This is a genomic window from Orrella sp. 11846 (assembly GCF_048820935.1).
Lineage (GTDB): Bacteria > Pseudomonadota > Gammaproteobacteria > Burkholderiales > Burkholderiaceae_B > Algicoccus.
Map to the genome: position 1 here is coordinate 1 of NZ_JBMERD010000013.1, position 82,191 is coordinate 82,191.

Genomic DNA, 82,191 nt, shown 5'->3' on the forward strand with positions numbered 1-82,191 from the left:
CTAAAGCGATTATGCACGAGGTGGGACAACCACTTGTGGCGCGTCCTTCGGTTGAATATAACCACACATTTCTGGACGACTATATGCCGAATGAAACGTATTATCTCAGTGCGGATATGCGCGCTGAATTACGGTCTCACGGTCAACTTGACGATCAGAATATGCCTGCGGGCACCTTTGCACGTCATTTGGCGAATCGGTTACTGATCGATTTGTCTTGGAATTCCAGTCGGTTAGAAGGTAATACTTACTCGCTATTAGAAACGGAACAGTTGATTTCTGTAGATAAAGCCGCGGCTGGTAAAAGCAGTCTGGATATGCAAATGATTCTGAATCATAAAGGTGCGATCGAGTTTTTGATTGATACAGCGGGAGAAATTAGTTTTAACCGCTATACGATTTTTAACTTACATGCGCTGTTGTCAGATAACTTACTAGCAGATCACACTGCATGTGGCCGGCTTCGTTCGATTTCTGTCGGGATTGGACAAACGGCTTTTCTACCTTTGGATGGACCACAGCGAATTGATGAGTCTTTTACACGTTTCCTTGAAAAGGTGTCAGATATTCAGGATCCGTTTGAACAGGCATTTTTTGTAATGGCTCATCTACCTTATTTGCAACCATTCGAGGACGTGAATAAACGAGTATCGAGACTGGCTGCGAATATCCCGTTCATACAGAACAATCTTTGTCCGCTGTCTTTTGTCGATGTGCCCCAAGATCTGTATATCAGCGCGATGCTTGGCATTTATGAATTAAATCGTGTTGAATTGTTACGGGATGTATTTGTTTGGGCGTACAAGCGGTCCTGCGCCCGCTATTCAGTCGTTCGTCAAACGTTGGGAGAGCCTGATCCCTTTCGTTTGGTCTACAGAGAAGAGATTATGCATGTTGTGGCAGCGGTTGTTCGGCAAGCGTGCACTAAATCGCAGGCGATCGATTATGTTGCCCGTTACGCGCAGGATCAGATCGAAGATTCCGATCATGATCGTTTTTTGGAAGTCGTGCACACACAATTGCTCAGTCTGCACGAAGGTAACATTGCGCGTTATAGAATCAGGCCCAGTCAGTACCATGCTTGGCAACAAAACTGGGCCTCTTGATTCACCTATACGGTGACGTTTACTCGGTTTCTTTGAACCAGTTCACTACTGCATCGAGTGGGCTGTGGTTTAACGCAAAGTTGGCTTGTGCCTGAACCACAGGTTTTGCGCGATAGGCCACAGAATAAGTGGCCAGTGCCATCATTTTGAGGTCATTGGCCCCATCACCAATCGCAATCACTTGGTCGGGTGAGGTGACACCATGTTTTTGTGCAAACTGGTTCAAGTAGTCTGCTTTGGCTTGTGCATCAACAATGTCACCCAGCACTCGACCGGTTAATCGGCCTTGGCTGTCTTCTTCGAGTGTGTTGGCTTGGGTTTCATCGAGTCCAAGACGTTCTTGCAGTCGTTTGGTAAAGAATGTGAAACCACCAGAAACCAGCAGTGTCCGAATGCCTGCTTTTTGTGCTGCCGTGATTAATTCCTGTGCACCCGGGTTGAGCTGGAGACGCTGGGTGTATACGTCGTTTAAGACAGAGGCATCCAGACCTTCTAAGAATGCGACACGCAGTCGAAGACTTTCGCTAAAGGATGCGATTTCACCGCGCATCGCACGTTCAGTGATTGAGGAGACTTCATCTTTGCGGCCGGCAAATGCGGCAATCTCATCGATACATTCGATATTAATGAGCGTGGAGTCCATGTCCATCACTAAAATTTTGCAATCACTGAACTCAGCTTGTGGATCAACATACGCATAGTCAGCGAGTAGATCTTGGCACCATTGCACCACGGCTTGTTTGTCTTCAGGTGCTTCTGAGGCAGACAAAAGTCGGGCTGCACTTTTACTGGTCCATTTCACACCATTGGCTTGCGCAATCGCTGCAATCTGGTCAATAAGGTGTTTATCAAGCGCGGGAGACTGAATCACGAGATCACGAGACATCTGATTGATTTCCTTCAAGAAGACATTTCACGCAAGAGCTTGGCGATCACTTGTGCGCGCTCTTGCAGTGTTTTTGTGATGAGTTCGGTTTTTAAACGATCGGGACCCGCAAACTTGGTGTCTTTGCGGGATTGAATGATTTCGATGAGGCGAACAGGATCAACCTGCGTATCTTGTTTAAATTGAAACAAGATTTGTTCGTCACTAGCATCGATTTTACGAATGCCAAGCGGCTGTGCAATGACTCTAAGTTTGTGCAAGGTGATGAGTGCTTTGGCGGGTTCTGGCAGTTTGCCGAAGCGATCAATCATTTCTTCTTGCAGCACAATCACGTCATCTTCACTCTGAGCGCCAGAAAGGCGTTTGTAGAGGTTGAGTCGAGCATTGACATCGGGGCAGAAATCCTTGGGTAATAGAGCCGGGGTGTGAAGTTTGATTTCACAGCCCGTATCAAAAGCAGAGTCTAAGCTGGGTTCACGCCCGTCACGCAGTGCCCTGACAGCTTGCTGAAGCATGTCGTTGTATAGACTAAACCCAACCTCATGGATATTGCCTGATTGAGAATCACCCAAGATTTCACCGGTGCCACGAATCTCCAAATCGTGCATGGCCAGAAAGAAGCCTGATCCCAGTTCTTCCATGGCAGAAATAGCTTCCAAGCGCTTTTTGGCTTGACGCGTTAAAGCATCTTCGCCTGGTGTCAGTAAGTAGGCATAGGCCTGGTGATGTGAACGACCCACACGACCACGCAACTGATGGAGCTGCGCTAAACCAAAGCGGTCAGCTCGATGCATGATGATGGTGTTAGCCGTGGGGACGTCAATCCCGGTTTCAATGATGGTGGTGCACAGTAAGACGTTATAACGCTGTTGATAAAACCCACGCATCACTTGCTCGAGTTCACGCTCATTCATTTGTCCGTGGGCAATGCCGATGCGTGCTTCAGGAATCAGCTCTTGTAACTTCAGCATGCGATTCTGAATGGTGGAGACTTCGTTGTGCAGAAAATAGACTTGTCCACCACGCCGTAATTCACGCAACATCGCTTCGCGAATGGTGCTGTTGTCTTCTCGGCGCACGAACGTTTTAATGGCCAGTCTTTTTTCTGGGGCTGTGGCTATCACAGAGAAGTCCCGAATACCATCAAGTGACATGCTCAAGGTACGTGGGATGGGTGTAGCTGTGAGTGTGAGTACATCCACTTGTGCCCGTAATGCTTTGAGTGTTTCTTTTTGACGGACCCCGAAACGATGTTCTTCATCAATGATGACAAGTCCCAAGCGTTTGAACTGCATGCTTTTAGAGAGTAGCTTGTGGGTGCCAATGACAATATCGACGGAACCGTCCACGACACCCTCAACGGCCGCACGCACCTCTTTAGTGGTTCGCATGCGCGACAGTTCGGCGATTTTAACGGGCCACTGCGCGAATCGGTCTGCAAATGTTTGTGCATGTTGTTCTGCCAGTAGGGTGGTGGGGCACAGCAGAGCCACTTGCTGATTATTGGCGACCGCCACAAAGGCCGCCCGTAAAGCCACTTCTGTTTTCCCAAAGCCGACATCACCGCAGACGAGTCGATCCATGGGACGGGTGCTGGCCATGTCCTCTAAAACAGCTGCAATGGCTGCGGCCTGATCAGGCGTTTCCTCAAAACCGAACTCGTCGGCAAAGATTTCATAATCATCTTCAGGCACGGCAAAGACATGTCCTTGTCGGGCGGCGCGTTGAGCGTACAGCTCCAGAAGTTCGGCAGCGGTATCACGAACCTGTTCGGCCGCTTTGCGTCGAGCTTTATCCCATTGGCCAGAGCCCAGCTGATGCAAAGGTGCATTCTCCGGATCAGCACCACTGTACCGAGTGATCACTTCAAGTTGTGAAACGGGGACGTAGAGTGTGGTGTCATTGGCATAGGTTAGATGTAAAAACTCCAAGATCCCTTCACCAAGATCCATGTCGATTAGACCCATATATCGTCCGACACCATGTTCGGTGTGAACCACGGGGTCACCGACTCGCAACTCCGCCAGATCACGAATCATGAGCTGTGGGTCAGATTGTGTGGCTGCCCGTTTACGTCGACGTGAGCTCACGTGCTCTGGGTATAGATCGTTTTCTGTTAGGAGAACAAATGCATCGTCATGTGAAACAAATCCACCCGACATGGGGGCAATGACTACCTCAAATCCGCCTTGTGTCTCGATTGCTTGCGTCAATGTTTGTGCTTGATCGTCTGCGTTTAGACCGTATTCAGCTAACAAGTCGACGAGTGTTTCACGTCGACCAGCAGAATCGGCACACAGGACGGTGGTATAGGACTGATATTTTTCGAGGGCTTGGCGCAGCAATCGCAGCGGATCGTCGGCTTTGCGTTGTATGGCGACATTGGGTGCGCTGTCAAACCCAGCCGCTTCACCCTGTGATTGACCTTGTGCTTCGCCCTGTAGGTTGAGTGTGAGTCGAGCGTAGGGTTTGAGTTGCTCAAATACCTGATCGGTTTTTAAAAAAAGCGATTGGGGCGGTAAGACAGGACGTTCTCGATCGGCATTTAGAAACTGATAACGACTTTGTGTGTCGGTCAGAAACTTTTGCATCGTGCCTTCAACATCGCCCTGTAAAACGATCAGACTTTCTTCGGGCAAATAGTCAAAGAGCGTTGCAGTTTCTTCGAAGAATAAAGGTAGATAGTATTCGGCACCTGCAAACGCGATGCCATTGCCGATGTCTCGATAGGGTAGAGCTTTTGAGGGGTCACCTTCGAATTGTTCCCGAAACCGTGACCGAAATAGATTACGCGCCTCTTCATCCATGGGAAATTCGCGCCCCGGTAACAGTTGAACATCGCCCACTGGGTACAGACTGCGTTGGGTGTCGACATCAAAGGCTCGGATGGACTCGATCTCATCATCAAACAAATCAATCCGATAGGGAACTGCAGAGCCCATGGGAAAGAGGTCGACTAGACCACCACGAATACTGAACTGACCCGCTTGCATGACTTGTGTGACGTGATCGTAGTTAGCCAGCACCAGTTGTTCACGCAATGCCGCTTCATTCAGACGTTCGCCTTGACGGAAGGTGAACGTGTGCGCCGCTAAAAAGGATGGCGGGGCTAGTACGTATTGCGCAGTGGTGGCGGGAACTGTGAGTACATCCACTTCGCGCGTCATCAATGCGTGGAGGGTGCGCAAACGCTCGGAGACTAGGTCTTGGTGCGGTGAGAAGCTGTCGTATGGCAGCGTTTCCCAGTCGGGCAAACGACGAATGTGCAAATCCGGCTGCAACAAGGCCATTTCTTCGGCTAAGCGTTGAGCTTGCAAAGGGTCGGCGGTCACAATTACCAAGGTGCGAGGTTTTAAGGATTGGGCAACTTTAGTGAGAAGCCAAGCATCGCCTGAACCTGGCGGACTGGCGATACTCAGACGTTGCGCAGATTTTATGCGTGTGATCTGGTTAAGCAGTGATTGTTGTGTGTTGGATGCTGGAGATTGGACCGTGGACATTGTGAGCGTGTGATGAGCGGTAAAGCGTTTTGGCAATCAAGGCGATAAAAACTATCCATTCATAATATGCAGCATAGAACCGAGCGCTGGCATGGATGATGCGTCGAATCGACGTGTTCCGGAATGGGTCGCACTGTGAATCTGCCAATCAGGCTAACATTATCCCCCAGATCCACTTTTAAATGGGTAAAACAGGACGGGCAGTGTGTCTTGGAGCATTAAGTGCGAATTGATTGTTTAGTTCGCACAAAACAACGGAGTGTGTCGCTATGGCAGACAAAATAGTCGCAATTGTGCCAGCGGGTGGTATCGGTCAGCGTGCGAATGCAGGGACTGGAATGACGATCCCCAAACAATATCGCCCGATTTTGGGACGCAGTATGCTGCGCCGTAGTGTCCAAGCTTTGTTAGCTGATGCGCGTATCGCAGAGGTTCTCATTGGAATTCAAGCCCACGATGACTGGGCGGTTGCCACCATTGAAGATTTAGAGCGAGTGTCGTTAAGCCCTGTCGCAGGTCCGACGCGTGCCGAAACGGTGCTTGGGGTTCTTGATGCGGCCTTGTTAGAGGGCAAACTGGCACCGCAAGACTGGGTTCTGGTGCACGATGCGGCGCGACCTGGGCTCCCAAAACAGGATTTAAAATCCTTAATAGATGCTTGTGTGCATCACCAGCAAGGTGGGCTGCTCGCACGGCAAGCGACTGATACGGTGAAGTTTGCAGGCTTATCAGATGGTATTAATGGGCCGGTTTGCAGTGAAACGACCCTGCCTAGAGAACAGGTTTGGTTTGCACAAACCCCACAAATGTTTCGGGCGCAGCCGCTTTCAGAGGCTTTGCATGCTGGACTAAAGAACGGCGAAGCACTGACCGATGAGGCCAGTGCCATGGAACTGATGGGTGAGCGCCCATTATTAATTGCTGGTTCGGCACGTAACTTTAAAGTGACGTGGCCAGAAGATTTTGAACGTATGGAGGCAGTAATTGAGCTTGAATATTCGGATAGGACAGGGGTTTGATATCCACGCGTTGGTTCCTGCTCGACCACTCATTTTAGGGGGTGTTCAGATTGCGCATAGTCATGGATTGTTAGGTCACTCCGATGCCGACGCATTGCTGCACGCGATTACGGATGCGGTGTTAGGCGCAGCCGGTCTGGGTGATATTGGTCGCTTGTTTCCTGATACGGATGCGGCCTATGAAGGTGCAGATAGCCGGGTTTTGTTGAGAGATGCCATGGCTCGTGTTCATGAAGTGGGCTGGCGTGTTGTGAACGTGGATGCCACGATTCATGCGCAAGCCCCGAAGATCGCGCCCCATGCGCCTCAGATGGTCGAGAATGTGGCCCATGATCTGGGTGTGGCGATTGATTGCGTCAACATCAAGGGTAAAACCAACGAAGGGCTTGGGCATATCGGTAAAAAAGAAGGCATTGCTGTGAGTGCTGTGGCTTTGCTGATGCGAGGCGGTGACAGCGTTGCGATGTAGAATGATTGTCTTGGGGCAACTGTCTGGGTTGCTTTGCCTTCGTAACTAAGATTTGAAAATGATGAAACGACCGCTTCTTGCGATTGATACGGCTGGTGCCGTCTGTGGTATTGCGCTCTATCAACGTGGTGAGGGGCAGCAGGAACGTTTGTTCACTCGTGAGCTCGAAGGGGTACGTGGACATGCGCAGCACATTTTGCCACTGATTGATGAGGTGCTTGCACAGGCGAACTGTACCCGAGGCGATTTAGGTGCAGTCGCATTCAATCAAGGGCCGGGTGCTTTTACGGGTATTCGTCTGGGCTGTAGTGTGGCGCAAGGCATGGCATTGGCTTTAGATCTACCCGTAATCCCCGTGGGTATGTTGCCCGCATTTGCTGCAGGACTGAAAGCACCCGCGCAAGATGGGTTGTGCTTAATGGCGGCCGATGCCCGCATGGACGAGGTGTATTTTGCGGCTTATGGGCCTTATGGACCGCATGGGTCGTATGAGCGTCTGACGCTTCAATGGCCTGTACTGATTTCAGCGCAAGACTGTTTGCCTTACATCGCACGTCGACTCAGTTATTGGGTTCGAGCTGCAGGTGTGCAACAAGTGACTCTCGCTGGCGATGGCTGGGCTTTGATGAATCAAACGCTTTGTCATCAGACGCTTCAGGAGGCGGTGCCTGAGATTGTGCTGCAGGATTGGCACGCACAAACGCCAACAGTGGATGTGCAATCGATTGCCCGTCATGCTTGGGATTTATGGCAACAGGGTCGGTATGTTGATCCTGCTCTGGCTTTGCCTCTTTATCTGCGTGACAAAGTGGCTTTCACTACGCAGGAACGTGAGCTCGGGCAAGGTGGCAATCCGAAGGCTGCGCAGCCAGAAGATATTTTGTTGTTACCAATGAGCGAACATGATTTGCCTGAGGTCGCAGCCCTTGAAGCCGAAAGTCAAGTTTCACCTTGGCGAGAAACTCAATTTAAAGAGGCTTTAGAAGCTGGTTACCCCGCTTGGGTTTTGCGTAACAGTGCAGATCAGCTTGTGGGCTTGTGCGTCATGATGATTGCGCCCGATGAGGCGCATCTGCTCACGATTGCAGTGAGTTCCGATGTTAGACGACAGGGACTGGCTTCTAAGTTGCTTGCACAGGTGCTCGAAGTGGCTCGTCAGAGTCAAGCTCAACAGATTGTGCTTGAAGTGCGTGTCTCCAATCAGGCGGCTAGATTGTTTTACGAGCAACATGGTTTTGTGGAAATTGGTATGCGCCGTGGTTATTACCCATGTCCAGAGAACGGGCGTGAAGATGCGCAAGTTCTGGCGCTTCGATTGACGGCAGGTAGTTCAGCATGACGAGCGCACAAAGATCTCGGGCGCAACCCATGCGTTTGCCTGCTTTGCAGCATGCGAGCTTGCGGGTGATGGGGATTCAATTGCCTTGGATTCTGGCTGAGGTCACGCAACAGGCTGAACAGAAAGAGGTGATGCCGAGTGAGGTGGCACAACGGCCATTGCATTCTGAGACACCACCGTCAGCGGTGAGACATGGAACACAAGCACAAAGTGAGGGTTCTGCTTCTGTGGCTGCTGCACCCACGGTGCAAGTTCCGAGCGATGTGCAGGAACTCGTTGAGGCAGCCCGACAGGCGGCTAAAACGGTGGGACGGTCTCGTCGTGCTGGATCAGAGGTGCGCGAGCCTGTCACGCAGATGGCAGCGCAACCGATTCAGCTTTCCCGGGTGGTTGTGCCTGCAGAGCTTGCTCAAATGGATTTGGCGACTTTGTCGCAACACATCTCGCAATGCACAGCATGTTCCTTGACGCAGGCGCGTCATCAGGTGGTGGTTGGTGAAGGTCAGGCAAGCGCTCGATTATTGATTGTGAGTGAAGCGCCTGGCGAACAAGAAGATCTTCAAGGACAGCCCTTTGTCGGTCCCGTAGGTGAGCTGTTTGACAATATGTTGGCGTCGATTGGTTGCAACCGACAAAACGATGTGTATATCACGAACGTGATTAAATGCCGACCAGTTGGCAATCGCAATCCTCGGATGGATGAAATTGCCAGTTGCTTGCCTTTCTTAAAGCGTCAGATTGAGCTGGTCAAGCCTGACGTTATTTTGGCGATGGGACGCTTGGCTGCCGTGACCTTAGTTGATAGTGCCGTCCCACAAAATACAGTGCACCAGCTCAGAAAACCCAACCAGACGACTACGATCGGTGATCGGTCGATTCCGGTGGTCGTGACTTATCATCCGAGCTATTTGATGCGCCGTGCGCAAGACAAGCGTTTAGCTTGGGAAGATCTCAAGCGCCTAGCGACATTTCTGTAAGCGCATCAACGACTTATCAATACAGGCTCTGTTAAAGACCACTGAGCGTTGCTTTAGAGTGCGGTGCCGTGGTCGTGCCGGCCGATTTCTTTCAAAACATCTGGGTGGTTCTTCAGGTTGCGTCGGTTCCAAATGATGATAACCAGCATCAGAACGGCAACCAAAAGACCAAAGAGAATAATGATGTAGCTAATGGGCAGCTTGAGCCATAAGAGTAGGGCGTAGACAGCGACCATCAAGAGAATGTTGATCTGTTCGTTAAAGTTCTGAACTGCGATCGAATGGCCTGCGGATAGCAAGACGTGGCCACGGTGCTGAAGCAGCGCATTCATAGGTACCACAAAGAATCCAGAAGCCAAACCGATCAAGAACAACAAGATATAAACAGGCCAAGGATCGTAAACAAATGGCATGACCAACACGATAAGTCCCATGAGCACACCCATGGGCAATACCGTGAGGGCTTTGGGCAAAGGCACGCGGCTTGCTAATAAAGCGCCGACCATGGTACCGATAGCCGTGATTCCCATCAGAATAGAGGCTTTGTCCAGATGATATCCGAGTTGGCTTGAGCCCCATTCAATCACAATGAGTTGCAAGGTGGCGCCCGCCCCCCAAAAGAGCGTTGTGACGGCCAGAGAAATTTGTCCGAGTTTGTCTGCCCAGAGAATGCGCACATAACCCCAGAAGACTCGAATAAGCTTGACTGGGTTTTTTTGTTGTTTGGGATATTGCACGTTGGTTTTTGGGATCAGCAGATTGCACAGTGCAGCAGCAACGTAAACAAACGCGATACATAAAATAGCGGCTTCAGCTGGGGTTTGTACAAATCGGTGAACCAGTTCGTGGCTTAAAAGCCATGAGGACACCATAGGGGAGATGAGAACACCACCCAGGACCGTACCTAAAATGATGGAGATGACGGTTAAACCTTCGATCCAGCTATTGCCTTTGACCAGATCCAGCGGATCGAGCATTTCAGTGACAATGCCGTATTTGGCGGGCGAATAAGCAGCTGCACCCACACCCACTAGCGCGAATGCAAAACAAACTAAGTAAGCCTGATAGTCTGCCGATAGACCAAACAGCCAGTAATAAAACATGACGAGGCAGCCAACGGTCTTGAGTGCGTTGGTGGCAAACATAACGCGCCCTTTGGGGAAACTATCTGCAATTGCGCCGACAAAGGCGGACAGCAGCACATACATGGCCGCAAAGCCCCACTTCATCATCGGTGCCATCCAGTCTGGACCACCGAGTTGCTGAATCAGTGCGATTGCGGCAATGAATAAGGCATTATCGGCTAATGACGATAATGCTTGTGCTGCCATAACGAGATAAAAGCCTCTACCCAATCGCGTGACCCCTTGAGATGATGCACGAGTATAGCCGTTGAATGGCCAATCTGTGAGGTATTATTTCAGGATACGACAAGACTTTCATCACGGATGCGTTAGTGCGCCTGACACATATCAAGCTGGCTGGCTTTAAATCTTTTGTAGACCCGACCGTGATCCCAACACCAAGTCAATTGGTGGGTGTGGTGGGACCGAATGGCTGCGGCAAATCCAATATTATGGATGCCGTACGCTGGGTGCTGGGCGAATCTCGGGCAAGCGAGTTACGCGGTGAGTCCATGCAGGATGTGATCTTTAGTGGATCAGGCGAGCGCAAACCATCTGCTAGAGCGTCAGTCGAATTGGTGTTCGACAATCAAGAAGGGCGTGCTGCAGGTCAATGGAGTCCATTTGCAGAGATTTCTGTGCGCAGAGTACTCACTCGGGATGGGACTAGCAGTTATTTCATTAACCAGCAATCGGTTCGACGCAAAGATATCCATGATCTCTTTTTAGGTACGGGTTTGGGATCGCGTGGTTATGCCATTATTGGCCAAGGCATGATTAATCGTCTGCTCGAAGCGCGACCGCAAGACATGCGCGTGTATCTGGAAGAAGCGGCCGGTGTTTCTCGCTACAAAGAACGCCGACGTGAAACAGAAAACCGATTGCGCGATACCCATGACAACCTATTGCGGGTCAATGACATTATTCAAGAGCTCAATAGCCAGCAAATCCGCCTACAGGCTCAGGCTGAAGTTGCAAAGCAATACGAGACTCTGCAAACCGAAATGCAATGGAAGTTGCACGCGCTTTGGTGCTTGCGTGAACAATTAGCTAATGATGAAGCCAAAGCGCTGGCATTGCAGACTCAGCAAGCTCAAACGAATCTAGAGCAGTCACTGGCACAGATTCGTCGTTTAGAAACGGAGTTAACACAGCAGCGCCAGCAGCATTATGACGCCAGTGATGCTGTCCATAAAGCGCAGGGCGAACTGTATGAAAGTAATGCGCAGGTGGCGAGTTTTGAAGCGCAACTGCGCCATGCCGCCCAGACGCGTGAGCGCATCGAGTCGCGTCAGCAGCAACTGCAGACACAGATCGAACAGTGGCAATCCCAATTGCAATATTGCGAGGAAGAAATTGCCCGTCATCAAATCTTGCTCGATCAGGCGCAGATGGATGTGGAGCAAACGCAAGCACTTGCTCAAGAGGTCGGTGAGCAACTGCCGCAAATTGAGTCACAGGTACATCAGGCCCTTTCTACGCGCGAACAGTTGCGTACACAAATCACCCGTTTTGAGCAACAAAATGCACTGGCCGATCAACGTACGCAAGATGGACAACGACAACTTGAGCAACTGCGTGCGCGCCATGAAAGGCTGAGCCAAGAGCGCTCGTTGCTAGACGAACAAGATACCGAAGTGCTCGAATCGTTGGTGATCGAGGTCGAGATGGCGCAAGAGCAACTAGTGCAAGCACAAGCACAGCTTGACTCACTAGAGGTGAATTTGTCTGAGAGAATCCTTGAGCGCCGAAAAGCTCAACAGTCGTGCCAGGCCTTAGAGCAACAGCATTCAAACTTGCAAGCACGTTTGAATGCGCTTGAAACACTGCAGAATCAGCTGGCAACAGGGGATGCGCTGCAGCCGTGGCTACAACGTCAGGGGTGGCAGGATTGGCCTAGACTGTTGCCTCATTTGAAAGTGGAATCAGGTTGGGAAGCCGCTATCGAGTCGGCTTTACAAGATCGTTTGTATGCGTATGAAACCGACGAGTTGGGGACTTGCTCATGGGATGCATTTGAATCACCGCCCGCACGCTTGAGTGTGTTTGAGCGGCCTGATTCGGTGGTATCTGTCGTTAAAAATGATCAATTAATACCTTTAAGTCATTATGTATCGGCAGAAGATGAGCGTCTGCGTTCGCTGTTGCAGTCTTGGTTAACAGGCTTTTATGTCGCGACTGATTTAGCTGAAGCCGTCGCAAAACGCGAAGCATTACCGGTTGGCGGTGCTTGGGTGGTTGCGAGTGGCCATGTGGTTGATGCTTGGAGCGTGCGCTTCTATGCACCGGACTCTGAGCAATCTGGCATGCTTGCGCGTCAACAGGAGATTGAGGCGCTACGTGATGAGTTTGAAGCGTTAGAGCCTGTTTTAAACAAGCGGCGTGAAGATTTAGAAACGCTTGAGGCGCAATGTGAAGAAATCACACAGTCGTTGACCGAAAGTCGCCAACAGGTGGCAGAACTTACGCGTCGCCATCAGGAAGCTGTGCTTTTGCAGCGTCAGCGTACGCATGAAATTGAGCAAATACGTCTTCAGGCGCAACGCCTAGATCAGGATCTGGCTGAAGTGGATGCACAACACCAAGAACAAGTCCGACAGTTGTCACTGGTGGATGAGGCGCGTGACGAGGCGGATGCCTCGTTAGAAATAGCGCAGTCGCAGTTAGAAGACGTTGAGCAAACTTGGGAGTCGCTCAACGCTCAAATGCAGCAGATGCAAGCCCATGTTCGACAAACGGAACGCCGTGAGCAAGAGGCTGTGTTTGGGCAACGTGCCACACAAGCCAAGATTGAAGAGCTTGAGCGCAATCAGCAACTGTCTGCCGAACAAAAACGTCGCGATCAGGTTGAATTAGAGAACTTGCAGATCGAATTTGAAACACTCGAAGAAGATTCCGTGCGCGAACGTTTGCAAGAAGCGTTGGAAATTCGTCATGAACGCGAGATGGCTTTGACGACGCTGCGTCAGAGTATGGATGCTTTGGCACATACCTTGCGTCAGACTGATGAGGCGAGACTGACGCTTGAGCATTCGATGGCGCCGGCCAGAGAGTCCGTGACGCAACTTCAATTAAAAGAGCAGGCCGCCCGTTTGTCCGCAGAGCAGTTTGAACAACAAATCAAAGAGCATGAAGTCAGTCGCCAAAGCGTAGCGGCTTATGTCCAGACGCAAAGCGCTGATTGGACTAAGCCCGGCTGGTTGCAGTCTGAGGTGCAGCGCATCCGTCGTGACGTGGAAGCCATGGGTGCGGTGAACTTAGCGGCGTTAGAGGAGCTCAAAACAACTCAGCAGCGGCTAGAATACTTACAAGCACAGCATGAAGACTTGGTGACTGCCATTGAAACACTCGAGGCAGCCATTCAGAAAATTGATCGTGAAACACGGGATTTGTTGCAAACAACTTTTGATGCGGTCAATGAGAACTTTGGAGCCTTGTTTCCACAGTTGTTTGGTGGTGGGCGAGCGCGTCTGGAAATGACTGGGGATCAAATTCTGGATGCAGGTGTCCAAGTCATGGCTCAGCCGCCTGGCAAACGTAATACGACGATTGCGTTATTGTCAGGGGGTGAAAAAGCCTTGACCGCCATTGCTTTGGTCTTCGCATTGTTTAAACTGAACCCTGCGCCGTTTTGTTTGTTGGATGAGGTGGATGCGCCGCTCGATGATGCAAACACAGAGCGATATGCAAGGTTAGTGAGCAGTATGAGTGAACAAACACAATTTTTGTTTATTTCGCATAACAAGATTGCGATGCAGATGGCAAAGCATTTGATTGGTGTCACAATGCAAGAGCAGGGGGTATCTCGCATTGTTGCGGTCGACATGGATTCAGCGTTGCAAATGGCATCACAGGCAGCCTGACGAGGGGAGCGGTACATATGAGTGAGTTACAAATTAGTCTGATTGTTCTGGGCATCATCGTCATTCTCGGGGTTGTCTTATATAACGGTTGGCAGGATCGACGCATGCGCAAAAGCATGGAAAAACACTTGCCAGCCGTCGATGAGGATCCTTTGTTGAGTGAAGGCTCAACCGAGGATCTGAGTCGGCGTGAGCCAGGTTTGTCTAGACTTGGTCTGCAAAAAGATGATCTGGATGCGCCTGAAGAACCCGTGAGTGGTGAAGCATCTGAGCCTTTGGAGGCTGGTGCACCTGTAGTGGAGCCTGATCCACTCGTTGAATCCGTCATTTTGTTGGAGTTTATTACGCCTTTGTCCGGGGAGCGTTTGTTGGCAGTCCTGCGAGAGATTCCGGAAATTGCAACCAAGCCAGTACGGTTTTTTGTGCAGACAGAAGATGGTGGTTTAAGAATGACGATCGCCCCTAAGACTCAGTACATCAGCTTGCAATTAGCCGTTTTACTAGCAGACCGAGCAGGTCCGCTGGGACCAGAAGATTGGTCTAAAGTCTGGGGCTTGGCTTCGGATTTGGGCGAAACGCTTGAGGCGCGCGTCTTGGGTCCTGATCCAGATGAGGTTGTCGCCAAGGCGGCTGGTTTGGACGCCACTTGTGCGCAACTGGATATGCAAGTCAGTCTAAATTTGGTGTTGGAGCGTTCTGCATCGCCCGAACAGGTGTATTCGCAGGCGGAGTCTATGGGTTTTATGGCAACAGCGTCCGGTTTGGCCTGGATTGATGAAGATGGTATTGAGAATTTTGTGCTGACCCGCACAGACGGTCAGCCATTTGATGCAAACAGACCGTTGGATCGCTTAAGTCTACTGCTGGATGTACCCCGTAGTCACGCAAAAGACAAACCGTTTTCTCATATGACGGATATTGCGGTTGAACTGGCTCAGCGCTTACAAGCCGTTGTGGTTGATGATCAGGATCAGCCGCTGGTGCCTGGGGCTGAAAAAGCGATTGATGCCCATTTGATCAAGCTGTATCAAGACCTTGAGATTGTGGGTCTGCAAGCCGGTAGTGAGCGTGCACGCCGCGTTTTTGCGTAAGAAAGATTGTCGTTAAGTTTGAAGTAGAAGTCCGATCGAATGAATAAATCAGAGATAGAAAACCGCCTGCACGCATTGCGTGCCCAGATCATCCAGCATAACAACGCTTATTACGTGCAAGATGATCCCACGATCTCTGATGCAGAATACGACGCTTTGATGCTGGAGCTTCAGACACTAGAGTCTGAGCATCCGGAGCTGGTGACAGCAGATTCGCCCACTCAAATCGTGGGCGCGGCACCTGCCCAGACCTTCTCATCGGTGACGCATGGGGTGCCCATGCTGTCGCTCGGGAATGCCTTTGAACTCGAGCAAGTGCAGGCCTTTGATCAACGTGTGTCGCAAACGCTACGACAATCGGGACTGTTACAGCCAGATCAGGACGTTGAGTACTTTTGTGAACTCAAGCTAGACGGATTGGCGGTGAACCTGCGTTATGTCGATTCGGTTTTAGTGCAGGCAGCCACTCGGGGTGATGGTCAGACCGGTGAAGATGTCACCGCCAATGTCAAAACCATTACGGTCATTCCACAGCGATTGAAGCAACATGTGCCGGGCGTGTTGGATGTGCGAGGCGAAGTCTTTATTCATCATTCAGATTTTGAGGCGCTGAACCAAGCGCAAACCGCGCGTGGACAACGCGTCTTTGTGAATCCGAGAAATGCGGCTGCGGGTAGTCTGCGTCAGCTTGATGCGCGTATTACAGCGCAAAGGCCTTTGCGGTTTTTTGCGTATGGCTGGGGTGAGGTGACAGACACTTTGCCTGAAACGCAAGGTGCGGTGTTGCAGTGGTTGGCTGATCTTGGATTGCCCGTTAACTTGACGCAGAACCGACAGGTTATAGGGGCGCAAGGCTTGCTTGATTACTATGCGCAAGTGACTGAGGAACGTCCTAAGTTGGACTACGACATTGATGGCGTGGTTTACAAAGTGAATGCATTGCGGGCACAGCATGTGCTCGGATACGTCTCGCGAGCACCGCGTTTTGCACTGGCTCATAAATTTGCGGCTGAAGAAGCAATGACCCGTTTGTTGGACATACAGCTGCAAGTTGGACGCACGGGGGCTGTCACCCCTGTGGCGCGGTTAGAACCCGTCTTTGTGGGGGGGGTGACTGTAACCAATGCCACTTTGCATAATGAAGATGAGATTGCACGTAAAGATGTTCGAATTGGCGATTGGGTAACGGTCAGACGTGCAGGCGATGTCATCCCCGAAGTGGTGGGTCCTGTGCTGTCAAAACGCCCAGACGATGCGCGTTCGTTTGTGATGCCATCCACCTGCCCAGTCTGCGACAGTGCGATTGAGCGACCTGAAGGAGAGGCGGTTGCCCGTTGTACCGGTGGGCTGTTTTGTCCTGCGCAACGTAAACAAAGCCTCATCCATGCGGTGAGCCGTAAAGCCTTGGATATCGATGGTCTCGGTGAAAAATTGATTGATCAGCTGGTTGAGCAAGGATTGATCAAAAATATTGCGGACTTGTACACCTTAAAGCTTGAAGACATTGTGCGTTTAGAGCGCATGGGTCAAAAGTCAGCTGAGAACTTATTAAAAGCGATTGAGGGTGCCCGTGAGCCTGCATTGGGACGCTTGATTTTTGCTTTGGGTATTCGTCATGTGGGCGAAACGACTGCCACAGAACTGGCACGTACCTTCGGGTCGATTGAAGCGCTCATGCAAGCGGATGAAGCAACCTTGCTGGCAGTGCCCGACGTTGGGCCCGTTGTGGCTGCGTCAATTGTTCGGTTTTTTGAAGAGCCGCATAACCGGGAAGTGGTCGAGACACTGTTGTCGCGCAATGTTCGGCCTAAAGCATCCGAACAGCAACCGGTTTCAGTTGCGCTACAAGGTTTGACGTTTGTTCTGACCGGTACATTGCCGTCTTGGACGCGTGAGGAGGCGACGCAAGCGATTTTAGCGGCAGGGGGTAAGGTTTCGGGTTCTGTTTCAAAGAAAACAGCTTACGTGGTGGCTGGTGAAGAAGCAGGGCGCAAGCTTGAACAAGCGCAGACACTCGGAGTTAGCATTCTGGATGAAGATGCACTTAAAGCTTTGCTGAATCGCGAAAGTGATTGAGATTCCCTAGACACAAATCGAAGTGGTTCCCGATGTTTTTAGCCCAAAATCAAATCCCCATCGACAACTCCAAACCGGTGGAGATGATAAAGGATTTTGTGTGCTGGTTTGCAGATCCTGACGACATCGTAATGGATTTTTTCCCGGATCGACAACTACAGCTTACACTGTGATAGCCTTAAATTCCATGACTGAAACGACACGAAGTCAGTTGTCCGAGGTATGCGAGATAGCAAGTATGGCAGAGATGGCTGGTTACTCAAACATCGCAGAACTCGCCTGCGAAAGAATTAAGTTCGCAGGACAAAAAATAAAGAAAGAACACAGTTTTTCAGAAATTGATATCAGCTTCCGATCGTTGAAAATAGATTCTACTAACATGGCTGATGTTTATTACGTGCCCGACGCTCTAGACAAAGCCAACTTCGACCTGTTCGTGCATAACATCAAACCCGACACCACGCCTGAAGAACTGCTGTTCTAGGTAATGCTGGACTGTGGCGTTGACCTCGCCCTGCCCATCGAGAAGAAAACTATTCAGAACAAGGAAGTGTTCTTCGTGGACAGCAACGCGCTGGCTACCTGCTTCGATTAACATGGTGGCGTGAATGATGCCTTCGTCAAAAAAATCGCCACCTGCAATCCACTGTGCGTAGTATTCTGCGATGCAGGGTACAAGGATAGCGCCGTCAAGATCAACGTAGAACAGATCTTTAAACTACTGTCGCAGGGCACTGAAGTGAAGGGTATTTAAGGACATATATGGATTCTTTGGAGCTTAAAACCGTATTAGAGCGTCTGATTGCCACTTGGGAGAATGAGGTGGTGGAGTTCAAGCAGCCGACCAAAGACTCCGACAAGGCCTAAAAAGCCAGATTGCTCAAGACACTGAACCCAGCATCACTTTCCGCGATATTCATGTTCTGAATGACGAGCAGGGTCGTGTGGTACTGCTCGAGATTCCGGCAGCGCCACGCGGCATTCCTATTGCCTGGAAAGGTCATGAGCTGGCCACTGACATCGTTTCTCGATCGCGCTCGCCTTACTCAGGGCGGACAGATCACCCGTACCACTTTGCTTCTGCTCGGCAAAGCTGAAGCGGCCTGGCGGCTTTTACCACATCCGGCACAATTAACCTGGAGCTTGGAAGGCCCTGAACGTGCCTATGAGCACTTTGGTTTGCCTTTTCTGCTTAACACGACCCAGCTTTATCAGCGTATCCGCAACATTCAGCTACGCATCTTGCCTCAGGATGAGCTGTTGCCAATTGAAGTGCCAAAATATGATCAAAAGATTGTTCTTGAAGCCTTGCATAATTGCATTGCCCACCAAGATTACAGCCGCAATGGCCGTGTAGTGGTCACAGAGCAGCCGGATCGACTTGTCTTTGCCAACGAAGGGGCATTCTTCGACGGTCAGCCGGACGAATATATCGAAGGCACCAAGATTCCTCGGCGCTACCGCAATCCGTTTCTGACGCAGGCGATGGCCGAGCTAAACATGATCGACACCATGGGTTATGGTATTCGGGATATGTACACTGGGCAGGCTCGGCGCTATTTCCCGATGCCGGATTACGACTTGAGCGAAGCTCTGGATGTGGAGCAGAAAGAAAAGAAAATTGCCAACCTGTTAACCAAGCTTCGGCGCGCTGGACGGATTACCAATACCGGCAGTCGAGGGCGACCACTGTGGAAGCTTGCAGAATGAATGCAGCAAGAACGTCAGCTAACATCCTATACAAATCAAATGCTTGTGCGTTTCTGCAATTCTAGTTTGCAGAAAGGATGCAGAAAGAAAGCCGCGTACTACGATGTAACTGAAACTCAAGACCTAAGCCTACCAGACTGCTGCCGTACAGCTGCCGGTCTCCTCCGAGGCTATCTCTACTACATTAACCCGCAAAATTTATCGGGTAGCATGGAACTGTGGTTTGTGTTACCTAGCCTTCGCACTAATACGCCATGCTCAGCAACGGGTCACGCTTGTACAACAGGCGATGAGCGTTGAACAACTTTGAGCAACCCTCCTCAGTGTGCAAACTAGTATTCTGGAACACATTAAAACTGGCGCCAAATACCGCATGCCCAGTGCCTTCAACCAAGATGCGCCGCGTGTTTATCGAGCCTTTGACCTCAGTCGTTCATTGAGCCCCAGTCTCGCATAGCGCCGCTGTTTCACCGATGGTTCCCATTCTGATAGCACGGTCAGAAAATAATGTAGTGCCTAAAAATAGTAACCTAGTGTTTTAAAACAACTATGTTGTTGCTATGCATCAAAAAGTGCGGAAGTCAGGACTAAATCTTGAGGGTGTGCGTAATGCGAGTGGGATTCCGATGATCGCGAAGTGCGCCTGCAATTGCTGCCGACAGACCAATATGCTGATCAACCTGACGCAGCAACATGACACCGCCATCAGAACTCAGGGGGCTTCCCTGAAAATCAGCTTCAATCACGCGTCTTTGAAGACGACTAAAGTCGAGTTTGTTTACGGTACAATTTGGCATCGGCGCAGTCTCTCTAAATCGTGTCTTAACAACTTGATTTTGCGGGGAAAATGACTGCGCTGATCCTATTCGTGGTGAAATTTTCGGGCTAAATCCTGCATCGGCTCACCGATATGAAATTACGTCTTAGTTTTAGTGTCGTCAAATAACCACACTTATTAATCGGCGTTTATGCTCAGTCAACCGCACAGTTTAAATGTCCAATCAATCGGTGACCGTCCTTAATTAACAGCGGTTGCTGATGCCGAGTGGCATAGCGCAAGGTTTTACGTAGGGTACGCAAACTATAAAGGTTGGCCAAGTCAATTTCAGCGGGCGACAATGCTTGTTGATAAGCGTTCATAGCTTTGTTTTGCAGTAAATACAAGCAGCGCAAGTGCATTTCACTCACCGAGTGCTGTGCAGCGATATCTGGCGATAGCCAAGTCAAAAGCTCTATCACACGGTCATACAGCAGACGTAGACGGAGTAGCGCTTCGGTTGGTGTAGATGGTGCGGGCGCTTGAACGAGCTGTGGGACTCCGTGACGGGGTCGATTTTCGCTCATCAAAGGCCCAAGCTTCCAGATAGGTTCATGATGTGCGATTCGGTTGCGAAGTTTGTTGCACAGATCCAGACGTGCAAATAACGCGTCACGATGTTTGGACTTTGCCCAATAGGTCGCTTGCTGTTGCCGATGACCAGGGAGAACGTCAACAAGAATTGACCCCCAGTTCACCGGCTCTTGATGAACATCCGTTTGTAGTTCCAATAGATGAGACCAGAAACCGAACGTCAATTTGGACACGACGTCATCAGGGGATGGCGCAGGAACGCGTGGCAGTATTTGCTTGCCTCGGCGGTAGTGAGTGATATCTGTGATTTTCGACCTTGAATGGGAATTTAACGCTACATGCGCATACCAATCTTTGGAGCCATGCCTACCGATAATGCCATATCGTGAGCTCAGAGCTCGGTGAAATTGGTTGCGTAGTGTGATTTCGAGTAATGAAATGGTTCGAAAAAATACCGCACTTAAGTCGTCATTCCATTGATGGAAACCTAGCGCTTGAGAGTCATCTACAGTGTCGAAGAAGCTGCGATAATTGCTTAGGCGTGCATGCGACAAAGCCTGTACACGTGCTTGGCTCCCTGCCATGTTGATTTTGAACTGTCTAAGCATGTGTGCTATCATGTTCCTGTAAGCGCTTGGGTTACATAGTTTAGCAGTTCCCTCTTCGGACGGACGCTAGCCTCCAAGACGCAAAAGAGGATTCGGTCGCGCAAGCGGCCGTTTTCCTTGGTGCTGGTGTGTGCGCCCAGCACGATTGCTAGTCCTCCTAAAAAATTGATCACAATATAAAAAGCCCATGAGGTTTTCAATTTTTAGATAGCAACTTTGTAGAGCCATTTGCCCCGTCTTGAAGTAAGTGCTCATTACCATTTTTGCGATGGTAATGTCCTCGATTCAGCTCTCTGGCTTCAACTTTGATAGGTTTATGGGGTCTTGGAGCGTTATTTCCCATCTTCGAATTCGTGCAAAATATCCTCGAAATGACGGACTCTTTTTGCGAAACGTCCGGGCCACGTGATGTTTGGATTTTGAAAACAACTGTCTAAGATAAATAGTTTTCGTCCTTGGTGAAGGGCGGCGCGCGCCTGTATCAATGTGCCCGATGTTTGGCTTGCTTCCACAATCACAGTGGCATCAGCAAGTGTGGACATGGTTGCATTTCTTTCGGGGAAAAATAGGCGATTCAATTGATAATTTTGATTTGCGTAGCGCAACACCGGAACCTGGCTAATGACCAGATGCTCATCAGCGATATGTTTTTGAAGAAGCCGATTTGATTTTGGGTAAACCTCAGTCAGTGGAGTTCCTATGACAGCGACAGTTCGGCCGCCCATTTTAATCGCTGTTGTATGCGCTTCAGTGTCGACACCGTCTGCTAAGCCCGAGAAAATTGTAAAGTCGTGTTGAGTCAGTAGACGAGCCAGTTTACGCGTGCGTTTTAGACCATCGTCTGATGATTTTCGAGACCCAATAACTGCAATGGATTTGTGTAAAAAGACAAGCTCTGTATTGCCCTGATAGTAATAGAGCTCAATCGGTGGTTGTACAAAGATGTTATCAAGTTCTGCCGATACTGATTCGGGCAAGGTGTGATTTATTTTCTGGTTCTCTGGAAATAGAAGCATGTTGAATATTCGGTAATTAAGCAATATTCGCTGAACAGAGAATTAGTTCGATTTAGAAAAGATAGAAACCTTCATCGAATTACATAAATTGATTACGGGCATAGATCGTGTTTATCGGTCATGATTTGGTCGAGCTGCGTTTGTGTGCTGTCCCATAACCTTAGATCTTGGGAGGAGTGGCTCCCGGGCACGTTGAAGAGCCCGGGATATTGCATAGTTGTTCTAAAGAACTATGAGATTCGCTTATTTGCGATGCAGTGAAACGGGCGTTTGTGATTTGCCATCACCCATTTCAATGGTGGCATTCTGACGTAATTCTTCCTGATATTTGGTCAGAGATTGCTCACGCAGTAACTCTTCGAGTTGTGCACTGACTTGTTCGAGTGGTGGGAAGGCCACTGGACGCTCATCAATCACTTCGATGATGTGCCAGCCAAACTGACTCTGAACAGGTTTTTCTGACAGCTGACCTTTAGGCAGCGCTTTGACTGCTTCAGCAAAGGGTGCGACGTAGTTGGCAGCTTTGGCCCAACCCAAATCACCCCCATTGGCACCTGTGCCAGGGTCTTTGGAGTGTTCTTTGGCAGCGTCTTCAAAGGTCACTTCTTTGTCTTTAATTTGCTTGAGCAGATCGTTGGCTTGCTCTTCTTCTTCAACTAAGATGTGACGGACTTGGTATTCCAGATCGTCACCGTGTTCAGCTTTGAGTTCGTCATAAGCTTTCTGAACATCTTGTTGTGTGACAGGATGTTTATCTAGATAGTCAGACATCAAAGCGCGAACCAAGATGCTTTGACGCGCCAGATCCAATTCGGTTTGGACGGATTCTTGCTTAGTGACGCCTGCTTTTTCTGCGGCTTGTACCAGAACAAGACGGTTAATCATGTCGTCTTTAATTTGTTCACGAAGCTGTGGTGTGTCGGGTGCACCCTGACTGACGAGCAGTCCAATGAACTGGTCTAGGCTTTTATCGGTCAGTGGTTGTCCATTCACAACGGCAAAGTTTTGTGCATAAACAGGTGCAGCTAGTGTCATGGCTGCGAGAGTCATCGTAATACGTTTCATGTATTTCCTTTTTTTGGGACAGAGAGTTTGAGAACAAGTGCATGGATCGGGTGAGGCATTAAGTCTGCGACTTTGTCGTATACCAAACGATGTTGCTTGATGGTTGACAGCCCTTCAAACTGGTGAGAAGTGATGCGTGCTGCAAAGTGGCTCGCACCGGATTCTGCACCAGCGTGCCCGGCATGCAGGTGTGATTGATCAATAATTTCGAGATATTCAGGCTCGAGCGCAGCGAGTCGCTCGCGCAGCAAAGCTTCATGAGGATTGGTCATGTTGATTTCCATCCGTAGTTGTCTCAGGGGTTTGCATGTGACGGCTTAACCAGAGTGACTGGCCAATGGCAAAGACGATGAGCAGTGCCATCAGACCAAAGACCTTAAAGTTGACCCAGGTCGCTTCGCTGAAGTAGCCAGAGAACGCGACAAAAACGTTCAATGCACCCGCAAATAAAAAGAACAATGACCAGCTCAGGTTTAAACCGCGCCAGCCTTGTGCGGTGAGGTGAATTTTCTCACCTAAAAACTTCTGCATCAGATTACGCTTAAAGAACAATTGCGAGCCGAGCAAGATGCCCCCAAAAATCCAGTAAAGGACTGTCGGTTTCCATTTGATAAAGGCATCACTTTGCAACCAGAGTGTTGCCCCACCAAAAAAGACGATGACCGCAAAGTTAATCCAGTGAGTGGTTTCGATTTTCTTTTTGGAGAGAAACAGATACGCAATCTGTAAAACAGCGGCTGCCACGGCCACAGCCGTTGCGACGTAAATGTCGGCAAAACGATACGCAATAAAAAATAGCAGTAACGGGAACAGGTCAAACAGGAACTTCATCATTCGGGTAGGGCCTCAAACGTCAGTGCTGCTGAATTGATGCAGTAGCGTAAACCAGTGGGGGGTGGACCGTCTTCAAAGACGTGGCCTAAGTGCGCGTCACAGACGTTACAGAGGATTTCAGTGCGAATCATGCCGTGACTGTGATCGGCTTCTTCCCGAACATGCTCTGGATTAATAGGCGCAAAGTAGCTTGGCCAGCCACAGCCCGCATCAAATTTTGTATCTGATGCAAAGAGTGGGGTCTGACAGCATACGCAGCGATAGAAGCCTAAGGCGGTATGATCCCAGTATTCACCGGTAAACGCCCGCTCGGTTCCATGCTGTCGTGTGACATAGTACGCTTGCGGGGAAAGCTCTGTTTGCCACTGAGCATTGGTTTTATGGATTTTTCGCATATGCAACGATGGACAAGATATTTAAAAGAAAGTTCGGTTCTTTTTTTACAAAAGAATAAGTCTACATGTTAGTCGAGTTCGAAGGTGTGCGCTTAGAGCGTGGCGAACAATGTATTTTGCGAGATGTGAGTTTACGTCTCAGTGAGTCTCGTATTGGCATTGTGGGTCCCAACGGGGCAGGTAAGAGCAGCTTTGCACGATTGTTGAACGGTTTGTTGAAGCCACAGCGTGGTCGCGTCTTGTTTCAGGGCGTCGATGTGCAATCTGATTTACGTAAAATTCGCAAACAAATTGGATTTCTTTTTCAGAATCCGGACAATCAACTGGTATTTCCAATTGTGCGTGAAGACATGGATTTTGGACTGAAAGCCCATATTCCAGATAAGACGCTGCGACAGACACGGATTGACGAGACGCTGGCGCGACTCGGAATCGATCAATTGGCTGATCGAGTGGTTCACACCTTGTCTGGCGGACAAAAACAACTTGTGGCGCTTGCCACTGTGCTGAGTGTCGAGCCCGCAATGCTGGTTTTGGATGAACCAACCACACAGTTGGATTTGAGGTATCGGAACCGCCTTGTGGCTTTGCTGCAAACCATTACACAGCCTGCCATCGTATTAACTCATGATTTGCCGATGCTGGAGACATTCGATCGTGTACTCGTGATTGCCGATGGTGGGGTGGTGCGTGATGGGCCACCGGCGGATGTGTTGACGTGGTATCAGCAGCATTATGGCTAATTCACACAACTTGACCCAAGGCTCAGGCTTGACAGCTGTCGCCATTTTTTTACAAAACCGCCGTGCAGGCTTAAAGCTGAGTGTGCTGGCCTTGTTAAGTGCGGTTTTATTGGGTATCCAAGCGGTGTGGCTGACGAGTGCGGCTTTGGTGTTGGCTGTAACTGTTTGGTTGTTATTGGGTCCCGTTCCAAAAACAGACGTACAATCACGTCCCTGGCTTTGGTTTGGGCTCATGCTGCTGATGTTGGGTGTCTACCATGTCTGGACAGTAGGGTGGGAGTCGGCGTATATCACATTGGCAAGACTGGTGGCCTTAGTTTTATTGGCGTTGATTGTGATGCGTACGACACCAGTGACCCAGATGATGGCGTTCGTTGAGTGGCTGTTACAGCCTTTAGGCCGCTTAGGTTGGGTGCAACCCGCAAAAATGGCTTTGCTGTTTGGTTTGACATTGCGATTTTTACCGGTATTGCATCAGCAGTGGGAAGAGATCGTGCAGGCGCAAAGTGCGCGGGGGTTACAGTCGCACCCGATTGCTTTGCTTGTTCCGATGCTGGCTAGAACGTTGCAGCGTGCACAAGAGATTTCTCAGACGTTGGATGCCCGTAGTTTTGGTGAGTAATCGGTGTTGTGCACCGAATGCCGTCTGTTACTGTTCAAACCAATCGCTTTGTTGTTTAGTTTGATTGTTTGTTTTCTTAGATGACTTTTATGAATCAGAAATCGATTTCCTCCGCACAGTCCATTCCTTCCACACAGCAATTGGTTTATATCGCGCTTTTTGCAGCGATGATCTCTGCATTTGCGCTGGTGCCACCCATTCCTGTACCGATCGTGCCAGTACCTGTGACCTTGCAAACTCTGGGTGTGATGTTGGCTGGTTTGATTTTGGGGCCACGGATGGCTTGGTTGGCGTTGTTGCTTTATGTGGGCTTGGCGCTCTTGGGTCTGCCGATTTTGCCAGGCGGACGCGGCGGCTTAGCCGTGTTAGCAGGCCCAACCGGTGGGTTTTTGGTTGGGTTTATTCCGGGGGCCTGGTTAATCGGTCTGATTGCCGGCCGTGCGCGCCAGTTGTCAGGACCTATGCAATTTGCCCGGTATTTTGTGGCATGTGTTTTGGGCGGTATTGTGCTGGTTTACGTGATCGGTGCAGTTTGGCTGTCTTTTGTGGCCAATATGGAACTGATGAAAGCGTTCTTGGCGGTTTTAGTGTTTGTACCCGGTGATATGCTCAAAGCGGCCGTGGCAACCGTAGTGGCCGCTCGTCTTGCTCGTTTACAGTTACTGCCGCATTCAAGATAAAGAGTTCATCCGGTTGGAGACGATAGACTGCACTGCGGTCCAGATTTCAACTGGATGATCTGCCAGATAATCAGCGTTCCAAGTGTGGGCTGGTTGCCCCAGCTCACTACCATAACCATAGGTCACACCCACGGCTGGCATGCCAGCAGCATGGGCAGCCTCCACATCGCGTAAATCGTCACCCACATAGAGACATTGATTCGGTTGATAGCCGGCCAATTCGACGGCGTGTAGAAGGGGTAGGGGGTGGGGTTTCGAGTGTGGCGTAGTGTCTCCGCAAACCAAAACGGCACAGTCCGGAAGGTTTAACCAGTTCAGAATGGGTTGTGCGTAGCGGGTGGCTTTGTTGGTCACAATCCCCCATTGCATATTGGCTTGGCGAATCTCTTGCAACAACTCAGGAATGCCATCAAATAAACGGGTCTGGTCGGTACAGTTGTTCTCATAATCTGTGAGAAAGTCTTGCTTGGCTTGCTCAAACTCAGGATGGTCAGGATCTATATCAAGAGAGATTTTGACCATGCCACGGGCACCCATGGACACATAGTTTCTTAATGTGGCTTCAGGCAAAGGGGGCATTGAGCGCAGTGCGCGTTGCCGGTTCGCAGCTTGTGCCATGTCGGGTGCGGTATCTGCAAAGGTACCGTCAAAGTCAAACAAAATAAGCGTAGACATACAACTCTCACTTTTTTGAAGTCAACTGATGAGGACTGATGAAATAAGCAGAGATTGTACAGAGTGCGCGTGCTGCGTCAGAGAAGCTTCAAGCGTTTTAGGGAATAACTGTTGAGATAAGCGGGTTGGTTTTATTTGTTTTGCTTATCTGGATAGACTGTCCGCTGTTCGTTGATACAAATAGTTTCAGAAATTTCAAAAAACTTAAAAATCTCGAGATGCATTGTGATCGGGTGAATAGCGGACGGTCTAGGATGTGCTTTGTGGATTAAGCAGCCATGTCTAGCGGTGTGTCAGAGGGTTGGCTCTGGTCACCCAGTAAATAAGCACGCAACGCATTCACAACCACGCTATTGAGCGATGTTTGATCCTGTTCAGCGCGTAATGCGGCTAATTTGTGCAAATCAGGTGTGACCCGAACATTGAATTGACCGCGAAATGGTCTTTCCGGTGTTCGACCTGTGGCCAGGCATCGTGTTAAATAATCATCAATCGCACGCTCAAAGTTGCGACGAATATCGTCTAATGTACGTGCCTGATAACGCACTTCTTCCTGAATAAAAAGAACATGACCTTTGAGTTGTTTGTCACGCAACGAAGGTTCTATAGAGCCGTGATAACCCTTGTATGTCAAAAGGTTGGATTTCATGGTGGAGGAACAGGTTCCTAATAAAGTGACTAAAGGAAATATTAGTATAACTTGATTTTGCAACCTGTTCGCAACTTTAATTTGGTCTGCGCGTCCCGATCATGTAATTCACACTGGTATCGGACTCAAGCCGATAGACTTTGGTCATGGGGTTATAGGTCAGTCCCGTCATTTGTTTGAGTTCTAGACCGCTGTCTCGAACAGCACTGGCTAGTTCACTGGGCTTGATAAATGATTCCCATTGATGAGTCCCGCGTGGCACGATATTGAGCAGATATTCAGCGCCAACAATCGCAAACAGAAAAGACTTTGGATTGCGGTTTAGTGTTGAAAAAAATACCCAACCGCCTGGTTTGACCATCGTGGCACAGGCACGGACAACGGAAGCAGGGTCTGGGACGTGTTCCAGCATTTCCATGCAGGTGACAACATCGTAGTGGCCAGGATGTTGCAGCGCCATGTCTTCGGCTGAAATATTTTGATACTTCACTGGCACGCCTGATTCAAGACTGTGTAGACGTGCGACAGTCAGTGATTTTTGTGCCAGGTCGATCCCTGTGACGTCAGCGCCTTCTGCGGCCATGGCTTCCGATAAAAGACCACCACCACAACCGACATCGATGCAGCGCAATCCCTTGAGAATCGAATCTGTATGTGATTCTGGATGCGTTTGTTCGGCTGATTGCTCCAAGCAGGATTTAATCCATTGCAGACGCAGCGGATTGATTTCATGCAGAGACTTGAGCGCACCATTGGGATCCCACCAATGTGAGGCCTGTTCGCTAAATTTGTCGATTTCAGCCTGATTGACGTTCTGTGGTGAGGCTGTAGACGTAACTTCTGTCGGGTTCATTGCAATATTCCGTAATTCCAGGTCGCAGAGAAAATTAAACTTCTGCTAATGATGCAGTCGTGCTTGCATGGAAACTATACCCCAGTGAACACAAGCAGGTCGATTCAAAGTGGTATCCAGTGCCGTAATCACAGCTTTGGCGCACAAAAAAACCTCCCGTGAGGGAGGTTCTTTTGTGGCAAAAAACTAGAATTAGTTTTTGCGTGTACCAACCACTTCAATTTCAACGCGACGGTTTTTAGCGCGACCGGCTGCAGTTGAGTTTGTTGCGATCGGATCAGCTTTACCTTTACCTTCCGTGTAGATACGGTTAGCAGGAATGCCTTGTGAAACCAAGTAGGCTTTCACAGCGTTCGCACGACGCTCGGACAAGCCGAGGTTGTACTGAACGGTACCGATGGAGTCGGTGTAACCAACAGCGATGATGGTTTCAAGGTCAATTTTCTTGGCTTGCTCAGCAACTTGATCCAACAGCTGACGGCCTTCAGGCTTCAGATTGTACTTATCGAAGTCAAAGAAGGTGTCTGCGTTAAAGACGACTTTGTTGGAAACAACGTCGGCTTTCTTGACGCATGAAGGATCTGCAGTTGCAGGCGTCCAGAAGTTGTCTTGCCAGCACAGACCATAATTACTGTGCCAGACATCGCCAAAGTTGCTACGCCAGTTATCGTTGGTCTGAGCGGAAGCCGCACCCGTTGCCGTCAGGGCAGCTACAGCGAGTGCCAGAGCGAATTTGGAGGGTTTGTTCATGTTTCTCCTCGTTGAGCTTAAAGCTGATAAATGACTCGCAGCGAATCCCCGCCGCAAATTCAGGAAACGGGGGTCAGTATAACAACGCCAAGAGCTCTTAAATAAAAAAACTTTTACACACGGGGGATTCCTGTGTGTTGATTTGAATCTTAAGCCATTTACAAGCTTTTGCGACCCCTGTAACCATTTGTCTGGCACTTGGAGGCCAAAAATAAGGGTTTACGGGTCAAAAGCGTTGGGTTTTGACAACAACGAGGTCTATTTTCTGGAGAAAAGTGTCTACGAATAGACTTGAAGTTAGTCAGAAAGTTCCCACGCTCTCGGAATGAATACGGTCAGTGTAGAATCAAGTGTTTATTCAAGGTTGGTGATGGCGTAGCCAGTCTGTTTTGATTTTTTCGCCAGAATCATTCTAGTTAGGATCTGCCATTTATGGATTCCTTCGCAAAGGAAACACTTCCGATCTCACTTGAAGACGAAATGCGTCGTAGCTATCTGGATTACGCCATGAGCGTGATCGTTGGCCGCGCATTGCCCGATGTGCGTGACGGTTTGAAACCAGTTCATCGGCGCGTTTTGTTCGCCATGCATGAGCTCAATAACGACTGGAACCGCGCTTATAAGAAGTCGGCTCGTATCGTCGGTGACGTGATCGGTAAATATCACCCACACGGTGACCAAGCAGTTTACGATACGATTGTTCGCATGGCGCAAGACTTTTCATTGCGCTATATGCTGGTCGATGGTCAGGGTAACTTCGGTTCTGTGGACGGCGACAGTGCGGCTGCGATGCGTTATACGGAAATTCGCCTTGCCAAAATCTCCCACGAATTGCTGGCCGATATTGATCAGGAAACGGTTGATTTCGGACCCAACTATGACAACAGTGAACGTGAGCCGCTGTTGTTACCTTCGCGATTGCCCAATTTGCTGATTAACGGCAGCTCCGGGATCGCAGTGGGTATGGCCACAAATATCCCACCCCATAATCTGGCTGAAGTGATTGATGCCTGCTTGCACACGCTAGAGACACCCGATTGCACAGTTGATGATTTGCTGGAGTTTATTAAAGCGCCCGACTTCCCGACGGGCGGCATTATCTATGGCATGACCGGAGTGCGTGATGGATATCGCACAGGTCGTGGTCGTGTCATCATGCGCGCCAAAACGCATTTTGAAGACATTGATCGTGGCAATCGTCAAGCGATTGTGGTCGATGAGTTGCCATACCAGGTCAACAAAAAATCACTGCAGGAGCGAATCGCAGAGCTTGTCAACGAAAAGAAAATCGAAGGCATTTCAGATATTCGTGACGAGTCCGACAAGGACGGAATGCGACTGGTGATTGAGTTGCGTCGTGGCGAAGTGCCTGAAGTGATTCTGAATAATCTGTATAAGAACACGCAGCTTCAAGAAACCTTCGGCATGAACCTAGTGGCCTTGGTCGATGGTCAGCCTCGTCTGTTGAATTTGAAGCAGATGGTGGCGTATTTCCTAGCACACCGTCGCGAAGTGGTGACACGTCGCACAGTATTCCAGTTACGTAAAGCGCGTGAACGCGGTCATGTGCTTGAAGGGTTGGCCGTTGCACTGGCCAATATCGATGAGTTCATTGCCATCATCCGCGGTGCAGCCACACCTGTGATTGCCCGTGAAGAGTTGATGGCGCGCAGTTGGGATTCGTCCATGGTGCGCGAAATGTTGGTGCGTGCGGACAGCGATGCGACAGGTGGTCGAGCAGCGTACCGCCCAGAAGATCTGCCAAGCCATTATGGTTTGGGTGGTGACGGCCTTTATCGTTTGAGCGAAGTGCAGGCTCAGGAAATCCTGAACATGCGCTTACAGCGCTTGACAGGCTTAGAGCAAGATAAGGTCCTTGATGAATACCGAGCCATCATGGAAACGATTGCTGATTTGCTGGATATTCTGGCACGCCCGGAACGTATTTCAGCCATCATCGCACATGAGTTAGAGGAGATTCGTCAAGAGTTTTCGATCAAAGTAGATGATCAGCGTCGTTCGAGTATTGAATACAACGCCACTGATCTGGATACCGAGGATTTGATTACGCCAACGGATATGGTGGTGACACTGTCCAATGCGGGTTACATCAAGAGCCAGCCGTTGTCAGAGTACCGCGCACAACGTCGTGGTGGTCGGGGCAAACAAGCAACTACCACTAGAGAAGACGATTGGATCGATCAGTTGTTTGTGGCCAATACACACGACTTCCTGTTGTGCTTCTCGGATCGTGGCCGGGTTTACTGGTTGAAGGTTTGGGAGGTGCCACAAGGCTCACGCTCCTCACGAGGCCGTCCGATTGTGAACGTTTTCCCGCTGGAGCCAGAAGAAAGAATTACCGTCATTCTGCCTGTGAAGGCGTTTGATGACTCACAAAACGTCTTTATGGCGACAGCAGCCGGTGTGGTCAAGAAAACACCGCTGTCACATTTCTCAAACCCACGTAAGACAGGCATTATCGCCGTGAGCCTCGATGAGGGCGATTATTTGATTGGAGCCGACTTGACGGATGGCTCGCATGACGTGATGCTGTTCTCGAGCGGTGGTAAGGCGGTGCGTTTTGACGAAGGTGATGTGCGCGCGATGGGTCGTACTGCACGTGGTGTGCGTGGGATGTCCCTAGACGAAGGCCAGGAAGTGATTGCTATGCTGGTCGCACGTGATGAAAGCTATTCGGTCTTGACGGCCACTGAGAATGGTTACGGCAAGCGCACGGCGGTGGCTGAATATACGCAGCACCGTCGCGGTACGAAAGGCTTGATTGCCATTCAGATGTCTGAGCGCAATGGCAAATTGGTGAGTGCCGTCTTGGTTGAGCCCGAAGATGAAATCATGTTGATTACCAACGCAGGCGTGTTGGTGCGCACCCGTGTGAGTGAGATTCGCGAAATGGGTCGTTCAACGCAAGGTGTGACCTTGATTAACGTGGATGAAGGCACCAAGCTGTCGGGTGTGCGTCGGGTGGTTGAAAGTGATGTGGACGATGATGAGGCTGAAGAGTCGGATGAATCTGCAACCGTGACAGACCAAGAAGCATCTGAAGCGGTATCGGATGATTCGGAGGACACATCTGCGCAAAATGATGCGGGTGATGATGCAGACGAGATCGATAAGACAGAGGACGGAGATTCTGAATGACAAGCGTAAAACGACCCTGGAATTTCTCAGCAGGTCCGTCAGTTTTGCCTGAGCCCGTGCTTGAGCAGGCTGCGCGGGAGATGCTGGACTGGGAAGGCAGCGGCATGTCCGTGATGGAAATGAGCCATCGTGGCCCAGAGTTCACTCGTATTTGCGATGAGGCCGAAGCGGATTTGCGCCAGTTGCTGGGACTGAACGATGACTTTGCGGTCATGTTTATGCAAGGTGGCGCCACCGCAGAAAATGCCATCATTCCGATGAACCTGATGGGATTGCGTCCTGAGCATAAAGCCGATTACGTCATTACCGGCTCATGGTCAAAGAAGTCGCGTGCAGAAGCAGAGCGTTACGGTGATGTGGCTGTGGCTGCAAGCAGCGATCAGGTTTGGCAGCGAGACGGCCATGTTTGGCAACCATTAACGTGGGTGCCACCTGTGGAGCAGTGGACGGTGCGTCCTGAGGCGTCTTATTTACATTTCTGCAGTAACGAGACGATTGGTGGTGTGGAAATGTTTTCATTTCCGGATCAAGCGCAGATGAAGGCCTTAGGTGCAGCCGATGTGCCTTTGGTGATTGATGCGTCCTCGCACATCTTGTCGCGACCTATGGATTTCAGCAACGTGGGTCTCATGTACGCAGGGGCTCAGAAAAATGCGGGCCCCGCGGGTGTCACGGTTGTGATCGTGCGTAAAGATCTGATTGGGCATGCGCTGCCAATGTGCCCAGCTGCCTTTAATTACGCCAATGTCGCTCGAGAGTCATCCCGATTTAATACACCACCCACTTATTCGATTTATGTGGCGGGCTTGGTTTTTAAGTGGCTCCTGAAAAAAGGTGGACTTGAAGCGATCGAAAAAGAAAACATTCTGAAAGCGAATGCGCTGTATGGTTTTTTTGATCAGTCATCGTTTTATCGTCTAGATGTGTTTCCAGAGAATCGGTCACGGATGAACGTGCCGTTTCATTTGCCGGATACCCAACTAGATGCTGAGTTTCTGAAGGGCGCTCAGGCACTGGGGCTAAATCAGCTCAAAGGCCATAAGAGCGTGGGCGGAATGCGCGCCTCGATATATAACGCCATGCCACTAGAAGGTGTCATGGATCTGATTGACTATCTTGAATGGTTTGAGAAAACCCATGGATAAAGAGTTGCAAGCCAAGCTGCTGCCGCTTCGACAAAAAATTGATGCGCTGGATCAGCAGATCCTTGATTTGATTAATGAGCGTGCTCGGACCGCGCAAGCCGTTGGAGACGTCAAGCACGGACATCCGGGAGAATCGCCCGTGTTTCGTCCGGAGCGTGAAGTTCAGGTGATCCGTGCTTTGGCGCAAGCCAATGAAGGCCCCATTGATGCCGCTTCAATTGATGCGATCTGGTCGCAGATTATTTCTGTGTGCCGAGGGTTGGAGCAAGAAATTCGTGTCGCCTATTTGGGGCCAGCCGGTTCATTTTCTGAGCAAGCTGCCTTCGAATTTATGGGCAATGCGATTTCTGGCGTGTCCTGTCCAAACTTTGATGAGGTGTTTCGAGTCGTTGAGGCAGGCAATGCCGATGTAGGTATTGTGCCTGTCGAGAATTCGACTGAAGGCGCAGTGAACCGAACACTGGATCTGCTGCTCAATACACCACTGAAAATTGTCGGTGAGCATTCGATTCTGATTCGCCATTGTTTGCTTACAAAATCGGGCACGATGGACGGCGTGACGCGTGTGATGGCCCATCCTCAGGCGCTTGCGCAATGTCAGCACTGGCTAGGTTTGCATCAGCCAGGATTGCAACGTGAGCCCGCGGCCAGTAATGCAGAGGCGGCTCGAATTGCGGCTGAAGATCCGACGGTTGCTGCGATTGCAAGTGATATCGCAGCGCGTGCTTGGGGCTTAAATATTGTGGAAGAAGGCATTCAGGATGATCCTATGAATCGAACTCGATTCCTGGCGATTGGGCGTATGCCAACATTGCCAACAGGTGGTGACATGACCAGCCTGATTTTGGCGGTCCCGAACGAAGCTGGCGCGGTTTATCAGATGCTGACGCCTTTGGCAGAGCATGGTGTCTCGATGGCTCGGTTTGAGTCCAGACCTGCACGCACAGGCCAGTGGGAGTACTATTTCTACGTAGATATTGAAGGCCATCAGGATGATCCTCAGGTCGCCGTGGCGTTAGAGTTGCTGCGTAAGCGTTGTGCGTTCTTTAAGATCTTAGGGTCCTTTCCCAAACAGTAAATTTCTTTCTGACAGGGTCACTATGAGTCAAGATAATCCTGCACTGCAGGCGCCTGAATATATTCAGGCTATTCAGCCGTATATTCCCGGAAAACCCATCGAGGATTTGGTGCGTGAGTACGGTTTGTCACCAGAGAACGTGGTGAAACTGGCTTCCAATGAAAACCCCATGGGCATGCCGGCCTCAGCACGGAAAGCCATTGAGTCCGTGATCAGCGGATTGAGCCGTTACCCCGATCCGGGTGGTTACGACTTAAAGCAGACGATTGCAACGCGATTGGATGTGCCTGCATCTTGGGTCACGTTGGGCAATGGCTCGAACGACATCCTAGAAATGTTGGGTATAGCTTTGCTGGATCAGGACAGTGCAGCTGTCTATTCACAATATTCGTTTGTGGTTTATCGCTTGGCGACACAAGCCCGAGGTGCGCAACACCGTATGGTGCCAGCAGTGGATTATGGACATGACTTGCCAGGCATGCTTCAAGCCATTGATGAGCAAACACGGGTTGTGTTTATTGCCAACCCGAACAATCCGACTGGGACATTTTTAGGTCACGACGCAATTGAGTCTTTTGTGTCGCAGGTCTATCAGCGTTTTGGTAGCCGTGTCACTGTGGTGTTGGATGAGGCGTACAACGAATTTATTGAACCTGACCAACGTGTTGATAGCGTGTCGCTCGTGCGTCGTTATAGCAATGTGGTCGTGACTCGTAGTTTTTCTAAAGTATATGGGTTGGCAGGTTTGCGCGTTGGTTACGCATTGGCTCAACCTGCATTGACAGAGCTGTTGGCGCGTGTGCGTCAACCTTTTAACGTCAATACCTTGGCACAAGTAGCAGCGATTGCCGCTTTGGCTGATGATGCATTTGTCACTGCTAGTGCGCAGAATAATGCACAAGGGAAAGACGTTCTGCAAAGTGGTTTTGAAAAACTGGGTTTAACGTATGTGCCCAGTTTTGCGAACTTTGTGCTCGTGAAAGTGGGTGATGCAGTAGGTATTAACCAAGCTTTGTTAAAGCGCGGTGTGATTGTGCGACCAGTGGCCGCAGATGGTCTACCCGAATGGTTGCGAGTCACCATCGGTTTGCCCCATGAAAACCAACGTTTTCTGGACGCATTGACCGAAGTGCTTCAGACTGCTGAACGGTCTGCTTGATGAAATCGAATAAGCGGATTGAAACTTTAGCCATCATCGGCGCGGGGCTGATTGGTGGCTCATTTGCGCTTGCGCTGAAAGAAGCGGGTCGAGTTGAACGTGTTCTAGGGGTCGGGCGCAGTCTTGAATCCTTGGAGCAAGCCAAAGCGCTCGGTGTGATCGATGAAGTGGCGACGTTGGAACAAGCGGCTCAAGAGGCAGATCTGATTCTGGTTGCTGTGCCAGTGGGGGCGTTTGCAAATGTTTTTGCAACGCTTAAACCACATTTGACAGATCGTGTGATCTTGACCGATGCGGGGAGCACTAAAGGCAATGTGGTGAAGGTGGCACGCGAGTTTTTGCAAGAACGCGTATCTCAGTTTGTGCCAGCACACCCGATGGCAGGCTCACATTTATGTGGTCCAGAAGCGGCGCGCGCAGATCTTTACGTTGATCGTAAATTGATTTTATGTCCTTTGCCAGAAAATGCACCTGAGACGGTTCGTGTTGTGGAGTCCATGTGGCGCGCCTGTGGCGCACGAATTTTAGAGATGCCTTGGGAGCAGCATGACGAAGCTGTTGCTGCAATCAGTCATTTGCCACACTGGTTAGCCGCCATGTACGTTTATCAAATCACACAGGCAGCCGATGCTGACGTGAAGTTTGAGGTTGCAGGCACAGGTTTTGCGGATTTTACTCGCGTGGCGCAAGGCTCTGATGAGATGTGGCGAGATATTTTCATGGTCAATCGGGATGCGGTGTGTTCACAGTTGGCTGAGTTTGAGACTCAGTTGGCACAAGCCCGAGAGGCTTTGGAACGAGAAGATTTTGACTGGATCGTGCAAATGCTCAGAGTGAGTGCAAAAGCACGTCAGGATTGGGAGAAACAAAGGTGAGTTCAAAATTGCCAACATTGCGTTTGAAGCCGGTTCAAAGCGCACAAGGTGTGGTGGATTTGCCGGGTTCTAAGAGTATTTCAAACCGTGTGTTACTGCTGGCTGCGCTGACCAAGGGCAGTACCGTGGTGCGTGGGTTGCTGGATTCTGATGATACGCAAGTCATGCTTGCTTCACTCAAAGCACTCGGTGTTGACATCGAGATGTTGAGTGAGGATACGGTTCGGGTGACAAGTCAGGGAAGTTTGGCGATTGATCCGGTTGAACTCTTTTTAGGGAATGCTGGAACCGCATTTCGCCCATTGACTGCTGCGCTTGCTCTGTCACAAGGGACTTATCGATTGGATGGGATTGCGCGTATGCGTGAGCGTCCGATTGGTGATTTAGTCGATGCATTGCGCCAACTGGGTGCCAATATCCAGTATCTACAAAACCCGGGCTACCCACCCTTGCAAATTGAGCCTGGTGATATTTGCGGTGAGTCAGTTTTGGTGAAAGGCTCGGTGTCTAGCCAATTTCTGACAGCTTTGTTGATGGCTGCACCTCTAGTGACGCAGCAGACAGAGCGAGATCTGGTGATTAAGGTTGATGGGCAACTGATCTCTCAGCCCTATATCGATATCACCTTGAAGATGATGGCGCAGTTTGGGGTTCAGGTGGCGCGTTTGACGCAAGATGATGGCTCACCAGCATTCCGAATTGATGCGCAATCAACCTATGCGTCTCCGACAGAGATTCAGGTGGAGGGCGATGCGTCTTCAGCCTCGTATTTTCTTGCGTTAGGTCTTTTAGGCGGCGGACCGCTGACAATTCGAGGCGTTGGTTCGACCAGTGTGCAAGGTGACGTCGGTTTTGTAGAACACATCCGTGCCATGGGTGCAGAGGTTGAAATGCAGGCGCATGAGATGACTGTGAGTGCCCAGGGTGTGGCCAATGGGGCGCGATTGCGTGCCTTTGATACCGATTTCAATTTGATTCCGGATGCCGCAATGACGGCCGCGGTTCTTGCGGCTTTTGCGGATGGTCCGTGTTATTTGCGAAATATTGGAAGTTGGCGCGTCAAAGAAACCGATCGGATTGATGCTATGCGCAACGAACTACGCAAGTTGGGTGCGACTGTTGAATCGGGTCCGGATTGGCTTTGTGTGCATCCGATTGAGACAGGGCAGTGGCGTTCAGCCTCGATAGCAACCTATGACGATCATCGGATGGCAATGTGCTTTTCTTTGATGGCATTTGGATCAGTGGATGTTGTGATTGAAGATCCTGACTGTGTTTCAAAGACCTTTCCGACCTATTTCTCTGTATACGACACCTTAGTGAGTTGAGGTTCAGATATGAATACTGCAACAACCATCCCTGTGATTGCGATTGATGGGCCAACTGCCTCGGGTAAGGGAACTGTCTCGGCACGGATTGCCAAGCAACTTGGCTGGCATATGTTGGATAGCGGTGCCATTTACCGGATTGCCGCTTTTGCGGTGTTGAAGGCGGGTATTAATCCCGAAGATCATGCGCATGCGTTGGAGTTGATTCGTAAGATCAAGATTCGTTTTGAGGACGATCGTGCATTTCTGGACGAGCAAGACGTCACACAAGAGATCCGTCAGGAGCATGTCGGTAATCTGGCCTCAAGGCTGGCCCCGAATGCAGAATTACGTGCTGCATTGCTAGAACTGCAAAGAGATTTCAAAAGAGCACCGGGTTTGGTGGCAGACGGGCGCGATATGGGAACCGTGGTGTTTCCAGATGCGACCCTCAAAATCTATCTGGAAGCTGATGTTGAAGCGCGGGCACGCCGCCGTTATCAACAGCTAGTGATTCAAGGTAAGCAAACCAAGCTTGAAGCGGTTTTAGCCGATCTGCAAAGTCGGGATGCGCGGGACATGGAGCGTGAAGTGGCGCCGCTAAGACCTGCAGAGGATGCGCAACGCATCGATTCATCTGAACTTTCGATTGATGAAACAGTGGATCGGATTCTCTCGTGTTGGGAAGCGGTGAAGCAATAATTCCAAGTCGATTGTTTCCTGCATTTTGGGCTGGACGGTTTATTTTTATAAAGTCCATCTAACTTCTTGATCGATAAAGAAAACTCTGTTAAATTACTGAGTTCCTTCTGTAATTGGTTTGTCTGTCTGCCAGAAATGGCTGGTTTTACAGATGAAATGGTGCGCAGAGAGGAGACGAAATGGCTGTGCTTAGGGTATTGAATGTTGTGAGCCCGATGTGCAGTGTTTACTAACACCACTCCTTCGTACAGGGGTGTGATTACGGGCCCGATGGGCCACTCGGATATATTTTACATGTCAACTCAACCAACTATGGCCGACCTGACCGGCGGCGTCAGTTTTGCAGACCTCTTTGCTCAAAGTCTTGAAAATCAGGATATGAAAGCAGGTGAGGTGATCTCTGCTGAAGTGATTCGCGTAGACCACAACTTTGTCGTTGTGAACGCAGGATTGAAATCGGAAGCCTTGATTCCGATTGAAGAGTTTTTGAATGACCAGGGTGAACTGGAAGTCAGCGACGGCGATTTCGTGTCTGTTGCGATTGATTCACTCGAAAACGGTTACGGCGATACCATTTTGTCACGTGATCGTGCCAAGCGTCTGTCAGCATGGCTGTCGCTGGAGCAAGCCCTCGAAAATAATGAGCTGGTGACCGGTACGATTACAGGCCGTGTCAAAGGCGGTTTGACCGTGATGACGAACGGCATCCGTGCGTTCTTGCCTGGTTCATTGGTCGATACGCGTCCTGTGAAAGACACAACGCCGTTCGAAGGCAAAACAACAGAATTCAAAGTGATCAAACTTGATCGCAAGCGTAACAACGTCGTGTTGTCACGTCGTGCCGTGCTGGAAGCCAGCATGGGCGAAGAGCGCCAGAAACTGCTCGAAACCTTGCAGGAAGGTATGGTCCTCAAGGGTATCGTCAAGAACATCACCGACTACGGTGCGTTCGTGGACCTCGGTGGTATCGACGGTCTGTTGCACATTACCGATATGGCATGGCGTCGTGTGCGTCACCCATCTGAGGTCTTGAGCGTTGGCGAAGAAATCGATGCAAAAGTCCTGAAGTTCGACCAAGAAAAGAGCCGCGTCTCATTGGGCGTCAAGCAATTGGGCGAAGATCCATGGATCGGTTTGTCACGTCGTTACCCACAAGGTACACGTCTGTTCGGTAAGGTGACCAACCTGACCGACTACGGTGCATTTGTTGAAGTAGAAGACGGTATTGAAGGTTTGGTCCACGTTTCAGAAATGGATTGGACGAACAAGAACGTTGATCCACGTAAAGTCGTGACATTGGGCGATGAAGTCGAAGTCATGGTTCTGGAAATTGACGAAGACCGCCGCCGTATCTCCTTGGGTATGAAGCAGTGCCGTGCAAACCCATGGGAAGATTTCTCTGCAAGCTTTAAGCGTGGCGATAAAGTCAGCGGTGCCATCAAATCCATCACCGACTTCGGTGTGTTTGTGGGTCTGCCTGGCGGTATCGACGGTCTGGTGCACTTGTCTGACCTGTCATGGTCAGAGAATGGCGAAGAAGCCGTGCGCAACTTTAAGAAAGGCGACGAAATTGAAACCGTGGTTCTGGCAATCGACACCGACAAAGAGCGTATCTCTCTGGGCGTGAAGCAGCTGGAAGGCGATCCATTCAATAACTACGTGGCTACAAACGATCGTGGTGCCGTGGTTCAGGGTACTGTGAAATCAGTTGAGCCTCGCGGTGCTGTCGTGACATTGTCACTGGACGTGGAAGGTTATCTGCGTGCATCAGAAATGTCGACAGGTCGTGTTGAAGATGCCACAACGTTGATGAAAGAAGGCGACAACATTGAAGCCATGATTATCAACGTGGATCGTAAGACACGTTCTATCCAGTTGTCGATCAAAGCACGTGACAGCGCTGAAACAGCTGAAACCATGCAGCGCATGACCGAAGCCGGTGCGACCAGCGGAACCACCAACCTGGGTGCTCTGTTGAAAGCCAAGCTGGATCAGGCTCGCGACGGCGAGTAATCGGGTCGTTTTATCGTGACGAAATCAGAATTGATCACGGCAATCGCGCAGAGCTATCCTCAGCTCAGCGCGAGCGATGCCGACATCGCTGTTAAGACGATACTCGAAGCCATGACCGATTCCTTGGCGAACGGTCAGCGGATTGAGATCCGTGGCTTCGGTAGCTTCTCACTTTCTGAACGTTCACCGAGAGTGGGACGCAACCCGAAAACTGGTGAAAAAGTACAGGTGCCTGGTAAAAAGGTGCCGCATTTTAAGGCGGGTAAACAGCTTCGCGAAGAGGTTGATTATAAAAATCAAACGAAGAACTAAAGCGAAGCTTTAATATCAGCCTGATAGGGGCGAACAAATTCAAATGGATTTGTTCGCCCCTGTTTTTTGGGAAACCGATTGCACATAATGTGTAATTTTTTCTCAAACGCAAAAAAGCCCACGGGCTGGGCTTACCAACAACAAATTCAGGTAAGCAAGACCATGGGCGATACCGTGCACAATATAACCAAAGTCGACATGCTTAGCAAAGAACTGATTTTTGTGTACTGTTAAGCAGAAGCGTCTGAAATTGTTAGCCTAAGAGGCTGAATGAGGAACGTTTCCATCTGAATGTGTGTTTGCAAGGCTCAGTCGACTTGCGGTCGGTTTACAATGCGTCAGACACTCCCACACTTCGCCTTTTCTGGGGTAGAAAAACATGCGCTATGTAGTCTGGACAATCCGCCTAATTATTTTTATTGCAGTTCTTTTATTTGCTTATCACAATGTGACGCCAGTCGACGTTGTGTTCTACGACGGCGTGAGCTTGTCCGATGTGCCCTTAATTGTGGTGCTTTTGGTGACTTTTGTGATTGGTGCCGTGTTTGGTGCCATTTTAATGATGCCCGGACGTTGGCGGCGTTGGCGCGAATCAGGTCGTTTGCGCAAAGACTTGTCTAAAGCCAAATCATCTGCTCGTCCCACAACTGAGAAAGCAGCGCAAGGTTCGCCAGCAACGCCGTCAGATGTCGCGCCGTTATAAACCGAAGGAAAGATAGCAATGGATTTTGAGTCCTGGTGGTTGATTTTTTTACCACTTCTGTTTGGCTTGGGTTGGCTCTCTGCGCGGTATGACTTAAGGCATATGATGAGCGAAAGTCGCACATTGCCTGATTCCTATTTCAAAGGGCTGAACTTTTTACTTAATGAGCAGCCTGACCGAGCCATTGATGCATTTATCGAAGTCACGAAGCTCGATACGGAAACGACGGAGCTGCACTTTGCACTCGGAAACTTGTTTCGCAGACGTGGTGAGATGGAGCGTGCGATTCGGGTGCATCAAAGCCTTTTATCAAGATCGGATTTGCCTGCACGTGATCGTGAGCATGCTTTACATGAAATTGCGCAGGATTATTTGAAGGCAGGCATGCTGGATCGGGCTGAAATGGCGTTTCAGGAATTAAGTGATACGCGCTATGGCAAGCGTGCCGCTAAAGCGCTCGTACGCATCTATGAAACAGAGCATGACTGGCCACGGGCGATTAAAGCGGTCCAGAATTTAGGCAAACTCACGGGTGAGTCGGTCCCGCAAGCCGTTCATTACCATTGTGAGCTAGCTGAGTTGTCGTTGGCCAAGCCCAAGCCTGATACTGAAACGGCCATGAAAGAAGTTCGGCAAGCGATGGATTTGATTGCCCGGGATGCGCAAGCAACACAAGCTTCGAAAGCTCGGGTGCAAATGACATTGGCACAAATTGCACAAGCTAATCAGGATGTTCTGGCGCAGCGTACGGCGCTTTTAGGTGTTTTAGAGCAAGCACCTGGTTATGCAGGACTGATTGCATCGGCGCTTGTGGAGAATTTCAAGCAAACAAATGAGCAAGCTGATTTGCTCGTGCGTTTGTCAACACATTACGCAGATTATCCGTCACTGGATTTGTTAAGTGTGTTGTTCGTCTTGAAGCGAGAGTATGAAGGATCGGCTGCGGCTTGGAAGTTTATGCGCGAAGCTTTGCGCCATAACACCAGTTTGCTTGCGTTAAATCGTGCATTAAGTCTTGAGCTCCCACAACAAGAGAGTTCGGTTGAACCCAGTGATGAGATGATTGAAAAAAACCCAATGACCCCTGATTTGGTGTCACAGGTCATTGGGCCGCATACGCAGCGTTTGGATCGCTATAGTTGCCAGACTTGTGGTTTCCAAGCCCGTCAGTTTTACTGGCAATGCCCAGGTTGCCACAGTTGGGAGACTTATCGTCCGCTGCGGCTTGAAGAGCTTTCTGGCGCAAAGGTTTAAAGATCAGCACGTTCAGTTCGCAACATCAAACGAATGAACGTTGCTTTGATAGATGTAGATGATTGATAGCTCAATGACAAGGATCATGGAGGAATCGAGAATTGGGGTGTGCTGAGAACAGTGCGCCATGCTATCCCACCTCAGGGGAAGTGCCTGAGGCGTCTCGAAAAAATTGATGAAAGCATTTCCGCGACTGGCGGTGCGTCAGACCCGTATTCTGATTATTGGTGACATTATGCTGGACCGTTACTGGTTCGGTGAGGTTGAGCGTATTTCACCGGAAGCACCGGTACCTGTCGTGCATGTGGCCCGTCGTGAAGACCGTCTTGGCGGTGCTGCGAATGTGGCGCGAAATGCCCGCGCATTGGGTGCTCAGGTCATGTTGGCCGGGATTATAGGAAAAGATGAGGCTGGGCAAGCCGTTCAAGGTTTACTAGAAGCGGATGGCATTGAACACGCATTGATTCAGGATGTGGACTTTCCGACGATTGTGAAGATGCGGGTTCTGGCGCGACAGCAACAAATGATGCGAGTCGATTTTGAACAAAAACCAACGCAAGCTTGTGTGAGTCGGTTGACACAACAACTGTTGGATCAGATTGATAAAGCCGATGTGCTCGTGCTATCAGACTATGCCAAAGGTGTGCTGGGTCAAGTCGAAGCACTGATTGCGCATGCTCGAAAGCGTGAAATCCCTGTGTTGGTGGATCCTAAAGGTTTGGATTATGAGCGTTATGAAGGTTCTAGCTTAATTACTCCGAATCGCGCAGAGCTGCAACAGATTGTCGGTTTGTGGCAGAGCGAAGCAGAACTGGAAGAAAAAGCCCAGTTGTTGCGTCAGAGATTGAATCTGGAAGGCTTGTTGGTCACGCGCTCTGAACAAGGTATGACGCTGTATACAGATCGTCAGCGAGCCCACGAAGATGCGCAAGCACAAGAGGTGTTTGATGTCTCAGGGGCAGGTGATACTGTGTTGGCAACCTTGGCAGTGATGCGAGCGACAGGGGCTTCTTGGGAGCAAGCGATGCAGTGGGCGAACCGCGCAGGTGGTATCGTTGTCGGTAAATTAGGGACGTCCACAGTGACGGCGGAGGAAATGGAATGATTATTGTGACTGGCGCAGCCGGGTTTATTGGTTCAAATTTGGTGCGCGGCTTAAATGCGAAAGGCTACGACAATATTCTTGCAGTGGATGACCTGACAGATGGTGATAAGTTCGTCAATCTGACGGACTGTGTAGTCTCAGATTACATGGATAAGGCAGAATTCCTGCGCCGCTTCCAGGCGGATGATCTGGGCCAGGTTCGTGCTGTGTTGCATCAGGGTGCTTGTTCAGACACGACCGAACGCAACGGACAGTTCATGATGGAAAACAACTATGTGTATACCCGTGAGTTGTTTGAGTGGTGTCAGCGCCGCAGTGTGCCCTTTTTGTATGCTTCCTCAGCAGCCGTCTATGGTGCAGGACCTGTTTATGCAGAAGGTCTTGAAAATGAAAAACCGTTAAACGTCTACGGCTACTCAAAATATCTGTTTGACCAATATCTGCGCCGACATGCCAACCGTCTCAGTGCGCAAGTGGTGGGGTTGCGTTATTTCAACGTCTATGGTCGCAATGAACAACACAAAGGCCGGATGGCGTCTGTGGCGTATCACAATATGCTGCAGTTCTTAGAAAACGGCAGTGTGCGGCTCTTTGGTGGATGGGATGGCTATGACAATGGCGGACAGATGCGCGATTTTATTGCCGTCGAAGACGTTGTATCAGTCAATTTGCACTTTCTGGAGCACCCCCATGTGAGTGGCGTCTTTAACTGCGGTACAGGCCGTGCGCAACCATTTAATGATGTGGCTCAAGCGGTTGTGAATACGTTGCGACAGGCACAAGGCCAAGATACGCTGGAACTTGAAAAAATGATTGCACAAGGTCTGGTGCAATATGTGCCATTCCCGGATGATCTGAAAGGGCGTTATCAGAGCTATACGCAAGCCGATACGACACGTTTGCGCAACGCGGGCTATACAGCGGACTTTATGGATGTGCAGACAGGTGTCGCCAATTACGTGCAACACCAGGTGCAATCTGGTCAGTTGCCAGGTATTAAGACGGCATAAATCCGCAAGGACTGTTGCACGTATTACGTCTGTTCGTGCTGAACAGAACCCGACATGATGTGGCTTTAGCTTGATTGAGGGGCGCATCGTGTTGGGACGTCGCAAAATATTCAATTTGATGGGTGGAGTTTGGCTCCTTTGGATGCTGGGCGGTTTAGGGTCGGCGCAAGCTTTGGCTGCCGACTTTGGAGATCAGCCGACTTCATGGCAGGTTGCGGTGCTAGAGCCTGCATTTTGGCGTGACGCTCGTCTACAGGCTTTTCTGACCGCATCAACACATCAACGCGCTAATCAGCGCAAAAAACCCACACAAAAACAAAATCGGAGTCGACACACGTCCACACAGTTTGGCCAGAATGCTTCGCGCAGCACATCACGCAGCACGGACTGGTCATTTCCTGATCTATCATCTGCACGTCAGACACCTTCTTCAGCGAAGCGCCCAAAGCGTCGAGCTGCCAAAAAGCGGCGTCAGTCAGGTCGTGCCGTGTCGAGACGAGCCTCACAACGCGTGCGAAAAGAGTCTGTGAAGCCAGAGATTTTTCAGATTGAACTCAGTTCAGATACCCCGTGAGGCTCCCTACAAAACGTCAAAATGCGTAGGTTAATGGGCTAGTGAGGGAGAAATGCCGATAGAATTTGTGCTGATTGCAGTACGCTCAGCAGATCGGCTGAGACTTTTTGGATAAGAAAATGAACACACACACAAACTTACCGACGATTGAACAAACCGTCGGACACACACCTCTGGTTCGCTTGCAGCGCATCGCGGGAGAATATGGCGAGGCTCGCGGTAATGTCATTTTGGCGAAGCTTGAAGGGAACAATCCGGCCGGATCAGTGAAAGATCGTCCTGCACTTTCCATGATCCTAGAGGCAGAAAAGCGTGGCGAAATTCGTCCAGGCGATACGCTCATTGAAGCCACTAGCGGAAACACCGGTATTGCGTTGGCGATGGTAGCTGCCATGCGCGGTTATCGCATGATTTTGATCATGCCAGATAACCTGTCGATGGAACGACGCGCTTCGATGGCTGCGTATGGTGCGGAGATTATCCTGACACCCGCTAAAGAGGGTGGCATGGAATATGCACGTGACTTGGCTGCAAAAATGGTTGAGGAGGGTAAAGGCAAGGTGCTGGATCAGTTTGCCAATCCAGACAATCCACTGGCGCACTTTAAAACCACTGGGCCGGAGATTTGGACGCAAACTCAAGGTCGTGTGACACACTTTGTGAGCGCGATGGGTACAACGGGTACCATCATGGGCACTTCCCAGTATCTCAAATCACAAAACCCCAATGTTCAGGTCATTGGTGCACAGCCAGCAGAAGGCTCTCAGATAGCCGGTATTCGTGCTTGGCCCGAAGCTTATTTACCTGCCATTTATGATGCCAGCCGAATTGATGGCTTTGAAACGATCGAGCAAACCGAAGCTGAGGAAATGACTCGAGCATTGGCCAGCCAAGAGGGGATTAGCGCGGGTGTGTCCTCAGGTGGTGCGCTGGTGGCCGCGATGCGTGTGGCGCAGCGTGTTGAAAATGCCACCATCGTCTTTATTGTGTGTGATCGGGGTGATCGTTATCTCTCAACGGGGTTGTTTGATCCCCGTTGAGGTGAGGTCGTCGGCTGACTACCGAATTTCTTGGGCAAGTTGCGCAACTGATGTGGCATAGAAGTAGCTGCGGTTGTATTGAGTGAGCGCAAAGAAATTCGGGGTCGCCACAAGATACTGTACATAGCCTGTGCGTGCCGTGGGTAGATCAATCACCCCCAGTGGCAATGATTGCCACGAGGCTGCTGGAATCTGGCTGTTTGACGCGGTTGCGCCGGCGTGTTCTAAGTCGGACCATGTGAGCGTAGGTTCAAGTCCGCCTGTGACCAGTTTGCCTGCGTCTGCTGGTAGTGTGACCGGTGCAAACACAGGGGCGCCTGGGACCCAGCCATGTTGACGTAAAAAGTTTGCCACTGAAAAAATGGCGTCGTCCAGATTGTGCTCTAAATCAATCGCACGAGGCGGTTGAGCCGAGACCGCATATTCTTTAATGCTGGTGGGCATAAATTGGCCTAAACCAATGGCTCCCGCAAATGATCCCAATTGGGTATGCGCGTTTAATTTTCCCTTGACGTGCAACTCGAGTAAGTCCGCTAACTGTGTTTGAAAGAGTTCTACGCGTTGCGCTCTTTTTGGGTGTTCGGGGTAGTCGAAAGCCAATGTGGTGACAGTGTCGAGCACTTTGTGATTGCCCATGTGCTGACCGTAGAGTGTCTCAATGCCAATGATGGCTGCGATGATGGAGGCTGGCACACCATACTTTTTTTCTGCTTGCATCAAAGTCTGCGCATGTGCTTGCATGAAAGCACGACCGCGTTCAATGCGGATCGGTTCCACAAAACGCTTACGGTAGGTGGGCCAATCGCGAATGATCGGTCCACGCCCATCTGGACGTGGTGTCATCAGACGTCGTGCAGTCTCATCATATTGTGCTTCGCTCAGCAACTGAGCAACAGGCTGTTCAGGTAGTTGGCGTTCTGCTACGACTGAGCGATAAAACGTCTGCACATCGGGTCTTGCCAGAAAGCCCACTTGCAGTGACTGTTCAGGCTTTGCTGCCAGTTTGGCTGGTGCCGTGGTGGGAGTTGCGGTTTTTATCGTTTCAGCGATCACCGCTTTAGGTTGTTCAGCAGGTGTCTGAACAGGGGGAACGGCCGTAGCGCAGCCGGTCATTAAAGCAGTGATGCATAAGAGCTGGCAGGTTTTTGCTAAATGCGACATAAAAAGTTCCGATGAACAATGCGTTAGATCCCGATGCTGAAACTCAGAGGGCTTTTCAGCGACAACGAATCAAATTATGCTGGACACGGTCTTTGCGGGCAAGTTTGATTGCGAATTGGTTTGCCAAACTGACAAAACTGAGTGAATAAAACCAAAATGTCTCATTATTTAAGATGTTTTATGCCTGTATTTAGAAGAAAACGTTGTTAGACGGTTACAATCAGGGAGGCTAGATTGTGATTGATGACATGTCCAGCGCGAAAACACGCCCTGTGTCATTGGTCTCTGTTGGCTCATTTGCCCGTTGAATTTAGCGAACAAGTTAAAGATTTTTATGGTGACAATCTGTGTCAGGCTAGCGTGCGCGTTGTGCGTACCTTTTTGCGAAGGTTGTTGCCGTCGTCATTTGTGTTGATAAATCTCTGGAGAACCGTAGATGAAGGTGTTGGTGCCGGTTAAACGCGTTGTAGACCACAACGTCAAGGTGCGGGTCAAGTCGGATCAGACAGGCGTAGATATCGCCAGCGTCAAGATGTCCATGAACCCGTTTGATGAAATTGCGGTGGAAGAAGCAACGCGCCTGAAAGAAAATGGTGTGGTCACTGAAATTGTTGCCGTCTCTTGCGGTGTTGCACAGTGTCAAGAAACATTGCGTACAGCCATGGCAATTGGTGCGGATCGCGGTGTGTTGGTGCAGACCGACGCAGAACTGCAGCCCTTGGCTGTTGCCAAACTGCTTAAAGAGCTGGCTGCTAAAGAAACGCCTGATTTGATTATTTTGGGTAAACAAGCAATTGATGATGATGCCAACCAGACTGGTCAGATGCTGGCCGCATTGCTGGACTGGCCTCAGGCAACGTTTGCCAACAAAGTTGAGGTTGCAGACGGTAAAGCGATTGTGACGCGTGAAGTCGACGGTGGTTTGGAAACCATCGAAATGGCATTGCCCGCCATTATCACGACAGACTTGCGTTTGAACGAGCCACGCTATGTGACCCTGCCAAACATTATGAAAGCCAAGCGCAAGCCGCTGGAAACCGTGACCCCAGAAGATCTGGGTGTTGATGTCACACCGAAGCTCAAAACACTGAAAGTGGCTGAGCCTGCCGAGCGTGCAGCGGGTGTGGTGGTTCCAGATGTTGCAACGCTGGTCGATAAACTGAAGAATGAAGCAAAGGTGATCTAATTATGTCAGTCCTTGTTATTGCTGAACACGATAATGCCGAATTGAAAGGCGCAACGCTTAATGTGATCGCGGCCGCATCCCAGTTGGGTGGTGATGTCCATGTACTGGTTGCTGGTCAAGACGCTGCTGCTGTTGCAGAACAAGCCGCTAAGATTGCAGGCGTTGCTAAAGTCTTGCTGGCCGATGGCGAGTCTTTGAAAGACGGTCTCGCAGAAAATGTGGCTGCACAGGTTCTGGCAGTGGCCGATGGCTACTCACACATTCTGTTCCCAGCGACAGCAGCTGGTAAAAACACAGCACCTCGTGTTGCTGCCAAACTGAATGTCGCTCAGGTGTCTGACATTACTGCGATTGAATCGGCAGATACGTTCCAGCGTCCAATTTATGCAGGTAACGCTGTTGCGACCGTGCAGTCAGAAGATCCTGTGAAAGTCATCACCGTGCGTACAACAAGTTTTGATGCAGCACAAGCCGAAGGCGGCAGTGCTGAAGTCCAGTCTGTTGATGCGGTGGCTGACTCTGGTAAAAGCAAGTTTGTGGGCCGCGAAATCGCCAAGAGCGATCGTCCCGAACTGGCTGGCGCCAAAGCTGTGGTGTCTGGTGGCCGTGGTATGGGTAGCGCAGAGAACTTTAAAATTCTCGATGCATTGGCTGACAAGCTCGGTGCAGCGCTGGGTGCATCCCGTGCAGCCGTTGACGCAGGCTATGCGCCTAACGACTGGCAGGTTGGTCAAACCGGTAAGATTGTGGCGCCTCAGTTGTATGTCGCAATCGGAATCTCTGGTGCCATTCAGCACTTGGCCGGTATGAAAGATTCTAAAGTCATTGTGGCCATTAACAAAGACGCAGAAGCACCAATCTTTGGTGTGTCAGACTACGGTTTGGTTGCTGATTTGTTTGAGGCAGTGCCTGAGTTGACCAACAGCCTGTAATGGTTGAATACCAACGGTTTTAAGACCGTTGTGTGTCATTCGCGTGGGGGATGTTCCGATGATGGAGCATCCCCCATTTTTTTGGAGTTGAAGCATGTTGCAACCCTCTTGGCTTGACGAAGTCTTGACCCTTGCTCGTGAAGCGGGCTTGGCTACTTTACGGTTTCATCCTTCGAGATCTTCTGAAGAGGCTCAGTCAGACGTGAGTAATCAAGCGAATTCGAACGACATGAATGTTCGTCAGAAAGCAGATGCCAGTCCGGTGACTGAGGCAGACTTGCAGGCAAACCAGATCATTGTGGACGGTTTATCTAAGATCTCGCCTGATATTCCCATTGTGTCTGAAGAGTGTCCGGGCTCTGAGCGTTTTCTGAGTCAAGAAGGACAGTTCTGGTTGGTGGATCCATTGGATGGTACGCGTGGGTTTGTGGCAGGTGATGATGAATACACCGTGAACCTGGCTTTAATTGACCAAAGTGTGTCTGTCTGGGGTGTGGTTTATGCACCGATTAGTGATCGTCTGTACTGGGGTGGTGCTCAAATGGGGAGTCGTTTGTCAGCGCAAGGTGAACAACGCGCTTTGCAGTTGCAAACCTTATCTGAATTACCGACTGTGACGCGCGTGCTGGCCAGTAAAGCGCATTTGGGTCCCAAGACAGTGTCGTTTGTGGAACGCCTGGGCAATACTGAGATGATTCGCATTGGAAGTTCGCTCAAGCTCTGTCTGATTGCACAAGGGCAGGCAGATTTGTATCCGAGACTGGGATTGACTTCGCAATGGGATATTGCGGCTGCTCAAGCCGTTCTCGAAGGCGCAGGCGGAACCGTTTGCGACCTACACGGAAAACCTCTGCGTTACGGACAAAGTGATTTAGAAAATCCGTATTTTGTGGCAAGCCGCATTGATTATGCGGCTTGGCAACATCTTGTGGACGTGTAGGCTACAGCCACTGAGCTAGATGTGAACCCGTGGGGGCTGACGGCAATTCCCAGCGCGCAGGCGTGCGAGAAAACTGCGCCACAGGTGGTAACTGATCTAGCAAGCCATAAGCACCTTGGCTCTGACCAAGTCGTGGTCGTAAGACCTCACTAAAGTGACGGGCAGGTGCTGTAGGGTCGTATGTGGCTTGTAAACCCAAAGTCTGAGTCCACATGGATGTCCGTGCCAAAGAGACTTTGACATGGTAGCTGCCACCTTCATTGGCGCGTCGGATGAGCGCCATCATGACACCGGCTGCACCGAGATAACCGGTGAGGTAATCGTTGAGCAGATAGGTGTTGACCAGACGTGGTTTGCCTTGACCACCCTCATTAACACAAACGCCGGCCGCAGCCTGTCCAAGCTGCTCAAACCCCCCTCGATCACCCCATGGGCCTTCGTCACCATAAGATGACACACTGACGTAGATAATACCGGGTCTGATTTGTGCTGCATCTTCAGCGCCCAAACCTCTGGCGGCGATTCGACCAGGTCGCCAGGATTGCACAATGACATCCGCCTGGCTGATTAAATCGCGCGCTTTAGCCAAATCTTGAGTTTGATTCAGATCCAGAAATGCACTGCGTTTACCAATGTTGGTGTCCATGGTTTGTTGAACAGGGTCTTGCATCAATGGGGCTGAAACTCGCAGTACATCGGCACCGTGTTCTGCCAGAGACCGGGCAATGACAGGGCCGGAAATGACATGCCCCAAGTCGAGCACTCGAATCCCTGACAGTGGGCGTTGGGCTGCGATGGGTAGTTCTGGAGTGCTGTCACCAATTTTAGTGACTTGAATGACGGGTTGAGTCGAGAGCCACTGGCCTTGCGGATGGGCGAGCCATTCCGCAGGGGTTCTGGCATAGCAACCCGGTAGGCGTCGCTGTGCAAACGCATCTTCAATATCGGCCGCATCCCAGCTGGCAATCGCTTCAGTGAGGGCAGTTTGCGTATTAGCACAAGCTAGCGTTTCAAGAATGCCGTCACGCAATAATGGATAAGGGCCACCCACCGGGAAGAACCAACGGTCGTCGCGTGTACGGTAAAAGTCGGCTTTGAAGTGTTGCAGCAAGGTTAACGCAGGAACTGCATAGCCGTTTTGACGCTGAAAATACCCTGGATTCAGGGCGCACGTGGCTTGCATCCAATCAATGCCGATCGTCTGGTGGCGCTGGTGCATCAAATGCCACCATTGCTCGACACTAAACGCAAATGCTCCAATCGCACTGGCCGAGGCGACAGGTAGTTTATGCGCACTATCTAATAGGGGAACTTCACCGTGAAACCGAATGCGTTCCAAGTGATCCAGACTGGCCCAAGGTGCTTGTTGTAAAAGGGTGTGGATGGCTTGGCGGGCTTGTTGGTCCGCCGATGTGGTCTCTAGCATGATGGAGTCCCCGTTGTCTGATTGTGTCGTTCAACATAGCATGTTGGCGCACAACCAGACATGGAGATTTCATCACTTGTGAGGATTGGGCGGTGATCAAAGACTTATTGATTGCGCAGCAATTTTGCGCTTGGCGTAGAAAAAATCCAGGCGTCCAGTTGGTGCTCTGGTTGAATCCGCCAGAAATTGTCTTGCGTTAAATCTAATTCAAACCAATCCGCACGTTGTCCGACGGCTAGCCCTCCCAAGGGCAGGCCGCTTGCCGCATGACCGCCTTGTAAGGCACGTTCAAATAAAACGGTTGCGCTGGCTTGTTGCCCGCCTGTCACGTTAGAGGCAATGTTTCTTTGATGTTGTGTCAAGCGTTGACTGTATTCGAGCAAACGCAGTTCTTCGCTCACATCACGGTTGACATGGCTGTCTGTTCCAATACTCCAACTCAGATTCGATTTGAGTGCGCTCGTTAAATCAAATACCCCATCGCCCAAGTTGGCTTCGGTCGTAGGGCAAATGACAACACTTGCACCGGTTTTAGCGAGGGCTTGGATTTCCTGAGGTGTGGTGTGGGTCGCATGAACTAAATGCCAGTTGTGATCAATGTCGATGTGTTCGGTTAACCACTGCACGGGTCGGGCACCCAGATGCGCTAGACAGTCTTCAACTTCCTTCTTCTGTTCGGCAATGTGAATGTGAATTGGGGTGTCTTTGGGTAATGCGGCAGTGAGTTCGCGTATGGACGTGGGATCGACTGCCCGTAAGGAGTGAATCGCAACACCAGCGCGTAATCGGTGTGTCAGATTGTTTTTCTGGCTATAAGCTTGGATGCGGGTTTGCAGATCGAGGATCATATCGGGCGTGCCTGCAAACCGCCTCTGATCCTCTTGCAAACCTGGGTTACCAAAACCCCGGTGCATGTATAGCGTTGGCAGCAGTGTCAGACCGATTCCGGTTTCTTGCGCTGCTTGAACGAGCGCCCAGCACATTTCAGCAGGATCCGCATAGGGTCGTCCTTGTGGATCGTGATGAACGTAATGAAATTCACAAACGTGCGAGTAACCACCGTCAAGCAGTTCGCGATAAAGTTGTGTGGCAATTTCTCGCAAATCATCTGGCGTGATGCTCAAGGCAATCTGATACATGGTCTGGCGCCAGCGCCAGAAGTTGTCACCTTCGGGACTGCCGCGTTCGGTTAATGCAGACATGGCCCGCTGAAAAGCGTGACTGTGTGCATTGGTGATGCCTGGCACGATGGTGCTTTTGTGCTGCGCATCGGCAGGGGGCGTGGTGATGTTGGGCGTGATCTGGGTCCAGTGACCAGTTGAATCGATTTCCAACAACACTTGTTGGGCCCACTGACCTTGAATCCAGGCTTGTTGTGCAAAAAGCTTCATGATGGTATCCGTAGCAAAATAACGCCAATAATCTGGCCGTTTTGTAATGTGAGATCTGACAAGACTTCAGCGACATTGGGCTCGTTGTACCAGAACCAATGACGCTCGGGTAGATCGTGGCGGCCTTGTAAGTCAGCGACCCGTGTCTGTGTTTGCGTATAAAAACCAGCAAACACAATTTTAGATGCAGTGTCGGTCTGTTTTTGGAATGGCTGGGCAATATTGCTTGCAGTGAATCGCCAAACCCGAGCGGTGTAAGCCCCTCTAAGCATGACATTGAATGCCATAGCAGGACCTTCTATTAATTGACAGTCACAGGGCCAGTCACCATCAAACTGAAAGGGCGCTGAATGTACATCCAGAGCTTGTGTTTGGTTGGGTAACGTGAGTAATAAACGCCCTTGAAGTAGCGTGTGCCAACGCTGTGTGCCTGGCAGCTTAGAGTAGGGTGCACTGGTTTCGATGGTGGCAACTGAAATGCGTAATGACCAGTTGTTCGCATCGGGCCAAACCTGTAGCGTGCGAGTTAGGCCAGCGCCATTGACCCAAGCTTCTTCAGGATGATCGCTTAGCGCAGTGTGTGACCAATGTTTCATGTGGATTTCAAATGGTTGAATAAGGTGGTTTGAGTCATATTGGACGCTGGAGGCAATGTGGTCAAGCATCTGAACGTAATCCTAAATCACAGAGATACAGTTCTCCCACCCAATGTGCATGACAAGTTTCACAAACCGCTTGCGTCGGAGCAATAAATGCCGTTGTCCAACGTGCCTGAATAATCGTTTGTGAGTTTTGTGGATCCTGCAGGTTTGGAGTGCTGGCTGACTGTGCAAAGAGTCCGCTGGGAATATCTAAAGCGAGTGTAGGTGCCTCATGGCGGTTCGCGCATTTAATCAAATATTGCCAAGGATTGGTTAGAGGACGATCAAGACCGATGCCAAACAAACCATCGACAATCAGATCGTAGTGGTTTGCTTTATCTGGCCATTGTGACAAGACCGCCTCGCCCGTCGCAATCCAGTTGGCATGAGCCGCATAAGCATCTGTGACTGCAGGTTTAGGAAACTGTGGCTGAATGACAGTGACTAAACTACCGTGTTGCCATAAACCGAGTGCCAGTGTGAGTGCATCGCCACCATTGTTGCCTGGCCCAGCTAAAACGAGTGCATGCTGTGGGAGTCCGTGGCACTTCAGAATCAGTTTGAGTGCGCAATCTGCAGCATGTTGCATTAAGGGCAAACCTGCCTCAAGGCCTTGTTTTTCAATTGTGCGAATTTTTTCAAGTGACCAGGGTTGTGGGTTTTGTAGCGTCATAAAAGCGTATTTTTGATCTGAATCTGCAATTGCCTTGACTAAAATATGTGACAAGGTTCCAAAAAAGCAAACTTCATCCACCTTTTTTGCACTGTATTATGAAAAGCGTCTGTGTTGTTTAGCTGAACACCTAGATCGATGACGAATCACATCAGCTATAAGGAGATTGCGCGTGAAACACACCACACATCGGCCCCAAGAAGAGCCTCTGATGAAAGATATTCGGCTTTTAGGGAGGTTGCTCGGTGACGTGATTCGAGAGCAAGAGGGTCAAACCATGTTTGATCTGATTGAAGAAATTCGACGTTTGTCGGTTTCATTTCGACGCCATGATGATTCCGGCGCGGATCGCCAGCTCAACACCTTGTTGCAGAGTTTGACCGATGATGTCGCTGTGGCTGTGATTCGTGCTTTTACTTACTTCAGTCATCTAGCCAATCTGGCTGAAGACCGACATTATGTGCGGCGTCGACAGTTTCATGAACGAGCGGGTCGGATTCGTGCGGGCTCACTTGCCCATACGTTTGAAGCTTTGCAAACGCAACAAATCGAACTGTCACGAGTGCGCGACATGCTTTCACATAGTCAGGTTTGCCCGGTTTTGACGGCACACCCGACCGAAGTTCAGCGTAAAAGTACGCTTGATGCGCACCGGGCAATTGCAAACCTACTCGAGCAGCGTGATCAGATTCGTAATCGTGGGGAAGACAGTCTTCAGCAAAAGGATTTGGCACACAATGAGCGACAAATCAAAGCGCATATCGTGCAGTTGTGGCAGACACGTTTGCAGCGTTTCACCAAGCTCACAGTCGCGGATGAAATAGAAAACCAATTAGGCTATTACGCATCCACATTTCTACCAGAAATTCCTAAGCTCTACGCACAAATTGAAGAGGAGCTGTCGGGGTTACCTGTTCACAGCTTTCTGACGATGGGGCAGTGGACAGGCGGAGACCGTGATGGCAACCCGAATGTCAATGCGCAAACATTGCAGCAAGCCTTACGTCGACAGTCTGAGCTGGTCTTGCGTCATCACCTTGAAGCTTTGCATGGGTTGGGTGCTGTGTTGTCGATGTCGGCTTTGTTAGTACCAATTTCTGATGCTATGCGTTCGTTGAGTGAGCAGTCCCCTGATCACGATGAGCATCGTTCAGATGAGCCCTATCGTCGTGCACTGACGGGTATGTATGCGCGCCTGGCAGCTACGCTGCATGCGTTAAACAATACCCAAGCGCCATGGCGTGCAATTGCCGATGCAGAGCCTTATGCGAACCCCCAAGCTTTGCTCCATGATTTGCGTGTGATTAGAGCCTCGTTACTGCAGAATCATGCGGTGGACTTGGTCAAAGATCGTTTAGATCCCGTCATCCGCGCTGTTGAAGTCTTTGGCTTTCATTTGGCGTCTGTGGATTTGCGACAAAGTTCTGACCAGCATGAAAAAGTGATCACCGAGCTTCTCAAAAAAGCTCAGGTCAATGATGACTATGCGCAGTTGTCTGAGCCCGAGAAAGTGGAGCTGCTGACAAAAGTGCTTCAAGATCCCAGAGTACTGACAGTGCCTGGTGCTGACTATAGTGAACACACCCGTTCAGAACTGGGGGTGTTGCGCATGACTGCTGAACTGCGCCAGAAATATGGCACGAAAGCGGTGGTGCAATACATTGTCAGCCATACCGAAACTGTCAGTGACCTGCTGGAAGTCTACGTCTTACAAAAAGAAGTTGGATTGATGGCTGGCTCTCTGGGCGGAGCCTCAGACGATTATGAATGCGTTTCAACGCGTGCAGGTCTTATGGTGGTGCCTCTATTTGAGACGATTGATGATTTGCAACGCAGCGCACAAATCATGCGCGACTTCTTTGCGGTGCCTGGCATGCTTGAGCTTGTACATCGCAGTCACGGTGTTCAGGAAGTGATGCTTGGGTATTCAGATAGCAATAAAGACGGTGGCATTCTGACCAGCGCTTGGGAACTCTATCAAGCAGAGGTTGCGCTTGAGGCGGTCTTTGCCGAACTGCCAGCAGAGTCGGCTGTCAACATGCGTTTGTTCCATGGTCGTGGTGGTACGGTTGCACGAGGTGGTGGCCCAAGTTATGAGGCTATTTTGGCGCAACCACCTAGAACGGTGCAGGGTCGTATCCGATTGACAGAGCAGGGTGAAGTCATTGGTTCGAAATATGCCAACCCTGACATTGGCCGACGCAACCTTGAAACGCTTGTCGCTGCGGCCATTGAAGCAACCTTGTTGACTAAAGATGAGACGGTGCCAGATTCCTTTTTAGCGGTTGCGCAACGTTTGTCCGATGATAGCTTTAAAGCGTATCGTGCGCTGGTTTATGAAACGCCTGGTTTTGCGGAGTACTTCTTTGAGTCGACACCGATTGGTGAAATCTCCAAGCTCAATATCGGGTCTAGGCCTGCTGCTCGTACGCAAGGCAAAGATGGCAAGCCGCCTGCGATTGAGGATTTACGTGCTATTCCTTGGGGATTTAGTTGGGGTCAGTGCCGATTGTCTTTGCCGGGCTGGCTTGGGTTCGGCACAGCAGTCAATCAGTTCATTCAATCGCCACCGAACGGAATGAATAGTGAAGAGGCGCTTGAGCTCTTGCAGCAGATGTATCGAGAATGGCCGTTCTTTACCACATTGATCTCGAATGTTGACATGGTGATGTCTAAGAGCGATCTGGCGCTTGCTTCCCGATATGCGAGCTTGGTGCGTGATACCAATATTCGTAAAACAGTTTTTGAGAAGATTCGTCAACACTGGCGTCTTACAGAGGATGCGCTCGAACGTGTCACTGGGCATGTGGGCTTTTTAGCAACCAACCCGGCGCTTGCTCGCTCTATTCAGCATCGCTTTCCCTATATTGATCCCCTACATCACTTGCAGATTGAATTGATCCGTCGACTGCGTGCTTCGGCAGAGAATCATGAGGAACCGAGTGAACGCGCAAAGCGTGGTATTCACATTGCAATTAACGGAATTTCAGCTGGTGTTAGAAATACTGGTTAACTCTATGATAAGATGCAGGTTGTAAAGATTTATGAGCAGGCCTGAAAACGTGAAATTTCATTTTTTCATCTTTGATGTGACAAATTCAAAAAACCTGCTATAATTCTTTTCTTGCAGCGCCCGTAGCTCAGTTGGATAGAGTACTTGGCTACGAACCAAGGGGTCGTGAGTTCGAATCTTGCCGGGCGCGCCAAATTCACTAGTTAAATCAGCTAGTTAAACCGCTTAGATCTAACCCATCTAGGCGGTTTTTTTATTGATGCGGGGGTTTTGTGGGACATTGCTTTTTTTACCATGGACTTTTCTCGGTTAAGAGACTAACCACTCATCACACTCAGTCATAGAACTAGCGCAACATTCATGGGGTAGTGTCCTTAGTGGATTGTTACATTGGCTGAATCAGCCATACCCATTTTGGGTATGATGGAACCCAGAATGGGTATATTGAACGATCTCTCTGAGCCCCACAGTCTTGTCAGATGCTCTTTTTTCTGGCACTAAAAACAAGTGTTGAGCTCTTGTATGAGCAAGCCGAACGAAGCTTTTGTACGAAAAAATAAATCAATTTGCTTGACCGAAGATCTGGTCACGTTAAGATCAATGTTAAACAGTACGAGCTCGTCACGTTTGACAGTAGCAGGCAATACAATGTTGATCTGAATACCAGCTATAGCATTGGTGCCCGCTACTGGGCATGGAAACTTAAACTGACTCACCGAAAGGGTGGGCGGTTGTCAGCAGGCAAAAGTTCTGCTCGCAAACAGAGAATACCGGTTTCGCTCTCTATCCTCTGACAAAATGCCAAAGAGCATTGCGGAGCACGAAACACTCTCATCATGCGCAACATGCATAGTGAGACAGTGCATTTATTATGCAACGTATTGTTTAGTAACATTATTTATGTGAAATTACGTAATATGCTGAATGAAGTAGTTCACCATGCCACTCACTTCACGCTGCTCACGGATTCGTATTTCTTCATCGATGTCTTGAAGTCCGTGGAAATTGATCACAGCTGCTGGACCATCTTTGCGATAGCCAGGAATCTCTGGTTCGTCGCAGAAGTTTTCTTTGAGTGCTGTAAGTGCTAATTTGATTGCATCGTTGTGGATCCCAGTGGCTATGCGTTCTTTGAATAATCCTGCAAGTGATTCGACATTACCCCAGTAACGCATCACATGGATAAGATCTGAAGCATCCTTGCGTTCATGGCGACTTTTAAAGGCAAGCGCTTTCAGGACGATGAAGGCCACCGCATCTGCGTAGCGAATGGTCTCCCTGACGATGCCACCGTTATTGGGAAGTTCGACAACAATTTCTTTCTTTTCAAACCAATCATACGCAATGCTAGCATAGAGGATTTGGCAAGCAGAGACATCTTCTCCATCAATTTGCACTAGAAATGAACTTTGTGCTGGATCGTCTGTGTGCTGTAGAAATTCGATGACGATTGGTGTGTTGCCGACGTTGTATAGCCATTGCCAAGAACTTACAGGGCCTTCTGGGGCGGGTTGATAACGGACGAATCCTCCGTCTTTCAGCTGTCGTCTCAGTTTGTCGTATGTGCCTTGCGTCGTTAGTATCGTAATGTTAAGCACAATGTCGACGTCGGTTGTGCCCGTATGTGCAGGAATATCTGGTGGTTGTGACGGTGTCAAATAGCGCGGCACGAGTCCACCTACGAGCCGCAAATTAGTCTTCAATGAGCCAAATGCACGCAATAGTGCGACGAGTGCAATTTCACATGCATCAGTGTGGGCGGTGCTGTATTCCGCGGCCGTCGTGTGTTTCACGTTCACTTACTATTTCCTATTTTGAGCGTCAATCTTCGGAACTCGTCAGCGAGCTCTTTGTTGCGCCCGTATCCATTAAGAAGATCTAAGTATTGTATAAATTTACTGGAAAAACAGTAATGTGATCGTTCAGGATATTTTTCTAGGAATAATAAGGATGCCCCGGTTCGTTCGATGAGGACAATGTTGGCGCCTTTATCCGCTTGGGATAGACCTATCTCAGATGCTAACTTTTCGGTATCACCAGGCTGAATGATGATTTCTATGCGGTCAACATTTGTCAGTCGCATAAGGAAGGAGTTAGCAGCAGCGGCGCCTGTGAGTGCCCATCCTTGTCGTACGTGGTTGGCTAATTTTCCGATGACGTGATCAGTGAGCTGTCCGTTGTGAGCATAGGTATACCAGCGAGTCTTTACTTCTCGTCGTCGAGTCCACATATCAGCCCATGCATCAAGAAGTGATGCCGGATCCCGCAAGCGGCGGCGTTGATGAGGACCGCTGCCTTTTGATTCGACGAAGTCATGCTGCTCAAGAGCCTGCATGGTGCTAGATACAGTGTAGGTTGAGGTTTTTGCAAGTCTAGCGAGCTTCTCTCCAGTGATATATCCCTCATCAGAATTTGTATGCCAATGGTGCAGAAGCGCATGGATGACCTGTTCCCGAGCTCCATGAAACAGTGCAATATCCTTTTTATGTGTGGAACGTATCGGAGTGCGCTCAACATCAACTAACCAAGTGTGATATTTAAAATAAAGCGTCCCACTCTTATCGTAGTAATTGATTCCTGCGTTCCGTAAAGCCTCGCGAGATCCAGGACTAATCATTTCTGCAATCAGACATGGCGCGACGTTGTCGTGTGGGGATGTGGCTTGATATTTCATCAGATGGCTGATTGCCATTCGAGCATCTCGTGGATAGATAGTGCGGCTTATCTTGATTGCCAATACACAGACTCCCGCGCTCGGGGTCTTTGTGATGATTGCTGTATCGAATCGCGCATTTTGAAGATGATCGTCAAATGGCACTTTTAAAGCTTCATGCTCTGTAATGAAGCCGGTAGCACCTTGGAGCGAATCAATGAAATCGTTTAATAACATAGTATCTAGATTAGTCATATTCGCTATATTAGCTGTACAGCTAATATAGCGCAATCACATAATATAGAAAAACTTGAAGAGTGGTTGTACGAAAGATTTTCGATCTAAAGTTACGTCTGAAGATATAGAGGATGCTTCGCTCACTTGAGTAGTTTTTGCCTACTTATTATGAGCACAACACATCCGCCTATCGTTTTGAAAAACGAATGTGAGGTCCTGATGGTCTTGATGTTTATCGGCCATTTCAGCCGATAGACCAATGTGTTCATCAGCCTGATGCAGTAGCATGGCACCGCTATCGGAACCTAGGGTGATTCTCTGAAAATCGTCTTCAATTCTATTTGAGCGCATTTCTGAAAAAATACGTGCTCCAGTTATCGCGTCTTCATAATTAAAGGGCAGAATCACAAAATTATGTAAGCCAAGATCTGTAATGCGTTGCTTTACCTCATATTCGCCGGAAATTACAGCAGTTTAGGGGCTTTATCCATGATCTGGCTCCAGTCAGAAGTCTTTGAAATAATTCAATAGTTAATCAATTCATTATATTATATATTTAAATATACTGAAAAGATTGAAACTGACCTACATCAATTTGTTAGCACGATATGTTCTTATTGGCTTACAACGACTCTGGCCGTGTTAGGCGTGTTGTTAACAATATGAGTTAGTTATATTTTCGGTATTGGGAGGCGGGAGTGTTCTTTCGTTTTCTCAAAAAACGTATGTCTGCGCAGTTGCAGTTAACTAGTGGTTTGGCGCATAACGATTATTTAATCAAGCACCCCAGGTTCTTGAAGTAGTTTCTTTAATCGCGGCTTGATCTTCACTGGCCGATTTAATGTTTGTTGGAATGCTTGCCAATGTTCGTCATCTAAGGTGAATTGATGGCGATTGGCAAGCGTTTGTGCAGCGACTGTCATCCCTGCGTTCAGAAGGAATTGACTGATGTTTTTATGGTTGAGAGTGCTCACGATTTGCTTTTCAAAATGTTCATGGAATCACTATGCGGTGCTCTGATTCTTTCCATTTTGCATCAAGAAGAAAAAGCAACGAAATGATCTAAGGAAAGTATCGTTTGACTACAAATGATTAGGTATTCAGTTGGTATGTCTATAAATCTATCATGTGTTCTGAAATCGTGATCTTTGTCTGTTGTGATTGATTGGAACAGATAAAGCGGTTGCTACTCAAACGAATATCAACCGCCTTAATGAGGAGAAGGAGGACTGTTAGACCACGTTGATGGGATGGCCCAAATGATAGGCTTCAAGGTTTTGTGTGATACCCCGGGAAAGTGCGGCTAGACCACTTTGTGAAGCCCAGGCAACGTGTGGGGTGATTAAGAGATTGGGGTGTTTGCAGTGCAGAAGCGCCAAATTCTCTGGGGGTGGTTCGGTTGAGAGTACGTCAAGAGCCGCACCGCCTAAATGACCCGTCTCGAGTCCATCGATTAACGCGGCTTCTTGAATCAATCCGCCACGCGATGTATTGATAATCAGTGCGCCTGTTTTCATGCGAGAGATTTCGGCGTGACCGATCATGCCGACTGTCGCGGGCATCAAGGGTGAATGCAGAGAAATCACATCACTGCGTGCAATAACCTCTTCAAATCGAGTGTAGCCCTCACGCAAAGAAGGTCGCCCGCGATGTTCTGCAAGCAAGACGTTCATGCCTAGTGTTTTGGCGAGACGAGCAACTTCAGATCCGATGGTGCCATGACCAAAAATTCCCAACGTCGCGCCGGCAATATCAAGAATGGGTGCGTCGTGGACACAAAAGTGCTCAGATTCAGGCCACACGGTTCTAGCTAATTGATCATAACGGCGCAATTGACGACGCAAAATGAAGAGGCTGCCAATGACGCTTTCAGCAACACTTTGTGTCGCATAACCAGGTACATTCACCACGGTGATACCATTTTCTCGACAAGCTTGAAGGTCGATGCAGTCGTAACCCGTGGCTGCCACACAAATCAGTTTGAGTTTGGGGCTTGATTGCACAACGGCTGCAGTAATAGGTACCTTGTTAGTGATGCAGATTTCAGCGTCTTCAAGCGCTTTAATAACCGCTTCGGCTGTTTTGGGGGTTGCACTATGATCTGTCCATTCGGAGATCCATTGGGGCTTTTCGATGGGATGAGGTAGTGTGGCGCAATCCAAAAAGACGGCTTTCATTCAAGTCACCTAACAAGGAATTGAGGAACAAACTGCATCTTCGCATGAAACCTAGGTGTTGTCAGTGTTTGTACTAGAAAACGAGCTTAAGACGGGCTGTAACACTCGATTAGACCTGCAAGATGCCCTATGATTCAGAATCACTTGTGTCATTATGGTTGGTCTGACTGCATGTGTTGATCGCAACCAGCGTAGGTTGACTGATCGGGATGAATGGAGAATGAACATTTGGCGAACAAATTGAGTCGCATCGTATTCATGGTGATGTTGTTGGTGGGCTTGATGGGTTGTGACTCAAAAGAGCCTATCAACAGCCCTTACATATCGGGTGCGCTTGCAGAAAACACCCTATATACGGCTTTTACCCAACGATCACCCAAATTTTTGGATCCGGCCCGATCGTATTCCACGGATGAAACACCCTATACCTACAACATTTACGAACCGTTGTATGGCTATCACTATCTGAAACGACCTTATGAATTGATTCCGCGAGTGGCCACATCGGTGGTGGAACCTGTTTATCTGGATGCAAATGGGCAAGTGTTACCTCAAGACGTTGCGCCTGAAGAGGTTGCCGTCAGTGTTTATGACATTCAAATTGAAAAAGGTGTGTTGTTTGCGCCGCACCCTGCATTTGCTCGCGATGACAAAGGACAGTTTGTTTATCAGGACTTGAATCCAGATAAACTGGGTGATCGCTTTTCTGTGATGGATTTTGAACAAACTGGGACGCGTGAGCTCACTGCACATGACTTTGTGTATGCATTTCGGCGTCTAGCCAGCCCACGAGTGGCGTCACCAATTTTTTCAACACTGGCGCAGCATGTCGAAGGTTTTGATGCCTATGGTGAAGAACTCCGTGAGATTGATCAACGCTTTCGTCAAAGTGCGAAGTCCGATTTGGATTGGCTGGATTTAAGAGACTACGGGTTTGATGGGGTTCAAGCTTTGGATGATCACACTTTACGTCTTCGCGTTAAAGGCAGTTATCCACAGTTTCGCTATTGGCTTGCCATGACATTTACAGCGCCTATCCCTTGGGAAGCGGATCGCTTCTATAGCCAGCCTGGTATGGCGCAACACAACTTGTCACTCAACACTTGGCCTGTAGGGACTGGACCTTACATGATGGTGGAGTCACTTCAAAATCGTCGACATGTGATGGCACGTAACCCAAATTTCCGCGGACAACCCTATCCTTGCGAAGGTGAGCCTGGTGATGAAGCGGCGGGTTTACTTGAAGATTGCGGCAAGATGACGCCTTTTATCGACAAGTTGGTCTTTAATATTGAAAAAGAGAGTATTCCACTGCAAGGCAAATTTCTGCAGGGATACTATGACATGCCACAAGCTGATCGGGGTGATAGTGGCGTGGGAATGATAGTCGCTGCGGGCGACTCTCCAGAGAAAGCGGCCTTGTATGAAGACCATGGTATTCAACTACCCACAACCGTCGAAGCCTCGATTTACTACTTCGGCTTTAACTGGTTAGATCCGATTGTGGGGCAGGGTGATACGCCTGAACAGCAGGAGAAAAACCGTTTATTGCGTCGGGCACTGAGCATTGCCTTTAACTGGGAAGAGTACGTTTCGATCTTTCAGGATGAGCAAGCGCAAGTGGCTTATGGACCCGTACCGCCTGGGATCTTGGGCTATGAAGCTTTGCCAAAAGGCATCAATTCTTACGTTTATGATTGGGAAGACGATCACGCCAAGCGTAAATCGTTAGATCAAGCCAAAGCGCTCCTCGCGCAGGCTGGTTATCCCAACGGTCGACATGAAACCACGGGTGAACCACTCGTACTGTATTTTGATTCTGCATCGGGTTCTGCCAGTGGCAATCCGGCGCTAGATTGGATTCGGCGTCAGTTTGGACACTTAGGGATCCAGCTCGATATTCGGGCAACTGATTACAACCGTTTTCAAGAAAAAATGCGCAACGGCGTGGCACAAATGTACATGTGGGGTTGGGTCGCCGATTATCCGGATGCAGAAAATTTTCTGTTCCTTCTGTTTGGTCCTCAAGCCAAAGCCACCAATGGCGGTGAAAACGCTTCGAATTACCAAAATGCTGAGTATGACGCTTTGTTTGAACAGATGCGTGATATGCCAGACTCCCCAGAAAAAGCCGCCATTATTCAAAAAATGATTCATATCGTTCAGGAAGATGCGCCATGGATGTTTGGCATGTTTCCGAAGTCCGCGGGTGCGTATCAACAGTGGGTCGGCAATGCCAAGCCCACGCAGATGGTTCGCAATACGCTTCAGTACATCAAAATTGATCCTGCGGTGCGTGTTCAAAAAACAGCACTCTGGAACTCACCGCGGTGGTGGCCTGTGCCCGCTTTACTGTTGCTGTTGGCGCTGGCGATCTGGCCTGCTGTAGTGGCCGTTAGGCGACAGCAGCGCAAAACGGCGTATGACGTGGATGCGCCTCATGTGCGGGAGACTCAATCATGATCGGTTATATAGGGCGTCGTTTGCTATACGGCATTGCCATCTTGCTGGGTGTGAATTTCATCACCTTTATCCTGTTTTTTGCAGTCAATACGCCTGATGATATGGCGCGTTTATCCATTGGTGGACAGCGCGTAAGTGTGGATGCGATCGAGAAATGGAAAGCGGAACGGGGTTATGACAAACCACTACTCATTAACATCGAGCAATCAGGGGCGGCTCAACTGACCGATACGATTTTTTATCAGCGATCGGTTCCGTTGTTACGGTTTGATTTTGGTTTGTCAGATGCAGGTCTGGATATTGGTCATGAAATACGTACTCGCATGGGACCAAGTCTTGCGTTGGCCATTCCGAGTTTTGTGCTGGGTATTCTGGCGAGCGTGAGCTTTTCTTTGTTGTTGGTGTTTTTTAGAACGACTAGGCTGGACTTTTGGGGGGTGGTGTTGTGTGTTGTGATGCTGTCGATCTCTAGCCTGTTTTACATTATTGCCGGCCAGTGGTTGTTCGCCAAAGTGCTACGACTGGTACCTTATTCCGGTTTTATTGGTGGATTTGGCATGGTGAAGTTTTTGGCTTTACCTATTTTGGTGGCGATCATCAGTCGCTTGGGGCCAGAAGCACGGTTCTACCGCAGTTTGTTTCTAGAAGAAATTGGTAAAGATTACGTCCGAACGGCACGGGCCAAAGGTTTGAGTGAGCGGGCGGTCTTGTTTGGTCATGTTTTAAGAAATGCACTACTACCAATTCTGACATCAACGGTTGCAGCGTTGCCTTTGTTGTTTATGGGTAGTTTGATTGCAGAGTCTTTCTTTGGCATTCCGGGTTTAGGAAGCTACACCATTGATGCGATTAACGCACAGGATTTCTCTGTGGTCAGAGCCATGGTGTTTCTGGGTTCCACGTTGTATATCGTGGGACTGATTCTGGCAGACGTGTCTTATACGTTGGCCGATCCCAGAGTGAGGTTTGAATAAACATGCCAAAGATTGTTTTTCTCTGGACCGATGTGGCTTTGTTTGCACTGTTGATCAGTGCGGTGATTTATGGCTGGCGCGTGTCTAAGTCTGTCAATTCCCGAGCCACTTGGGCACGAGTCTTGCAGCAAGCACCGGCCATGTGTTCGGCAGTGGTGCTGAGTTTTTTTGTGCTGGTTGGTATTTTGGATTCGATCCATTTACAGTTGAGACTGCAGACGTCTGAATCGATTTCTACCTCAGCATCCACCACGACTGCCTCTTCAGCCTCTACGTCAACTTCGACTTCGGGTGCGCAAAGTGTCGTGTATTCGCCTGAAGTCGTGTCATTGCTGGATGTGCTGCTTGCCGACACAGCATTGCTCCATAAAGAAAAAACGTATTCTGCCCCTTTGGCTTGGCGCCAATTTACCAAAGAGAGCATTCTTCAAGAAGGTGGGCAAACGCATCGAGATTTTCCGCGCTTAAAGTTTGGTGGTCGTCATCTGGATGACCCAGAGACGCAGTGGTTAAACGATGTGCTGGTGCGTGGCTCATTGGGGCTGGCCGCCGGTGTTGCGATCGGTTTAGGTCTGATGGGTTGGTTGGTGTGGATGCTTATGCGGGCTCAACGCAAGCGCAATCCAAATGAGTCTGCACGAATCACTTATTCGGATGTTTGGCATGATGTCTGGAAGGGTGTCTATAAAACACCTTGGCGTGCCATGCTGATTACCGTCTTTCTGATGGCCATGATTATCGGTGTGACCTTTGGTTTGGCCAGTGGCTATCATGTACTAGGTTCTGATCGCACTGGCAATGATGTGCTCTGGCAAGCGCTTAAAAGCATCCGAACGGCTTGGGTGATTGGCAGTTTAACGACTGTGGCGATGCTCCCTGTAGCCATCTTGTTTGGCGTGACGGCCGGTTACTTTAAGGGTTGGGTCGATGATGTCATTCAATACATTTACACGACCTTGACCTCAATCCCAGGGGTGCTGTTGATTGCCGCATGTGTGCTCATGATGCAGGTCTATATCGATACGCATGCAGATTTGTTTCCAACCAGTGCACAACGTGCTGATTTGAGATTGTTTTTGCTGTGCATGATTTTGGGTCTAACCGGCTGGGCTGGCCTATGTCGTTTGTTGCGTGCTGAAGTTCTGAAATTGCGTGAGTTGGAATACGTGCAGGCCGCCAAAGCATTTGGCGTCTCTAATTTGCGCATTATGTTGCGACACTTATTACCCAATCTCATGCACATTATTCTGATTACGCTGGTGCTGGAGTTTTCTGGGCTTGTCCTGTATGAGGCTGTGCTGTCCTACCTGGGGATTGGTGTCGATCCGACCATGAATTCATTTGGCACAATGATTGATAAGTCACGTCTGGAGATGTCGCGTGACCCGATGATCTGGTGGACGTTGTTGTCAGCGTTTGTCTTTATGTTGACCATGGTGCTGGCGGCCAACTTGTTTGCGGATGGTGTACGCGATGCCTTTGATCCGCGCAGTCGCGTGTTACGCCCTAGACGCTTTAGAAGACGCGCTGCAACACAATCGGTGGAGAAAACATTATGACAACACCGAACGTGCTTAATATTCAAGATCTCAATGTCGTCATCGATCGTGATGAAGGTTTACATGAGGCTGTACGCGCACTAGGCATTTCTGTTCGTCAAGGTGAAACCTTTGCGCTGGTTGGGGAGTCTGGATCAGGTAAAAGTTTGACCGCTTTGTCTGTTTTGCGCTTGTTACCCCCTGCGATTGAAATTGCATCTGGTCAGATTGATTTGCAGGCTCAAGACTTGAACCGTTTACCTGAGATGGCGATGCAACGCATCCGTGGTGGACGAGTCGGCATGATTTTTCAGGAGCCTGGAACCAGCTTGAATCCCATCATGCGGGTTGGCGATCAGTTGCTGGAAATCATCCGTTTGCATACGGATTTGGTTGGGCAAGCGGCTGTAGATCGCGCGATTTATTGGCTAGGTCGCGTTGGATTACCGGATCCTGAAACGCGCCTACATGACTATCCGTTTCAGTTCTCAGGTGGTCAAAAACAACGCATCATGATTGCCATGGCACTGGCGGCAGAACCGGCTTTATTGGTGGCTGATGAGCCAACGACTGCACTCGATGTCATGGTGCAGGCGCAGATTTTAGATTTGCTTAAAAGTATTCAAGAAGAGTTGGGCATGGCCATCTTGTTGATTACACATGATTTGGCGATTGTCAGAAAGGTCGCAGATACCGTAGCCCTGATGCGCCATGGTCAGATTGTGCAAACACTGCCTGCAGATCAGTTTTTTACGCAACCTGATCATCCTTACGCATGGGAATTGTTTGATGCCGTGCCAACCTTTGAAAAGCGGGGGCAACCACTGTCTGCTGAAGGTCGAGATCGCGCTAGTCAAACTGAAACCTTGATTGAAACTTCATCAAGTCAATCGTCTTCAAATCAAGCTTTATCTGAAGAGCCGTCTGAATCAGCCGATGTGGTGCTAAAAGTTCGAAACCTGCGAGTTAGTTATCCGATCAGAAAAGGCTGGTTGCGCCGCGTAGTCGCTCAAAACGCTGTGGTGCAGGGTGTTGATTTTGATTTGCAGCGTGGAAAAACACTGGCTTTGCTGGGCCCCTCAGGATGTGGCAAAACGACGATTGCAAAGACTTTGGTTCGTTTGTTGGATCAGACTGCTCGAATCGAAGGTCAGGCCTGGCTGCATGGAGAGTCGTTATTAGATGCCCGCGGTCAAGATCTAGCACGCATGCGCGCGCGACTACAAATCGTGTTTCAGGACCCCTATGCGTCCTTAGACCCTCGGATGCGTATCGGTGAAATTCTGCAAGAAGGGATTGTTTCGCTGGTGCCTAATCTGACCAAGGCACAACGTGATGAACGAGTTCAGATGCTTTTAGAGCGAGTGGGTTTGCCGCAAGACAGTGCCATGCGATTTGCCCATGAGTTTTCTGGTGGGCAGCGCCAACGGATTGCCATCGCACGTGCTTTAGCGGTTGAACCCGATGTGTTGGTGCTTGATGAACCAACTTCGGCTCTGGATGTGTCGGTCCAAGCGCAGATTTTAGATTTGCTGTCCGACCTTCAGAAGTCGCAGCACATGGCGTACATCTTTATTACACATAATTTCAGCGTGGTGGAGTACTTTGCCGATCAGGTGGCCGTCATGGATCAAGGGCGATTTGTTGAGCTCGGTGCAGCAGAAGACGTGTTGATGCGCCCACAACATGCGATGACCAAAGCATTGCTAGAGGCGGTGCCTCGATTGTCTTTCGGTGAGTATTGAAAATTGGCTATGCATTCGCGAAGTGCACAACAAATGCGTAACTTGACTGAAAGTTTTCTGACATTAAGCATGACCACTGTGTCGGTTTTGTGCGGGCTTCAGTCAGGATGTGTCCTTATGCGATTAAACTAAGCCTAAGTCGCTGTTGCCTGCCTGACAGACCAACGGCTGAAGTTGCAAAGATTGTCACCTAGAAGGAAACCATGGGATTTAAAGTGTTCGACTTGCAGTGTGAGCAAGGTCATTTGTTTGAGGGCTGGTTTCGTTCGCACGAAGATTACGAAATGCAACAGTCCAAAGCGCTAGTGACGTGTCCGATGTGTAATGTATCGAGCGTCCATCGAGTGCCGTCAGCACCTCGCTTGAACATGGGGGCGACTGAAGCGGTTGCGCGCAATGAGCCGCAATTAACACCGACTGAGTCGACTAGTGAATCCCATGACAACAGTCAGACGGTTTCCCCCGAGGTGGCACAATTGCAAGCCTCGATTTTGCAGCATATGCGTAAAGTCGTTCAGTCTGCAGAAAACGTAGGTACGCAGTTTGCACATGAAGCGAGACGCATGCACGAAGGTGAATCTAAACCGCGTCCGATACGCGGGGTTGCCACGCCCCAAGAGCGTGAATCGCTCGCAGAAGAGGGCATCACCGTGTACGACGTTCCAGATTTTCTGGATGATGATCGCTTGAATTAACAGTACAGATACAAAAAACGCCCCCTGATTTGCTTGGCAGTCAGGGGGCGTTTTAGATAGAACGAATTTGGTTCTACAGTACTCGAGTCTTAGACGCGGCTACGGTATTCACCTGTTCGTGTATCAATTTCGATCTTGTCGCCAATCTCACAAAAAGATGGCACAGAAATCTCGTAACCAGTCTGCAATTTGGCAGGTTTCATGACCTTGCCTGATGTGTCACCACGAACTGCAGGTTCTGTGTAGACAATTTCGCGAACGACTGCGTTGGGCAGTTCAACGGAAATAGCACGGCCTTCGTAGAAGACGACTTCAACCGTCATGCCTTCTTCGAGGTAGTTGAGTGCATCACCCATGCTGTCGGCTTCGATTTCGTGCTGGTTGTATTCTTCGTCCATAAAGACGTACATGGGGTCGGCAAAGTAGGAATAGTTACATTCTTTGCGATCCAGAACGACAATGTCGAATTTTTCATCAGCTTTGTTCACGGATTCACTGCCTGTACCCGTGAGCAGGTTCTTGAATTTGAGTTTGACGACGGCCGAGTTGCGGCCAGATTTGTTGTATTCGGTACGTTGCACAACCAGCGGTTCACCGTTGATCATAATGACGTTACCAACACGCAGTTCTTGAGCTGTTTTCATAGATGAGAAATAAAGTTGTGCTATGCCAAGCGGCAAAAAAATGAAGTTAACGAACGATTGTAACGCGACATCCCGATAAAACGAACGAGGACCCTATAAAAAACTGTCAAGTTTTTGAAGCGAAATTCAGAAGTTGGGTGGTTAATGAGGGTTGAGCAAGCAGTTGAGCTCGATGTGCAAGACAAGCCTCTTGCCAGCCATGCCAGGAATCTCCGTGTAATTGATCTAACCAGGTTGTGTCAGCGATTTGGCGCGACCATTGGTGCTGGAGATGATTAATGGTTGTCGGCATGTTGGCGAGCTCTAACCAATCGGAGAGCTTGTCATGGTGAAGATCGTCGTCTTGCGCATAGATATGCCAGATAAAAGGTCGACCTGCCCAGATCGCGCGCACTAATGAGTCTTCACCGCGTACGAAGTTTAAATCTGTGCTCCACAGAAACCGATCAAACTCTGCTTGTGGCACGAACGGCGCAGTTTGCCACTGGACATGCTGAGCGTACTGATTATCCGATGCTGTGAGGTTGCCCTGCATGCCTTCGGGAACCAAGAGCAAAGTGGGTTGGGACTGTTGGGCAAGCAGACGTAACCATTGCGACCAAGCCGCGTTGGGATAGGTAAAACCAAAAGCGAGTCGAACCTGTGGTCGATGCTCAAGCCACCAAGTGTCTACACCGATTTCAGATAACCAGCGATGTACGCCAACTGAATCTGCTGACCAAGCACGCATGTCGGTGATTAAGTTTGTTTCTCGCAACAAACCGCCCGTTGAGTCAGTAAAGCCTGGAAAAAAGTAGATGGGTTTTAAACCATCAGATCGTAAAGATGTCTGTAAGTGAAAGTCACTCACCCAAGATTCGGCGCTTAAGTATTCGAGCGAGAACAGCGTTGTTTTTTTGGATTGAGGGATTAATTGTTTATAACTTGCGGGTAATTCGCATGAAAAAGCGGCAATGACGATCTCAGGTGCTTCTTTGGTGAGACTCTCCACCACTTCATCATGGTGCCAATGTCCGACTTCGATGTGATCGATGATTTGTAAATTGGTATTGGTTAGTGTTTCTGGTGCTAAGCGAGTCAGCGCTTTGAGATCATCGACCCAGATTCTGACCTGGCAATGGTGTTCGTGTTGCAACTGCCTGGCTAGCCGCCAACTCACGCCGATGTCACCAAGGTTATCAATCACTTGGCAAAAAATGTCGATTCGTCGGCGTGAGAGGCTTGTGCTCATCAGTGTAGGTAAGGCGGGGTTTCACTCAGATCGTCTGGAGCCACAAGATGTTGTAGTGAGCCACTAGGACCGGGGAAAAGGGGTATGTCGCAATCGGGGCAGTATGCGGCCGGAGCGAGTTCATCGATCATCTCAATTTGATGGATACCACACTCGTGAAGTGCATTAAAAATTGTTGCAAGTTCCGGATTGAACGCTTGTCCGCCAGAAAATTCGTCGATAAGGTTGTTTTCTTGTTTCTGTTGGTCTTCTGACTTTTCATGGAGTGTAAATAGATCAGTTTCATAGAGATCGTCATGATCATCAATTTCAGAGTCAGGAAGCTCAAGTTCATCTGAACCTACTGGGCTTATAAGCCAGAGGTTGCCATCGATGACTTCGGTCTGTCCCTGAAGGTTATAACCGATCCGATACTCTTCAAAATTCTCGTCAATAGCCCGAATGATGGTTGCGCAAATATGTTCAGCAGCAACATTGAAAATGGTCGAAATCCGATCCACAGTGGCATGTATGGTCCGGACCTGCTCTGGTAACCGAGTTTGAGTACTTGCGTCATAATAAAAATCAGGCAAGAAAATATCAAACTGACAATTCGGGTAGAGTTGCTTGTAAATAGCTTCCATATATGCTTGCCAAGCAGCCAAATACTTTTGTTTTTTGCCTCGGTGATTACCCATCCAGCGAAGAATAGGCTTATCTGTTTTGTTAGCAGCAGCGAACACCCAGTGTTGTGCATTCGAGATACCCGGAGTAACACCTTCATATAACTCTTTAGGGGTCGGTAATGGCGCTTGTGGGTCTTGTAGGCGCTGGGCGAGTGCTTGCTTCCACTGCCCCATGTTCTTAAATGAGGCTGGTAAATTCAGTGAGCTCAATGGTGCTGGCATCATGACGATTTGTGTGCCAGGCGTCACAATGTGTCGTTTGAGGCCATCGAGTACTGCTTGAATTAGATTGCTGTCAGGTTGAGGATCGGGAATTTGGTAACGAGACCAGATGACAGTCGGCATACTCATCAGAATACAGTCTAGTGTTTGATCTTCGTGTTCTATCTGAGTCACTTGTGCCATTTCCATGATTGTTCGGTAAATCAAAGGAGATGCGGGGTGATCAACATCAAAGACATCCAGAATCTGTTCAAAGACAAATGGATCTGGAATATGAAAAGCATCAGACAAGATTTGCTTAATCATGCGCTCATAAAATAGTTCTTCGTATTCAGCGACTGCGTCGCCCCAGTACACAGCAGCTTCGAGCAATTGCTTTTGAACTGCGGAAACAGAAAGATTTTTTGTAGTGCGTTTTGACTTTGACATGAACTTTGTGTGCCTTAACGAAAAGAGTGCGAGCCAAATGTGTTTCTACATTCTAGCTTGCTCTTTTTAATGAGTTTTTGAATATGGTTTCAGTCGAACAATATATGAACGATCACCTTACTCAAGCGTTGAATGTGATGTTTTTCTGTCTAATGCGTAAAGGTTGTTTAGCTAGTCAGCGACATGGTTTTTATTTGACGCTATGACCCGAAAACCATAAAACAGGTGCTGCTTTGATGAGATTCTCTACCACCTCATCATGGTGTCAACGCCCAACTTCAATGTGATCGATGATTTGTAAATTAGTATTGGTTATTGTTTCTGGTGCTAAGCGAGCCAACGCTTTGAGATCATCCACCCAGATTCTGACCTGATGAATGGTGTTCGTGTTGCAATTGTCTGGCTAGTCGCCAACTCACGCCGATGTCACCCAGGTTATCAATCACTTGGCAAGATATATCGATTCGTCGGCGTGAGGGACTTATGCTCATCAGTGTAGGTAAGGCGGGATTTCAACTGTGTCGTCCGGTGCTGTTAGGTGATGTAGGCCATCAGGTCCTGGGAAAAGAGGCCTTTCGCATCCCTGGCAGTACATCGAAGGAAGAACCTGATCAAATATATTGATTTGGTTGATGCCGCATGCTCTAAGCGTTTCAATGATGATTTCCAGATCTGGATCGGAGGGAGAAGTGTCATCTAGTTCATCGAAAAAATCGAATGCTTCAGATAGCGCAGTTTGATCAACCGAATCGTCTTCCAAGTCATCATCTAATTCGTCGTCGATCTCATCGAATTCATCATCTAAAAAGTCAAAATCGTCATCCATATCGTCAAATTCATCGCCAAGGCTGCGGGTTGAGATGAACCATGGCGTTCCGTAAATGACGGTGTTTTGACCCTGAAGGTTATAGCCGATGCGATATTCTTCAAATTCATCGTCGACCATCCGTATGATGTTGGCGCAAATCTGATCGCGAGGTGTGTTAAATACCATTTCGATGCGATCAATTGCGGCATGAATGTTTCTAATTTGTTCTTGAGGAATGACCGCTTCAGCTGCATTTTCCAATAGGTCTGGTAAGAGAATATCGATCTGGCAGCCTGGGTAGAGCTGCTTGTAAATCGATTCCATATGCGCTTGCCATGCTTTCAGAGCGGTTTGTTCATTGAATTTGCGATTGCCCATCCGTTGCAAAATAGGTTGATTGGCCAGATTGGCTGCTACAAACACCCAGTGCTGCGCATCTGCATTAGGCTCAAATTGATCAAAGAATTTAGTGGGAATGGGTAAAGGTCCATCTGGATCTTTCAGTCGTTGTGCCAGTGTTTTAAGCCAATGCCTAGATGCTGAGAACGACTTTGGTGTGTCCCAGTTGCTTGTTGGGGCTGGCATTATGGCGATTTTTGTACCAGATGTCACGATGTAACGCTTCAAACCATCCAGGACGGCTTCGATAATTTTGTCGTCAGGCTGCGGTTTAGGGATTTTGTATCGGCTCCAGACCACCGTCGGCATGCTCAGAATGATGCAGTCTAACGTCTGATCCTGAAGGTCGAGCAAAACATGCTCACTCATTTTTGTGACGATATCAATAACGATTTGAGATGCTGGATCATCCAAGTCGAACCCTTTTAGAACCTCTTCGATGGCACCCTGATTTGGATTGTTAAAAACTTTGATCAGAATTTCTTCAATCTTGTGTTCAAAAAATCTTTCCTCATAGACAGACATCGCGGCATCCCAGTATTGAGCTAATTCGTGCAGCTTTTTTTGTGCTGCAGAGACAGAAATGTGCTTAGAGGATCGCTTTGGTTTTGACATGAGCAGTGTGCCTTAGTGGAAGGAAGTGAGAACTAAACGCGCTGTTGCATTTTAACCCGTCTCGTTTTTATGGGTTTGTGCATGTGGGGATTTTTAAGCGTCACTTGGCGGGTGTGCTAGCGGGTAATGGTGGGATGGCAGCCCAGATCATATGCAAAACTGTACTATTTCCGTCATTTTTTGCATACGATCTGGGGGCTGAGACACAGGAGTTGTGCGTGATGAACAACTTCACCAAGGTTTGTTTTTTTAATTTTGTTCCTGCGTATTAATTAGTTCATTGAGAAATGCCCGGGCAGCATGGGATAAACGGCGCTTGCCTGGCTCTAAGATGCGGATTGTGCGGGTGAGTCCATTTTCAATTTTCAACCCTTTCAATGTGCCGTCTTCATGACGTAATGACAAACTGGACACAAAGCCAATCCCTAGTCCTGCTCGCACACCCTCTTTAACGCCTTCAACGCCGGCAAGTTCTAAGGCTTCAATAATGTGCAACCCAGCCTGCTCAAAAGCTTCTAAAACCATGCGGCGCACACCAGAGCCCAGCTCTCGAAGCACTAAAAACTCTCGAGACAATGTTGGTAAATCAATTTGTGAATGGGTCGCCAGTGTATGTGTGTGAGGGACGATTGCCACTACCTCATCGGTTTGCCAGTCTTGGATGGCATGTTGGTTTTTGATGTCCTGATCTAGTTCGCCCTCAATAAAAGCAAGATCTAGTGTGTCGAGCTGCTCCAAAATCTGCTGCGTGTTACCAGTGATCATGTGCACGATGATGCCAGGATGCTGAGATCGAAATCGCGCGACGTATTCTGGGAGTAGATAACTGGCAGGGGTGGTGCTAGCGCCAAGGCGCAATACACCGGTTTCTAACGTGCGAACTTCTTGGCGCAAGCTTTTGGCATGTTCCATGGTGTCATGCATCGTATCGGCCACGGCTTGTAGTGCACGTCCGGCAGGTGTGAGTTCGATCCCGCGACCTTGCCGAAAATACAAGGCTTCCCCAAAAGATTGTTGTAATGCCTGCAACTGACCAGACACAGCAGGTTGAGATAAGTGCAAGTGCACGGCTGCTTGCGTGATGTTGCGATGTTTGGCAACAACGCTAAATGTAATGAGCTGATCGGGGGTCATACGTGGCTCTTCATAGTGGGTGGGTACTGTGCGCAGATCGAAAGTATGGATTATGAGACCTGATTATGAATGCTTCAGGTTCAATGACAATTCGCTAAAAATCTTATTATAAGTAAATCCGATGTTTTATATAAGAAATAACAGCTTTCTTTATTGAATGGTTGAGCGTACTCTGACGCTTGGTTTTGGGTTCAATTTATTCATGTGTTGAAAAATCAATGACAACGATGGCACAAGCAGCTTCGCAGATCTGGAAAGATCGTTTTAATGGTGTGTTTTTTGTGGCGCTCTTTGCGCTGGCGGTGACACAGTTCGCCAGCGTAGATTTTGTGAGCACACTTGGATTAAGTCCTTTAGTCATCGGCATTGTCTGTGGCATGCTTTATGGCAACTTTGCTCGAGGCACGATGTCTTCAGACTGGGCAGCCGGCGTGCAATTTTCCGGAAAGCGTATCTTGCGCGTGGCTGTGGCCATGTACGGTTTGAATATCAGTATTCAGCAAATCGTTGAAATTGGTCTACCAGGCATTGTGGTCTCTATCGGGGTTGCAGTCGGAATTCTGGCATTGGGGACTTGGCTGGGGACCCGTTTTCTGGGTCTGGATCGTGATTTGTCTATGCTCACAGCGGCAGGCAGTGCCATCTGTGGTGCTGCAGCGGTCTTAGCTTTCGAATCAACATTGCGTTCTCAACCCCATAAAAGCGCAGTTGCTGTCGCAACCGTTGTGCTGTTTGGCACGATTTCTATGTTCCTGTATCCCATCATGTATCAGCTGGGCTGGTTGCCTTGGGAAGGTCAGGCACTTGGTATCTTTATTGGTGGCAGTGTGCATGAAGTTGCCCAGGTTGTGGCCTCTGCCAGTAGCATTGACCCCATGACGACCGAAGTGGCCACGATCGTCAAAATGACCCGTGTTGCATTGCTCGTCCCACTGTTGTTGATCATCGGACTTTGGTTGCAAAGAAGTACGGCAACTTCTGAAGGTGGTCGTGGCAAACTGCCAATCCCTTGGTTTGCCATTGGTTTTCTGGTGTTGGCATTGATTAACTCAGCGGGTGTGATCCCTGCTGAAACTCTGAAAGTGCTGCGCGCCATTGATATCTTTTTGTTGACCATGGCCATGACGGCTTTGGGTATCGAGACACAGTTCTCAAAAATGAAGCAAGCTGGACCCAAAGTCCTTCTGTTGGCAGCCGTCCTGTTTGTAGCTTTGTTTGTAATTACAAGCAGTTTGGTTTGGCTGGTCGCTTGATGTAAACGTCATCCAATTAAAAACCGTGCCCAAAAAACAATGCTGGGCACGGCGCCGATAATCAGCACAATGCGCGCAATCAACCGGCGTAGCGAATGTACATGACTTTGTTTCGTAAGTGTCCAGAGTAAATAAATACTCCATAGAATTGCACCACTTAAAACACCGATACGCAGATATTGCAATGCAGCTGTTGCGATTGGATAAGGCTTCAGTAGAGAGAGCGTGGTTGCTGATAAGCCAATAAAAACGCCCGCACCGGCTAAGGGAATCAACCCTTGCGCCAACTTATGAATGGACAGGGTACGTTTGAGCAGGGACTTGGCTAGTTGTAAGTGACACAGCAGCCAGACCCCAAAACCTAAAGCAGCTAGAACCATATACAGCAGCATGACCAAGCCATCGAGCCAGTTCAGGCTGTCATTCAATGCTGGATAGTGCGTCAGAATGAACCAAGGGGCGTTGTCATGAAGCGGCCAGACAATGTCATGTTCAATTAACCAATACGCCAATGATTGTTTAAATTCAACGAGTGCTGTGCTTTGACTCCATTGGAATGCACCCGGAGCCAGACCCATTAAGCCAAACACAATCAGATAGGTCTGCCAAGCGTTTTGTGTAGGTTGATACAAAATTTCCGCGTTGCATGAGCGTGCGCTGAATTGAATCGCACCTCGATAATCCTGACAGCGTGCACACATGTGACAGTCGCTCGCACTTGTCATGTGACGTAAAGGTAGCAAAGGCGCACAGACAATCGGATTCTTGTTGTGTGTTGGTTCCCGCCAGCGATGTGCATCTACCCGATAGTGCCAAGGTGCCAGTTTGGCCAGTAAGGCAAAGACGCCAGTGACTGGACAAAGATAACGACACCAGACACGTCGCTCACGTCCGTAAAGCCAACCCACGATCATGGCCGCAACGGTTGAGCCGCCAAGTACGAGTGCCGCTGCAGCTGGGTATTGATAGACACTGATCAGTTGGCCATAAATCGTGGTTAAACAGAAAGCAGTCAACGGCCATCCTGACCAGCGAACCCATCGTGGAATCGCTTTGCCTTTGCCGTGTCGACTTGCCCACTCTGTGAGCGTTCCTTCAGGACAGAATAAACCGCACCATGTGCGACCTGCCACCACAATGGAGAGCAATACAAATGGCCACCAAACCCCCCAAAACGCCCACTGAGCCGTTAGTGTCAGATGGTCGAATATCGTATTGATACGTTCCGGTAGGGGCAACAACAAAGGGATCAGCAATAAGAACAGGTAGACAACGACAATGCCCCATTGCAGGTATTGCAGAACCTGTCGGTGGTCTCGTAGCCAGATGGCATATTTGCTTAAACGATTTGGGGATGTGGGTAAAGTAGTTTGTGTGATGTGTCGCATCGGAGAAGATCCACGGATCGACAAATGCGTGTGTACACGAGAGGGAGAGCGGTTTCGTATGAGTCGATGCGCTGAGTGGGTTTTGGTCTGAAGATGTGAATTAATGCTCTGAATTAAGGCGCTGGGCTGTGGTTATCAGTGATGTCAGGCTAAGCCTGTGAGTACTTAGCCTGTTGCATCAATTGAAAGACTGATTAGTAAGCGCCTTTTTTACCTGTGCCAGCGTAAACAAAGTCATATTTCAATTCAAAGGGCTTGAACCAAGGTGCCACACCGGTTTCTTTGTCGATATGTCGACCGAAGTGGTTGGTGTGGCGGTTGCCGTGATGCTTGCCTTGATCGGATGCATGTTTGGAGTCTGGAGAGCCGACCCAGAAGGTCAGGCGGTAGTGACCGGGTCCAGACAATTTGACATTATCACCATAGTGCGGACCGTCGCTTGCGACCATCGGCATCAGGTCACCGGATTGGATGGTTTTGTCACCGACTTTTTGTAAAAAGTACTTGACGTTTAGGTACGGAACCCAAGCACCGTCAGGGAGACCATTCACATTGTCAGCTGTCGCGTGAATATCGGCTTCTAGGTGAATATCGGATTTTGCAGCAGGGCGCATCATGCCTTCGGGTTCCATTTCGACCGGTTGCAAGTAGACAGCCGCCACCTCCATACCATTCAGAGTGCTGGGCTCTCCGATGGTGTATTCAGTGGCGATTGCGCTGGTCGTTAACAAGGCCCCGAGAAGGCTGGCTGCAAGGGCGGAATATTTCATGACGATTCCCAATAGGAGGTTTATACAAATATTCTCAGAAATGAGAATCGTTCATGATATATAGATTCTTAGTTTTTTGCTGTGTGAAAAGTGGTTAGTTACAACCACTTTTTAGCTACATTTCAGTAGCTCAGCAATTTAATGATTGGCCGTATCCTCCAGTGCATCTTGCAGATCCATTTCTCGATGACGAATGCTGTGACGATATGTCCGTAAGCACAGTGTCATCCGATGTGCCATGCCAGAGTGCGAAGCTTCCCATGCAAAGGTGATGGCGCAACCGACGTAATACATCAGAGAGGCCAGTTCACGTGCGAGAATTTGATCGTCTGCATCGGTAATTTGCGTTGCCATGATTTCGACTTGCTCAAGGCTGTGGCGCAGTTTCTTCAAGATGTCTTGCTGATCTGGAAGTGCGGTCTCAGCGTGAGCCAGTAGTGCATCGAAGTGAGCAATGTAAGCAGACAAAGCGTCATTTCTGCGGATAGCGCGCAAGACATCCAGTGCCACGATGTTGCTTGTGCCTTCCCAGACTGAGCCCAGATGCGATTCACGAACTAAGCGAGCTTCGATCCATTCCTCGATGTAGCCACAACCACCGCGAACTTCCATCGCATCGCCAGCGACCTTACGTGCATCACGGCAGGCGCGGAATTTAATCAAGGGTGTGAGAATGCGTACAAGCTTTTTAGCGTCACCACCCACTTGGTCTGCGTCTTGAAGAGCTTGTGCCGTCTGAAAACCAAAAGAACGGGCTTGCTCTGTGGCGAGCTCTAGCTTATCGAGTTGGCGTCGCATCAGTGGCAAATCTTTTAAGCGTTGCCCAAACGCGTGGCGGTTGTCTGCGACATAGCAGGCTTCCGTATAGGCTCTTCGCATCAGAGCGGCTGAACGAATGCCGTTTGAGAGACGGGAGCTATTGACCATTTCAGCCATTTGCTGAAATCCACGGCCGATCTCTCCAATCAGGTAGGCGTGTGCACCTTCAAAGCGAATCTCTCCGCTTGGCATTGAACGGGTTCCGAGTTTTTCTTTCAGACGTAAAATGCGATAGTGGTTAGGGTGACCATCATCTTTAATGCGCGGCAATAAGAACAAACTCACACCTGCCATGCCAGCTGGTGCTCCGTCAGGGCGTGCTAGAACCATAGCCAGATCGGCATCAGGATTAGAACAAAACCACTTGTCTCCGTACAGTTTCCACTGCCCATCTTCTTCGACTGCGCGGGTTTCTGTTCCTGCAATATCAGATCCCATGGCTTGTTCGGTCATGAACATCGCACCTTGGAAAAGCACATCAAAGTCTAGTGATGTCAGAGCAGGCAGGTATTTGTCGATCAGTTCAGGTGTAGCGTATTTACGCAATGTGCGTGTCAAAGAATCGGTCATGTTGACTGGGCAGGTCAGGCCAAACTCTGTTTGTGTAAACAGATAGAACAGAGTGTATTTTGCATGGGTAGGTAAAGCTTCAGGCCAGCCCAACACACCAGCTCGGTGAGAAGCTGCGGCCATACCGAACTCACTAAATGCCCAGCGCTCTAACTCAACGTAAGCGGGATGCTTGTAAATCTCATCGCGATCTAAGCCTTGTCGTGTGCGTGTCGACAAAGTCGGTGTGTGTTGGTCCGCCAGAAATGCTAGATCGTCTAAGCGTTCTCCAGCGACTTGTCCCAGCCGATCAAAATGCGGCGTAAAGTGTGCCATGGCTTCTGGGCTTAGATAAAGCGACAAAAGCTTAGGCAGGTCGGGGTCTAAACGATAAAGATTGCGGCCACGACCATCCGGAATATCGGGCAGTTGAGTGCTTTGAGTTGTTTCAGTTTGAGTCTCGGGTCGAACGCGCATGTCCATGTGAGTATTTCCTAATGATTGATAGTTGAAGAATTGTCGTGTTGTGGTTTGAAGGGATAAGCTAAGCCTCTAAGAGAGCAGTGGCTTGTTCAAGTGTGAC

General features: G+C 49.4%; 71 protein-coding genes and 1 tRNA gene. 39 read left to right on the forward strand and 33 right to left on the reverse strand.

The window, feature by feature from the left end:
• On the forward strand, positions 1 to 1,106 hold a 1,106-nt coding region (locus ACOI06_RS11080), incomplete at its 5' end, for a Fic family protein (RefSeq protein WP_420662650.1).
• Between the two features lie 19 nt (positions 1,107 to 1,125).
• Here the strand turns inward: ACOI06_RS11080 and serB are convergent.
• A complete protein-coding gene (serB, locus tag ACOI06_RS11085) occupies positions 1,126 to 1,992 on the reverse strand; it encodes a phosphoserine phosphatase SerB (protein ID WP_420662651.1) in 867 nt (288 codons plus the stop codon).
• Between the two features lie 14 nt (positions 1,993 to 2,006).
• On the reverse strand, positions 2,007 to 5,492 hold the full coding sequence (gene mfd / locus ACOI06_RS11090; RefSeq protein WP_420662652.1) for a transcription-repair coupling factor: 3,486 nt from the start codon (positions 5,490 to 5,492) through the stop codon (positions 2,007 to 2,009).
• A gap of 269 nt (positions 5,493 to 5,761) precedes the next feature.
• Here mfd and ACOI06_RS11095 point away from each other — a divergent pair, with 269 nt between their 5' ends.
• Genes ACOI06_RS11095 through ACOI06_RS11110 form a run of 4 tightly spaced genes read left to right on the forward strand, consistent with a single transcriptional unit; the run spans position 5,762 to position 9,296 of the window.
• Entirely contained in the window at positions 5,762 to 6,511 is a 750-nt protein-coding gene (locus ACOI06_RS11095; protein ID WP_420662653.1) for a 2-C-methyl-D-erythritol 4-phosphate cytidylyltransferase, read from the forward strand.
• Positions 6,483 to 6,980, forward strand: coding sequence for a 2-C-methyl-D-erythritol 2,4-cyclodiphosphate synthase (gene ispF, locus ACOI06_RS11100; protein ID WP_420662721.1), 498 nt, complete (start codon positions 6,483 to 6,485; stop codon positions 6,978 to 6,980). Before ACOI06_RS11095 ends, ispF begins: the two co-directional genes overlap by 29 nt.
• 58 nt (positions 6,981 to 7,038) lie before the next feature.
• On the forward strand, positions 7,039 to 8,319 hold the full coding sequence (gene tsaB / locus ACOI06_RS11105) for a tRNA (adenosine(37)-N6)-threonylcarbamoyltransferase complex dimerization subunit type 1 TsaB (protein WP_420662654.1): 1,281 nt from the start codon (positions 7,039 to 7,041) through the stop codon (positions 8,317 to 8,319).
• Positions 8,316 to 9,296, forward strand: a complete 981-nt coding sequence (locus tag ACOI06_RS11110; protein WP_420662656.1) for a uracil-DNA glycosylase — start codon at positions 8,316 to 8,318, stop codon at positions 9,294 to 9,296. Before tsaB ends, ACOI06_RS11110 begins: the two co-directional genes overlap by 4 nt.
• Positions 9,297 to 9,349: 53 nt before the next feature.
• Here ACOI06_RS11110 and lplT read toward each other — a convergent pair whose 3' ends face one another.
• Positions 9,350 to 10,651 (reverse strand): lysophospholipid transporter LplT, encoded by a 1,302-nt coding sequence (lplT, locus tag ACOI06_RS11115; RefSeq protein ID WP_420662657.1) that lies wholly within the window; start codon positions 10,649 to 10,651, stop codon positions 9,350 to 9,352.
• Between the two features lie 101 nt (positions 10,652 to 10,752).
• Here lplT and smc point away from each other — a divergent pair, with 101 nt between their 5' ends.
• From smc to ACOI06_RS11140, 5 genes are all read left to right on the forward strand, one after another.
• A complete protein-coding gene (gene smc, locus ACOI06_RS11120) occupies positions 10,753 to 14,283 on the forward strand; it encodes a chromosome segregation protein SMC (protein WP_420662658.1) in 3,531 nt (1,176 codons plus the stop codon).
• Positions 14,284 to 14,300: 17 nt separating this feature from the next.
• Positions 14,301 to 15,374, forward strand: coding sequence for a cell division protein ZipA C-terminal FtsZ-binding domain-containing protein (locus ACOI06_RS11125; protein ID WP_420662659.1), 1,074 nt, complete (start codon positions 14,301 to 14,303; stop codon positions 15,372 to 15,374).
• A gap of 39 nt (positions 15,375 to 15,413) precedes the next feature.
• The gene (gene ligA, locus ACOI06_RS11130; RefSeq protein ID WP_420662660.1) at positions 15,414 to 17,450 is read left to right on the forward strand and encodes an NAD-dependent DNA ligase LigA; all 2,037 of its coding nucleotides are present in this window, start codon (positions 15,414 to 15,416) and stop codon (positions 17,448 to 17,450) included.
• Between the two features lie 187 nt (positions 17,451 to 17,637).
• Positions 17,638 to 17,934 (forward strand): hypothetical protein, encoded by a 297-nt coding sequence (locus ACOI06_RS11135; RefSeq protein ID WP_420662661.1) that lies wholly within the window; start codon positions 17,638 to 17,640, stop codon positions 17,932 to 17,934.
• A gap of 518 nt (positions 17,935 to 18,452) precedes the next feature.
• Complete coding sequence (locus ACOI06_RS11140) at positions 18,453 to 19,160, forward strand: ATP-binding protein (protein WP_420662663.1); 708 nt, start codon at positions 18,453 to 18,455, stop codon at positions 19,158 to 19,160.
• A gap of 587 nt (positions 19,161 to 19,747) precedes the next feature.
• On the opposite strand, the gene ACOI06_RS11145 is transcribed toward ACOI06_RS11140, so the two are convergent.
• The 7 genes from ACOI06_RS11145 to msrB all read right to left on the reverse strand — a co-directional run bounded on the left by ACOI06_RS11145 (position 19,748) and on the right by msrB (position 24,429).
• Entirely contained in the window at positions 19,748 to 19,957 is a 210-nt protein-coding gene (locus tag ACOI06_RS11145) for a transposase (protein ID WP_420662664.1), read from the reverse strand.
• A 175-nt stretch (positions 19,958 to 20,132) separates the two neighbouring features.
• Positions 20,133 to 21,119, reverse strand: coding sequence for an Abi family protein (locus ACOI06_RS11150; protein ID WP_420662665.1), 987 nt, complete (start codon positions 21,117 to 21,119; stop codon positions 20,133 to 20,135).
• Positions 21,120 to 21,451: 332 nt separating this feature from the next.
• Complete coding sequence (locus ACOI06_RS11155) at positions 21,452 to 22,135, reverse strand: DNA-processing protein DprA (RefSeq protein ID WP_420662666.1); 684 nt, start codon at positions 22,133 to 22,135, stop codon at positions 21,452 to 21,454.
• Between the two features lie 243 nt (positions 22,136 to 22,378).
• Complete coding sequence (locus ACOI06_RS11160) at positions 22,379 to 23,200, reverse strand: peptidylprolyl isomerase (RefSeq protein ID WP_420662667.1); 822 nt, start codon at positions 23,198 to 23,200, stop codon at positions 22,379 to 22,381.
• Positions 23,197 to 23,472: a BolA family protein gene (locus tag ACOI06_RS11165; protein ID WP_420662668.1), complete on the reverse strand. Its 276-nt coding sequence runs from the start codon at positions 23,470 to 23,472 to the stop codon at positions 23,197 to 23,199. The genes ACOI06_RS11160 and ACOI06_RS11165 overlap by 4 nt, the downstream gene beginning before the upstream one ends.
• The gene (locus tag ACOI06_RS11170; RefSeq protein WP_420662669.1) at positions 23,456 to 24,034 is read right to left on the reverse strand and encodes a septation protein A; all 579 of its coding nucleotides are present in this window, start codon (positions 24,032 to 24,034) and stop codon (positions 23,456 to 23,458) included. The genes ACOI06_RS11165 and ACOI06_RS11170 overlap by 17 nt, the downstream gene beginning before the upstream one ends.
• Positions 24,031 to 24,429: a peptide-methionine (R)-S-oxide reductase MsrB gene (msrB, locus tag ACOI06_RS11175; RefSeq protein ID WP_420662670.1), complete on the reverse strand. Its 399-nt coding sequence runs from the start codon at positions 24,427 to 24,429 to the stop codon at positions 24,031 to 24,033. The genes ACOI06_RS11170 and msrB overlap by 4 nt, the downstream gene beginning before the upstream one ends.
• 65 nt (positions 24,430 to 24,494) lie before the next feature.
• On the opposite strand from msrB, the gene ACOI06_RS11180 reads away from it, so the two are divergent.
• The 3 genes from ACOI06_RS11180 to ACOI06_RS11190 all read left to right on the forward strand — a co-directional run bounded on the left by ACOI06_RS11180 (position 24,495) and on the right by ACOI06_RS11190 (position 26,474).
• The gene (locus tag ACOI06_RS11180; protein WP_420662671.1) at positions 24,495 to 25,172 is read left to right on the forward strand and encodes an energy-coupling factor ABC transporter ATP-binding protein; all 678 of its coding nucleotides are present in this window, start codon (positions 24,495 to 24,497) and stop codon (positions 25,170 to 25,172) included.
• Positions 25,165 to 25,794: an energy-coupling factor transporter transmembrane component T gene (locus ACOI06_RS11185; protein WP_420662672.1), complete on the forward strand. Its 630-nt coding sequence runs from the start codon at positions 25,165 to 25,167 to the stop codon at positions 25,792 to 25,794. The genes ACOI06_RS11180 and ACOI06_RS11185 overlap by 8 nt, the downstream gene beginning before the upstream one ends.
• 89 nt (positions 25,795 to 25,883) lie before the next feature.
• The gene (locus ACOI06_RS11190) at positions 25,884 to 26,474 is read left to right on the forward strand and encodes a biotin transporter BioY (protein ID WP_420662673.1); all 591 of its coding nucleotides are present in this window, start codon (positions 25,884 to 25,886) and stop codon (positions 26,472 to 26,474) included.
• On the opposite strand, the gene ACOI06_RS11195 is transcribed toward ACOI06_RS11190, so the two are convergent.
• The 4 genes from ACOI06_RS11195 to ompA all read right to left on the reverse strand — a co-directional run bounded on the left by ACOI06_RS11195 (position 26,466) and on the right by ompA (position 29,401).
• Complete coding sequence (locus ACOI06_RS11195) at positions 26,466 to 27,149, reverse strand: HAD family hydrolase (RefSeq protein ID WP_420662674.1); 684 nt, start codon at positions 27,147 to 27,149, stop codon at positions 26,466 to 26,468. The genes ACOI06_RS11190 and ACOI06_RS11195 overlap by 9 nt on opposite strands.
• 268 nt (positions 27,150 to 27,417) lie before the next feature.
• Positions 27,418 to 27,798, reverse strand: coding sequence for a type II toxin-antitoxin system HicB family antitoxin (locus ACOI06_RS11200; protein WP_420662675.1), 381 nt, complete (start codon positions 27,796 to 27,798; stop codon positions 27,418 to 27,420).
• A gap of 76 nt (positions 27,799 to 27,874) precedes the next feature.
• A complete protein-coding gene (gene ubiG, locus ACOI06_RS11205) occupies positions 27,875 to 28,651 on the reverse strand; it encodes a bifunctional 2-polyprenyl-6-hydroxyphenol methylase/3-demethylubiquinol 3-O-methyltransferase UbiG (RefSeq protein WP_420662676.1) in 777 nt (258 codons plus the stop codon).
• 192 nt (positions 28,652 to 28,843) lie between these two features.
• Positions 28,844 to 29,401: an outer membrane protein OmpA gene (gene ompA / locus ACOI06_RS11210; protein ID WP_420662677.1), complete on the reverse strand. Its 558-nt coding sequence runs from the start codon at positions 29,399 to 29,401 to the stop codon at positions 28,844 to 28,846.
• Positions 29,402 to 29,833: 432 nt separating this feature from the next.
• Here ompA and gyrA point away from each other — a divergent pair, with 432 nt between their 5' ends.
• The 15 genes from gyrA (at position 29,834) to cysM (ending at position 46,837) form a co-directional block, all read left to right on the forward strand.
• Complete coding sequence (gene gyrA, locus ACOI06_RS11215; protein ID WP_420662678.1) at positions 29,834 to 32,560, forward strand: DNA gyrase subunit A; 2,727 nt, start codon at positions 29,834 to 29,836, stop codon at positions 32,558 to 32,560.
• A complete protein-coding gene (gene serC, locus ACOI06_RS11220; RefSeq protein WP_420662679.1) occupies positions 32,557 to 33,705 on the forward strand; it encodes a 3-phosphoserine/phosphohydroxythreonine transaminase in 1,149 nt (382 codons plus the stop codon). Before gyrA ends, serC begins: the two co-directional genes overlap by 4 nt.
• Positions 33,698 to 34,783 (forward strand): prephenate dehydratase, encoded by a 1,086-nt coding sequence (gene pheA / locus ACOI06_RS11225; RefSeq protein WP_420662680.1) that lies wholly within the window; start codon positions 33,698 to 33,700, stop codon positions 34,781 to 34,783. Before serC ends, pheA begins: the two co-directional genes overlap by 8 nt.
• A gap of 22 nt (positions 34,784 to 34,805) precedes the next feature.
• Positions 34,806 to 35,942 (forward strand): histidinol-phosphate transaminase, encoded by a 1,137-nt coding sequence (gene hisC, locus ACOI06_RS11230; protein ID WP_420662681.1) that lies wholly within the window; start codon positions 34,806 to 34,808, stop codon positions 35,940 to 35,942.
• Positions 35,942 to 36,817 carry a prephenate dehydrogenase gene (locus ACOI06_RS11235; protein WP_420662682.1) on the forward strand — a complete coding sequence of 292 codons (876 nt, stop codon included), beginning with the start codon at positions 35,942 to 35,944 and terminating at the stop codon, positions 36,815 to 36,817. Before hisC ends, ACOI06_RS11235 begins: the two co-directional genes overlap by 1 nt.
• Entirely contained in the window at positions 36,814 to 38,145 is a 1,332-nt protein-coding gene (gene aroA / locus ACOI06_RS11240; protein WP_420662683.1) for a 3-phosphoshikimate 1-carboxyvinyltransferase, read from the forward strand. The genes ACOI06_RS11235 and aroA overlap by 4 nt, the downstream gene beginning before the upstream one ends.
• Before the next feature lie 9 nt (positions 38,146 to 38,154).
• Complete coding sequence (cmk, locus tag ACOI06_RS11245) at positions 38,155 to 38,826, forward strand: (d)CMP kinase (RefSeq protein WP_420662684.1); 672 nt, start codon at positions 38,155 to 38,157, stop codon at positions 38,824 to 38,826.
• Positions 38,827 to 39,120: 294 nt separating this feature from the next.
• Complete coding sequence (gene rpsA / locus ACOI06_RS11250; protein WP_420662685.1) at positions 39,121 to 40,839, forward strand: 30S ribosomal protein S1; 1,719 nt, start codon at positions 39,121 to 39,123, stop codon at positions 40,837 to 40,839.
• A gap of 15 nt (positions 40,840 to 40,854) precedes the next feature.
• Entirely contained in the window at positions 40,855 to 41,151 is a 297-nt protein-coding gene (locus ACOI06_RS11255; RefSeq protein WP_420662686.1) for an integration host factor subunit beta, read from the forward strand.
• Positions 41,152 to 41,530: 379 nt separating this feature from the next.
• Positions 41,531 to 41,854: a LapA family protein gene (locus ACOI06_RS11260; protein WP_420662687.1), complete on the forward strand. Its 324-nt coding sequence runs from the start codon at positions 41,531 to 41,533 to the stop codon at positions 41,852 to 41,854.
• Positions 41,855 to 41,872: 18 nt separating this feature from the next.
• The gene (gene lapB / locus ACOI06_RS11265; protein WP_420662689.1) at positions 41,873 to 43,108 is read left to right on the forward strand and encodes a lipopolysaccharide assembly protein LapB; all 1,236 of its coding nucleotides are present in this window, start codon (positions 41,873 to 41,875) and stop codon (positions 43,106 to 43,108) included.
• 175 nt (positions 43,109 to 43,283) lie between these two features.
• On the forward strand, positions 43,284 to 44,213 hold the full coding sequence (gene rfaE1 / locus ACOI06_RS11270; RefSeq protein ID WP_420662690.1) for a D-glycero-beta-D-manno-heptose-7-phosphate kinase: 930 nt from the start codon (positions 43,284 to 43,286) through the stop codon (positions 44,211 to 44,213).
• On the forward strand, positions 44,210 to 45,223 hold the full coding sequence (gene rfaD, locus ACOI06_RS11275; protein ID WP_420662691.1) for an ADP-glyceromanno-heptose 6-epimerase: 1,014 nt from the start codon (positions 44,210 to 44,212) through the stop codon (positions 45,221 to 45,223). The genes rfaE1 and rfaD overlap by 4 nt, the downstream gene beginning before the upstream one ends.
• A gap of 88 nt (positions 45,224 to 45,311) precedes the next feature.
• Positions 45,312 to 45,797 carry a hypothetical protein gene (locus tag ACOI06_RS11280; protein ID WP_420662692.1) on the forward strand — a complete coding sequence of 162 codons (486 nt, stop codon included), beginning with the start codon at positions 45,312 to 45,314 and terminating at the stop codon, positions 45,795 to 45,797.
• A gap of 119 nt (positions 45,798 to 45,916) precedes the next feature.
• The gene (gene cysM / locus ACOI06_RS11285; RefSeq protein WP_420662693.1) at positions 45,917 to 46,837 is read left to right on the forward strand and encodes a cysteine synthase CysM; all 921 of its coding nucleotides are present in this window, start codon (positions 45,917 to 45,919) and stop codon (positions 46,835 to 46,837) included.
• 18 nt (positions 46,838 to 46,855) lie between these two features.
• On the opposite strand, the gene mltB is transcribed toward cysM, so the two are convergent.
• A complete protein-coding gene (gene mltB, locus ACOI06_RS11290) occupies positions 46,856 to 47,998 on the reverse strand; it encodes a lytic murein transglycosylase B (RefSeq protein ID WP_420662694.1) in 1,143 nt (380 codons plus the stop codon).
• A 436-nt stretch (positions 47,999 to 48,434) separates the two neighbouring features.
• On the opposite strand from mltB, the gene ACOI06_RS11295 reads away from it, so the two are divergent.
• The 3 genes from ACOI06_RS11295 to cysQ all read left to right on the forward strand — a co-directional run bounded on the left by ACOI06_RS11295 (position 48,435) and on the right by cysQ (position 51,056).
• Positions 48,435 to 49,184, forward strand: a complete 750-nt coding sequence (locus tag ACOI06_RS11295) for an electron transfer flavoprotein subunit beta/FixA family protein (RefSeq protein ID WP_420662695.1) — start codon at positions 48,435 to 48,437, stop codon at positions 49,182 to 49,184.
• A gap of 2 nt (positions 49,185 to 49,186) precedes the next feature.
• On the forward strand, positions 49,187 to 50,116 hold the full coding sequence (locus ACOI06_RS11300) for an electron transfer flavoprotein subunit alpha/FixB family protein (RefSeq protein WP_420662696.1): 930 nt from the start codon (positions 49,187 to 49,189) through the stop codon (positions 50,114 to 50,116).
• Between the two features lie 94 nt (positions 50,117 to 50,210).
• The gene (gene cysQ / locus ACOI06_RS11305) at positions 50,211 to 51,056 is read left to right on the forward strand and encodes a 3'(2'),5'-bisphosphate nucleotidase CysQ (RefSeq protein WP_420662697.1); all 846 of its coding nucleotides are present in this window, start codon (positions 50,211 to 50,213) and stop codon (positions 51,054 to 51,056) included.
• A gap of 1 nt (position 51,057) precedes the next feature.
• Here cysQ and ACOI06_RS11310 read toward each other — a convergent pair whose 3' ends face one another.
• The 4 genes from ACOI06_RS11310 to ACOI06_RS11325 form a co-directional block, all read right to left on the reverse strand.
• Positions 51,058 to 52,482 carry a CoA transferase gene (locus ACOI06_RS11310; RefSeq protein WP_420662698.1) on the reverse strand — a complete coding sequence of 475 codons (1,425 nt, stop codon included), beginning with the start codon at positions 52,480 to 52,482 and terminating at the stop codon, positions 51,058 to 51,060.
• Between the two features lie 104 nt (positions 52,483 to 52,586).
• Complete coding sequence (locus ACOI06_RS11315; RefSeq protein ID WP_420662699.1) at positions 52,587 to 53,873, reverse strand: formimidoylglutamate deiminase; 1,287 nt, start codon at positions 53,871 to 53,873, stop codon at positions 52,587 to 52,589.
• Positions 53,870 to 54,469: a HutD family protein gene (locus tag ACOI06_RS11320; protein ID WP_420662700.1), complete on the reverse strand. Its 600-nt coding sequence runs from the start codon at positions 54,467 to 54,469 to the stop codon at positions 53,870 to 53,872. The genes ACOI06_RS11315 and ACOI06_RS11320 overlap by 4 nt, the downstream gene beginning before the upstream one ends.
• Positions 54,470 to 54,530: 61 nt before the next feature.
• Complete coding sequence (locus ACOI06_RS11325; protein WP_420662701.1) at positions 54,531 to 55,241, reverse strand: NAD(P)H-hydrate epimerase; 711 nt, start codon at positions 55,239 to 55,241, stop codon at positions 54,531 to 54,533.
• A 157-nt stretch (positions 55,242 to 55,398) separates the two neighbouring features.
• Between ACOI06_RS11325 and ppc the strand changes: the two genes are divergently transcribed.
• Positions 55,399 to 58,200, forward strand: a complete 2,802-nt coding sequence (ppc, locus tag ACOI06_RS11330; RefSeq protein WP_420662722.1) for a phosphoenolpyruvate carboxylase — start codon at positions 55,399 to 55,401, stop codon at positions 58,198 to 58,200.
• Positions 58,201 to 58,316: 116 nt separating this feature from the next.
• Positions 58,317 to 58,393 (forward strand) — tRNA-Arg (locus ACOI06_RS11335).
• A 715-nt stretch (positions 58,394 to 59,108) separates the two neighbouring features.
• Here ACOI06_RS11335 and ACOI06_RS11340 read toward each other — a convergent pair.
• The 4 genes from ACOI06_RS11340 to ACOI06_RS11355 form a co-directional block, all read right to left on the reverse strand.
• The gene (locus ACOI06_RS11340) at positions 59,109 to 59,999 is read right to left on the reverse strand and encodes a hypothetical protein (RefSeq protein WP_420662702.1); all 891 of its coding nucleotides are present in this window, start codon (positions 59,997 to 59,999) and stop codon (positions 59,109 to 59,111) included.
• A complete protein-coding gene (locus tag ACOI06_RS11345) occupies positions 59,996 to 61,090 on the reverse strand; it encodes a type IV toxin-antitoxin system AbiEi family antitoxin (RefSeq protein WP_420662703.1) in 1,095 nt (364 codons plus the stop codon). The genes ACOI06_RS11340 and ACOI06_RS11345 overlap by 4 nt, the downstream gene beginning before the upstream one ends.
• A 773-nt stretch (positions 61,091 to 61,863) precedes the next feature.
• Positions 61,864 to 62,064, reverse strand: a complete 201-nt coding sequence (locus tag ACOI06_RS11350; RefSeq protein ID WP_420662704.1) for a DUF1778 domain-containing protein — start codon at positions 62,062 to 62,064, stop codon at positions 61,864 to 61,866.
• Positions 62,065 to 62,322: 258 nt separating this feature from the next.
• Positions 62,323 to 63,267 carry a D-2-hydroxyacid dehydrogenase gene (locus tag ACOI06_RS11355; RefSeq protein ID WP_420662705.1) on the reverse strand — a complete coding sequence of 315 codons (945 nt, stop codon included), beginning with the start codon at positions 63,265 to 63,267 and terminating at the stop codon, positions 62,323 to 62,325.
• 213 nt (positions 63,268 to 63,480) lie between these two features.
• On the opposite strand from ACOI06_RS11355, the gene ACOI06_RS11360 reads away from it, so the two are divergent.
• The 5 genes from ACOI06_RS11360 (at position 63,481) to ACOI06_RS11380 (ending at position 70,682) form a co-directional block, all read left to right on the forward strand.
• The gene (locus tag ACOI06_RS11360; RefSeq protein ID WP_420662706.1) at positions 63,481 to 65,730 is read left to right on the forward strand and encodes an ABC transporter substrate-binding protein; all 2,250 of its coding nucleotides are present in this window, start codon (positions 63,481 to 63,483) and stop codon (positions 65,728 to 65,730) included.
• Complete coding sequence (locus ACOI06_RS11365; protein ID WP_420662708.1) at positions 65,727 to 66,704, forward strand: ABC transporter permease; 978 nt, start codon at positions 65,727 to 65,729, stop codon at positions 66,702 to 66,704. Before ACOI06_RS11360 ends, ACOI06_RS11365 begins: the two co-directional genes overlap by 4 nt.
• A gap of 2 nt (positions 66,705 to 66,706) precedes the next feature.
• On the forward strand, positions 66,707 to 68,263 hold the full coding sequence (locus ACOI06_RS11370) for an ABC transporter permease (RefSeq protein WP_420662709.1): 1,557 nt from the start codon (positions 66,707 to 66,709) through the stop codon (positions 68,261 to 68,263).
• A complete protein-coding gene (locus ACOI06_RS11375; RefSeq protein ID WP_420662723.1) occupies positions 68,257 to 69,987 on the forward strand; it encodes an ABC transporter ATP-binding protein in 1,731 nt (576 codons plus the stop codon). Before ACOI06_RS11370 ends, ACOI06_RS11375 begins: the two co-directional genes overlap by 7 nt.
• A 203-nt stretch (positions 69,988 to 70,190) precedes the next feature.
• The gene (locus tag ACOI06_RS11380; protein ID WP_420662710.1) at positions 70,191 to 70,682 is read left to right on the forward strand and encodes a DUF1178 family protein; all 492 of its coding nucleotides are present in this window, start codon (positions 70,191 to 70,193) and stop codon (positions 70,680 to 70,682) included.
• An 89-nt stretch (positions 70,683 to 70,771) separates the two neighbouring features.
• On the opposite strand, the gene efp is transcribed toward ACOI06_RS11380, so the two are convergent.
• From efp to ACOI06_RS11415, 7 genes are all read right to left on the reverse strand, one after another.
• The gene (gene efp, locus ACOI06_RS11385) at positions 70,772 to 71,326 is read right to left on the reverse strand and encodes an elongation factor P (protein WP_420662711.1); all 555 of its coding nucleotides are present in this window, start codon (positions 71,324 to 71,326) and stop codon (positions 70,772 to 70,774) included.
• A 106-nt stretch (positions 71,327 to 71,432) separates the two neighbouring features.
• On the reverse strand, positions 71,433 to 72,557 hold the full coding sequence (gene earP / locus ACOI06_RS11390; protein WP_420662712.1) for an elongation factor P maturation arginine rhamnosyltransferase EarP: 1,125 nt from the start codon (positions 72,555 to 72,557) through the stop codon (positions 71,433 to 71,435).
• A complete protein-coding gene (locus ACOI06_RS11395; RefSeq protein WP_420662713.1) occupies positions 72,557 to 73,873 on the reverse strand; it encodes a DUF2863 family protein in 1,317 nt (438 codons plus the stop codon). Before ACOI06_RS11395 ends, earP (ACOI06_RS11390) begins: the two co-directional genes overlap by 1 nt.
• Before the next feature lie 265 nt (positions 73,874 to 74,138).
• Positions 74,139 to 74,231, reverse strand: coding sequence for a hypothetical protein (locus ACOI06_RS11400; RefSeq protein WP_420662714.1), 93 nt, complete (start codon positions 74,229 to 74,231; stop codon positions 74,139 to 74,141).
• Positions 74,224 to 74,364 (reverse strand): elongation factor P maturation arginine rhamnosyltransferase EarP, encoded by a 141-nt coding sequence (gene earP, locus ACOI06_RS11405; RefSeq protein ID WP_420662715.1) that lies wholly within the window; start codon positions 74,362 to 74,364, stop codon positions 74,224 to 74,226. The genes ACOI06_RS11400 and earP (ACOI06_RS11405) overlap by 8 nt, the downstream gene beginning before the upstream one ends.
• Positions 74,364 to 75,695: a DUF2863 family protein gene (locus tag ACOI06_RS11410; RefSeq protein ID WP_420662716.1), complete on the reverse strand. Its 1,332-nt coding sequence runs from the start codon at positions 75,693 to 75,695 to the stop codon at positions 74,364 to 74,366. Before ACOI06_RS11410 ends, earP (ACOI06_RS11405) begins: the two co-directional genes overlap by 1 nt.
• A 249-nt stretch (positions 75,696 to 75,944) precedes the next feature.
• Positions 75,945 to 76,829 (reverse strand): LysR family transcriptional regulator, encoded by an 885-nt coding sequence (locus ACOI06_RS11415; RefSeq protein ID WP_420662717.1) that lies wholly within the window; start codon positions 76,827 to 76,829, stop codon positions 75,945 to 75,947.
• A 218-nt stretch (positions 76,830 to 77,047) separates the two neighbouring features.
• Here ACOI06_RS11415 and ACOI06_RS11420 point away from each other — a divergent pair, with 218 nt between their 5' ends.
• A complete protein-coding gene (locus ACOI06_RS11420) occupies positions 77,048 to 78,082 on the forward strand; it encodes a YeiH family protein (protein WP_420662718.1) in 1,035 nt (344 codons plus the stop codon).
• Positions 78,083 to 78,090: 8 nt separating this feature from the next.
• Here the strand turns inward: ACOI06_RS11420 and ACOI06_RS11425 are convergent, their stop codons facing one another.
• The 3 genes from ACOI06_RS11425 to ACOI06_RS11435 all read right to left on the reverse strand — a co-directional run bounded on the left by ACOI06_RS11425 (position 78,091) and on the right by ACOI06_RS11435 (position 82,085).
• Complete coding sequence (locus ACOI06_RS11425; protein ID WP_420662719.1) at positions 78,091 to 79,470, reverse strand: 4Fe-4S binding protein; 1,380 nt, start codon at positions 79,468 to 79,470, stop codon at positions 78,091 to 78,093.
• A 194-nt stretch (positions 79,471 to 79,664) separates the two neighbouring features.
• Positions 79,665 to 80,240 (reverse strand): iron transporter, encoded by a 576-nt coding sequence (locus tag ACOI06_RS11430; protein WP_420662720.1) that lies wholly within the window; start codon positions 80,238 to 80,240, stop codon positions 79,665 to 79,667.
• 138 nt (positions 80,241 to 80,378) lie between these two features.
• Entirely contained in the window at positions 80,379 to 82,085 is a 1,707-nt protein-coding gene (locus ACOI06_RS11435; protein ID WP_420662724.1) for an acyl-CoA dehydrogenase family protein, read from the reverse strand.
• Between the last annotated feature and the right edge of the window lie 106 nt (positions 82,086 to 82,191).

Excerpts from the sequence above, each read along its gene's own strand:
- cysM (WP_420662693.1), top strand. The coding sequence starts at position 45,917 with ATGAACACACACACAAACTTACCGACGATTGAACAAACCGTCGGACAC.
- ACOI06_RS11425 (WP_420662719.1), bottom strand. The coding sequence starts at position 79,470 with ATGCGACACATCACACAAACTACTTTACCCACATCCCCAAATCGTTTA.
- ACOI06_RS11370 (WP_420662709.1), top strand. The coding sequence starts at position 66,707 with ATGCCAAAGATTGTTTTTCTCTGGACCGATGTGGCTTTGTTTGCACTG.
- ppc (WP_420662722.1), top strand. The coding sequence starts at position 55,399 with ATGAAAGATATTCGGCTTTTAGGGAGGTTGCTCGGTGACGTGATTCGA.
- ACOI06_RS11190 (WP_420662673.1), top strand. The coding sequence starts at position 25,884 with ATGAATCAGAAATCGATTTCCTCCGCACAGTCCATTCCTTCCACACAG.
- hisC (WP_420662681.1), top strand. The coding sequence starts at position 34,806 with ATGAGTCAAGATAATCCTGCACTGCAGGCGCCTGAATATATTCAGGCT.
- ACOI06_RS11300 (WP_420662696.1), top strand. The coding sequence starts at position 49,187 with ATGTCAGTCCTTGTTATTGCTGAACACGATAATGCCGAATTGAAAGGC.
- ompA (WP_420662677.1), bottom strand. The coding sequence starts at position 29,401 with ATGAACAAACCCTCCAAATTCGCTCTGGCACTCGCTGTAGCTGCCCTG.
- rpsA (WP_420662685.1), top strand. The coding sequence starts at position 39,121 with ATGTCAACTCAACCAACTATGGCCGACCTGACCGGCGGCGTCAGTTTT.
- ACOI06_RS11165 (WP_420662668.1), bottom strand. The coding sequence starts at position 23,472 with ATGACCAATCCTCATGAAGCTTTGCTGCGCGAGCGACTCGCTGCGCTC.
- ACOI06_RS11345 (WP_420662703.1), bottom strand. The coding sequence starts at position 61,090 with ATGTTATTAAACGATTTCATTGATTCGCTCCAAGGTGCTACCGGCTTC.
- ubiG (WP_420662676.1), bottom strand. The coding sequence starts at position 28,651 with ATGAACCCGACAGAAGTTACGTCTACAGCCTCACCACAGAACGTCAAT.
- pheA (WP_420662680.1), top strand. The coding sequence starts at position 33,698 with ATGGATAAAGAGTTGCAAGCCAAGCTGCTGCCGCTTCGACAAAAAATT.
- lapB (WP_420662689.1), top strand. The coding sequence starts at position 41,873 with ATGGATTTTGAGTCCTGGTGGTTGATTTTTTTACCACTTCTGTTTGGC.
- rfaE1 (WP_420662690.1), top strand. The coding sequence starts at position 43,284 with ATGAAAGCATTTCCGCGACTGGCGGTGCGTCAGACCCGTATTCTGATT.
- earP (WP_420662715.1), bottom strand. The coding sequence starts at position 74,364 with ATGAGCATAAGTCCCTCACGCCGACGAATCGATATATCTTGCCAAGTG.
- ACOI06_RS11380 (WP_420662710.1), top strand. The coding sequence starts at position 70,191 with ATGGGATTTAAAGTGTTCGACTTGCAGTGTGAGCAAGGTCATTTGTTT.
- ACOI06_RS11145 (WP_420662664.1), bottom strand. The coding sequence starts at position 19,957 with ATGCCAAATTGTACCGTAAACAAACTCGACTTTAGTCGTCTTCAAAGA.
- serB (WP_420662651.1), bottom strand. The coding sequence starts at position 1,992 with ATGTCTCGTGATCTCGTGATTCAGTCTCCCGCGCTTGATAAACACCTT.
- serC (WP_420662679.1), top strand. The coding sequence starts at position 32,557 with ATGACAAGCGTAAAACGACCCTGGAATTTCTCAGCAGGTCCGTCAGTT.
- ACOI06_RS11315 (WP_420662699.1), bottom strand. The coding sequence starts at position 53,873 with ATGAAGCTTTTTGCACAACAAGCCTGGATTCAAGGTCAGTGGGCCCAA.
- efp (WP_420662711.1), bottom strand. The coding sequence starts at position 71,326 with ATGAAAACAGCTCAAGAACTGCGTGTTGGTAACGTCATTATGATCAAC.
- rfaD (WP_420662691.1), top strand. The coding sequence starts at position 44,210 with ATGATTATTGTGACTGGCGCAGCCGGGTTTATTGGTTCAAATTTGGTG.
- ACOI06_RS11155 (WP_420662666.1), bottom strand. The coding sequence starts at position 22,135 with ATGCTTCTATTTCCAGAGAACCAGAAAATAAATCACACCTTGCCCGAA.
- ACOI06_RS11395 (WP_420662713.1), bottom strand. The coding sequence starts at position 73,873 with ATGTCAAAGTCAAAACGCACTACAAAAAATCTTTCTGTTTCCGCAGTT.
- ACOI06_RS11195 (WP_420662674.1), bottom strand. The coding sequence starts at position 27,149 with ATGTCTACGCTTATTTTGTTTGACTTTGACGGTACCTTTGCAGATACC.
- ACOI06_RS11150 (WP_420662665.1), bottom strand. The coding sequence starts at position 21,119 with ATGCTTAGACAGTTCAAAATCAACATGGCAGGGAGCCAAGCACGTGTA.
- ACOI06_RS11180 (WP_420662671.1), top strand. The coding sequence starts at position 24,495 with ATGTTAGTCGAGTTCGAAGGTGTGCGCTTAGAGCGTGGCGAACAATGT.
- ACOI06_RS11365 (WP_420662708.1), top strand. The coding sequence starts at position 65,727 with ATGATCGGTTATATAGGGCGTCGTTTGCTATACGGCATTGCCATCTTG.
- mfd (WP_420662652.1), bottom strand. The coding sequence starts at position 5,492 with ATGTCCACGGTCCAATCTCCAGCATCCAACACACAACAATCACTGCTT.
- ACOI06_RS11140 (WP_420662663.1), top strand. The coding sequence starts at position 18,453 with ATGAGCTGGCCACTGACATCGTTTCTCGATCGCGCTCGCCTTACTCAG.
- ACOI06_RS11160 (WP_420662667.1), bottom strand. The coding sequence starts at position 23,200 with ATGAAACGTATTACGATGACTCTCGCAGCCATGACACTAGCTGCACCT.
- ACOI06_RS11125 (WP_420662659.1), top strand. The coding sequence starts at position 14,301 with ATGAGTGAGTTACAAATTAGTCTGATTGTTCTGGGCATCATCGTCATT.
- ACOI06_RS11410 (WP_420662716.1), bottom strand. The coding sequence starts at position 75,695 with ATGTCAAAACCAAAGCGATCCTCTAAGCACATTTCTGTCTCTGCAGCA.
- ACOI06_RS11360 (WP_420662706.1), top strand. The coding sequence starts at position 63,481 with ATGGAGAATGAACATTTGGCGAACAAATTGAGTCGCATCGTATTCATG.
- ACOI06_RS11135 (WP_420662661.1), top strand. The coding sequence starts at position 17,638 with ATGACTGAAACGACACGAAGTCAGTTGTCCGAGGTATGCGAGATAGCA.
- ACOI06_RS11110 (WP_420662656.1), top strand. The coding sequence starts at position 8,316 with ATGACGAGCGCACAAAGATCTCGGGCGCAACCCATGCGTTTGCCTGCT.
- ACOI06_RS11260 (WP_420662687.1), top strand. The coding sequence starts at position 41,531 with ATGCGCTATGTAGTCTGGACAATCCGCCTAATTATTTTTATTGCAGTT.
- ACOI06_RS11295 (WP_420662695.1), top strand. The coding sequence starts at position 48,435 with ATGAAGGTGTTGGTGCCGGTTAAACGCGTTGTAGACCACAACGTCAAG.
- ACOI06_RS11420 (WP_420662718.1), top strand. The coding sequence starts at position 77,048 with ATGACAACGATGGCACAAGCAGCTTCGCAGATCTGGAAAGATCGTTTT.
- cysQ (WP_420662697.1), top strand. The coding sequence starts at position 50,211 with ATGTTGCAACCCTCTTGGCTTGACGAAGTCTTGACCCTTGCTCGTGAA.
- ACOI06_RS11185 (WP_420662672.1), top strand. The coding sequence starts at position 25,165 with ATGGCTAATTCACACAACTTGACCCAAGGCTCAGGCTTGACAGCTGTC.
- ACOI06_RS11320 (WP_420662700.1), bottom strand. The coding sequence starts at position 54,469 with ATGAAACATTGGTCACACACTGCGCTAAGCGATCATCCTGAAGAAGCT.
- ACOI06_RS11095 (WP_420662653.1), top strand. The coding sequence starts at position 5,762 with ATGGCAGACAAAATAGTCGCAATTGTGCCAGCGGGTGGTATCGGTCAG.
- earP (WP_420662712.1), bottom strand. The coding sequence starts at position 72,557 with ATGAGCACAAGCCTCTCACGCCGACGAATCGACATTTTTTGCCAAGTG.
- msrB (WP_420662670.1), bottom strand. The coding sequence starts at position 24,429 with ATGCGAAAAATCCATAAAACCAATGCTCAGTGGCAAACAGAGCTTTCC.
- ACOI06_RS11235 (WP_420662682.1), top strand. The coding sequence starts at position 35,942 with ATGAAATCGAATAAGCGGATTGAAACTTTAGCCATCATCGGCGCGGGG.
- ACOI06_RS11435 (WP_420662724.1), bottom strand. The coding sequence starts at position 82,085 with ATGCGCGTTCGACCCGAGACTCAAACTGAAACAACTCAAAGCACTCAA.
- ACOI06_RS11415 (WP_420662717.1), bottom strand. The coding sequence starts at position 76,829 with ATGACCCCCGATCAGCTCATTACATTTAGCGTTGTTGCCAAACATCGC.
- ACOI06_RS11200 (WP_420662675.1), bottom strand. The coding sequence starts at position 27,798 with ATGAAATCCAACCTTTTGACATACAAGGGTTATCACGGCTCTATAGAA.
- mltB (WP_420662694.1), bottom strand. The coding sequence starts at position 47,998 with ATGTCGCATTTAGCAAAAACCTGCCAGCTCTTATGCATCACTGCTTTA.
- tsaB (WP_420662654.1), top strand. The coding sequence starts at position 7,039 with ATGATGAAACGACCGCTTCTTGCGATTGATACGGCTGGTGCCGTCTGT.
- ACOI06_RS11310 (WP_420662698.1), bottom strand. The coding sequence starts at position 52,482 with ATGCTAGAGACCACATCGGCGGACCAACAAGCCCGCCAAGCCATCCAC.
- gyrA (WP_420662678.1), top strand. The coding sequence starts at position 29,834 with ATGGATTCCTTCGCAAAGGAAACACTTCCGATCTCACTTGAAGACGAA.
- cmk (WP_420662684.1), top strand. The coding sequence starts at position 38,155 with ATGAATACTGCAACAACCATCCCTGTGATTGCGATTGATGGGCCAACT.
- ligA (WP_420662660.1), top strand. The coding sequence starts at position 15,414 with ATGAATAAATCAGAGATAGAAAACCGCCTGCACGCATTGCGTGCCCAG.
- ACOI06_RS11430 (WP_420662720.1), bottom strand. The coding sequence starts at position 80,240 with ATGAAATATTCCGCCCTTGCAGCCAGCCTTCTCGGGGCCTTGTTAACG.
- ACOI06_RS11355 (WP_420662705.1), bottom strand. The coding sequence starts at position 63,267 with ATGAAAGCCGTCTTTTTGGATTGCGCCACACTACCTCATCCCATCGAA.
- ACOI06_RS11170 (WP_420662669.1), bottom strand. The coding sequence starts at position 24,034 with ATGATGAAGTTCCTGTTTGACCTGTTCCCGTTACTGCTATTTTTTATT.